Origin of the sequence: Novosphingobium pentaromativorans US6-1 (assembly GCF_000767465.1) — a bacterium.
GTDB lineage: Bacteria > Pseudomonadota > Alphaproteobacteria > Sphingomonadales > Sphingomonadaceae > Novosphingobium > Novosphingobium pentaromativorans.
On the sequence record NZ_CP009291.1, the window covers coordinates 2381060 to 2488586 of the forward strand.

The following is a 107527-nucleotide window of genomic DNA, read 5'->3' on the forward strand; positions in this document are numbered from 1 at the left end:
CGGCTCAGACCGCATCGGCAAGGCTGGCAAGGCGCGCTCTCCGGCCGGGCCGTCATTGCCGCAAGTTAATCCATCGGCACGTAACCGGGAAGCGCGGAGACGCGGTCAAGCCAGCGGCAGATCGCCGGATAATCGTGCAGGCGAAAGCCCCCCGCCTCGCAGACGTGGGTATAGGCATAGAGCGAGACATCGGCGAGACTCGCGCTGCTGCCGACGAACCACTGGTGCACGGCAAGGTGCTGTTCCATGACTGAAAGAGCTGCCTCGCCCCCCGCCCGCTTCGCCATGATCTGGTCGCGCTGCATCGGCGTGAGATTGGCCTCGCCGACATAGCAGAGCCAGAATCGCAGGGTCGCGATATTCGGTTCGTGATTGTACTGCTCGAAGAACATCCAGCGCAGCATGTCGGCCCGCTCGAACCGGTCGGCGGGAACGAGGCGCGATCCCTCGGCCAGATACCAGCAGGCGGCATTGCTTTCCGGCAGGAACCTGTCGCCGATCTGGAGAACCGGGATCCGGCCATTGGCATTCACGTTCGCCACGAATTCCGGCGTGCGCGTTTCGCCCTTCATGATGTCGTAACCGCGCCGCTCGAGCGGCAGCCCCAGCAGGGCCGCCGTCAGACGGATCTTGTAGCAATTGCCGCTGCGGGGATCCTCGTGGAGGATCAGGTTCTCTCGCAATCCCTCCTCCTGCAGTCGAAAGCGGCTTTTCCCGCCAATGACGTCATGACGTCAGCCCGCGAGAACGATCTTCCCGACATGATCTCCGGATTCCATGTAGGCATGCGCTCTGGCTGCTTCAGCCAGCGGGAACTGCTTGTCCATGATCGGGCGCAAGGAACCGTCGGCCACCATGGGCCAGACATTCGTGAGCAGTTCCTGCGCCAGCAGTTCCTTGAACGTGTCGGACCTCGGCCGCAGCGTCGAGCCCGTCAGGGTATAGCGCTTGCTCATCACGAAGGCCATGTTGATCTCGGCCCGGGCACCGCCCTGAACCGCGATCGTCACGTGCCGCCCGTCCGGGGCAAGACACTTGAGATTGCGGGCGACGTAATCGCCGGCGACCATGTCGAGCACGAGGTTTACGCCCTTGCCGTCAGTGATCCGCGCGACTTCGGCGACGAAATCGAAAGCCTTGTAATCGATGGCGTGATCGGCGCCGATCTTGAGCGCCTGGGCGCATTTCTCCGCCGACCCGCAGGTAACGATGACAGTCAGGCCGAAGAGCTTGCCGAGCATCGTCGCCATCGTCCCGATGCCGCTGGTGCCGCCGTGAACGAGCAGGGTTTCACCCTCGCAGGCATAGCCGCGTTCGAACACGTTGTGCCAGACGGTGAACAGGGTCTCGGGCAAGGCCGCGGCCTGGTCGAGCGAAAGGCTGGCAGGTACAGGCAGGCAGTGCCCGGCGCGGGCGATGCAGAATTCGGCATAGCCGCCACCGGAAACGAGCGCGCAGACCCGGTCCCCCTCCCCGATTTGCACGACCCCTTCCCCGACCGCAACGACCGTGCCGGAAACCTCCAGGCCCGGAATCGGCGAGGCGCCCGGCGGCGGCGGATAATGGCCCTGCCGCTGCACGACATCGGGTCGGTTCACGCCTGCGAAGGCAACCTGGACGAGGACTTCTCCCGGGCCCGGAACAGGCACGGGAAGCTCCTGCGGCTGCAGCACCTCGGGACCTCCCGGTTCGAGAAATCCCACGGCGGTCATGATCTTGGGCAGTTTAACTGACATGGCTTTCTAGTTGGCACAGTCACTGGCCACAAGGAAACCACTTTGATGCATTGACATGGAGAAATTCCCGTCCGATGCTGCAGTGCAATGGACGATGATGATCGACCGCGGCGGCGGTCGTCCGGGGACAACCTCGGCGCTGCCAGCCTCCTCGCCAGCGAAAGCCTGGATCGCTATTCGCTGGACGAACTCGATGCACGTGTCGCGCTTCTCCACGAAGAGATCGATCGCATAAAGGCGCACCGCCAGAAAGCCTCGGCGCACATGCAGGCGGCCGAGTCCCTGTTCAGGCCGAGGACATCGTGATGGCGGCAGGTTCCCAACGTGAACCTCGCAAGCACCCTGAGTGTTCCTATATGGAACCTGAAACCAGTTTTCGTCCAAAAACTCCCCTGCAAGGAGAGTCCCACTTCGCAATGAAAGTGTCCTAGATGCCCAGTTTCGCGCAAAGCCTAGAAAAGACCCTGCACTCCGCGCTGTCACACGCGTCCGAGCGGAGCCACGAATATGCGACTCTCGAGCACTTGCTGCTCGCGCTGATCGACGATCCGGACGCGGCCCAGGTCATGCAGGCTTGTGGCGTGGATCTCGGCGATCTGGGCGATGTCGTGCGGCAGTACCTCGACCAGGAATACCAGTCGCTGAAAACCGAGGAAAAGGGCGACCCGGCCCCGACCGCCGGATTCCAGCGGGTGATCCAGCGCGCGATCCTGCACGTACAGTCTTCGGGCAAGGATACCGTGACGGGTGCCAACGTCCTCGTCGCCCTGTTTTCCGAACGCGATTCCTACGCGGTCTATTTCCTGCAGCAGCAGGACATGAGCCGTCTCGACGCAGTCAGCTACATCAGCCACGGCATCGGCAAGGGCGGCAAGCGGATCGAGGACCGCAGCCCCAAGGGATCGGAGGAACAGACGCCGACCCCGGAAGAAAAGGCCGAGACCAAGGCCGCCAACAAGAAGGACTCGGCGCTCGACCAATTCTGCGTCAACCTCAACGAGAAGGCGCTGGCGGGCAAGGTCGACCCGCTGATCGGGCGTGGCCCGGAAGTGGATCGCACGATCCAGATCCTGTGCCGTCGTTCCAAGAACAACCCGCTCTACGTGGGCGATCCCGGCGTCGGCAAGACCGCTATCGCGGAAGGCCTGGCGCGCAAGATCGTCGAAGGCGAAGTGCCTGAAGTCCTTTCCGAAGCTGTGATCTACTCGCTCGACATGGGCTCGCTGCTCGCCGGCACGCGCTATCGCGGCGACTTCGAGGAACGCCTCAAGCAGGTGGTCGCCGAGCTCGAAAAGATGCCGCACGCGATCCTGTTCATCGACGAGATCCACACGGTGATCGGCGCCGGCGCTACCAGCGGCGGCGCGATGGACGCCTCCAATCTGCTCAAGCCGGCGCTTTCGGGCGGTACGATCCGCTGCATCGGTTCGACCACCTACAAGGAGTTCCGCAACCACTTCGAAAAGGACCGCGCCCTGCTGCGCCGGTTCCAGAAGATCGATGTGAACGAGCCCACGGTCGAGGACACCGTCAAGATCCTCAAGGGCCTTCGCACGGCGTTCGAGGATCACCACGGCGTGCGCTACACGCCCGACGCGATCAAGACCGCGGTGGAGCTTTCGGCCCGCTACATCAATGACCGCAAGCTGCCCGACAAGGCGATCGACGTGATCGACGAAGTCGGCGCGATGCAGATGCTCGTGCCGCCCAGCCGCCGCAAGAAGACGATCACCGCCCGCGAGATCGAACAGGTCATCGCAACGATGGCCCGCATCCCGCCCAAGTCGGTCTCTTCGGACGACAAGAAGGCGCTCGAGAATCTCGAGCGCGACCTGAAGCGCGTGGTGTTCGGCCAGGACAAGGCGATCGAAGTCCTGTCGACCGCCATGAAGCTGAGCCGCGCCGGCCTGCGCGATCCGGACAAGCCGATCGGCTCGTTCCTGTTCTCCGGCCCGACCGGCGTGGGCAAGACCGAAGTCGCCAAGCAGCTTGCCACGATCATGGGCATTCCGATGCAGCGCTTCGACATGTCCGAGTACATGGAGCGTCATTCGGTCAGTCGCCTGATCGGCGCGCCTCCGGGCTACGTCGGGTTCGACCAGGGCGGTCTGCTCACCGATGCCATCGACCAGCAGCCGCACTGCGTCCTGCTGCTCGACGAAATCGAGAAGGCCCACCCCGACCTGTTCAACATCCTCCTGCAGGTGATGGACAACGGCAAGCTGACCGACCACCACGGCAAGACCGTCGACTTCCGCAACGTCGTCCTGATCATGACGACCAATGCAGGCGCTTCGGACATGGCGAAGCAAGGCATCGGCTTCGGCGACACCTCCAAGGCCGACGCCGGCGAGGAAGCCGTGAAGCAGATGTTCAGCCCCGAGTTCCGCAACCGTCTCGATGCCATCGTGCCCTTTGCCTATCTCGCCAAGGAGACGATCAGCCGGGTCGTGGACAAGTTCATCCTCCAGCTCGAACTGCAGCTGGCCGACCAGAACGTCCACATCCAGTTCGACTCCGATGCGCGCGAATGGCTCGGCCACCGTGGCTACGACCGCCTCTACGGTGCCCGCCCGATGGCACGGGTCATCCAGGAGCGCGTCAAGCAGCCGTTGGCGGAGGAGCTGCTCTTCGGCAAGCTCGCCCATGGCGGCGAGGTCCACGTCTCGGTGAAGGAAGATGCGCTCAACTTCGAGCTGACGCCTGCACCGCCGAAGGAAACGAAGTCCAGGAAGAAAAAGGCACCTGCCAAGAAGCCGGTCCGCAAGACCGGGCCCCAGCCGGAAGAGAACACCGACGACTGAGGCCGCACGGCATGATCGACGCGAAGGGGCGGGCACCGGGAGGTCCCCGCCCCTTTTTCGTTCGGCCCCTCATTTCGCCCGGCTTCCAGGCCGCATTCCGACAATTCGCCGCTGTTTGACCGCGATCAAGTTCCACGTGAAACGCATGGGCTATCCGGCGAGAAAAGCCCCCACGTGCGGAGAAGATATCAGTGCCGAGCCAAGCCCCCGTCATCGAAGAAACCCGGAACCCCGATACCCCCTACTATCGCCTTGGCGGCGCCCCCGTGTTCGAGGCGATCTGCAACCGCTTCTACGACCTGATGGATGAAGACCCGCAATACGCTGAACTGCGCGCGATGCATGCCGAGGACCTTGGCCCGATGCGCGAAGCCCTGCCCCGTTTCCTCGCCGGATGGGCCGGCGGTCCGCGCGACTGGTTCGAGGCCGTTCCGGGTCGATGCATGATGAGTGTGCACAAGCCTTTCGCCATCAACAGGGCCGTCGCCGATCAATGGGCCGACGCCATGACGCGGGCCGTCTCCGATGTCGCGCCCGAACCCGCGGACATGGCCAAGGCAATGGGCGAGGTTCTCGGCAATCTCGCGCGCGGCATGGGCCGCTGATCTGCGCCTGCAGATCGACGCTCACGCAAATCGCTTCTTTTCAGATCTCTCTCGCCAGACGGACAGGCGCGCGATAGGCTGCACCGGTGAATGCACTCGATCCACCGCGACAGGCCCTTGCGACTGCGCTTGCCGCGCTGGCGGGTTATGTGGACGCCGTTGGGTTCCTTTCCGCAGATCGCTATTTCGTATCGTTCATGTCGGGCAACTCGACGCGAATGGCCACCGATCTGATCGCCGAAGGGCCGCGCAAGGCCATGGTCCCGGCGCTGCTGATCCTCGGTTTCGTGCTGGGCGTGGCGATGGGCAATGTCGTCGCACACAAGGCGGGCCGCTGGCGAAAGCCCGCCGTCCTCTCGTTCGTTACCGCGCTCCTCGCATTGGCGGCGCTCCTGGCCTTGTCGCAATACCTTGAAGCGATGATGGCCATGCTCGTCTTCGCCATGGGCGCGCTTAACAACACGATGCAGCGCAACGAGACGCCCGTGGCGCTGACTTATCTCACCGGGGCGCTGGTCCGCATCGGTCAGGGCCTGGGCGGCATGCTAACCGGACGTGGAGCGAACGGCATTGCCGGTTTCTTCGCCCTGTGGCTGGCCCTGGCCGGCGGCGCGGCACTTGGCGCGACGATGTTCCTGAGAGTCGGCGCGGCATGCCTGCCCCTCGCCGTCCTCGCCGCGGCACTGCTTTCACTTGCGGGCTGGCGCATCGCCCGGGTCAATCACGGATCCTGAACTGCTTCTCGCGAGAAGTTGCGCCGCGCAACAACTCCAGCCGCGACGGGGCCAGGCCAAGGGCGCCCGCAAGCAGGTCGCGCACGGCATCGTTGGCCTTGCCGTCCTGCGGCTTCGCCCGGACCTTGGCGAGCAGCCTGCCCGCCGCGATCTCCAGCCCTTCGACCTTTGCGCCCGGAGTCACGCGGACTGCGAGCCGACTTTCCGCATCGACCAGCGCCCTGAGCGCCTGCGCATCGGGAAGTGCTGGCCTGGGCCTTGCCATCAGCCTGCGACGCCAAGTGCCTCGGCATGGTTTCGGCCGTTGATGACATAACGAGCGACACCTTCGCGATTGGCGGCAATCGCCTCATCGGACAGATCGCGCATGAACTTGGCCGGACGCCCTATCCAAAGCTGGCGGGCGCCGATGCGCTTGCCGGTCAACTGCGCCCCGGCGGCAAGCATGCCGTCGGTTTCGATATGGCTGCCGTCCATCACGATCGCGCCAAGCCCGACGAAGGCGCTGTCTTCCAGCGTGCAGCCATGAACCATCGCCATGTGGCCGATCAGAACGTCCTCTCCGATCAGCGTCGGATAGCCTTCGGGTCGCCCCGCCTTGGGGCTGTCGCAATGAACGACGGTACCATCCTGGATATTGGTGCGCGCGCCGATGACGATGCGGTTCACGTCCGCGCGGATCACGCAATTGTACCAGATGCTCACGTCGGGGCCGATTTCGACATCGCCGACGATCCGGCAGCCCGGCGCGATGAAGGCGCTGGAGTGGATCTTCGGAGCCTTGCCGTGGATGGCGGCGACGGTGATGTCGTTGCGGTTCTCGATCATGGGTATCCTATCAGCCTGGACCAGCGGATGAACGGCAGGATAGAGGCATGGTCGTCCGTCCAGGGCCTCTGTGCCGGTGCTTGAAGCCGACTCCATGGGCTATCGGGATGCATCTTCGCAAGCTCGTTGATTGAAGAGCTGTCGCGCGAAAGGGCGATCCAGTGCGACGGCGTATAGAGGTCGAGGTTCTCCGGCCAGTCCTGGCGCACACGCGCGGTCAGCCCTTCGCTGCGGGCCAGGGCCGCGATGACCGGCTCCAGTTCCACGTAGCGGTTCGAGATATGCATGAGCAGGACCCCGCGCTCGCTCAACGCGCGCAAGTACACCTGCAGGGCCTCTTGGGTAAGCAGGTGAAGCGGGATGGCATCGGACGAAAAGGCATCGATCACCAGCATGTCGAACCGGCGCGGCGGCACCGCTTCCAGCTCCAGCCGGGCATCGCCCAGGATCACCCGCGCCCGCGGCGCGCAGTCACGCAGGTAGGTGAACTTGCCCGAGGTCGAATAGTGCAGGATGACGGGATCGATCTCGAAGAAGGTCCAGTCCTGACCCGGTCTGGCGTAACAGGCCAGCGACCCGGTGCCGAGGCCGACGACCCCGATTCGCGCCGAGTCTCCCTCCAGCCGATCCGCCGATGCCAGCGCCAGGCCGACGCCGGACCTTGGCCCGTAATAGGTCAGGGGCATGCGCCGCTTGTCAGGATCGAGCGACTGCTGGCCATGCAGCGTCGTGCCGTGGCTGAGTATGCGAAGGCCAGAGGAACGATAGTCGCGCACGGTATAGATGCCGAAGTAACTGCGGGTGCGCTGGCCCTCGTAGCTCGACATGATCGTGAGCAGGCCGCCCTGCCCGAGCATCGCCAGCAGCAACACTGCCACGAAAGCCCAGCGCCAACCCATGACCATCACGCCGGTCCCGGTGAGGAAGACCGTCAGCAGCATTGCGGTCATCTTCGTGCCGGGTTCGGTGAAGAGATCGAAGAGCTGGACCGAAAGGAACAGCGCCAGCAGCAGGAGAAGCACGAGCGCGATCCGGGCCAGCCTCTGGTCGAGGCCTTCCATGCGGCGCCAGCGCAGGATTTCATCGAGCGGGACAAGCAGGGCCGCACCGAGAATCAGCAGGGGATGTTCCCAGGACCAGTCGAATACGAGCGGCGCGACAAGAGCCGTGAACAGGCCGCCCAAGGCCCCGCCGGCCGACATGATCAGGTAGAAGCCGGTCAGGTGCCCTGCATCGGGTCGCAAGTCATAGAGCCGGGCGTGCAGCGCGACCGAAACCACGAAGAGCAGCACGCAGCTCCCGCCTGCCAGCAGCAGCGCCCCCGACCCATCGGCCAGCATCGCATAGCTTCCAGTGAAAAGCAGGACGACAGGCGCGACGAATGTCAGCACCCCAGCAAGAACGCGGCGATCGGCAAAGGCGACGACGAAACTGAGCAGGTAGAGCCCTAGCGGAATTACCCAAAGCAGCGGTGACGCGAAGATGTCGGTCGTCAGGTGGGTCGTCGTCGAGAGCATCAGTCCCGAGGGGATCGCCGCCAGGGCAAGCCAGTGCAGCTTGCGACGCCATGACGTCACCTCGCTTGCGCGCAGCAGCGGTGCGCTCGGTCTTGCGGCGTCGACAGTCTTGCGGCGGGACCATGCGCAGGCAGCGACCAGGAGGATCAGCAGGCCATATCCCACGGCCCAGACGAGGCTCTGGCCGTGCAGCGCCAGCAAGGGTTCGGCCACGAGCGGATAGGCGACCAGTCCGGCGAAGCTGCCGAGATTCGACGCGGCGTAGAGCGCCCAGGGCTGCCCGGCGCGGGAATCGGCAGCGAACCAGCGCTGCATCAGCGGCGCCTGTGCGGCGATGAGGAAAAATACCGGGCCGACCGTCAGCAGGAGCAGCCAGGGCACCCAGATCGCTTCCCAGCCGGGCGCGGGCGAAGCCACTTGCGCCAGCGCGATCGGCAGGGTCGTGGCGGCGATGCACAGGGCGATCAGGTGGATGACAGCCTGCCGCCACAAGGGCTTTCGCGAAAGCCAGTGCGCATAGCCGTATCCGGCAAGAAGGAGCGCCTGATAGACCAGCATCGCGCTGTTCCAGACATTGGGCGCACCGCCCAGCCGCGGCAGGGCCATCCGCGCGACCATCGGCTCGACCATGAACAGCAGGAAACTGCCGACAAGGATCGTCAGGATGAAGAGCGCGCGGTTCGACCTGCCCATGGCCTGCGTCTCAATCGTGGCGCGCGCGCCACTCCCCGGAAGTGATCGACCAGGCAAGCGTATCGCAAAGGGGCGGGTCGAACCGGCTGTCGACATAATCGAGGTCGGTGCGGCGGCGCATCCCCAGGCGTTCCATCAGCCCCCAGCTCGCCGTGTTTTCGCTGACCGTGATCGCCACGATCTCCTGCGCGCCGAAGCGCTCGAAGCCGGCATCGAGCGAGGCAATGGCCGCTTCCTTGGCATAGCCCTTGCCCCATGCCTCCTCGCGCAGGCGCCAGCCGATCTCGAAGCCGCCGGGGAACGTACTCTCGGGAGCATTGCCACGCTTGAGGCCGCAAAAGCCCAGAAGCTCTCCGGACAGATGGCCCCCATCGGCCTTGCGCTCGACCAGCCAGAAGCAGTGACCATGCTCATCTTCGCAGCCGATCACCGCGTCATAAAGCTGATCGAGCCGCTCATCGGACAGCAGTCCTCCCAGCCAGCGCATCACCGCAGGCGTATTGGTAACCTGCGCAAAGCGCGCGAGATCGGGTCTCGTCCAGGAACGCAGGACGAGACGCCCGGTCTCGAGGCGAAAGTCAGCCATGGAGCAATCGCGCCGCATGGGCGGCGTGATAGGTCAGCACGCCCGAGCAGCCGGCACGCTTGAATGCCATGAGCGTCTCCAGCACCAGCGCGTCGCGGTCGCCCGCCCCGGCTGCCACGCTGGCCTCGATCATCGCGTACTCGCCCGAGACCTGGTAGGCAAAGACGGGGACTTCGAATGCCTCCTTCACCCGGCGCACGATATCGAGATAAGGCAGCCCCGGCTTTACCATCACGCTGTCGGCGCCTTCGGCCAGGTCCAGTTCGACCTCGCGCAGCGCTTCCTCGCCGTTGGCCGGGTCCATCTGGTAGGTCTTCTTGTCGCCCTTGAGCAGGCCGCGCGAACCCACGGCATCGCGGAACGGACCATAGAAGGCCGAAGCATATTTCGCTGCGTAGGACATGATCTGCACGTTGGCGTGCCCTTCGTCCTCCAGCGCATCGCGGATCGCGCCGATGCGTCCGTCCATCATGTCCGACGGCGCGATGATGTCGGCACCGGCCGACGCCTGGTTGAGCGACTGGCCGACCAGGACCTCGACGGTCTCGTCGTTGAGGACATAGCCGTTCGCATCGACGAGCCCGTCCTGGCCGTGGCTGGTATAGGGATCGAGCGCCACATCGGTAAGCAGTCCGACCCGGTCGCCCAGCGCATCGCGCACGGCCCGCAGCGCGCGGCACATGAGGTTGTCGGGATTGAGCGCTTCCTTGCCGTCGTCGCTGCGACGCTCGCGCTGGGTATTGGGGAACAGGGCAAGGCAGGGAATGCCCAGGTCCGCCGCTTCCCTGGCCCGCTCGACAATGCCGTCCACCGACCAGCGCGACACGCCGGGCAGCGAAGCTATCGGCTCTTCCACGCCCTGCCCTTCAGTCACGAAAAGCGGCCAGATCAGGTCGGCGGGAGTGAGCACGTTCTCGCGGTGCATGGCACGGCTCCAGGCCGTGGCGCGGGTGCGGCGAAGTCGGGTGTGGGGATAGGATCCAGTCATCACCGGTGATTGCCGGAAAATCCCCAAAGGTTCAATCTGGGCAAAATGTCCCGCAGCACCGACGCAGTGCGATCAGCCGACCTTCTTCGGCTCGAGACGGTCGATCTCGCGGGTGTCCGCAGCCTGCTCCGCTTCGGGCTTTACGAAGCTGTCGAGCGCCGCGCCGGGTTCGACCGTCAGGAGCGCCCTCATCCGCTGCCTGAACTCATCGCGTTCCTTGCCGTCGATCTGCGGGCGGGTGACGAGACGGATCGACAGGGGATCGACCGTCTTGCCGCCGCGATAGGCTTCGAAATGCAGGTGCGGCCCAGTCGACAGACCGGTGGACCCAACGTAACCGATCACCTGCCCCGCTCTTACGTGGGTACCGTTCTTCACCGCGATGCGGCTCATGTGGCCATAGCCGGTGCCGAGGCCGCCGCCGTGGTTGATCCGCACGTAATTGCCGTGGCCGCCATGGCGCCCTGCATAGGTGACCGTGCCATCGCTCACGGCATAGATCGGCGAGCCGTAGGCTGCGCCGAAATCGACGCCGGCATGCATGCGCGTGTAGCCGAGAATCGGGTGACGGCGCATTCCGTAGCGTGAGGTGATCCGTCCCGCGACCGGCATCCCGATCGGCGCGCTGCGCGTCTCGGCAAGGCCAGAGGCGGAGAACATCTGCCCGTCCTTGCCCCAACGCATGAGCTGGAGGCGCGGCTTCCCATCGCGTTCGACACCCGCATAGAGCAGCTCGCCCACTTGCCGTTCGCCCTTGGCCGAACGCTTGTAGGAGAGGATCAGGTCGAATTCGTCATTCGCCGAAATGTCGTTTTCGAGCGAGAGATACTTGTCGACAGCACGCAGGTAGCTCTGGATCGCGGCGACCGGCGCCCCGGCATTGCGCGCCGATCGATAGAGGCTCGACCCGACGGTGCCGCGAATGCGCAATGGGGTCGTATCGACGGCAATGGGATGGCGCACCAGGGCCAGCGCACCGTCATGGCGTTCGACCGAGAGATCGAGGTCGAAACGCGCGCGAAAGGCCATTTCGTCCAGCGGTCGCGAGGCGCCTTCGGTCGGGCGCTTGCCCAGAGTGATGTCGAACTGTGTACCCGAAGCGATGTCGGACAGCGGCACCGCACCGGAAATGAGATCGGAAACCTGAGAAATGTCGGTGTTGCCGACACCCGCCCGCTCCAGCATGCGGCGGAAGCTGTCGCCCTGCCCCAGTGTGGAGACCAGTTGGATCATTGGCCGTTCGGGCACTTTCGCCAGGGGGCGGACCAGCGGACTTGCCCCCATGTGGCGGCCGCTGTCGGCACCGAAGGCAAGCGGCGCGATGGTCTGGCTGCGGAATTCGTCGCGAACCCGGTCGTTGACCGGCATCGGCGTCGCCGCCTCTACTGACGAAAAGCTCGGTGAAAGGGCAATGGCGGCTGCGCTCAGGCCGAAGAGCGTGGCAAGACCGCGATACCAGCGCGGACTGCCGATGTCGGTGGCAAGATCGGGCGCAAGCTCGACCTTTTCGCACCACGATTCGATATCCTGCTTCCACGCCTGAATGCGCTCTCGAAGGCCCGGACCGTCTGAAGCGGTTTCGCCGGAAGGAGTCGGAGTTGCAGGCTCGGCGCTCTCGGGCAGAACCTGGGCATGCGAGAGCGAGGCAGCCGATGCCGCACCGCCTGCATAGTCCCCTTCGGCCGAATTTCCGCCGTTCTCGTCAAGCGCCTTGAACAAAGGCCCCTTCCTCATCGCAACCCACAGGCTCAGGCCGAACCTGGCACCCACCCCGGGCACTTTCTGCAAAAACCATGCCTGCTCAAGGTTAAGACCCCCCTAACTCTGTGGATTTCCACCCCCATACAGGACGAGTCGACCCTTGTACGCGGCCAGCGGCGATGCCACATTCGCTGGTGAAATGGTTCAGGACCGGAATGCAACGGCGCGCGGTGACGCTCCTTCAGGGGTGAAGGCCGTGCTCGGGCCGACCAACACCGGCAAGACTCACCTCGCCATCGAGCGGATGTGCGCCCATTCCAGCGGCGCGATCGGCTTTCCGCTGCGCCTGCTGGCGCGTGAGGTTTACGACCGGGTCTGCGCCATCAAGGGTGAACAGAACGTCGCCCTGATCACCGGCGAGGAACGGATCGAGCCGAAGCACGCTCGCTACCTGCTGTGCACGGCCGAGGCGATGCCGGTGCTCGATCGCAGCCTTGCCTTCGTCGCCATCGACGAAGCGCAACTGGGGGCGGACCGCGAACGCGGCCACGTCTTCACGGACCGCCTGCTCCATGCCCGCGGCCGCGAGGAGACGATGATCCTCGGTTCCTCGACGCTCGAACCGATGGTCAGGGCGCTCGTACCGCGCGCCGAGATCGTCACCCGGCCCCGCTTCTCCACGCTCAGCCATGCCGGCGCGAAGAAACTCAGCCGCATTCCGCCGCGCAGCGCCATCGTCGCCTTCTCGACCGAGCAGGTCTATGCGATCGCCGAAATGCTACGGCGCTTCCGGGGCGGGGCGGCCGTCGTCATGGGCGCGCTCAGCCCGCAGACGCGCAACGCGCAAGTCGCGCTCTACCAGTCTGGCGAAGTGGATTACCTTGTCGCCACCGACGCCATCGGCATGGGGCTCAACCTCGACGTCGAGCATGTCGCTTTCGCCGGGCTTTCCAAGTTCGACGGCGTCCGCCATCGCCGCCTCACCACGTCGGAAATGGCGCAGATCGCAGGACGCGCCGGGCGTCACCAGAAGGACGGCACGTTCGGCACCCTCACCGGTTCGGGCACGCACGATTCCGAATTCGATCCCGAAGAGATCTTCGCCATCGAAGAACACCGCTTCCCGCCGCTGACGAAACTGTTCTGGCGCGATGCGGAGCCGCGTTTCGACAGTATCGCCACCCTGATCGGCGACCTGGAGACCCCGCCCGACCTGCCCGAGCTGGTTCCGGCGCCCGAGGCCATCGACCTTTCCGTGCTCAAGCGCCTGTCCGAAGACCCACAGGTCGCCGATTCGGTTCGCGGCGCGGCGATGGTGCAGCGATTCTGGGACGTGTGCCGCCTGCCCGATTTTCGCCAGCAAGGGGCAGAGACCCATTCACGCTTCGTCGCCCGCCTGTGGCAGGATCTGCGCCACGGCGAACTGGGCGCCGACTACGTTGCCAATGCCATTGCCCAGCTCGACCGCACCGGCGGCGACATCGACACCCTGCAGGGCCGCATCGCCGCGATCCGGTCCTGGGCCTATATCGCGCAGCGCCCCGACTGGGTTCTCGCGCGCGACGAAATGGCCGCAAGGGCCCGCGCGGTGGAGGCGCGTCTGTCCGATGCCCTCCATGGCAAACTTACCGAACGATTCATCAACCGACGGACTGCCGTACTCATGAAGAAACTGGGGCCCGATGCCGGGCTGCTCTCTGTGCGCATGGAAGACGAGGAAGTACTCGTCGAAGGCGAACACATCGGCTCGCTGCGCGGATTCGCCTTCCATGTCGATCCCGGCGCCCGCCTGTCCGACCGCAAGCTGCTGCTCGCCGCCGCGGAAAAGCACCTCACCGCCTTGCTGCAGAAGCGCGCCGACGAATTGACCGAGGCGATTCACGCGGGAAGCGCGGCCATCACGCTTGATCGCGGCAAACTCAAATGGGACGGGGAATCGCTTGGCACTCTCGCCCCGGGCCGCTCGCTCCTGTCGCCTGTCCTAGTCCCCGACCGCACGCTCGATGCGGTACCCGGACCCGCGCGCAAGGTGCTTGTGGCGGCGCTTGAGGCATGGCTCGACAATGCGCTGCAACCGCTGGCTCCATTGCTCAAGCTCGATGAAGCCAGCCGTTCCGAGGAAGCCGGCCCCGATCTCAGGGCCCTGCTGATTGCACTGGTCGAAGCCGGCGGCATGACGTCACGCGAGGATTCGGGCGTCGACAAGCTCGACAAGCAGCGCCGCACGATGCTCTCGCGGCTCGGCGTGCGCGTGGGTGCGCTCGATGTTTTCGTACCTGCGATGCTTCGCCCGGGCCCGATCGTGCTGTGGCGCGAACTCGCACAGGTCTTCGGCAAGTCCCCGCGCGATGGGGCTCCCGAAGACGCGATGCCGCCCGCGCTTCCCGCCAAGCGCCGGCAGCGCACGCCGGGTTATCGCAGTCTTGGCAAGCAGCTCGTCCGTCTCGACATGGCTGAAAAGCTCCTGCGCGAAGCCCACGAGGCACGCAGCGGCGGCAAACCCGCGGGAAGCGGGCGCAGTTTCGCACTAGATCCGGCCAAGGCAGTCTCCATGGGCCTGACCACCGAGAGCTACGCACGATTGCTGCGGCTTGCCGGTTTCCAGCCGATCATGCCCCGACAGCTGGCCGACGGCGCGCACGGGCCGCCGGCCCCGGTCCGCTGGCGCTGGCGACCGCCGCGGCGCCACGTCGAAGACACGAAACCTCAGCCCGTGCGCAAGGAGAGTGCCTTTTCCATTCTTGCGGATATGGTGCGCAATTAGGGAGGATTCGGGGAGATGGAGGCTACCGCATGAGGATCGACAAGCTGATCTGGTTCCTGCGTCTCGCCAAGACCCGCACCATCGCCCAGACAATGGCCGAAGAGGGCCATATGCGCCTCAACGGCAGGCGCGTGGAGCGCGCGCACCAGAAGGTTTCGCAGGGTGATATCCTGACCCTTGCGACCCCTTCCGGGGTGCGGGTTATCGAAATCGTGACCCTGCCGATCCGCCGCGGCCCCGCTCCGGAAGCGCAAGCCTGTTACAGAGTGCTTGACGGCGGGGCAGATAATCCCATAGCAGCGGCGTTCCGTAACGAGGCCTGATGAAGAGGATACCGCCTCCATGACCTATGTCGTCACCGACGCCTGCATCAAGTGCAAGTACATGGACTGCGTGGAAGTCTGCCCTGTGGACTGCTTCTACGAAGGCGAGAACATGCTCGTCATCAATCCCAGCGAATGCATCGACTGCGGCGTCTGCGAACCGGAATGCCCTGCCGAAGCCATCCTTCCCGACACCGAAAGCGGTCTCGAGCAGTGGATGGAGCTGAACACGAAGTATTCGGCCGAATGGCCGAATCTCACGTCCAAGAAGGATTCGCCGGAAGACGCCGACGAGTACAAGGGCGTGGAAGGCAAGTTCGAGAAGTTCTTCTCGCCCGAGCCCGGCGAAGGCGACTGAGGCCTGATCTTTCCGGGGGTTCGCCCCCGGAAACAGACGTATCCCCCTGAGGGTGCGTCCGGAAACGGCATGCCGGGGGCTTGCTGAACCTAAAGGTTCGCGCCCCTCTGGCATTTTTGTCACATGTATGCTATATAATAGTCCAACTGCCCGGGCCATCTGCCCGTTCGGCAGGCGTTTCAGTGCGAGGCAGGGATTCGAGAGCAAGCGGTTGGGGGAGTAATCTGACCGGGCGGCGGAGGCGTCTATATGCTTCCAAGTCGCACCCCCGGTTATCTCCCGACAAAGGTATGGCGCTCGAACCTGCAGGTGAAAGGACGATACATGGCAACCAAGGCCGATGCCTTCGATGTTGGAGATTACGTCGTTTATCCCAAGCACGGCGTAGGCCGTGTGATCGAGTTGCAAAGGCAGGAAATTGCCGGAATGCAGCTCGAACTTTATGTGTTGCGTTTCGAAAAGGAACGCATGACCCTGCGCGTTCCCGTGAACAAGGTTGAATCGATCGGCATGCGCAAGCTGTCCTCGGACAAGACCCTGCGCGAGGCGCTCGACACCCTCAAGGGCAAGCCCAAGGTCAAGCGCACCATGTGGTCGCGCCGGGCCCAGGAATACGAAGCCAAGATCAATTCGGGCGATCTCGTCTCGATCGCGGAAGTCACTCGTGACCTGTTCCGCGCCGACGACCAGCCGGAACAGAGCTACTCCGAACGCCAGATCTTCGAGGCTGCGTCCTCGCGTCTGGCCCGCGAACTCGCGGCCATGGAAAAGACTGACGAACCGTCGGCTCTCCAGAAGATCCTCGCGATCCTCAACGAGTACGCACCGAAGTACTACGAAAGCGCCGAAACCGCCTGATCGGGCATTTCGATGCTAACGAAGGGGCCGCTCTCCGCAAGGAGGCGGCCCTTTTCGTTGGCGGGGCTGGCGAAGCCCTTCCCCAGCCCCCAAAGTTACGCGGCGCAATTTCCATAGCTTGCATTGTTGCGTTCATTGCGATGACAGCGCGAACGTGACAGGGTTTGCGGCGATGACTTCACGCCTCATGCCTTTCGCCCTCCTTGCCCTTGCCACGGCCCCGATGCTGGCAGGCTGCGTCTCCACCGTCGCCAAAGTGGCAACCGCCCCCGTGCGCGTTGCCGGAAAGGGCGTGGACATGATGACCACCAGCCAGTCCGAAGCCGATGAGAACCGCGGTCGCAATTTGCGCAAGCGCGAGGAACGCCTGGGGAAACTTCAGCGCGAATACGACCGCCACATGCGCGAATGCAATGACGGCGACAGCCGCTCCTGCCTCAAGGCACGCGACGACTACACCGAGATCCAGCAGATCCTTCCGACCGTTCCCGCGCAGCGCCGCTGAACCTCAAACCCGCATTGATCAGGCGGCCGCACGGCGAAGGCGATCGTTGATCGCCTTGCCGATGCCCACCTCAGGGATTGGTGCCACCGCGATGCGTGGCAACTGCGAAGCAGCGCCCTGATGCAACAGCGCGTAGAGCCGCGACGCAGCTTCGGCGAGATCGCCCGAGGCCGAGAGCGTCACCTGCCCGGCAACCTCGGCAAAACCGATATGGAACTCGTCCGAATCGGCGCTTCGCACAGCGAGACGCACCGGCTTGCCCGGCGCATAATGGCTGGCAAGCTGCCCGGGCGCTTCGATAGCCTGTGACGTCACGGCGTCACTGCCCGAACCGAGAACGGCGGCAATCTCGGACTCCGGGATCGGTCCGGGCCGCAGGATCTGCCAGCGCCCGCCTTCACGCAAGGCGATGATCGTCGATTCCAGGCCGGCCTCGCAGGCACCGCCATCTAAGACGGCGGCGATCCTGTCGCCCAGCGAGTCCACCACATGCATGGGCGTAGTCGGACTGACCCCGCCACTGCGATTCGCGGATGGAGCCGCCAGCGGCAGTCCGGCCTCGGCAATCACTCGGCGCATCACCGGATGCGCCGGACAACGTAATGCGACGGTCGGAAGGCCGGCAGTCACGGCGGCGGCGATCGGCGCGTTTTCCTGCACCGGCAGGACCAAGGTCAGGGCGCCGGGCCAGAAGCGCTCGGCCAGCAAGAGCGCACGCTCGTCAAACACGGCCAGCTGCATGGCCGAAGCCGTGTCCGCGATGTGGACGATCAATGGATTGAAGCTGGGCCGCCCCTTCGCGCGATAGATCGATGCCACCGCTTCATCGCGGTCCGCGCGGGCAGCGAGGCCATAGACCGTTTCGGTCGGCACGGCGACCAAGCCCCCTTCGCGCAGCACGCGCGCGGCTTCGGCTATACCTTCCGGATCGGACGGCAGCAGGGCAGGCCGACCTGCCGGACTTTGCTCGCTGGATTGGGCCATGGACCGCCGCTATAGGCGGATGCACAAAATGCCAAGGAAAAGCGCGCGGTGCCGGGCGCATCCCTAGCAAAAGACAACAGAGAAGTGACGTCATGACGCAAACCGACCTGCTATCCCGCATTGCCGACGCGCTCGAACGCATCGCACCTCCTGCCCCAGCCGAGACGCACTGGCTCGCCCATCCCGCCTATGTCTGGACCGGCCAGTCAGCACGCGCCGTCGACACGCTGGAGGCCCCGGCCCTCGATCTCCTGCGCGGAATCGACGATCAGAAGCAGCGCGTCGTCACCAATGTCACACGTCTGGCTGCCGGCTTCGCATCGCACGACATGCTCCTGTGGGGATCGCGAGGCATGGGCAAGTCGGCCGTGCTGCGCGCCGCGATCCGGGCCGCACAACAGGATCATCCGGGCCGCATCGCCCTCGTCCAGGTGGCGCAGGAGGCCCTTTCAGGGGTTACCGGACTGTTTTCGACGCTGGGCAGGATCGATCGCCAGTTCCTCGTCTTCGTCGACGATCTCGGCTTCGAGGAAAGCGAAACCAGCGGACCCCGACTGCTGCGCTCCTGGCTTGAAGGCGGGGTGGAGGCACGCCCGGCCAATGTCCGCCTCGCGGTCACGTCCAATCGCCGCGCCATCGTCGCGCGCACGATGTCCGAGCAGGACGACCCAATCAATCCGCGCGACGCCGTGGACGATCGCCTCGCTCTGGCCGACCGCTTCGGCCTGTCGATCGGCTTCCACAACTGCGATCAGGACGCCTATCTCGCGATCATCGGCGGCTATGCCGATGAATTCGGATTGCAGTGGGATTCGGGCGACGCGCTCGAGTGGTCGCGCCGTCGCGGAGCCCGTTCGGGCCGCGTCGCCTGGCAATACGTCAACGAGCTTGCCGGACGCGCCGGCAAGGCTCTCTGAGCGTTCGCTTTCAGTTGTCCATCATTCCCCCGAGCAGCGCCTCGGGGGTAAGCTGGGTAGGATCCTTGAGATCGGTCTGCGGCTCGAGGTGGTCTGTTTCGACGCGCTTGATCCCTTCGGAAGGCTTTGCGCCCGGCGCCATCACCCGCCAGATTACACCTGCGGTATCGTCACTCACCAGCAGCGCGCCGGTCTTGTCCCAGGTTACCCAGGTCGGACGGCCATGGGTCGAACCTTCCTTGTCGAGGAAGCCGGTCAGGACCCGCACCGGCTTCACGTCCTTGGGATTGCCGTTGGCATCGAAGGGAATGAAAACGACGTCGTAGCCGACCGCGGGGCGGCGATTCCATGAACCGTGGCGGGCGATAAAGGCGCCGTTCGCGAAGTCCGGCCCCATGATGTTGCCGCCATTGGCGAAGACCATGCCCAACACGGCCGTATGGGCGCCCATCGCGTACTCGGGCTTACGGGTATAGTCGCCCATGCCGTACTGCATCGGCCAGCTCACACGGTCGTCGTAGACGTTCTTCCAGTAGATCCAGGGCCAACCGTACTGGACGCCGACGGGGACGTTCGTGAAGTAGTCGGGAACGAGGTCCGGCCCGAGCATGTCACGCTCCTGCACCGTGGCCCACATTTCCTCGGTCGAGGGGTTCCAGGCCATGCCATTGGGATTGCGCATGCCGGCAGCGAACTGGCGGCGATGCCCGGTATCGGTGTCGATCTCCCAGATCGCAGCGCGTCCGGCTTCCTCCTCCATCCCGTTGTCGGCGATGTTCGTGGCCGAACCGACCGCAACATAGAGGTGCAGGCCGTCCTCGCTCAGCAGCAGGTTGCGCATCCAGTGATTGCCGGCCGGCGGCAGGTCCATCAGCTTCTTCGGCGCGCCTTCCAGCCTGGTGGCACCCGCTTCGAAGGAAAATTCCAGCACAGCGTCATGATTTGCGACGTAGAGTTTGCCGTTGCCGTAGGCCATGCCGGAAGGCGAATGCATGTCTGCCGTACGGAAGTCGAAACGCTCATCCGCCTTGCCGTCGCCATCCTCGTCGCGCAGCAGGACGATCTTGTCGGGCGAAGGCACGCCCGCACCGACGCGGTCCATCATCCAGGTCATCACGGCACCGGTGATGCCGCCCGGCTTGTTGCCGGCAGGCGCATTGGTCTCCGCTACTAGAACGTCACCGTTAGGCAGCGTGATCATCGTGCGCGGATGGTCCAGCTTGTCGGCAAACCGGCTGACCGACAAGCCCTTGGCCGCGATCGGCTTTTCACCCTCAGCCCAGCCGATGGTCTTGGGCAGGCTGACGCTGGGGATCCACTGCGGATCGGGATCGACCAACTTCGGGTCCGTGCCTGCCGTCGCATCGCTGGGCAGATCCGAGCTGTTTGAGTACTGCGCCCAGGCTATCGCCCCGACAAGGACGACAAGGAGCACGGCGAGGACCACGAGGGCCTTTATGAGAAAGGAGCGCATGTTCTGCGAGATAGGCTGCTGCCGGCTATGCGGCAACCTCGTGTTGAGCTAACGGAAGGGCCATGTTCGATTTCCAGACCGATAGCGCCCTAGACAAGCCCGAACTGTACGATGCCCTCGCCCAGGCAGCACAGGCGCTCGTCGAAGGCGAGAGCGATTCCATTGCTAACATGGCCAATCTGGCCGCCGCGATCTGGCAATTCCTGCCCGACCTCAACTGGGCCGGATTCTACCGCAGCGTGGGTGACGAACTCGTCCTCGGCCCGTTCATGGGCAAACCCGCCTGCATCCGCATTCCATTCGGTCAAGGGGTCTGCGGCACCGCTGCGGCAAGCGGACAAACGCAAGTCGTGCCCGATGTCCACGCCTTCCCCGGCCATATCGCCTGCGATGCCGAAACCCGGTCAGAACTGGTGGTGCCCGTCATCGTCGAAGGCAATGTCATTGCCGTGCTCGATCTCGACAGCCCGATCCCGGGCCGTTTCGACCAAGTGGATGCCGCCGGACTTGAGCGCCTCGCCCGGATCGCAGCAAAGGCGATCTGAACCGCTATCCGGTGCATCGAAACGGGACATGATCGAAGGAGGTATGCCCAGGCGCTTGGTTTTACAGGCAAGACGATGCTAAATTTCGCGTTAACTAACAGGGCCATCCATCCGGTCCTCGCGAAAGGGCATCCCGATGCGACTGCAACTCCTCGCCGCCGTAGGCACGGCACTGGTACTTTCGATTCAACCGGCCCTCGCCCAGCCTGACGAAGTTTACGATGACGGCATGGCAGCGGCGATCCCCATGCATCAAGCCCGCCATGGCGAGACGCGCTACGCTTTCGATCCCGCGGCGCGCGATGCATGGCTCGCCGATTGCCGCACGCGAGTCGCTCATCGAGACTCCGGCCTGGGCGGCGCGTTGATTGGCGGAGCAGTCGGCGGACTGGCTGGCAATCGCATTGCCGGTCGAGGAAACCGCACCGTCGGGACGATTGCCGGTGCGGTCGTGGGCGCTGCTGTCGGCGCCGCAATCGACAAGGCCGAGGATGCCGGCCGCTACCGTGACGAGTGCGAGGGCTATCTGGACGACTACTACGCCTGGTACACCCGGGGTAGCAGCTATGCACCCGGCTATGCGTCCGCAACTTACGTCGCGCCCATGTCGCTACCCGAACCGGAATGCACCGAGACAGTCGAATATGTCTACGAAGATGTCCCGGAACGCCCCGCGCCCCGCAAGCGCTACATCCCACGGCCTGCGCCGGACAAACGTATCAAGGTTGTTCCCGACAAGCGGGTCCCGATCAAGTAAGCGCAGTCGCAAGAAAAAGGCGGGATCGAAAATCTTCCGAACCCGCCTTTTCAGGATAAATTTCAGTAACTTGACTGACTTCTACGCAGGGCGGCCCCAAGCGGCTGCCCCACCTCAGATCGATCCTCCGGTCAATCGCTGGCAGATCAGATCGAGCTGATCGAGCGTTGCGTACTTGATCGTCACCGTACCCGACTTGGGATCGGCATCTGCATTGATCTTCACCGGCAGACCGAGAAATTCCTCGAGGTGATTCTGGACGGCCGCAATGTCGGCATCTTCCGAAGCGCTGCGGGCCGTGCGAACCCGACGCGGCGCCGCATCCCCGCGCGCCTTCTTGCGCACCAGCTTCTCGATCTCGCGAACCGACATCTGTTTGGCGATCGCCGCTTCGGCGATCTCGGCCGCTCCCTCACAACCGATCAGGGCGCGCGCATGCCCCATCGAAAGATCGCCCTTCTCGACCATCACGATCACATCGTCCGGCAGCGCGAGCAGGCGCTGGAAATTGGCGACATGACTGCGGCTCTTGTCGACCATGCGGGCGATCTCGGCCTGGGTCATGCCTTCCATCTCGGAAAGCCGATTATAGGCCCGCGCCTCTTCGATCGGGTTCAGGTCTTCGCGCTGGAGGTTCTCGATCAGCGCCAAGGCCATGACTTCGCGTTCGCTCAGATCGCGAATCAGCGCGGGGATCTCGTGCAACTGTGCCTTCTGCGCCGCGCGCCAGCGACGTTCACCGGCGACGAGCTGGTAGCGGCCATTGGCCATAGGCCGCACGATGATCGGTTGGATCACCCCGCGCTGGGCAATCGATGCAGCCAGTTCTTCGAGCGCCTCTTCCTCGAAAATGCGGCGCGGCTGATCCGGGTGCGGGGTGATATCGGATATCGAAAGCGTGGCGAGACCACCGACGCGCGGTGCGTCCGCCGCCGATCCGCCCGCTTCATCCGAATGTGCGAGCGGTTCCTCGCGGCGTGTCTCACCCAGCAAGGCACCGAGGCCGCGTCCCAGACCCTTGGGCTTCTGCTTCATCGGCTTGGCCCCCACGGAGCTCAATCCCTGGGGAGCACTGATACGGACAACAGAATCTTCGCTCATGCCGCTTTCCTCTTCTCGGGCAGTCGGGTGATCAGTTCCCGGGCCAGCGCCATGTAGGCGCGACTGCCGGCACAGGCGTGATCGTAAATCAATGCAGGAACGCCATGGCTGGGCGCTTCGGACAGACGGACGTTGCGCGGGATCGTCGTCTCGAACACCAGTTGGCCAAGGCACGAGCGCACATCGTCAGAGACCTGCTCGGTGAGGCGATTGCGCCGATCGAACATGGTGAGCGCGATGCCGATGATGCCGAGGTCTGGATTGAAGCGCTGCTGAACCCGCTCCACCGTCTGGAGCAGCTGGCTCAACCCCTCGAGCGCGAAGAATTCGCATTGCAGCGGTACCAGCAAGGTATCGGCTGCGGTCAGCGCATTGAGCGTCAGCAGCCCCAGCGAGGGCGGACAGTCGATCAGGCAGACATCGTAGCCGATATCCTTGCGAAGCGCGTGCTGGAGACGGTGAGCGCGATCCTCGGCGCCGACCAGTTCTACTTCGGCCCCGGACAGGTCGACTGTGGCGGGCAGAAGATCGAGTCCGGGAATACGCGTCGGGATGACGCAATTCTCGACCGGTGCCTGATCGACCAGCACATCGTAGGTCGATGCATCGCGCTCGGATGCCGAAATGCCGACTCCGGTCGATGCATTGCCCTGGGGATCAAGGTCGATAAGCAGAGTCTTCCAACCCGTGGCCGCGAGCGCAGTCGAGACATTGATCGCTGTGGTCGTCTTGCCGACGCCGCCCTTCTGGTTGGCAATCGCGATACGGATCACTTGGTCTTACCCTTCCTGCCGGTCAAGTTGCCGACAATAATGCCTGCCTGCGGGTCCGTAAGAGACTGTTCCACGTGGAACACATGCCGCCACTTGCGAAGGTCATCCAATTCTTGCTGTGCAGACCGCCCTTTGGGCAACAGCCAGATCGTGTCACTTGTGGAAAATCGCGCGGATAATGTCAGAAGTCGGTCCAACGGTGCAAATGCACGCGCGGAAATGACCCCCACCTGACATGTCTCGACCATTTCGAGACGCTGACCGACGATCCTTGAGCGCTCCAGACCCATGGCGATTCGCGCGCGGTCGAGCCATTCGATTCGGCGCGTGCGCGATTCGACCATCAGCACTTCAAGTTCGGGCCGAAGTGCTGCGATGACGAGACCAGGGAACCCCGCCCCTGTTCCCAGGTCCATCCATGGCAGCGATGTTTCACGTGGAACATGCGGCAACAATTGCGCGCTATCGACAATGTGGCGAAGCCAGACCTGATCGAGGCTTCCCGCTGAAACGAGGTTCTGGCGCTGATTCTCCTCGACCAGCAAATCCACCAGCCTCTCGAGCCGGGTCATGGCCGCATCGTCGCATTCGGGCAGCGCTCGCAACCAGGCGCGCGCTTCATCTTCCGTGGTAATCAAGCAGCCTCCCGACGGGCATGAACAAGCAGGGCAGCCAAGGCTGCAGGGGTAATTCCGGGGATGCGACCGGCCGCCGCCAAGGTCTCCGGTCGGGCCCGCGTCAGGCGCTCGACCATCTCGCGAGAGAGACCCGGGATCTCGGCATAAGGAAAATCTTCGGCGAGTGGCAGGGCATCGCTCGCCCGCAGCTCGCGCAGTTCCCGCTCCTGCCGTTCGAGATAGGGAGCATAGGCAGCGTCTTCCGTGACTTCCTCAAGAAGCGACTGGTCATCCAACAACGCGGGGTCGACCCATTCGGTCAAACCGGTGATTTCCACACCATCGAAGCGCAACCACTCCCGGATCGGCATGCGTCCGGCATCGCTGCGAACGGGAAGTCCCGCCGCTACCAATTCGGAAGCCGAGGGCTTCTGGTCCATCGCACCGTTGAGGGCCGCCCTCGCCTGCTCGCGGCGCGCGAACCAGGCGCGACGTGCTTCACCGACGGCACCCACGGCAAGACCGAGCGGCGTCAGACGCGTCGAAGCATTATTCGCACGCAGACGCAGACGATACTCCGCGCGCGCAGTGAGCATGCGGTAAGGTTCGCTGACACCATGCAAGGTCAGATCGTCGATCATAACCGCCATGTAGCTGTTGGCCCGATCAATGGCCGGGGCCTCTTTTCCAAGAACAGCCGCGGCAGCATGCATGCCCGCCACAAGTCCCTGGGCAGCCGCTTCCTCGTATCCAGTCGTCCCGTTGATCTGGCCAGCGCAATAGAGCCCGGGCATCTCGCGCAGCTCGAGGCTTGAACGCAGGGCGCGTGGATCGATGTGATCGTACTCAACGGCATAGCCGGGCACGACCATCTCTACCGTCTCGAGGCCTTCCATCGTCCGCAACATTTCAAGCTGCACGTCCGCCGGAAGCGAGGTGCTGATCCCATTGGGATAGACGAGGTGCGTCCCCAGCCCTTCCGGCTCGAGGAAGATCTGATGGCCGTCGCGATCGGCAAAGCGATGAATCTTGTCCTCGATGGACGGACAGTAGCGCGGCCCCAGGGCCCCTATCGCACCCGAGAAGAGAGGCGAGCGATGGAGATTCGCGCGAATGACATCATGGCTGCGAAGGTTGGTACGGGTGATCGCACAGAACACCTGCGGGTTAAGGCGGCGCGCACCCATCGCCGACATCGTCCAGAACTCGCCGTCCGAGGGCTGCTCATCGAGACGAGCCCAATCGATCGTGCGGCCATCGAGCCGTGGCGGCGTCCCGGTCTTAAGCCGTGCCATGGGCAGCTGAGCACCGCGCATCTGCGCTGCCAGCTTCTGGGCCGAGGCCTCGCCGATCCGGCCACCGACAATACGCTCCTCACCCCGGAACAGAGTCCCGCCCAGAAAAGTCCCGGTGCACAGGATGACGGCTCGCGCCATGAGCCGCTCGCCTCCGGCAAGATCGATGCCGACCACGCGCTCACCGTCGAACACAAGAGCCGCCGCCTCTCCCGCGACCAGAGTCAGATCGCCCTGCTCCTTGAGCAGACGATGGATCGCCGCTTTGAACAGGCGCCGGTCAGCCTGGATGCGGGGTCCCTGGACTGCACTGCCCTTGGAGCGATTGAGCATGCGATAATGGATAGCCGCCGCATCGGCTGCGCGAGCAATCAGACCATCGAAGGCATCGACTTCGCGAACGAGGTGCCCCTTGCCCAGCCCGCCGATCGCCGGGTTGCAGCTCATCGCGCCAACAGCGTCGAGATCGAAGCTAACCAGGGCGACCCGCGCGCCCATGCGGCCGGCAACAGCAGCTGCCTCGCAGCCGGCATGGCCGCCGCCAATCACGATCACATCGAATGCAAGCATGGCGATGCGCTTACTCGAATGCGGGATTCGCGTCAAAGCACCTTGTGGTGTTTCACGTGAAACATGCGCTATTTGCCAATGCAGAAGCGGCCGAACAAGGCATCGAGCATATCCTCGGTCGTCGTCCGGCCAATCAAGGCGTCGAATGCAACCCGGGCCAACCGCAAGGCTTCTGCCACAAGAAGAGGATCGGTCTCGCGAACCGCAGCGGCAACGGCGGACGCCGCTTCCCCGACGAGCAGATGCTGCCGGCGATTGAGCGCTGCATCACCGGGCCGGGGCATCATCCCTTGCGCGGTCAGGATCAGGTCCCGACGAAGATCATCCAGGCCAGAACCCGTCACTGCCGAAACCCGATGACGCGGTTCAGTCTTTCCGCCGAGATCCACACGGTCGCTCTGCGCGGCGATCTCCCAGGCACCGCGAGGCCCTTCTCCTTCCGGCCCCAACCAGAGTATGAGATCAGCGCCATCCAGAGCCGCACGGGCACGGGCTATACCGATCGCTTCGATCTCGTCCCCCGTCTCGTCGCGCAGGCCGGCTGTATCTGCAAACACGAAGGGCATCCCGCCAATGGCGACCGCTCGCGTGAGCACATCGCGGGTCGTACCGGCGAGCGGTGCAGTGATCGCCGCCTCGTCTTCGACGAGCGCATTGAACAATGTGCTCTTGCCCGCGTTGGGCGGCCCGGCGAGTACGACGCGGAAACCGTCCTTCAGCCGTTCGGCACGTGGGCGCTCCAGCCACTGCGAAAGTTCCACGTGGAACTTCGCAAGGCCTTTGAGGAAGTCCTCCGGCAAGTCGGCGACATCGTCTTCATCACCGAAATCGAGAACTGCCTCGACGGCAGCCGAAGCTGCGAGGACCCGGTCACGCCAGATCTCAACCTGTCGGGAGAAGGCACCATCGGCCATGGCCAGGGCGCTGCGGCGTTGCAGCTCGGTCTCGGCCGAGAGAAGATCGGCAAGCCCTTCCGCCTCGGCGAGGTCGATCCGGCCATTTGCGAAGGCACGCCGGGTGAACTCACCAGGAGTTGCGCGGCGCAACTTCAGCATCTGCGCAAGCGCGGATTCGACGGCGCTCACCACTGCCCTGCCCCCGTGTAAATGGAACTCGGCAAGGTCCTCGCCCGTCGCCGTGTCGGGACCGGGGAACCAGAGCACCAGTGCATGATCGAGGATGGCGCCATCCCCATCGCGCAACTTGCGATAGCTGGCGCGGCGCGGCGATGGAATGGAACCGGCGAGCGCCGTCATCGCAGCGCCAGCTTCCGGCCCGCTCACGCGCAGGACCGCGATGGCCGCGGGCGGCGAACCACTCGAAAGCGCAAATATCGTATCGGTCATGAAAGGCCCATGCCCCGTCAAACGGAGCGAGGGAAGAGGCTAGATCAGCCGTCCCTCTTCGGCTTGTTCTGCCCCGCTCCGCTCATCGCCATTTGCGCCCCGCTTTCCAGCAACTGCTGGAACAGCTTGAGTCCGAACTGACCCATGGGAGCGATCTGCTTGGCCATCTCATTGAGTTGATCGAAATTGCCGACACCCTGCATCGCATTGGTGATCGCATCGACGTAGACCTCGTTGGCCTTCGTGACATCTGGCAAACCCAGGAAACGCCGCGCCTCTTCGGGGGAGCATTCCACCTCGACATTGACCTTCATGCGCGTCTCCCGCTTGAAATTTACTTGCTCTAGCTGGCACATACGCTTGGCAAAGTCCATTGCCAGTGCCTAACTCCCCCCAAAGAACCGCTCAAACGAACCGCCAACGAGGAGAGTCCCATGACCACGACCAACACCGAAATTCCTGCGCTCGATGGCAACGGCATGATTCCCGCCTACGTGGCCAGGCCCGAGGGAACGCCGCGCGGCGCCATCATCGTCCAGCAGGAAATCTTCGGTGTCGATGCCGGCATTCGCAAGAAGGCCGACGGCTGGGCCAGCAAAGGCTATCTCGCCGTCGCGCCTGACACGTTCTGGCGCCAGACGCCCGGCGTTGAGCTCGATGCCGACAAGCCGGAAGAATTCCAGAAGGCCATCGAATACATGTCGAACCACGATTTCGACCTCGGCATTCGCGACATCGAGGCCGTGATCCACTGGATCCGCCGCGAAGCGGGCGTCCCCAAAGTCGGGCTGGTGGGTTACTGCATGGGTGGCCGCGTGGCCTACATGACGGCCGCGCGAACCGACATCGACGCCTCGGTCGGCTACTACGGTGTGATGATCGACCAAATGCTCAACGAGAAGCACGCCATCGCGCGTCCGCTCATGCTCCACGTACCGACTGCCGACGGATTCGTTCCGCCCGAAGCGCAGAAGGCGATTCATGAAGGGCTGGACGATCACCCCAAGGTCATCCTTCACGACTACGAAGGCCTCGACCACGGCTTCGCTGCCGAGATCGGCTCGCGCCGCGACGAGGCAGGTGCCACGCTTGCGGACGAACGAACCACGGCATTCTTCGCGGAGCATATCGGCTGATCGCGCGTTAGGTCGGCATGCACATGGCCCCTCGCTATTTCGTGCCACTGGCGGTCGTGGTTCTCACGGCCGCCTGCTGGCTGATTCATCCCCTGCATTGGGCCCTGGTGATCATGGTGCCGGTTCTGCTGCTGACCTTATTGGACTTCGGTCAGAACCGGCACGCCTTGCGACGAAACTATCCGCTCATAGCGCGCATCCGCTGGCTGTTCGAAGACCTGCGACCTTACTTGCGCACCTATATCGTCGAGAGCGACCGGGAAGGACGGCCCTTCACCATCGACGAGCGCAGCCTCGTCTATGCGCGCGCCAAGGGCGATATTTCCACGCACCCGATGGGGACCGAGCTGGACGTCTATTCCGACGAGTACGAATGGCTCGGCCACTCGATCGCGCCGAACGAGGATGCGCCCAAGAGCTGGCACGTGCGCATCGGCGCCGACACTTGCGCCAAGCCCTATGACAGCGCCCTGCTCAATATCTCGGCGATGAGCTTCGGCTCGCTATCCGCCAATGCGATCGAGGCCCTCAACAAGGGAGCAGCGATTGGCGGATTCGCCCACGACACCGGCGAAGGTTCCATCAGCCGCTATCACCGCAAGCACGGCGGCGATCTGATCTGGGAACTGGGGAGCGGCTACTTCGGTTGCCGCACCAGGGACGGCAAGTTCAACCCTGACCTGTTCGCCGAACAGGCCCAGGACGACCAGGTCAAGATGGTCGAGATCAAGCTCAGCCAGGGAGCCAAGCCCGGCCACGGCGGAATGCTTCCCGGCGCCAAGGTGACTCCCGAAATCGCCGAGGCGCGCAAGGTCGAGATCGGCGAGGACTGCATCTCGCCAGCGGGCCACTCGACATTCTCGACGCCCATCGAGCTGCTTGAATGGGTGGCGCAACTGCGCGAGCTCTCGGGTGGAAAGCCGGCCGGGTTCAAACTCTGCGTCGGTCAGCCGCACGAAGTCATGGCCATCGTCAAGGCCATGATCGAGACCGACATTACCCCGGACTTCATCGTCGTCGACGGAGCCGAAGGCGGAACCGGCGCAGCGCCGCAGGAACTGACCGACAACGTGGGCATGCCGCTGCGCGAGGGACTCATCCTGATGCGCAATGCTCTCGTCGGCGCCAACCTGAAGGATCGCATTCGCGTCGGCGCCTCGGGCAAAGTGCATAGCGGTGCCGGCATGGCCCGGTCCTTCGCGCTCGGCGCCGACTGGTGCAACGCCGCGCGCGCCTTCATGTTCTCGCTGGGCTGTGTGCAATCGATGAAGTGTCATACCGGCGAATGTCCGACCGGTGTTGCCACCCAGGTTCCCTGGCGCCAGCGCGGGCTCGTGGTCGACGACAAGGCGGAGCGCGTCGCACGGTTCCAGAGCGAGACGCTCAAGTCCCTGCGCGAAATCGTCGTCGCCATGGGCTATGAGAGCCCTTGGGAACTGACCCAGCACGACATGTACCAGCGCATCGACAGCGCCAAGGCCGGTCCGCTCGATGAAGTTTACGGTTTCGTGAAGCCCGGCCAGCTGGTCGACGATCCGGACTCGACCCAGTATGCTCATGCCTGGCGCGTCGCGCGTGCGGACACGTTCCGCCGCGTTCTATGAATTCTATCCAAGGACCAAGACATGACGACCGGATACCGGATGATCGTTCCCGTTCACGGCGGGCCCGAAGTCATTGAACGAGAGGACTTCGAAGCCCCCACTCCCGGCCCGGACGAAGTGTTGATCGAGACCGAGGCCGTCGGCCTGAACTTCATCGATACCTATTACCGCAAGGGACTTTATGCAGATCCCTTGCCGGTCCGGCTCGGTTCGGAGAGTGTCGGGCGGATCACGGCGATCGGGGAAGGCGTCACCGGTCTTGCCATCGGGGATCGCATCGGCTGCACCCAGAATGGCGGCGCCTATGCAACACACCGCATCGTTCCGGCCGCGAAGGCCATTCCCGTACCATCGGACATCGACCCGCAGATTGCCGCAGCCGTCATGCTGAAAGGCCTGACCGCGTGCTATCTTGCAGAGGACACCTTTCCGGCAAAGGCTGGCGATATTGCCTTGGTCCATTCGGCTGCGGGCGGCGTGGGGTCTCTGCTTGTCCCTTGGCTGATCGACAAGGGTGTCACCGTGATTGCCCATACCGGGTCACCGGAAAAAGCCGCAAGTGTTCCTGGAGAACACAAGCTTTCATGCACATTCAGCGACTTGCCGGAAGCCGTGCGTGAACTGACTGCGGGACGGATGTGCGACGTTGTCTATGACGGTGTCGGCGCTGCCAGCTGGTCTGCTTCCCTGTCCTGTCTGCGTCGGCGCGGCATGATGGTAAGTTTCGGTAATGCATCGGGCGCAGTACCGCCGATAGCGGTGCTTGACCTGATGAAAGGCGGCTCACTCTTCCTGACCCGCCCCAATCTGGCCGATTACATCGCGACGCCCGAGATGTTGGCGACCAATGCGGCCAAGCTGTTCGGTCGGATCAGCCGCGGCGTTCTCAATCCGCGGATCGGAGCGCGGTTTGCACTGACCGATGCGGCCGAAGCCCACAGGGCGCTGGAGAGCCGCGCGACGACGGGGTCGACGGTTCTCCTTCCCTGAAGGCTAATATAAAGCGGATATCAGACGAGAGAGACGATGCCGAGATGCGGGTCGATCCAACCCTCGTAGATCATCTTGAGAGCGACGTAGAGGATCACCGCAAGGCCGACATAGCCGATCCAACGGTAGCGCTCGATATAGCGGGCGATGATATTGGCCGCGACGCCCATCAGGACGACGGAGAGCAGCAGGCCGACGATCAGTATCCCGGGATGCTCACGCGCTGCACCGGCGACGGCAAGCACGTTGTCGAGGCTCATCGAAACGTCGGCAATGGCTACGGCCCAGGCAGCGCCCGCAAAGCTCTTGGCAGAGCGCAGGCCACTGTGCTCGTCACCCTCGATCTCGGGAGAACCTGCGCTTTCACCGGCACCGTCCCGCAGATCGCGCCAGAACTTCCAGGCAACCCAGAGAAGCAGGAGGCCACCTGCGAAAATCAGCCCGACAATGCCGAGCAGCCAGGTTACGGCCAGCGCAAAGACGATGCGCAGGACGAGCGCGGCGCCGATGCCGATGAGGATCACCTTCTTGCGATCGGCCGCGGGAAGGCCCGCTGCCAGCGCGCCGACAACGATCGCGTTGTCGCCCGCCAGCAGCAGGTCGATCATCAGCACCTGACCGAAAGCGGCAAGCGCTGCCGCTTCGGTGATGTTGGAAAAGTCGCTGACGATATGCTGCCAGATCTCGGCCGGTCCACCGATCGAAGCGCTGGCGGCAAGCGTCATCAGGATACTCACGGATAACTCCCTTCGACGGCCTTACTGGTTCATCGTCGCGAAGAAGTCCTCGTTTGTCTTGGAATCCTTCATCTTGTCGAGAAGGAATTCCATCGCGTCGACTGTGCCCATCTGCATCAGGATGCGGCGCAGGACCCACATCTTGGATAGCTGGTCCTTGGGAACCAGCAGCTCTTCCTTGCGGGTGCCGGACTTGCCGACGTCCAGTGCAGGGAAGATGCGCTTGTCGGCGACCTTGCGGTCAAGGACGATTTCCGAGTTACCGGTGCCCTTGAATTCTTCGAAGATGACTTCGTCCATGCGGCTGCCGGTATCGATCAAGGCGGTGGCGATGATCGAGAGCGAACCACCCTCCTCGATGTTGCGCGCCGCGCCGAAGAAGCGCTTGGGGCGCTGCAGGGCGTTTGCGTCGACACCGCCGGTCAGCACCTTGCCCGAGCTGGGCACGACGGTGTTGTAGGCGCGGCCGAGGCGAGTGATCGAATCGAGCAGGATGACGACGTCGCGCTTGTGCTCGACGAGACGCTTGGCCTTCTCGATCACCATTTCCGCCACCTGCACGTGGCGCTGGGCCGGTTCGTCGAAGGTCGAGGAGATGACCTCGCCCTTCACCGAGCGCTGCATGTCGGTCACTTCTTCTGGGCGCTCGTCGACGAGCAGGACCAGCAGGAAGACTTCCGGATGGTTGTCGGTGATCGCCTTGGCGATGTTCTGCAGCAGGACGGTCTTACCGGTGCGCGGCGGAGCGACGATCAGGGCGCGCTGGCCCTTGCCTTGCGGGCTGATCAGATCGATCACGCGGGCCGACTTGTCCTTGACCGTCGGGTCGAGGCTGTCGAGCTTGAGACGTTCGTCGGGATAGAGCGGCGTCAGGTTGTCGAAGTTGACGCGGTGGCGGACCACGTCGGGATCGTCATAGTTGACGCTCATCAGCTTGGTGATGGCGAAGTAGCGCTCACCGTCCTTGGGAGCGCGGATCTCGCCTTCCACGGTATCGCCGGTACGCAGGCCCCATTTGCGGACCTGGTTGGGCGAGACGTAGATGTCGTCCGGGCCGGCGAGATAGTTCGCCTCGGGGCTGCGCAGGAAGCCGAAACCGTCGGGCAGCACTTCGATCGTGCCCTGGCCGATGATTTCCTCACCGTCTTCGGCGACTTCCTTGAGAATGCCGAACATCAGGTCCTGGCGGCGCATCGTCGAAGCGCCTTCTACTCCCATTTCCTCGGCCATCTCCACGAGCTCGGCCGGGGTTTTTCTTTTCAGTTCTTTCAGATGCATCTTGCTTGGTTTCCGGATGGAAAGGTTTGGATAAGGCCGGCTGATCGAGGGGCTTGGGGAAAGCAGATCCGGGCTTGCGGACGGGCGTCGCAGCCCAATGCCGGTGATCTGCCCAGATAAGGCCTGCGCGGCCCCCGGTCAACGGAACACTTCTCCATTCCCGCGCAAACGGGACAATCTGTCCCGCCCGCGCTCCGGACTATCCGTCAGGAAGAAGGCCTCAGAAAGGCTTGACGACCACCAGGACGACAATGATCGCGGCGGCAAGCCCGGGAATTTCGTTCAGCAGACGCAGCGTCTTGCCCGAAAGGCTCCGTTCGCCGCGTGCCAGCTTCTTGCCGTAGCCGACAAGCCAGCCGTGATAGCCGCTCAGCGCCACGACGAAAAGCAGCTTGGCATGCAGCCAGCCCTGGCTCCATGCGCCGATCGAGCTGGCCAGCGCCAGTCCGAAGAGCCAGACCATGATCAGCGAGGGAGTCAGGATGATCTTGCGCAGCTTGGCTTCGCGATCGACCCACTTCGCCTCCTCCTCCGAGCCGGGTGCCGACTCCTGGTGATAGACGTAGTAGCGCGGGAGCATGAAAAGCCCGGCCATCCAGAAGATCACGAAAATGATGTGGCCGGCTTTCAGCCAAAGGTAGGTGGTCTGCAAAATCTGCTCCATGAGTCACCTCTGGCGCGTGAAAGCCGCGCCCTCCTTCCTTCTACACTTACGCTTGGTGCTGCCAGGCTCGAACGACCCGCAGCAGGTCCTCGACATGGGCGATCGGCGTGTGCTGGCCGATGCCGTGGCCGAGATTGAACACGTGGGGACGCCCGGCGAAGGCATCAAGAACCGCATGAGCCTGCTTTTCGAGCTCCGCGCCGCCCGAAAGCAGCAGCAGCGGATCCAGGTTGCCCTGCACGGGCATGCCTTCGGGCAATTCGCGCGCGGCCCAGATCGGGTCTATCGTCTCGTCGATCCCGACGGCGTCGACTCCTGTCTCGCGGGCATAAGCGGCCAGTTTCTCTCCGGCGCCCTTCGGAAAGCCGATGATCGGTGTCTGCGGGTGCAGGGCCCTGATCCGCGCGACGATGCGCGCATTGGGCGCCAAGACCCATTTCTCGAACTGCGCGGGGGCAAGGCTGCCCGACCATGAATCGAACAGCTGGATGGCTTCGGCGCCGGCCGTGATCTGGCCGCTGAGGTACCCGACCGTCACGTCGACGATACCGTCGATGATCGCCTGGAAGGCTGCAGGATCGCGATAGGCCATGGCCCGGGTCTCATGCTGGTCCCGACTCCCCTCGCCAGCGACCATGTACGTCGCGACGGTCCAGGGGCTCCCTGCAAAGCCCAACATCGTCTTGTCGGCATCGAGCGAGGCCCGAACCTTGGCGACGGTATCGTAGATCGGGGAAAGCCGTTTCGGCACCGCGGTAAGTCCGTCCAGCGCATGGTCGACAAGGCGTGGACTCAGTTTCGGCCCCTCGCCTGCCAGGAACTCGAGGTTCTGGCCCATCGCGTAAGGCACGATGAGAATGTCGGAAAACAGGATCGCGCCATCGAATCCGAAGCGTTCGATCGGCTGGAGCGTAATCTCGGCTGCGGCATCGGTATCGTAGACCAGCGCGAGGAATCCGCCCTTCTCTGCACGCAAGGCCCGATACTCCGGAAGATAGCGTCCGGCCTGGCGCATGAGCCAGATCGGGCGCTTGCCGGAATTTTCGCCACGGAGCGTGTTCAGAAGGAGGCCTGGCATCGCGTTTCGGGTCCGATCAAAAAAAATAAGAGATTTTATAAAAGGATGATGGAGTCTGTTGGCCCTGTGGATATCGGGGACGGGCGACCCTTGCCCGATTTGTCCCGGATTGAACAGGGTGAAGTGGCCGATGCGACTCTCCCTCGCTGCAGAGTCAATCAATCGTTTTGCGCCTTATCCCCAGCCTGTGGAATGACTCCGCGGACTGTCCACAAGTACCCCCTGTGGAATCCGGACGATGGGGACGGAATCGGCCTTGCGAGTTGTCACCGGAACGCTCCCGTGGTTTATGCCGCTACATATCCACAGGCCGCCACAAGGACCTCGCGAGACCGCATTCATGGCGCGAATTCACTTACATCTGCTTTCGGATTCCACCGGCGAAACCCTGGAAATGATCGCCAAGGCAGCGCTCGCCCAGTTCGACGACAGCGAAGTCCTGCGCCATTTCTGGCCGATGGTCCGTTCGCAGCAGCACCTCGACCGCATCATGGGGGAAATCGCCGCCAATCCCGGTCTCGTCTTCTTCACGCTGGTGAATGAAGAAACGCGCGGAAGGCTGGAAGAGCGGTGCCACACGCTGGGGCTTCCCGCCCTTGCCGTGCTCGACAACGTGACCGACGCGCTCGAGGCGCATTTGGGACAGGAAGCGAAGGGGCGTCCCGGTCGCCAGCACCGCCTCGACGATGCCTACTTCGCGCGCGTCGATGCGATCCAGTTCACGATTGCCCACGATGACGGGATCGCATGGGAAGACTGGGAAGATTCCGATATCATTCTCGCGGGCGTATCGCGCACGTCCAAGACGCCGACGAGCATCTATCTCGCCAATCGCGGCTACAAGGTCGCGAATATCCCCATCGTGGTGGAAAGTCCGCCGCCGCAGGCCCTCTTCGGTCTGCGCCGGCCGATGGTAGTCGGTCTGACGACGGCGCCGGAGCGCCTCATCCAGGTGCGCCGCAACCGCCTGCTTTCGCTGAGCCAGTCGCCCGATACCGACTATGTGCAGGCGGAAAAGGTGGAAAGCGAGGTCAAATACGCGCGCCGCATGTTCGCCGATAATTCGTGGCCGGTCATCGACGTCACCCGCCGCTCGATCGAGGAAACGGCTGCGGCGATCATCAACCTGTACAACGAGCGCAAGGCCTCGGGCATCAAGGGCCCGGTCGGACCCAAGCCGATCTGACTTTTCGGGAAGCACAGCAAAGACAATGATCGTTCTCGCATCCAAGAGTGCATCGCGTCGCGCGATGCTGGAAGCTGCCCAGATTCCCTTCTGCACGCAGCCGGCACATGTCGACGAACGTGCGATCGAAGCAGATCTTGGCGCGGTTCCGGCTGGTGAAGTCGCGCTCGCCCTCGCCAGGGCCAAGGCCCTTGCGGTTTCGCATAATGCACCCGGTACGCTGGTGCTGGGCAGCGACTCCCTCGTCACCTGCGACGGTTTCCGGTTCGACAAGCCCGGAACGCGCGAGGCCGCGACCGAGCATCTCCGCTTCTTTTCCGGCAAGGTCATGAAGCTGCACAGCGCGGCAGCCCTGGCGCGCGATGGTGAAGTGGTCTGGGCTGACGGCGGCCTTGCCGAACTGCACGTGATCGCCATGTCCGATGGCTTCATCGCCGATTACCTCGAGGCCGAATGGCCCGAGGTCTCCGGCTGCGTCGGTGTCTTCCGCTTCGAAGGCCGGGGCGTGCAACTGTTCGAGAAAGTCGATGGCGACTATTTTACCATTCTGGGCATGCCGCTGCTCAAGGTGCAGGCGGCACTGCGCCAACTGGGAGTGATGAAGAAATGACTTCGTCCTCCCGGCCCCAGCCCTATGCCGAAGTGATCGGCGATCCCATCGCCCAGTCCAAGTCCCCGGCGATCCATAATTTCTGGCTCGGCAAGCAAGGGATCGATGCACGCTACGAGGCTTGCCGCGTCGCTCCCGGCGGCTTGCCAGATTACCTCGCGGCCCGCCGCGCCGATACCGGTTGGCGCGGCTGCAACGTGACGATGCCGCACAAGCAGGATATCATTCCGCTGCTCGACCGGCTCGATCCGCTCGCGCAGAGCATCGGCGCGGTCAACACCGTCGTGCGCGAGGAAGACGGGACCCTGGTGGGTTACAATACCGATGTCCCCGGCTTCCTAGAACCGCTTCGCGACCGGCTCGATCGGCAGCACCTTTTCCGCATGGCGCGTATCCTCGGCACTGGCGGAGCTGCCCGCGCCATCATTGCCGCGCTTTCCCGCAAGGGCTTTGTACTTGTCCTGGCCGGTCGCAATCCCGAAAAGGCGCGCGCCCTGCTCGACGAACTGGCGACCGGAGACGACCACCACGCGATCGACCTCGCCCATTTCAGCCAGGCGACCGATTTTGCCTTTGACGACCGCAAGGGCATCATGGACCTTGTCGTGAATGCCAGCCCCCTGGGGATGACCGGTCAGGCGCCGCTGGAATTTGATTTCAGTCATGTCCCTCCCGGCAGCGTCATTTATGACATTGTTACCAGTCCGCTGGAGACTCTTTTTCTGAAGGAGGCGCGCGAGGCCGGGTTCGAGACAGTGGACGGCCTGTCCATGCTGATCGGCCAGGCTGCATTTGCCTTCGAGAAGTTCTTCGGCACATTTCCACCACGCGACTCGGACGCCGAGCTTCGGGAGATCCTGCTCAAGTGACTGCGACTCGACCCCGGATTCTGGGACTGACCGGCTCGATCGGCATGGGCAAATCGACAGTGGCGCAGATGCTGCGCGAACTGGGCGTTCCCGTGTTCGATGCGGACGCGGCGGTGCATGCGCTGCAGGGACCGGGCGGCCGCCTGCTTCCGGAGATAGAGCAAGCCTTCCCCGGAACCACCGGTGCACAGGGGGTGGACCGGCCGAAACTGGGCGCCGCGGTCTTCGGAGACAAGGAAAAGCTCGCCCGGCTGGAAGCCATCGTGCATCCCGCCGTGGCCGATATGCGGCAAGAATTCCTGCGGGAAAATTCCGACAAATCATTGATCGTATTTGATATTCCGCTCCTTTACGAAAAAGGCGGCGCGCAGGGGATCGATGCCGTGGCCGTTGTTTCCGCCCCCGCCAAGGCCCAGCGCGAAAGAGTCCTGGCGCGGCCGGGCATGACCGAGGAAAAGTTCGAGCAGATCCTTTCCCTGCAGGTGCCGGACTCCGAAAAGCGTGCGCGGGCCGACCATGTCATAGACACCGGTACGAGCCTTGCCGAAACGCGCGAACAGGTCGCCCGATTGGTTGCTGCGATGGGTAGCGCATAATTTCCTTCGTCAGCCCCTTGCACACGGGCCTCAGCAGGCAGATATGAGAAGTGATGAGAGAGATCATCTTCGATACCGAAACGACGGGGTTCGACCCCAAAAACGGTGACCGGATGGTCGAAATCGGTTGCATTGAAATGGTCAACCGAGTGCTCACTGGACGCACCTTCCACGCCTACTTCAATCCCGAGCGGACGATGCCGGCCGAAGCGGAGGCCGTGCACGGTCTTTCCGATGCTTTCCTGGCCGACAAGCCGCTGTTTGCGGAAAGGGCGCACGAGTTCCTCGACTTCATCGAAGACAGCCCGATGGTCGCGCATAACGCCGGGTTCGACTTCAACTTCATCAATTTCGAATTGCAGACCTGCGGTCATGCGGAAGTCAGCCGCGAGCGGATGGTCGATACCGTGGCCCTGGCCAAGGTTCGCCATCCTGGCGCGAAGCTCTCGCTCGATGCGCTGTGCACGCGCTATGGCATCGACCGCAGCCACCGCACCAAGCACGGCGCGCTGCTTGACGCCGAACTGCTGGCACAGGTCTATGTCGAGCTTCGCGGAGGCCGCCAGATCGGCCTCGAGCTGGGAGCCGAAATCACCGAGATCGTGACGGAAACGAAGATCCTCACACGAAGGGATCGACCTTTCCGTCAGCCGCGTTCCCACGCGGCCACCGAAGAGGAACTTGCCGCTCATGCGGAATTCCTCAAGTCGGTCGATACCCCGCTCTGGGGTGCCTGAACTCTAGCAAGAGGAGAATACGCCCATGGATATCCGCGTCTCCGGTCACCAGGTCGATACTGGCGAGGCCCTTCAGGTCCACGCTGGTGAACGTCTTACGGCGATCATCGAGAAGTATTTCAGTCGGGCCTTGTCCTCGCACGTGACCTTTGGCCGAGCGCCCGCCGGCGCGTTCCGCTGCGATATCATCATGCACGTCATGCAGAACCTGGTTCTCAAGGCTACCGGTCTTGCCCATGACGCGCACGTCGCGCTCGACCAGGCCGCGGAAAAGATCGACAAGCAGCTGCGCCGCTACAAGCGCCGTCTGAAGGACCGCCACGAGCAGTCCGCCCACGCGATCGCTGCCGAGGAAGCAGCTTATACCATCTTCGAGGAAACGCCGGTCGAGAACGAGGACGAGATCGAGGCCGATGCGCCGCTGGTCATCGCCGAGACTCGTGTCGACGTTCCAGAGGCAACCGTATCCGATGCGGTCATGATGCTCGACCTGCGCAATACCACGGCCTTGTTCTTCAAAAACGCTGGTACTGGTCGGCATAATATGGTTTACCGCCGCGGCGACGGTTCGATCGGCTGGGTCGAACCTCACTGACGCCGAGCAGTGACGTCACCAGGCGTTTGAATTCCTGATCGGAGGAGAGGACGTAACCCCCGGATTTTCCGGGGGTTATGAGCGTATAATAAATGGCAACCGGTCAAGACTAGAATCAGATTTGAAATGAATGGTCTTTTTACTCTCCTGCCTGAAGCCGTCATTGCGACTGCCGCAGACAGCAAGGATCTTATCCTCAGCGAGCTCGCCGCCCTTTTTGCGCAGGTCTATGACCTTGAGCGCGATACGGTGCTGGAACGCATGCTCGAACGCGAGGAATTGGGAAGTACCGGTTTCGGCCGCCGTATTGCGATTCCGCACGCCCGCATTTCCGGTCTGAAGCGGCCGGTTGCTGCATTTATGCGGCTGGAGGCTCCCGTGGAATTCGATTCCGCCGACGGAATGCCGATCGATCTCGTCTTCGGCCTGCTGTCTCCGGATGGCGCCGGTGCCGCGCACCTCCATGCCCTCGCCGCGATCTCGCGGATGATGCGCGACGAACGCATGCACGATGATTTGCTCGAAGCCCCGGGGCCGGAAGTTCTCTACAGCCTCCTGAGCAACGTCATCGACCGCGACGCCGCCTGACATGACAGAGGCCGACAACGCCGATGCAGCCGGTGCGAACCTGCACTGGCGGGCCTTGGAAAGCCTTTATGCTTCCGCGGCCATCAATGAGAAGTTCCGCTCGGCTCTCCAGATCACCGGCGAAGGACTTTCGTGCATCACGTTCGATGTAGGACCCGATTGCTTTCATGCCGCCGGCGCCGCGCATGGCACGATCTATTTCAAGATGCTGGACGATGCGGCCTTCTACGCCGCGAACACGCTCATCACCGACCGCTTCCTGTTGACCACTTCGTTCAACCTGCTGCTCAGCAAACCGATAAAGGGTGGGACCGTTCGGGCCGAAGGGCGCTGGGTGAGCGGCCGACGCCGAGTGCTCGTGGCGGAATCGCGGCTTATCGACGAGGAAGGTGACGAAGTCGGACGCGGAACCGGCACATTCATGCGTTCGCGTATCCCGCTTTCCGGCCTTCCCGGATATTCGGCCGCCTTTACGGCCCAGGGCTGACCGGTGGAAGCGCGTCTGCCTGCGCACCTCGAAGTCTCGAGTCTGATTCGCCGGGTCCAGGCCGAAGGTGGTTTCGCAACCGTTCTCAATAAAGGTGAACGCGACGCCGGAACGATCATGGTCGTCCTTACCGAAAATGGAGCGAATACACGCGCTTACGAGCGTATGCCGCAATTGGACGGAACCCGCCAATGGACTTGTTCAAAGAAGCAAGACATTGAAAAACCATGGGAAATATCAGAGTTCATCATGCGTCGGGCTGATCAGGACCCTGACCTATGGGTTGTCGAGCTTGATATCGCGCATGGTGAGCGTTTCATCGGAATTGGGTAACGAATCCGGTTGACTTGCAAGGAATGCAAGGTAAGGGGGCCGCAAACGCGAAGGCGGCGAGGGAGGCATTTCGGCCACACCAGCTAGCACGCAGCCGGGGGATCGTCGGCAGGCGCGGTACAGAACTTCAATGCCGGTAACGGCATTCTGTTCCCGCCTGTGTCAGATGGGTCCACCGCTTTAGACCAAGGCTTGATGCGAACCAAATTGCAGTGGGCAAGCGCAGTAGCGCTGGCCGCAACGGTGTTTACCGCATTATTCAGCGCCCAGGGGTCGGGCGCGGCCACGTCGGACATCGTTCCGATCCTGGCAAAACCGGAACCCCAGGTGAGTTTCGTCTCCGAACCGGTGGTTCAGGCGCTCCCGTCCGAAGATGACGGGATCGTTACGGACGATGACGGTGACGACCAGGTCATCGCAGCCGACACCTTGGCTCAGCTTGTCGCAGAGCAGGGCATGCCCGATGCAATCGGCAAGCAGCTGCGCTGCCTAGCCGGTGCGATCTATTTTGAATCGCGCGGCGAATCCCTCGAGGGGCAGCTCGCCGTCGGGCGCGTGATCATCAATCGCGCCAAATCGGATCGCTTCCCCGATAACTTCTGCGATGTCGTGTTCCAGCGCTCGCAGTTCTCCTTCGTGCGCGGAAGCCGCATGCCGAAGATTCGCGAACAATCGAAGGATTGGCGCCGCGCGCTGGCTATTGCCACCATCGCGATCGACGGCAGCTGGAAAAGCCCGGCCAAGGGCGCGCTGTTCTTCCATGCGGCCCGTGTGTCGCCGAACTGGCGCCTCAAGCGCCTCGCCCAGGTCGACAACCACATCTTCTATCGTTGATGGCCGGCCCGCCCCTTCGGGCGGGCTCTTGCCTCACTTCCTCAGTTCGACCCAGACCGGTGCATGGTCGCTGGCCTTTTCCCGTCCGCGATGCGCCTTGTCGACGCCGCAGGCGACCAGTCGATCGGCCAGCTCGGGCGAAAGCAGGGCATGGTCGATGCGAAAGCCATGGTCGCGCTGCCAGGCCCCTGCCTGGTAATCCCAGTAGGTCCAGACACCGCCGCGCGGATTGTGGGTGGCGATCGCATCGGTCCAGCCGTCGCCGAGCAGGCGGAAGTAGGCATCGCGCGATTCCGGCTGCATCAGGGCGTCGGCGGCCATGGCCGATGGCGACCAGACGTCGCGGTCATGCGGGATGACGTTGAAGTCTCCAGTGACGATGGCGGGAACTTCCTCGGCCCTGATCGCGGCCATGCGCTCACGCAGGCGCTTCATCCAGCGCAGCTTGTAATCGAACTTGGGTCCGGGCACCGGATTGCCGTTGGGCAAGTAGATGCACACGGCCCTCACGCCGAAGACATCGGCTTCCAGATAGCGTGAGTGATCGTCCTCGGGCTCCCCGTCGAGGCCTCGCTGGACTTCGACCGGCGCTTCGCCATCGGCAAGGATGGCAACGCCGTTGAAGCTCTTCTGGCCATGCCAGATGCCCTTGTAGCCGAGCTTTTCGAACTCGGCGATGGGGAAGCCCTCGTCCTGAGACTTGATTTCCTGCAGGCAGGCGACGGCCGGGCGCGTCTCCTCGAGCCATTCGAGCAGACGGGGCAGGCGCGCCTTGACGCCGTTGATATTGAAGGTTGCGATTTTCATGGCGCCTTCTCGGCAGTCAGGCGCCGGTTCGTCAAGCTCAGATGCTGAAGCTGGACCCGCATCCGCACCCGGCGGCGGCATTGGGATTTTCCACCCGGAAAGCTGCCCCGCCCAGAGATTCCACGTAATCCACGATGCAGCCGCTGACGAGATCGAGGCTGACCGGATCGACCACCAGTTTCACGCCGTCGGTTTCAGTTACCGAATCCTCGCTTTCGGGGGCGTCGGCAAGGCCGAACTGGTACTGGAACCCGGAGCAGCCTCCTCCCTCTACCGAGAGGCGCAGGATCGCGGCCTTGCCCTGCTTGGCGGCAATGGTGGCTACGCGCGCGGCGGCGGAAGGGCTGAGAGTGAGGTTCTGCTGGTCCATAACCCGGATGTAGGCTTCCCTGCCCCGTGCGGCAAGGCGTCGAGGCAGGAGCGACGCAGTGCCGAAAGACAGGGAACTGCGGATGACCGGCCGATTTCTTCGGCGATCAGGCCATCTGGATATATTCGCGCATCGCTGCGGCTTCCGACTCCACCTTGTCGATGCGGTATTTCACGAGGTCGCCGATCGATACCATGCCGACCATGCGCGCTCCCTCCATGACCGGGAGGTGGCGGATGCGCCGCCGGGTCATCATGGCCAGCGCGGTCATCACCGAGGTCACGGATTCCACGGTCACGGCCGGCGCCGTCATGACTTCGCTCACCGGTTTGTCGAGAACGCCGGGGCCGAATTCGCGCAAGCGGTAGATCACGTCGCGTTCGGAGAACATGCCGGCGAGGTTTTCGCCATCCAGAACCGGCAAGGCGCCGATGCGACGTTCGGCCAATATTTCCACGGCTTCGCGAACCGTGGTGCTGACCTTGCAGGTAAGAACAGTATCGCGGCCTTCGATAATGCGCCCGATCGTCATCGTCGTATTCTCCCTGTCTTGCTTTGCAGGCGCAGAATATCACAGGTTTCGGGGACTAGCCACTTCGACCGACAGATGGCGCTGACTGTCACGAGGGCCTTGCGACAGCCGCCCGCAAGGCGCAAATGAGACGCAATGATACCACGCTCCCCCCTCGAAGATCCGGTCAATGCAACCCATGCCTGGAACCGGTTCAGGCGTATCATGCGCTGGATGATGACGATCACGGTCGGCCTCGTCCTGGCCTCGGTGATCCTACTCTACCGGTCGAACGGCATGGTTTCGGTGCACCTCTACATCGCGACCGCGCTTGGCATCGGCTTCACTATGCTGCTGGCATCGGCGCTGATGGGGCTTGTGTTCCTTTCAAGCGGCACCGGCCACGACGAATCGATTATCGATCCGCTCGATGACGATACCGAGCTCTGACCCGGTCGTTCAGTTAGCCGCAGGGCGCAGGCGATAGTCCTCGACCGGCGCGCCGCCGATCAGGTGCTCCTGGATGATCCGTTCCAGGACGTCCTCGGTGCAGGAATGATACCAGACGCCGTCCGGCCATACGACCGCGACCGGGCCGGATGAGCAGATGCGCAGGCAGTCTGCCTTGGTGCGCGCAACGCCGCCGCCGCTGTCCGTTTTCGGGCCGTCAAGGCCGAGCTGCTTGAGCCGCTTTTTCAGATACTTCCAGCTGGCTTGCCCTTTTTCAGGGCTGCAGCATTCACCCTTTTGCGGCTCGGCACAGATGAAGATGTGGCGTTCGATGGAATCGCCACCCGCCTTGGCGAGGGCTTCTTCGGCCTTTTCGAGTTCGTGGCGCTGCTTGCTCATGGACGACAAGTAGGAACCGAAAGGGCGCAGGTCCAGTGCGCGCGTACCCGCAGCGGACCTTTCGCCTCAGCCTTTCTTGCCGACGATCCGCGAGATTTCTGCCGCAACCATGCGCTCCACGAGCGGGGGCAGGTTCTTCTCGAGCCATTCGGCAAGTGCGGGACGCAGCAGCTCGCGGGTAAGCGATTCCAGCGAGGTTTCGCCCGAGCGCACGATCTGCGGGGGCGCGCTGGGCTCGGACAGCATGGCCAGGGCCGCCAGGGATTCGCGCATCGATGCGCGGACATTGTCCTGGATCAGCGAAGGTTCTTCGTCATCCTCGTCCATATCGGGCTCCAGCTCGGCGGTTTCCTGCAGTTCGAGCACGTCTTCGAGGCCCGCGTCCTCGTCTTCCTCAAGCTCGATGACGCCGGCAGTGGCGCGACGCGTACGTTCGACCTTGGCGCCCGCGCGATTGTCGCGCGCGATCACCTGCTTGATCGACTGCAGGATCTCCTCGACCGAGGGTTCACCGTTCTGACGCATCGTATAGGCCCCTTCGCATGCCTTGTGACAAGGCAGACACATGCGCGGCCGAATCACTTTGGCCCCGATTCGCCGCACATGCTTAATTCTGTGGAATTTCACCGTCCTGCAGCGGCGTGTCAACGGTCCGTGTCGATTGGGCGACCGGTGCGGGATCGTCGTCCCAGTCGAAGACCTTGCCCCTCACCCGCTCATAGTTGAGTTCGGGATCGTAGAGAATGCCGCCATCGAGGTTGAGATCGCGCGCTTCGGCGCGGCCCATGGCGGCAAGCAGGGAGAAGCCCGCGACATAGGCATTGCGCTTGGCGGTGACGAACTGGACTTCCGCATTGAGCAGTTCCTGCTCGGCATTGAGGATGTCGAGAATCGTGCGATTGCCCACTGTGTTCTCGGCTCGCACGCCTTCAAGGCTGAGCTTGGCGGCATCGACCGCGACCTGGGTCGAACGGATCAGGTCGTTGGACGCGACCCATGACGTATAGGCCGAGCGAACTTGTGCGATAACCTGGCGCTCGATGCCGATCTCGTTCTCCAGCGCGGAGGAAGCCGATGCCTGTGCCTGCCGCCGGCGCGCCGCGGGGAGGCCGCCCTGGAACAGGGGAATCGAGATCGAGGCACCGGCCTGTGCCGATGTATCGGTCTGCGGCACGGATTCGGTGCCGATACCGCCGAGGGTGCCAAGATAATTGTTGTAGCTGCCCGAGGAAAACAGGCTGAGCTTGGGCAGCCGGCCCGCCCCGGCTACGTCGATGTCCTTTTCGGCGGCCTTGGTCCGCTCACGCGCGGCGATCAGGTCGGGATTGTTTTCGAGGGCCTGGTCGACGGCTTCCTGCGGCGTGTTCGGCAGGTTCGGAAGCGGCGGCGGGGTCTCGAGCGCCTCCGGAGCCTTGCCGATGAGCTGGATGTAGGTCTCGCGCGCGGCGGCCAGGTTCGCCTCGGCCGCGCGGGCATCGCTTTGCGCCAACGCCAGGCGCGACTGCGACTGGGCAACGTCGGTGCGTGTGACATCGCCGATTTCGAAACGGTCGCTCGTCGCCTGGAGGTTGACCTTGAGCACGTCGACCTGGTTGCGGTTGAGCCCGACGATGGCCTCGTTGCGGATCACGTCCATGTAGGCCGCCACGACTGAGGAAAAGACCGAGCTTTCCGCACCGCGCAAGTCGGCCTGTCCGGCTTCGACGCGGATCTTCGCGGCCTTGACCTGATTCTTGACTGCGCCGCCCGAATAGATCGGGACACTGAGGTCCGCTCCTGCGCTGACCAACCGCTCGGGGGCGGTGAAGGAAGTCGCGCTTTGCTTGACGAATTCGGTGTAGCGGCCGTTCGTGCTTACGCTTGGCAGGCCGGAGGCCTTCGCGATGGGCACGTTTTCATCCACGCCGCGCTGCTGGGCTCGCGCGGCCTGCAGCGTCGGGTTGGTCTGATAGGCAAGGACGAGGGCCTCGCGCAGCGTGTCGGCGCGCGCGCATGGAGCCTGCATCGCGGCGATGCAGGCCATTCCCGACAGTAGCCCGGCACGCCCCCAAACGAACCGGGTCATGGTCAGAAGCTCCAGCGTTTCGGAGCCGCCAGTTCGGGGAGCGCAGGAATGCCGATTTCGGCGAGCGGGAGCAGCGACACGACGCCAGCTGCCTTGCGGCCCGACGCGAGGCGCGAGACGCCGCGTACCATGAGGCCGGTGACGATGCGGCCGTTTTCGGCAAGCTGGGCGGCGATGCCGGCAGGCAGTTCCTCGATCGCACCGTCGATCACGACGAGCGTATAACCGCCCTCACCCGCCATCGCGCCGGCTTCGGCCGGGTCGACGGCGTCGAGCGAACCCACCAGCGGACGCAGCAGCGCAGCAAGGTAGCCGGCACCGTCGCCGATGAGCAGCGCCTTGTCCTGGGCGGTGGGTTCGGCCTCGGCCAGCATCTTCGCTTGCACCAGCGGCGCGGCGAGCGAGCGGCCATTGCCGAGCGGGATCGCACGGTCGATATAGGCGGCATCGCGCATGGTTTCGGGAACGAAGTCCTCGCGGGCGATGCCGGCCATTGCCGCAAGCACCCAGGGCTCGTTGACCCCGCTGGTGCGCAGCTGGCTGGTGATCATGGCGCGACGGGCCGCGCTCACGGAATTCTGGGCGGACGGGGCGGACCGATCCTCGGTCAAGGTCATTTCGTGCTGTTCCCTCGATACTTGCAGGGCCGATGCGTGCCATTTGCATGGGTTGCAAATTCGGCATTTGTGGGGCGCCTTCTAGGACAACGCGCCTGCGAGGCCAAGCGCTTTGACAATACGTCCGTCGAGTTGTCGTAGCGCTTTGACGATCACCCCGTCCCGCCGTATGGGGACCGGCAAATCCACGATTTCCGCGAACCGGGAGCGCAATTCCATGGCCGATATGGTGACAATCCGCGAAGACGACCTGATCGACAGTGTCGCCGATGCCCTTCAGTACATCAGCTACTACCACCCGATGGACTACATCCGCGCGCTGGGCGACGCCTACGAGGCCGAGCAGGGCGCAGCGGCGAAAGACGCCATCGCGCAGATCCTGACCAACAGCCGCATGTGCGCCGAAGGCCATCGTCCGATCTGCCAGGACACCGGCATCGTCAACGTCTTCATCGAGTGGGGCCAGAATTGCCGTCTCGAATCCGACCGCAGCCTGCAGGAAGTGGTCGATGAAGGCGTGCGCCGCGCTTACGGCAACACGGAAAACAAGCTGCGTGCCTCGGTGCTGGCCGACCCGGCCTTCACCCGCCGCAATACCAAGGACAACACCCCGTCGGTCCTGTCCGTCTCGATGGTTCCGGGAAGCAAGGTTTCGGTCGACGTCGCGGCCAAGGGCGGCGGTTCGGAAGCCAAGTCGAAGTTCAAGATGATGAATCCCAGCGATTCGATCGTCGACTGGGTGCTGGAAATGCTGCCGCAGATGGGTGCCGGCTGGTGCCCGCCGGGCATGCTCGGCATCGGCATCGGCGGCACCGCCGAACACTGCGTGAAGCTGGCCAAGCAGAGCCTGATGGAACCGATCGACATGGCCCAGCTCAAGGCTCGCGGCCCGCAGAACGACATCGAGAAGCTGCGCATCGAGATCTTCGATGCAGTCAATGCCATGGGCATCGGCGCGCAGGGCCTTGGCGGCCTAGCCACCGTGCTCGACGTCAAGATCCTCGACTGGCCGTGCCATGCCGCGAACAAGCCGATCGCGATGATCCCCAACTGCGCGGCGACCCGCCATGCGCACTTCACGCTCGACGGTTCGGGCCCGAGCTTCCTCGAGACTCCCAAGCTCGACGAGTGGCCCCAGGTCGAATGGGCGCCGAGCAGCGAGGCCAAGCGCGTCAATCTCGACACCCTTACCGCCGAGGACGTGCAGAGCTGGAAGCAGGGTGACCGCCTCCTGCTCAACGGCAAGATGCTCACCGGACGCGATGCCGCGCACAAGCGCATCCAGGACATGCTCGCCAAGGGCGAGGAACTGCCCGTCGATTTCAAGGGCCGCGTGATCTACTACGTCGGCCCGGTCGATCCGGTGCGTGACGAAGTCGTCGGCCCCGCCGGCCCGACCACCGCGACGCGCATGGACAAGTTCATGGACATGATGCTCGACCAGGGCCTGCTGGCTTGCGTCGGCAAGGCGGAGCGGGGTCCGGCGGCGACCGATTCCATCGCGCAGCACAAGTCGGCCTACCTCATGGCCGTGGGCGGCGCGGCCTACCTCGTTGCCCGCGCGATCAAGGAAGCCAGGGTCGTCGGTTTCGAAGACCTGGGCATGGAAGCGATCTACGAGTTCACCGTCGAGGACATGCCGGTCACCGTGGCCGTCGATTCCGAAGGCAAGAACGTCCACCAGCTCGCCCCGCTGGTCTGGAAGGAAAAGATCGCCAAGGAGCATCTGCTCGCCGACTGATCCCGGCGGGCAAGGCCGTGGGCATCCGGTGCATCGACGAACGACGCACCGGATTCGATCGGGGAACTGGCGCGGAAGGGAACTTTCGCGCTATTCCAACCGTGCATGACGGATCTTTCCTACGAACCCAGGGTTCCGGCGCGGCTGGTGCTGCTCTCGCTCGCGGCCCTGTGGGCTTGTTATTTCACGGTCGCAACGCTGCGCGGCGTGGTGATCGGCTTCGACTTCGTCTGGCCGATCATCTCGCGCCGGCTGACGATCTGCATCCTGTCCATGCTGGTCATGGTGGCGGTCTGGCCGCTGCTGCAGATGCTCGACCGCAAGTCGGCCGGGGTGCGTCTGGCCGTGGTGCTGGTGGGCGCCCTGCCCCTGTCGCTGGTCCTCAGCCTGATCAACAACTCGATCTTCTCCGACATCGAATATGACGAGGAACAGGGCGGCAAGCACCAGACCTCGGTAACGACCAATGAGGGCAACGTCCGTATATCGCGCGACGAGGCCGGAAACATCCTGGTCGACCTGCCCAACCTGCGCGAAACGGGAGGGCCCCTGGACGATGGTACCGGGGCTGCGGGGGAACAGGCGGTCCCGGATGTTCAGGTACGCCCCACCCGGCGCAAGGACGGCGAATCCGCCATCACCATTCATACCGAAATGCCCAAGGATCCTGCATTCAAGCGCTGGGCATCCATCGCCGACACCGCATTCGGCCGCTACTTCCTAGTCCTTGCCTGGGCGGCGCTCTACTTCGCGCTGGCCAAGGCGGAGGAAGCGCGTGCGGCTGAGCGGCGCGAAGGCGAATATCGCCGTGCGGCCGAAGCGGCGGAGTTGCGCTCGCTGCGCTACCAGGTCAACCCGCACTTCCTGTTCAACACGCTCAACTCGCTCTCCGCGCTGGTGATGACCGGCAGGCAGGACGATGCCGAAACGATGATCCAGACGCTTTCCACCTTCTACCGGCGGACCCTGTCGGGCGATCCGACCGGCGACCTGCCGCTCACGGAAGAGATCGATCTGCAGCAGCTCTATTTCGCGATCGAGGCGGTGCGTTTTCCCAATCGCTTGCTGACGACAATCGATATTGACGATGCCGTCGTCGATGCGAAGGTGCCGGGCATGATCCTCCAGCCGCTGGTCGAAAACTCGGTCAAGTACGCGGTCGCCGCCACGCAGAGACCGGTGACGATCGCCATTGCGGCCTATCGCGAAGGGGACGAACTGGTGATTTCGGTAAGCGACGATGGTCCCGGGGTCGATGCGGACAAGGCGCAAGGCTGCGGAATCGGTCTCGGAAATGTCCGCGACCGGCTGCGCGCGCGCTACGGCGCGGCAGCCAGCATCGATTTCGGAAAGACCCCGCATGGCGGCTTCGCCACGATCCTGAGAATGCCGCTGGAGCATGGCCGTGGCTGAACTGGACGCTGGCAACGGCGCTGCGCAAGGTCCCCTGAAGACGCTGATCGTCGATGACGAGCCGCTCGCGGTCGAGCGCATGCAGGTGATCTGCGCGCGCATGGAAGGGATCACCGTGACCGGTACCGCAAGCGACGGAGAAGCCGCGCTGCGCCTGATCGATGCGCTGAGGCCCGATCTTGTGCTGCTCGACCTGACGATGCCGGAAACCGATGGCCTTACCGTTGCCCGCAGGCTTTCCGGCAAGGCCGAGGCGCCTGCGGTGATTTTCGTGACGGCGCACGACGAATTCGCGGTCGAGGCCTTCGATCTCGATGCGGTCGACTACGTGCTCAAGCCCGTCGCCCCCGATCGGCTGCAGCGCGCTATCGGCCGGGTCATGGCAAGACGCGGTGAACGCAGTGTCCCGCCGAGCGAGTGGCTGGAGGAATTCTGGGTGCCGCACCGCTCCGAACTGGTCCGGATCCCGGCGAGCGACGTGCAGCGCATCGATGCCGAGCGCGACTATGTGCGCCTGCACGTGCCGGGGCAGAGCTACCTGCTGCTTCAGACCATCACCAGCCTTGAGCAGAAGCTCGATCCCGAGCGTTTTATCCGCATCCACCGCAGCTGTATCCTGCGCCGCGATTTCGTGGCCGGACTCAGGCACGAGGGGCTGGGCGTGTGGTCGGCCGAGACCGGCGACGGCGAAGCCTTGCGAATCGGCCGGACCTATCTGCCCGCTGTGAAGAAGATGGCCGGCCGCTGAGGCTCGCACTTCCATCTCCCCGCATTTGCCGGACGCACAAAGAAAACGGCGGGCCGTGAAGCCCGCCGCAGGTATTTTTCCGGGTCTTATTTTTTTGGGACCTCGTTGGTTCGCAAGGCATCCGCCTCAGCCGCCGAGCTGCGCTTCCTGAGCGGCTGCGATCTTGCTCGCCATCAGCGTCTTCGCGCTTTCCAGCGCCTTGCGGTAGCACTGGGTCTTCTCGCGTGAGTGGATGCGCGAACCGGTATCGTAGCGATCGTAGTCGCAGGCGCTGCGGGCGGCACGATCGATGCGGCGTTCCAGGGTCTTCTGGCCTTCGCTGGAAGCCAGGTCGAGATCGGAATAGCGGACCGCGACGTCCTTGGCGAAAGTCGGGGCTGCGGTCAGGGCCAGGCCAAGAAGTGCGGCGGCGGCGAGCGGGGCAGTCGTGAACATCGTGTTTCCTCCTCGGGTCTGAGCCGGGGCGGAAGGTGTTCCGGGCGGCTCGATGTGATCGTTCTGCCGCCGATTCCCTGCGCCTTCACGCGCACGTCGACCGCGGGTCGTTCGACCTCGACGAAGGGGGTGCTGGGGGGACGAACGACATATGCACTCGACGAACGGCGAGCATCGGCCCGGACGAAACCGTCCAATCTGCCGGTAAACGGCCGGAAGGCGCGCGATTCGGCCCCGCGATTCGCGCATGTGCTGGCAAGTTGGCTACGCGCGATGTAGGGTGCGAAGGCAATGGTGGGCCTGATCATCGTCTTCTGCCTGGGCGTTCTCAATTTCGCTGCGCACAAGGCCGTTCTGGAAAGCGGGCATCCCATGCTTGCGCAGGTGCCCTGGTTCTTCCAGCCGCTGGGGGGGCGTCTCAGCCTGATCGTCGAGTTCGCGATGCTGCTGGGCGCGATGGTCATGGCAGCGGCGGGATCTTCCGGCTGGGCCTGGGTCTATGCGCTCTACACCGTGCTCAACGGCTTTTCCGCATGGCTCATCTACAGCGGCAGGGTGTGACGGGAACCGCAGGGGCGCCCACCGGTTTTTCGCTACATGGGAAACGCGAAGAAAACGTGGCTCGTCTGCAATGCGGCGAGCGGCAGCAACGACGATGAAGCTGTAGCCGAACTGGTCAGCGCGCTCGACAATGCGGGCATGCCACCGGCCCGGCGGATCCGCTTTCCCGATGAAAGCGCGCCCAGCCCAGAGCAGCTCGACGCGCAAGGCGTAGATCTGCTGGTCGTGTTCGGCGGCGACGGAACCACCCATACCGTCGTTACCACCGCCTATGGTTGGGACGGCGCGTTGCTGGTTCTGCCGGGCGGGACGATGAACCTGCTGTCCAAGCGCCTGCACGGCGACGTTCCCGCGGCGCAGATCGTCGACAGGCTTGCGAAGGGCAACGCCCGCCGCGTCCGCCCGCGCGTAATCCGCTCGCGCCATGGCGAAGGGCTGACAGGCGTGCTGGCTGGGCCGGGCGCGATCTGGAACGAGGTGCGCGAGGCGATGCGTTCGTCCAACATCCTCGAAGTGGTGACGACGACCCGTGAGGCCATTGCCCATTCCACACGCGCGCCCAAGGTGGTCTGCGAAGGTGTCGACTGCGGACGCAAGGAGGGCTATGCGGCAATCACCGTGAACCCGCATGACACCGGCCTCGAAGTAAAAGGCTATTATGCCGAGACGCTTGGCGACTTTGCCGGGCAGGGTATCGCGCTGCTCAACCGAAACTATCGCGATGGCCCGCATGACCAGTTGGGCATGCACGAAACCATCCGGCTCGTCTGCCCCGAGGGAGAACCCATGGGCCTGTTGATAGATGGCGAACCCTTCGACGGGGGAGCCGAGGACCAGTTTACGCTGGCAAATTGCGAAGTAGACCTGTTGGCGACTGCCGATGCACGGTAAGGTCTCGAATATGTATTCCGGGCCGATCAAGCTCTTCCATCTCAGCGACATCCATTTCGGGTTGGAAGATCGCGAAGCCCTCGCCTGGGTGGAGCAGTGCATTGCGCGCGAGAAGCCGCATGCGGTCGCAATCACCGGCGACCTGACGATGCGCGCGCGGCATCGCGAATTCGCTGCGGCGACCGACTGGATTTCCGCGCTCGACGTGCCGGTGACGGTCGAAGTGGGCAATCACGACATGCCCTATTTCAACCTGCTTGAGCGTTTCACCACGCCCTACAAGCGGTTTCACAAGATCGAACGCGTGGTCGAGGCGCAGCTGGACCTGCCCGATCTCGCCATCGTGCCGCTCAAGACGGCGACCCGGGCGCAGTGGCGCTTTCCCTGGTCGAACGGCTGGGTGACGCCCAAGGCACTGGAAGAGACTCTGGCCGCGATCGACGCGCATCCTCCTGGGACCCGCATTCTGGTTACGGCGCACCACCCGCTTACCGAACGCGGCCCCGGCGGCAAGCTCCTCACGATTGACGGAACGCGGGCGATGGAAGCGCTGGCCGAGCGCAAGGTCGCTGCGATCCTGACCGGGCACATCCACGATCCGTTCGATCTTCTCGAGCAGACCGCGCGCGGGCCGCTGCGCATGATCGGTGCCGGCACGCTTTCGCGCCGCATCCGTTCGACGCCGCCGAGCTTCAACGAGATCCTGATCGACGGGGACGAGATCCGGGTCACCGCCCGCAATCTCGAGCAGGTCCCCACGCCCGACATGCAGATCCGCGAAGTGCCGGAGAACGCAATGCCGCCGCGCGAAAGCGACGAACCGGTGGCGCCGGTCCACGCCGTCCCTCCTGTCGATCCGCCGGTGCACTGAAGGTCGGCAGGGCGATCCTTCCGGGATGGTGCCTGCGATCCGAGATGCAGAAAAGGCCGCACCGTCTCATGACGATGCGGCCTTCTTCATGGATCGACCGCCGCACGGCGGGGGGATTCGGTGCGGCGGAAGACTCCTCCCTTTGCGATATTCTCAGTAGTCGTGGTCGACCGAGCCAATGCCGTTGATCTGGCTGCGCAGGTTTGCCGGCTTGCGGACCAGGCTGACGTTGCCTGCACCATTGATCACGATATCGACGAGATTGCGGGCGCCGACGGTCACGTCGCCAACGCCGTCGATCCGCACCACTGCATCTTCGGCGTCGACCTGGCCGACGTCGATCGAGCCGGCGCCTGCCGAGGTGATGAACAGCTTGCGAACCCGGCCTTCGGCATCGAGATCGACTGCACCCTCTGAGCGCAGCGTGAACTTCTCCTGGTCGAGACCGGCGAGAGTCACGTCGCCCGGAGCGTCGAGGTCGAGACCGTTGATCTCCGGTGCGGTGATCCGGACCTTGATGCTGCGGTCGGAGCGGTATTTGCCCTCGATGCCGAGGCGTCCGTTCACCCAGGTCAGGCGGTCGACGATCTTCTGCGGGCCGGTGACGATCATCTCGGACGTATCGCCGCGGGTGAAGCTGAGCTGGACCGGGATCTCCATGGCCAGCCTGGCACCGGGTTCGACGGTGAACTTGCGGGTCCGGTTGGGCCCCAGGTTCTTGTCGTCCTCGCCGATGGTCCAGCTCCAGCCATGGCCTTCGGCAAAGTCCTGACGCAGCTTTTCGCCGCCGATAACCCATGCCGAGCCGAATGCGACGATCGAAAGGATCACGCCGCTGGCGAATACGATGAGCAGTTTCCTGAGCATCTCAGTTTCTCCTTCCTACGTCTTTTCAGTCTTCTGCGTGGATGGCGGGCTCGATCACCCGGTAGTGCAGGCGGCCGAACCACATCAGCGCGTTGACGATCCAGATGCTGATCAGCGTCAGCAGCGCGCCGGCTGCGACCGAGGCGCTCATCATGCCCAGCCCTGCGAGGATCGCGACCAGCCAGCCACCGGGAAAGCCGTTGAAAGGCCCGACGATCAGCACGAAGCCGCCGGAAACGAAGATCGCCAGGACCGCCACGAACAGGCCGAAGACGACACCGATGATCGGTAGGACGATCGGCAGCAGAATCAGGATGTCGATCGTGGCAAGGCCCATGAAGGCCAGGATCGCGGACCAGGCCGAAGACGGCGAGCGGGCGCTTTCCCAGTTGCGGAAACCGGCCTCGAAGCGCAGTTCGCGGGCGAGGCGGCCGGGATTGCCGAGGGCGGCGGCAACTTCTTCCTCGCTGCGCCCGTCTGCGGCGCCGGCGTCGAAATGCTCTTCGTAGTCGGCGACGATCTCGGCGATGTCGTCCTGAGGCATGCCCTTGAGGCCGGCCTTCAGGCGCTTGATGAACTCGTTACGCTTCATGGCTGGTCTCCCCTTCCTTCATCGGCGCTTCACTGCCGAGGATGAGGCCGTTCACGGCGGCGGTGAAGGTGCGCCAGTCGCCAACCTGTTCGGCCAGGCGTTCGCGACCGGTATCGGTGATGCGGTAGTACTTGCGCGGCGGACCCGAGGGCGATTCCTCGAGGTAGGTGGTCACGAGACCTTCCGACTGCATGCGGCGCATGAGCGGATAGATCGTGCCTTCGCCCATATCGACCGCGTCGGCCATGCGGCTCGCGATCTCGTAGGCGTAGCTGTCACCGCGCGACAGCAGCGCCAGGACGCATAGCCCCAGCACCCCTTTCTTCAACTGGATTTCGATTTCGGACATCGAATCATCTCCTGCGGATGCCCAGTGTATATTGCAAGCTACTATGTGATGCAAGGTACCATGTTAAAGGTAGTACATGTGCATTGATCGGTACCTCTCTATAAGAAGGTATCGGGTAATGTTCTGCGTGGGAAAAATCGCGTGTTCGCTGCAGCTTGGAAGGCCCCGGCATCGCGGGCGGCGCAACTTAAGCGTTAATTTACCATGTTGCGCCAGAAGGGAGATCAATTCGACTTGCTGGGGATTTCCGCATGGACAGTTTGCGCGGTCAGTTTTCTGGAGAGGACCAGCCCGAGGAGGGCTCCTTCCACGAACAGGACAGCGGCCGGGAGCCGCCCGCCATCATCGGCAAGGATGAGCGGCGCATGCAGGTGCGCGCCTACAATTTCTGGGCGAGTCTGCTGGATAACCGCCAGTTTCCCGACATTGCCGACCTCGATCCGGAAAGCCTCGGCGATTTCGGGCCCTATAGCGTGCTGCTGGACTTCACCCATGGCGCTGACGATCCGGCGATCGTTTATCTGGGAGCGGAACTGGCCGACGAATGCGGTACGACCGGTGCGATTCGCGCACTGAGCCAGGTCCCCACACGCTCGCTGCTGTCGCGTATCACCGATCACTACATGCAGATCATCGCCAACCAGGCGCCGATCGGTTTCGAGGCGGAATTCGTCAACCAGCGCGGCGCGACGATTCTCTACCGCGGGATTCTCCTGCCCTTCTCGCGCAACGACGACCAGATCGATCACATCTACGGTGTCATCAACTGGAAGGAGCTGGCCGACCAGACCAGCACCGACGCGCTGATGAAGCAGATCGACGAAGCGGTCGAGACGCGCCCCGCCATGCTGCGCAGCACGATGCCGCTGACCGGCTGGGCCGATGGCCCGCTCGATCTCGGCATGGTCGAACCTGTCGAGGGACCGGCCGGGATGGACCTGTCGCTCGAAGGGTACGAAATCGACGATGACGACTATTTCGAAGATGCGCCGATGCCGGCTGTCCACCGCGAGATGGAACTGGGCGACTGGCTCGCCTCGGCCCGTGAACAGGCGATGCTCGCGCGCAGCAGCGAGGAACGCTCGCGCCATGCGCTCTACGAGGCGATCGGCCTCGCCTACGACTTCGCCCTTGCTGCCGAGAGCGCGCCCGACGATTTCGCCGAACTGGTGGAAGATGCCGGTCTGAAGGTGCAGGACCGCGCGCCGTTGATCCCGCTGGTCAAGCTCGTCTTCGGAACCGATTACGACAAGACCCGCCTCACCGAATTTGCGACCGCCATCGCCCACGGACGCCGTCTCGGCCTCGAATGCGGGGCGCTTGGGGCGTTCCTGTCCGATGCACCGGGCGGCCTCAAGGCTCTCGTCAAGGAAGAGCGCCGCCTGCGCCGTGAGGAAAGCTGCAAGGGCAGCGGGCCGCTTTCGCGTCACGAGACCTTGATCGAGGGACTGCGTGGTCTCGACCCCAAGCCGATCGAGGACGTCGCTCGCAAAAGCGAGTTCACCGTCCTCGTCGCGCGGCGCCTGGATTCGGGCGAAGTGGTGCTGCTGGGCGAAGTCTGCGACGACGAAGCGCTTTTGGACCGCGCGGCCCGGCAGATCCTCGGATAGGAACCGACCTGGGGGCGTTCGACCGGCATTCGTCAGGCGGCGCCCTTGGAAACGGCATCGGCGCCCGCTAGGCTGACGGGCCAGCGCGCGACAACTGGCCATCCCCGGCGCTTCAGCGGGGGTTAAGGCCGCAAGGGTTCCAAGAGAGACGATGCCGTTTCAGCGAATTGCCGCCCCCCTGATGAGGTTCCTGGCCTTCCTCGCCCTGCTCGGCTGGGCGGCCGCGCCGGCTGCGGCGCAATCGATCCTGCGCGATGCGGAGACCGAGGCCCTGCTCAAGGACATGTCGGCGCCGCTGGTCAAGGCATCGGGTCTCGATCCGGCCAATGTCGATATCGTCCTCGTCAACGACCCTTCCGTGAATGCCTTCGTTGCAGGCGGCCAGGCCGTCTATGTCAACAGCGGCCTGATCAACGAGGCGGATACCGCAGGCGAAGTGCAGGGCGTGATCGCCCACGAACTGGGTCACGTCACTGGCGGGCATGCGGTGCTCAATCTGGGTGCCAGCAGCGCGACCAATATTTCGCTGCTTTCGCTCCTGCTCGGTGCGGCTGCGGCGGCAGCCGGTGGCGGCGAAGCGGCGATGGGCGTGATCATGGCCGGCCAGCAGGCCGCCATGGGCAAGTACCTTGCCTATAACCGTTCGCAGGAGGCTTCGGCCGATGCCGCCGGGGCGCAGTACCTTTCCGCAGCCGGGATCAGCGGCCGTGGCTCGGTCGAATTCTTCAAGAAGCTGCAGAACCTCGAGTTCCGCTATGGCTATCGCCCCAAGGACGGCGACGAGTTCTACAGCACCCACCCGCTCACCGGCGACCGCATCCAGACGCTGCAGGATACCTATGAGAAGGACCCGGCCTGGAACAAGCCGGACGATCCCAAGCTGCAGCAGCGCTTCATGCGGATGAAGGCGAAGCTGTTCGGCTACCTTGCCGAACCCAAGGACGTCCTGCGGCAGTACCCGCTGACCGACAATTCGATTCCCGCCCACTATGCCCGCGCCTACGCCTATCACAAGGACGCGCAGTTCGATCTCGCCACGGCCGAGACCGATGCGCTGATCGAGGCCGATCCCGAGGACCCTTACTTCCTGGAGCTGGAAGGTCAGATCCTGCTGGAATCTGGCCGTCCGCAAGAAGCGCTGGCGCCGCTGCGCAAGGCGACCGAACTGACCGGAAACCAGCCGTTGATAGCGACCCTCTTCGGCCATGCCCTGATTGCGACCGAGGACTCGTCGAACTTCAAGGAGGCCGAACGGGTGCTGCGCAATGCGGTGGCCCGCGACCGCGAGAATCCGTTCACCTGGTACCAGCTCGGCGTGATCTATGCGGCCAAGGGCGACATGCCGCGCGCAAGGCTGGCCAGCGCGGAGCAGCAGGTGCTCTCCGGCAACATGAATGCCGCCCTGATGAGCGCGCAGGCGGCCGAGGCGGGCCTGCCGACGGGCACGCCGGACTGGATCCGCGCGCAGGATATCGAGATGCAGGCACGCGCCGAACTGGAACGCGAGAAGAAGCGTCGCTAGGACAGCGCGCAGAAAGCGGCGGCGCGCTTTGCCGCAACGAGGCAGGATCTACGAATGGCTACAGGCATGAAGTACGCATTTTTCGCCGTGCTGATCGCGGTTCTCGGTGTCGGCGGCTGGTTCGGCGGGCGCATGGCGATCGAAAGCGTGGTGCACGACTATATCCTCGATCATCCCGAAATCCTGCCGCAGGCGATGGAGAATCTCCAGAACCGGCAGAGCAGCAAGCAGCTCGCCGGCGTGCGTCAGGCAGTGGAAACGCCCTTCCCCGGCGCGGTGCTGGGCAACCCCGAGGGCAAGGTCACGCTTGTCGAATTCAGCGACTATGCCTGCGGATACTGCCGCGCGAGCCTGCCTGACGTGATCGAGCTGGTGAAGAAGAACCCCGACCTGCGCATCGTCATCCGCGAACTGCCGATCATCAGCCCGCACAGCCCGGAAGCGGCGAGGATGGCCCTTGCCGCAGCGGAGCAGGGCAAGTTTGCCGAGTTCCACGATGCGATGTTCGCGGCCGGGCAGCTCGACCCGCAGACCATCGAGGCGACCGCCAAGGCCGTCGGCCTTGACATGGAGCGCGCCCGCAAGGTGGCCGAGAGCAAGGATGTGGCGGCGGAGATCCAGCGCAATTACGAAACCGCCGGCAATCTCGGCTTCGGCGGAACGCCAAGCTGGATCGCGGGCGATCGCCTGATTTCGGGCGCGGTGGGCATCGATCAGCTCTCCAGCGCGGTCGCCGACGCTCGGGGGAGTTGATAAAGGGAACATCCTGTCGCAGGGGATTGTTCAGCTTTGCGCGGATCTGGGCTAGGAAACGTTCATGAGCGTCCTGCCTATCCAGCCCATTCCGTTCTTTGCCGACAAGGACAAGGCCTTCTGGCGCCTCCAGGCGCTCGGCTGGGGCGGGGCCATGCTGCTGCGCACGATGTCGGCGATCGCCAACGACCAGCGCCTCTCGTTCCTCGTCTTGGTCCTGATCGCCACGATCACCGGCTTCTCGATCTCGCTGGTGCTCTCGGTCATCTATCGAACACTGATCACCCGCCGGGCTCTGGTGACCTGGGGCATGACCGCGCTGATCCTGCCCTTCGCAGTGGGCCTCAACGCCTTCATCGATGCCTGGGTCATTTCGCTGTACCGTTCGGACAGCGATGCGACCTTCACCCAGCTGTTCCTTGGCGTCTTCTACCTCGATGCCACCCTGCTCGGGGCCTGGTCCGCGCTCTATTACGCCATCAACTTCTATCTGCAGATCGAGGAGCAGAACGACCAGCTGATCCGGCTGGAGAATCAGGCGACCCAGGCGCAGCTGGCGATGCTGCGCTACCAGCTCAACCCGCATTTCCTGTTCAACACGCTCAATTCGATCTCGACCCTGGTGCTGCTCAAGCAGACCGAGCCGGCCAATGCCATGCTCTCGCGGCTCTCGTCGTTCCTGCGCTATACGCTCGTCAACAAGCCCTCTGCGCGGGTGACGGTTGCGCAGGAAGTGGAGACGCTCAAGCTCTACCTCGATATCGAGCGCATGCGCTTCGAAGAGCGCCTGCGGACCACCTTCCACATCGATCCGGCGACCGAATCCTGCCTGCTGCCCTCATTGCTGCTTCAGCCGCTGGTCGAGAACGCCATCAAGTATGCCGTGACCCCGCAGGAAAGCGGCGCGGAAATCACCATTTCGGCGCAACTCGTCGGCTCCATGCTTCGCATTACCGTTTCGGACACCGGCCCCGGCTTGCAAAGCCCCACCACCGACAACAGGTTGTCGGGTATGTCATACGATGGAGGTGAGCCCGTCTCCACGGGCGTTGGTCTGTCCAATATCCGTGATCGCCTGTCCCAGGCCTATGGCGAACATCACCGATTCGAGACTGTCGAGCCGATCGAAGGCGGTTTTGCCGTCCTGATCGAAATTCCTGTCGAGCGCCGCGAAGCAGCAGAGGACGTCCCGGAAGCCCCTCGGCTTGCCGCAATGGCTGCACAATGAAACAATTTTGGGTCTCATGCGTTATGGGGCCCGGAGAACGAACAAGATGACCATCCGCACCATCCTCGTCGATGATGAGAAACTCGCGATTCAGGGCCTTCAGCTGCGCCTTGAAAAGTATCCGGACGTCGAGATCATCGATACCTGCTCGAACGGACGCGAAGCGATCCGCAAGATCAAGACCGAAAAGCCCGACCTCGTGTTCCTCGACATCCAGATGCCCGGTTTCGACGGGTTCTCGGTGGTCAAGGGCGTCATGGAGATCGAGCCGCCGCTCTTCGTCTTCGTCACCGCCTACCAGGAACATGCCGTGCGCGCCTTCGAGGCGAATGCGGTGAACTACCTGATGAAGCCGGTCGAGGAATCGAAGCTGGACGATACCCTTGCGCGCGTGCGCCAGCGCATCGCCGAGAAGCGCTCTGCCGACGAGGCGGAGAAGCTCAAGAACGTGCTGGCCGAAGTTGCCCCCGACGCGGTCGAGGCCATGCCCGAGGAAGCCGATCCCAATGCCGATCGCTATGAAAAGCTGATCAACATCAAGGATCGCGGCCAGATCTTCCGCATCGACGTTGACAGCATCGAGCATATCGAGGCGGCTGGCGACTACATGTGCATCCGCACGGCAGACAACTCGCTGATCCTGCGCGAAACGATGAAGGACCTCGAGCGCCGGCTCGACCCGCGCGTGTTCCAACGCGTCCACCGTTCGACCATCGTCAACCTGAACCAGGTCCGCCAGGTCAAGCCGCATACCAACGGCGAATGTTTCCTCGTGCTCGATTCAGGTGCACAGGTGAAAGTCAGCCGTTCGTACCGCGACGTGATTGCGCGTTTCGTTCACTGATAGGGCCGCCGTCGACGGCGCATGAACAGGAAAGGCCAGGGGCTCTCGCTCCTGGCCTTCGTCGTTTGCGGACCTGAAGTCGGACGCCAGCTTACTTCGTCGCGTACTGTCCGGCCTGGGCCTTGAAGTTCTCGCGCGCGAAAGTCTTGGCTGCGGACTGCGTGTCGAAGACTTCGTCCTGCAGGGTCGACTTGACGATCGGATAGCCGCGCGAATTGTAGTGCGTGTCGCGCACGGTCAGCCGGTATTTGCCATCCTCGCCTTTCTGGATGAGGTAGGGTTTTTCGACGCTGTCGTTCATGGCATTTCTCCGGGTCTGAGGGGAGTGAGGTGTCTTGGTTTCGCTATCGCCCCGCAGAAACCATGCGCGGTCTGCTGGCAGGAAAGCGCCGTCCCCAGCACAGGCAGGGCCTGAATCAGGGCGGACGAGGCTGCGGCCGGGATGCTCCGGTGCGAACTCAAATGATCGATCTTCATCTCGATGCTCCGGCAACGTAAGCGGGAGCGCGGATGGTCTCTCAGCCACGAGCGCCTACGAATTCGGATGCTCGTGATCCTTGCGCTATGGTCCCATGCGGCCGCGATTGCAAATCGCGCATCGATGGTGGTTCTCGACACGGGGCCGCGGCCTTGGCATGGACGGCGCCATGAACGACTTCACGCTGACCGGTTTCGACCTTGCCGCCTTCGTTGATGCAACGCTTGCCGAAGACCTCGGCGTGGGCCTGCCCGGGGGCGGGCATGACGTGACTTCGGAAAGCGTGATCGACGCCGATGCGCGTTTTGCCGGCACCATGGATTCGCGCGACGCCATCACTGTCGCGGGCCTGCCGGTCGCCGCGGCTTTCTTCCGCAAGCTCGACCCTGCGATGGAAATAGAGATCCTCGTCGAGGAGGGCGCCCGCGTCGGGCCCGGGTCGGACCTCATGCGCCTCTCGGGCAATGCCCGCGCCATGCTGACGGCGGAGCGCAGTGCGCTCAACACCGTGCAGCACCTGTCCGGGATCGCAACGATGACGCGCGAATATGTCGATGCCATGGGCGGACACGGCATCCTTCTCGATACGCGCAAGACGATCCCGGGCCTGCGTCACCTCGAAAAGTACGCAACCCGCACCGGTGGCGCGCAGAACCACCGCATGGGCCTGTGGGACGCAGCGATGATCAAGGATAACCACGTCCTCGTCGCCGGCGGCGTCGGTCCGGCCGTGGGGCGTGCCAAGGCGGCGGGCGTGGCCCAGATCATCTGCGAAGTCGATCGGCTCGACCAGATCGAGCCTGCCATCGAAGCGGGCGCGCATCACCTCCTGCTCGACAACATGGGGCCTGACATGCTGCGCGAGGCCGTCGCCCTCGTGGCCGGACGCGTGCCGACGGAGGCTTCGGGCGGCGTCAATCTCAGGACCATCGGCGCGATTGCCGCCTCGGGCGTCACTTATGTCTCGGTGGGCCGTCTCACCCAGAGCGCACCGGCCGCCGACATCGGCCTCGACTTCACGCCGCTGTGAGGCCCCTGCTCGCGGCTCGGGCCGGTCTGGTCCTTGCGGCGCTTATGCCGGCGCCTGCGCTCGCCCAGGCCTATCAGTGCGCCGTGCCGCGCAGCATTGCCCCGGTGGGGCCGCAGGCGCCCGACGGCCCGGTCCGCAAGGTCGCCGTCGCGGGCTATACCCTCGCGGCAAGCTGGTCTCCCGACTACTGCAAGATGAGCGGCGAGACGGATTCGATGCAGTGTTCGCGCCGCAATGGGCGTTTCGGCTTCGTCCTGCACGGCCTCTGGCCCGAAGCGGGCAAGGGCCCCGCGCCGCAGTGGTGCGCGACGCGGCCACTGCCCTCGCCCGACCTGCTGCGACGCCACTTGTGCATGACGCCTTCGGCCCGCCTCCTCGCCCACGAGTGGGCCAAGCACGGCAGTTGCATGACGAAGCGGCCCGAAACCTATTTCAAGGTCAGCGCGATTCTCTGGCGCTCGATCCGCTGGCCCGATGCCGATCGTCTCTCGCGCGAGGACGACCTGACGGTGGGCGATCTGCGCCGGGCCTTTCTCGCCGGTAATCCGGACTGGACGGCGGATCAGGTCGGCGTGGACGTCAGCCGCGGCGGCTGGCTGCGCGCGATCGAGCTTTGCTACGGCAAGGATTTCATGCCCCGGGCCTGCGACCGCAGGCAGTGGGGGCCCGCCGATTCCGCCCCGTTGAAGATCTGGCGGGGCCTGTAGGGCGACAAGGGCTACCTGCGGTCCCTGAAGAAAGCCCTGAGCATTTCCGCGGCTTCGGCTTCCCCCATGCCGGAATAGACTTCCGGACGGTGCAGGCACTGGTCGTGTTCGAATACGCGCGCGCCATGTTCGACCGCGCCGCCCTTGGGATCGGGTGCGGCGTAATAGAGCCGGGCGATGCGGGCGTGGGAAATTGCCCCGGCGCACATCGCGCAGGGCTCCAGCGTCACCCATAGCTCGCACCCTTCGAGTCGCTCATTGCCGAGAATCCGGGCGGCGGCGCGAATCGCTTCGATTTCTGCGTGGCTGGTCGGGTCGTGGCGTTCGCGCGGGCCGTTGCGGCCGGTGGCGATGACCTTTCCGTCCCTGACGATCACCGCGCCGATAGGCACTTCGCCCGAATCCGCGGCTTCCCGGGCTTGCGTCAGCGCCAGTTGCATGTATTCGGGGAGCGGCCAGCGAGTCATGAGGACGCGCTAGCCTGCGAAAAACCGCGGCGCAACTTGACGTTCACCTGGTGACTCGGTAAGGGCGCGCCTTCCCGTACAAACGGCCAAGATTTTTTTCGAGCGAGAGTAGACATGTCCCGCATCTGCGAACTGACCGGCAAGGGTCGTCAGGTCGGCTGCAACGTCAGCCACGCCAACAACAAGACCAAGCGCGTGTTCCTGCCCAACCTTCAGAACGTCACGCTGATGTCGGAAGGTCTGGAGCGTAGCTTCAAGTTCCGCGTTTCGACGCACGGCCTTCGCTCGGTTGAGCACAACGGCGGCCTCGACAACTGGCTGCTGAAGACTTCCGACACGAAGCTCAGCCCGCGCGCCGTCAAGGTGAAGCGCGAGCTGAAGAAGAAGCAGGCCGCCTGATTTCCGGCTCCCTTCGGGGAGCCTGACAAGGCACTGGTTCGAAAAAGGCGTGCGAGGGTTCCTCGCGCGCCTTTTCGCGTGTCTGACTGCTTTCCGGTACTTTTCCTGCGCGGTTCTCAGGGCAGGTCGCGTGGATCGACGGTGAGTTTCCAGAGCAGCGTGCGCTGGAAATCCGAGAAATTGTCGTCCGATATCAGCCACACGGTCAGGCGATCCTTGCCCTGCGGCACGGCGGCAAGGCCTTCGAAATTGTCGACCGGCAGGCTCGAGGCGATTCGGGCCACTTCCCTTGCGTGCCAGATCGCGCCGGGACGAATCTCGACCGGGTCGGCGATGGCGATGCGCCCGGCGAATCGCTGCGGCATCGGCCAGACCAGCCGTCGCATCAGGATCAGCAGGCGGCCGTCGGGCAATTGCGTCATGTCGGTGGGACTGAAGCCTTTCGGCCCATCGAACGTGAAATGCCACGATTTCGGCCGCGTCGCGGGATCGCCCTCGAACACGACGGCGTCGTGTCTGCGATCCTCCAGCCGGCCCTTGAACGCCTCGCGCAGCAGGACGAATCGCCCATCGGCAAGGCGGGTCATGGCTTCCGGGCCGGAGTTCACGCCCCAGCGGCGAATCGCGCCGGGCCGGACCTTGGCTTCCACGTTCAGTTCGGGGCCGAGCCGAACGATGGAATTGGAGCCCTCCATGCCCAGCCAGATCGTGCCGGTACGCGGATCGCGCGTCGCCGATTCGACATCGCGATCGGCCTTGTCGTTCCAGCGGCTGATATCCAGGCTGCCGCTCGCCAGTGCGCCGGGTTTTTGGCCCGGCAAGGTGAAGCGCAAGTATCCGCCCGAATCGCCGACGGCGAGGAGCTGCCCGTCCGGCATCGCAAGCAGCGTCGAATAGCCGCCGAACCCGCGCGACCTGCTGGCCATGTGCCACGCGCCTTCCAGTCGGAATGCGCCGAGGTGATACTGCGGGTCTGTTCCGGGGCGCGGCGTGAGGGCGACGTAGTCGAACGTCATTTGCGCCAGGCGCGGCGCTCTGGGTGAGCGCAGCCAGGTGACGGCTGCAAGCAGGATCAGGAGCAGAAGGGCGATGCTGCGGTGCACAAGGGCTGGATAGTCAATCGCGCGCCGACGGCAAGGCCACTTCGTCGATCAGTTCATCGGCCCGGTGAAAAGCAGGGGATCGAGCCTGTCGGACTGCCACTTGATGCTCCAGTGCAGGTGCGGGCCGGTAGCGCGGCCGGACATGCCGATCTTGCCGATCACCTGCCCCTGCTTCACGTGATCGCCTTCCTTCACAAGGATTTGCGAGCAGTGCAGGAAGGCGCTGTTGAGGCCCATGCCGTGGTCCAGCATCAGCAGGTTTCCTTCCAGCGTGAAGGGTTTTTCCGCCGCGAGGATGACGACGCCGTCCGCCGGAGCGACGAAGGGGGTGCCGCTTGTGCCGGAAGTTATGTCGATACCCGAATGGTAGCTGCCCGGTTCGCCGCGATAGATGCGCTGCGAGCCGAAGCGGCCCGAAATGCGGCCCTTCACTGGCCAGATGAAGCGCTGGCGCCACCCTTGCGCGCCGGTTTCCATCGCCCGCGCTGCATTGATGCGGTCAAGCTCGGGCTGCCGGATCTTCATGAAGGCTTCGGAGGGCCCGCCTGCGCGGCGCGGAATGTTGATTCGCTCGATGTGCCAGTCGCGCGGGGAGACGGTGAGCGTCTGGCGATAGGTCGTGCCGTCCTTCATCCGTGCGGTGAGGATCTCCTCCGGCGCGGCATCGCGGTCGAACGCGGCGAACCAGGCGCCGTCCGGCGCGATTCGAACCGCTTCGCCGTCAAGCCTGAGGTCGGTGGTTCCCGCCGGGGCGACGCCGCGAATCCATCCGCCCTGGGTCATCTCGCCGGAGAAGGCAATTTCGGCCGGGCGCGGCGCTGCAGCCGGAGAGACCGGGGCAGTGGTCGAAGCATGGGCGGAACCGGCAGGTTCGACCATGGCGTTACCGGCAAGGATCAGGCCGCCAGCAGCGGCAAGGCCGCCAAGCTTCAGCCAGGCGAAACGCGTATGGAGGCCCTTCATGCCTTCCCGAGGAGACGCCGGGTGGCAATTTCCGCGGTGGCATAGGGTTCCTGCCGCTCTACGCTCCAGTAGCGCAGGGCTTCGAGGGAGATCTTCTCACCGGTTACGGCGCAGGTGACGAAGTGGCCGGAGCTGATCATGCGGAACCCGTTGGGTCCGTAGCTGAGGGTTGCGGGACGTTCGGCAGATGACATGAGCATGGGTGATTTCTAGCAGAGCCTCGTGGTCAAAACAAATCGCCTTGTCGCGGCCGGTCCGGTTTCGTTCTTTCCGGTCCGGTCCCCCGCTTGCGCGGGGCGGCCACAGCGGGCGCGGGCTTGGGCGCAGGAGACACCGAATCGCCTGAACCGGTGGTGACCGGGAGATCCCCGTCACGGAATTCGAGAACCAGCGCCGCTTCCCGGGATGCCAGTTCGCGGCTGGTCACGGCCCTGCCCTCGGCCGTCTTCACCAGGGCATAGCCGCGCTGCAGGGGCAGGCGCGGATCGAGCTGGGGCAGGACGCGCGAAACCGGGGCAAGGCTGTCGCGCGCCATCGACCAGCGGCGGGTGAGCAGGCGCGGCGTCAGGCCGGTGCGCGCCAACCTCTCGCTGCTCGCCTGCGCGCGGTGGCGCAGCAGCGCGAGCGGCCTGCCGACCGAGCCCAGGCGCTTTTCGGCGTTCGAAGCGCGGTCCTGCAGGCCGCGGCGCAGGCGATCGGTCAATTCGTCCAGCTTCTGCGTCTTCGCGGCGAGAATCGCATCCGGCTTCGGCAGGCGCTGGACGCGCGCTTCCAGCCTTTCGCGTCCCAGCGTGACCGGCCGGAGGGCGCAGCGGCGCTTGCGCAGGGCCAGCTCGTCGAGCGTCGCCATCAGCTCTGCGCGCACCGGCACCGCGATTTCGGCGGCGGCGGTGGGCGTCGGCGCACGGCGATCGGCGGCATAGTCGCACAGGGTCGTGTCGGTCTCGTGTCCGACTGCGGAGATCACCGGGATCGAGCACTCCGCCACGGCGCGCACGACTGGTTCCTCGTTGAAAGCCCAAAGGTCCTCGATGGAGCCGCCGCCGCGTGCAACGATGACGAGATCGGGCCGCGGCACCGGGCCATCGGCGGGCATTTGCGAGAAGCCGCGCACGGCATTGGCGACCTGCGCAGCCGCGCCCTCCCCCTGCACCAGCACCGGCCAGACGAGCACGTGGCTCGGGAAGCGGTCTGCCAAGCGATGAAGGATGTCGCGGATCACCGCGCCGGTGGGTGACGTCACGACGCCAATGACCTTCGGCAGGAACGGCAGCTGCCGCTTGCGCTCGGGCGCGAAGAGGCCCTCCTCGGCCAGTCTGGCGCGCAGCTTTTCGAGCAGGGCGAGCAGCGCGCCTTCGCCTGCGATCTCCATCGAATCGATGACGATCTGGTACTTGGAGCGGCCGGGATATGTCGTCAGCTTGCCGGTTGCGATGACTTCGACGCCGTCTTCGGGACGAAAGGCGAGGCGCTGCGCATTGCCGCGCCACATCACGCCGTCGATTACCGCCTTGTCGTCCTTGAGTGCGCAATAGAGGTGGCCGGAGGCCGCGCGCTTCACGCCGGAAAGCTCACCGCGCAGGCGCACGAAGCCGAAACGGTCCTCGACCGTGCGCTTGAGCAGTGCAGAAATCTCGCTGATGGACAGCGGCGCGGCGTTGTCCCCGGCCGATTGCTTCGCTACCAGCCCACCCCTACGACCATCTCCATATTCGTCGTCATCGTAAGACTCATCGAAAGGCCGCGGCATGAATATCCTTCTTCTGGGCTCGGGTGGACGCGAACATGCGCTGGCCTGGAAGCTGGCGCAATCCCCGCGCTGCTCCACGCTTTATGCAGCTCCCGGAAATCCGGGGATTGCCGAGGCGGGAACCTGCGTGTCGCTCGATGCCACCGATCATGGGGCGGTTATCGCCTTTTGCAACGAGAAGGAAATCGGTCTTGTCGTGATCGGTCCGGAAGCGCCGCTGGTCGATGGACTTGCCGATTCCCTGCGGGCCGAGGGCATTCCCGTGTTCGGCCCGAGCAAGGCGGCCGCCCAGCTCGAAGGGTCCAAGGGTTTCACCAAGGACCTGTGCGAGCGCGCCGGAATCCCGACCGGTGGCTACGTGCGCGTCTCCAGCGAAGCGGACGGTCTGGCTGCGCTTGAGAAGTTCGGCGCGCCTGTCGTGATCAAGGCCGATGGCCTTGCCGCAGGCAAGGGCGTTACCGTCGCCATGACGATGGAGGAGGCGCAGGAAGCGGTGCGCGACATCTTCGCCGGCCGCTTCGGCGAAGCGGGCGCGGAAGCCGTGATCGAGGAATTCCTGGAAGGCGAGGAAGCCAGCTTCTTCGCCTTGACCGATGGCAGCACCATCGTCCCCTTCGCCTCGGCGCAGGACCACAAGCGCGTCGGTGACGGCGATACCGGCCCGAATACCGGCGGCATGGGCGCCTACAGCCCGGCGCCGGTGCTGACTCCGGCGCTGGAGGCAGAGGCAATGACGCGTATCATCGCGCCGACCGTCCGCACTCTCGCCGACGAGGGCATGCCCTATTCGGGCGTGCTGTTCCTCGGCCTGATGCTGACAGAGGATGGGCCGAAGCTGATCGAGTACAATTGCCGCTTCGGCGATCCCGAGTGCCAGGTGATGATGCTGCGTCTGGAAAGCGATCTCGTCGATATCCTCCAGGCCTGCGCCGAGAACCGCCTGGGCTCGATCCAGCCGCCGCGCTTTGCGAAGGATACCGCGTTGACTGTCGTCATGGCGGCCAAGGGTTATCCCGGCACGCCGGAAAAGGGCGGCAGCATCGCAGGGCTTGCCGCCGCGGAAGCCGATGGTGCCAAGGTATTCCATGCGGGTACGGCACTCGAGGACGGACAGCTCGTCGCCAATGGCGGACGCGTGCTCAACGTCACCGCCCGTGGAGTCTCGGTCGGCGATGCGCAGGCGAAGGCTTATGCCGCCGTCGACGCGATCGACTTCCCGACCGGCTTCTGTCGCCGCGACATCGGTTGGCGCGAAGTGGCGCGTGAACAGAGCCAGGACTGACCGGAAGGCGGCAATGCTGGAACGTGCCGGTGCCATTCTCAAGCTGGCGGTTGCCCTCGCGATCCTGATCGCGGGCTGCGGCGTCGGATTTTACTACGGCATTTTCCTGCCGAACCATGCCGAGGTGCTGGAAGCGCGGCGCCAGGCAGAGGTCGAGGCGGAAGCCGAAGCGCGCCGCGCGGCGCAGCAGAGGCAGGCTGCCGAGGCGGCGCAGCGCCAGCAGGCCGCGCGGGTGGAGTACGAGGATTGCGTCAATTTCGCGCAGCTCAACTACAAGAACCGCTGGGCCAAGAGCTGCCGCGCCATGCACGAGAGTGACGTGGCGGAGTTCCAGGACTGTCTGGACAACTTCTTCAGCACTGAGGAATCGTGCCGTCGGCGCCATCCGATCCGGCCCGAGCGCGGCTGTGCCCTGCCCTCGCAGATGGCCACCGCCCTTTCCGATGACCGCGACCGCGCCAAGGACCAGTGCCTTGGCAAGCTGCAGGCAAGCCAATCGGGCGGGCTTGGCGTTTCGGAGGATCCGGGTTCGTTCTGAGCCCGTCGAGGTCCGCTCATCCTGAGCTTGCTGAAGGAAGAAGGTTCAGCTGGCCTTTTCGCCTTCCAGCAGCAGCTTGACCACCAGGGCAAGGCGCTTGGCGTCCTCTCTTGCGAGATGTTCCTTGGGCAGGCGCAGCTTGGCTTCCTCCAGCGCGGCAACGACCTGGGGCCGCGTGAAATTGTGCCGCACCAGGTACTCGCCGAGGAAGTGCACGGCGAAAGGCACAGGTGCCTTGAGGCCGTGTGCCAGCAGTTCGAGCCAGTAGGCATCGAGATCGGCGTCGGCATAGACTTCGCAATCGCCGACGAACCGGGCCATTTCCTTAAGGACCTGCGCGGCGGGAAGACCTTCCTTGCGCAGCATCTCGCGGCTGATTCCGTGGAGTTTCTCGGCCTCCTCGGACCAGTCCCAGTGGCGCCAGGCTTCCAGCGGGCGGATCAGCCAGGCGCGACTTTCTCCGTCGATCCGCGCGATGGCGACTTCGATAGGATAGGATTGGCCGTACTCGGGCAGGCAACTCGCCTCGAAATCGATCAGTGCCGGACAGCTCAATCCGCGGGTGCTCCTCAGGTGAGTTTTTCTGCCATCAGTGCCTGCAGGCTCCGCTCTGGACGGGCCCCATAGTGCGAGATCACCTCGCAAGCGCAAATCGCGCCAAGTTTCAGGCTTTGTTCGAGATTCATGCCACGAACATGTGCAAAGAGGAAGCCCGCAGCGAAAAGGTCGCCCGCGCCGGTGGTGTCGACGACGCGCTCGATCGGCTCGGCCGATACCTCGGCGCGCTCGCCGCCCGACAGCGCCACTGCGCCCTCGGGACCGCGCGTGACCACCAGGACCGGGATCTTCGGCGCGAGCATGGCCAGGCCCGTCTCGAAATCGTCGTTCTGCACAAGAGCGGCCATTTCATGCTCGTTGCAGAACAGCACGTCGATCTGGCCGTCATCGATGAGGGCGATGAAATCGTCGCGGTGGCGGTCGATCACGAAAGTCTCGGACGGGGTGAAGGCCACCTTGCGGCCCGCCGTGCGGGCAGCGGCGATGGCCTTGCGCATCGCGGCGCGCGGCTCTTCGGGATCCCACAGGTAGCCTTCGAGATAGAGCACGGCGGCCTTGGCGATGGTCGCTTCGTCGAGCGCTTCGGCGGGCAGGTAGTGCGAGGCGCCGAGGAAGGTGTTCATCGTGCGCTGGCCGTCGGGGGAGACGAAGATCAGGCAGCGCGCCGTCGGCGGATCTCCGGCGCGCGCGGGGGTTTCGAACTCGATGCCGCCGGCGCGGATGTCATGGGTGAAGACCTCGCCGAGCTGGTCCTGCGCGACCTGGCCGATGAATCCGCACTTTGCGCCGAGCGAGGCAAGCCCGGCCAGCGTGTTGGCGGCCGAACCGCCCGATATTTCGCGCGCGGGGCCCATGGCGGCGTAAAGATCGCGGGCCTGGTCGGTGTCGATCAGCATCATCCCGCCCCGGGCAAGGCCGAGCTGTTCGATCAGGCTGTCCTCGCAATTGGCGATGACGTCGATGATAGCATTGCCGATGGCGATGACGTCCAGTGTGGGCGCCACGGGGTTGGATGCCATGTAGGGAAGGTCCTTGACTGATCGGATTGGGAAAAGACGATGCGGCCTGCCTACCGCGCGCCCTGTCGCTCCGCAAGCGCGCGGGCGAATTGCCCCCGTTGACAGCGGCGCGGCGGCGCGCGATGCGCAGGCCAGCCATGATCATGACATCGTCCGGGGCTTCCCTGCATCGTCTTCGCGGACCTATCGCCGCCTGCATCCTTGCCATGCTCGTCGCCGCTTGCGGCGTGAGCCCGGGCGGGGTCTCGAGCGCGTCCGGCAGTGGTGGCGCATCGCGGGTGCCTCCCGTGCGCCAGCCTTCGCGCACGTCGCCGCGCGATCCCAAGTTCCTCAACCTTCCCGGCCTTGAAGGCGTGATCGGGGCAAACCAGAAACAGCTGGTGCGCCAGTTCGGTAACCCGCGGCTCGACGTGTGGGAAGGCGATGCGCGCAAGTTGCAGTTTACCGGAACCGCCTGCGTGCTTGACGTTTTTCTCTATCCCACAACCTCCTCGCGCGAACCGGTGGCAACCTATCTCGATGCGCGGCGCGCCTCGGATGGGCAGGACGTCGACCGCGCCGCCTGCGTGGCCGCACTGCGCCAGCCCTGAGATGCTTGCCCCGGGCTCGGGGAAGTTCCGAATTGTCAAAGTTAACCGACGGTGTTTATCATGCCGCCCGATGGCGAAGGGCAGTGTCTTTCTCGTTTCATGCGAACTCGCCGGCGATAGTCCGCCGCTGCGACGTGAAGGCTACGCCGGCGCCCATGTAACCTGCCTGGTTTCAAGCGAAGACATTCGCGAAGCCATTTGGCTCGCCACCGAAGCCCTCGACGAGGATGAATATGAAATCGTCGATATCTACAGCGCCGTTCGCTTCGATGCGCAGGACTGGCGGGACGACGATGAAATGATCTCGCTGGCCGAGCAGACGCGCAGCGATACCGAGACCCGCTATTCCACGTTCAACACCTGGGGGCATTGAGCCCCCTTCCCGGTTCAGACGGTGAAGCTCTCGCCGCAGCCGCAGCTGCCCTTGGCGTTTGGATTGTCGAACACGAAGCCGGCGGTAAAGTCGTCTTCCTGCCACGACATCGTCGAGCCGATCAGATAGAGCACCGAGGCGCCGTCGATATAGAAGGTGCCGCCCGGCGTCTCGATCTTTTCATCGAGCGCGTTTTCCGCGCTGACGTAGTCGACCGAATAGGCAAGGCCCGAGCAGCCGCGCCGCGGGGTCGACAGCTTGACGCCGATCGCATCCTCTGGCGCATCGGCCATGAGCTTGGCGATGCGCGCTTCGGCGGAAGGCGTCAGGATGACCGCGGCGGGACGCTGACGAGTCGTTGCTGTAGTCGTCATGGCAGCTTCTTTTCCCAGAATTGCGCCGTTCCCGCTTCGGGGTCGAGCGCGTAGTTTTCATAGCCGAGCGAGGCGTAAAGCGCCTTGGCCGGCGCATTGCCGCCCAGCACTTCGAGCGTGACCTTGCAGGCTCCGCGGGCGGCGGCTTCGGCTTCCACGGCCTGCATCAATGCGCGGCCGATGCCTTTGCCCCTGTGCGCGGAGGATACCACAAGATCGTGGATGTTGACGAGCGGGCGTGCCGCGAAGGTCGAAAAGCCGGTAAAGCAGTTCGCCAGTCCGACCGGTTCCGTCCCGTCGAATGCGAGCAGGGTGAACGCGCCGGGGAAGGCATCGAGCGCGGGCACCAGCCTTGCGCGCACGGCTTCGTCCAGTCCCTTGCCGCCGCCCATCGGGTCGCGGGCATAGCTGTCGAGCAGCGCAACCAGCGCCGCGCCATCGCCTTCGTAGCCGTAATCGGCAAGGCGGATGGTCAGCCCTTCGGCAGATTCGGAAGCGGCGAGGGTTTCGGTCACAGCATGCCCAGTTCGAGCTTCGCCTCGTCCGACATCTTCGCCATGTCCCACGGCGGATCCCAGACGAGATTCACTTCGCAGTCGCGTACGCCCGGTACCGCGGCCACGCGCATTTCCACTTCGCCCGGCATCGATTCGGCGACCGGGCAATGCGGTGTCGTCAGCGTCATCGTCACCGCCACAGCGGATTCGGGCGAGACGTCGACACCGTAGATGAGGCCGAGGTCATAGATGTTCACCGGGATTTCCGGGTCGAAGATTTCCTTCAGCGCCGCGATCACGCCGTCGTAGATCTCGCCGCCCGGTTCGCCGGGGCTTGTATCCTGCGGCTTTTCGGCGAGGAAACCTTCCAGGTAGTCGCGCTTGCGTTCGAGCTTGTCGATTGCGCTTTCGGCTGCCGGGGGCGCGGCGTCTTCCACCCGTGCGCGCGGCGGCGGCGTTGCCGAATCGACTTCCTCGACTTCAAACTTGCGGGATTCGTCGCTCATCCGAATATTCTCCTCGTGCGCTCGATTCCTTTCAGGAGCGCCTCGATATCGCTTTCGTCGTTGTAGATGCCGAAGCTGGCCCGGGCCGTGGCGGGAACGCCAAGGTGATCCATCAGCGGCTGCGCGCAGTGGTGGCCGGCGCGAATGGCAACGCCCTCTTCGTCGAGGATCGTGCCCAGATCGTGCGGGTGCACGCCGTCGAGCGCAAAGCTGACGATGCCCACCGAATCGGGGGGGCCGAACAGCGTGACGTCATTGCGCTGGCCCAGTTCCTCGCGCAGGCGGGTGGCGAGTTCGCGCTCATGCGCTTCGGCGACATCGAGTCCGACCTGCTCGAGCCAGTCGATCGCGGCGGCAAGGCCGATCGATTCGACGATCGCGGGCGTGCCGGCCTCGAAGCGCTGCGGCGCCGGGGCCCAGGTCGTCTTCTCGAAAGTGACGCGATCGATCATCGATCCGCCGCCGTGCCACGGGGGCATGTTCTCGAGAATCCCGGAGCGGGCCCACAGGACGCCGACACCGGTCGGGCCGTAGAGCTTGTGTGCCGAGAAAACGTAGAAGTCGCAGCCAAGCGCTGCCATGTCGAGCTTGATGCGCGGGGCCGCCTGGCAGCCGTCGATCAGCACCTTGGCGCCGACTTTGTGCGCCAGTTCAACAAGATGTTCCACGTGGAGCACGGAGCCGAGCACATTGGAAACATGCGCCAGTGCCACCAGCTTGTGGGCGGGCGTCAGCATCCTCTCGGCGGCTTCGAGGTCGATCCGGCCGTCCGCAGTCAGCGGGCAGACGTCGATTTCGACGCCGGTACGCTCGCGCAGCAGCTGCCAGGGGACGATGTTCGAGTGATGCTCGAGTGTGGAAAGCAGGATGCGGTCCCCTGCCCCGAGGTGCTCGACGCCCCAGGTGTTGGCGACGAGATTGATCGCCTCGGTCGCGCCGCGCACGAAGACGATTTCCTCTTCGCGTCCGCCGATGAAAGACGCGACCCGGCGGCGCGCGGCCTCGAAGGCCAGCGTCATTTCCGCCGAGCGGGCATAGACGCCGCGATGCACGGTCGCGTAGTCGCGGCCCATGGCATCGACGGTGGCGTCGATCACCGCCTGCGGCTTTTGCGCCGTGGCGGCGGTGTCGAGATAGTGCCAGCCGCCGGCCATGCCGGGGAACTGGTCCCGCACCGAGATCCGGGTAGCCGCCTGGGTGCTCACAGGATCGTCTCCAGCCGGGCCAGCGCGGCCTCGCTCAGCGCTTCCTCGTCCGGTGCGCCGGTGAAAGCTTCGGCGACAAAAGCCTGCAACATCAGTCGCTTGGCTTGTGGCGGAGTAAGCCCGCGCGAAGCGAGGTAGAACAGGCCCTGTGCGTCGAGTTCGCCGACCGCACAGCCGTGTGCCGCCTTGACGTCATCGGCGTAGATTTCCAGCTCGGGCCGCGCATTGGCCGTCGCGGTGCGGTCGATCAGCATGGCGCGCACCGATTGCTCGGCGTCGGTACCGTCCGCGCCGCGCGCCACGGCAATGCGGCCAAGATAGGTGCCGGTCGAATGCCCGGCGAGAGCCGAGCGGATCACTTGCATCGATGTCGCGTTCTGCTCGCAGTGGGTCACCTCGGTGACGATCTCGAGCGTTTCGCTGCCCGTCGCCAGTTGCGCCGCGCCAAGCAGGAAGTCCGCGCCTTCGGCCAGTTCGACATCGACGGCAATGCGGCCGTAGGCGGGGCCGGCGGTCAGGATGCGCAAGTCGAGCTTCGCGCCCTTCTCGACGCGGATCGCCAGGTGGCGCGCAACCGCGCCCTCACCCAGTTCGACGATCTGGCGCGAATCCTCCTGGCCTGCCGCGACGACGATGTCCTCGCGCGCGATCGGCCAGACGCCGGCCAGCGCGTCGAAGTCGGCATAGCGGAAAGACTCGTCCTTCCGGGTGGGAAGAGTCGCGGCGAGAGTCATGCAGCCACCGCTTCGTAGCCCTCGGCCTCGAGCTGGTGGGCCAGTTCGGGGCCGCCCGACTTGACGATGCGGCCATTGGCGAGGACGTGGACGAAGTCCGGCTTCACGTAATCGAGCAGCCGCTGGTAGTGGGTGATCAGCAGCACCGCCTTGTCTGCGCTGCGCATGATCGAGTTGATCCCTTCACCGCAGACCCGCAGCGCGTCGATGTCGAGGCCGGAGTCGGTCTCGTCGAGGATCGCCAGCTTGGGATCGAGAATGCCCATCTGCACCATTTCGGCGCGTTTCTTCTCGCCGCCGGAAAAGCCGACGTTCACCGGGCGCTTGAGCATGTCCATGTCGAGCCGCAGCAATCCGGCCTTTTCCTTGGCCAGCTTGAGGAATTCGCCGCCCGACAGCGGTTCCTCGCCCCTGCCCTTGCGCTGGGCATTGGCCGCCTCGCGCAGGAACTGGACGAAGGAGACGCCAGGAATCTCGACCGGATACTGGAAGCCGAGGAACAGGCCGGCCGCGGCGCGTTCGTGGGGTTCCAGCTCGAACAGGTCCTGGCCGTCGAAAGTCACCGAGCCGCCGGTCACTTCGTAACCGGGGCGTCCGCCCAGCGTGTAGCCGAGAGTCGACTTGCCGGCGCCATTGGGCCCCATGATGGCATGGATCTCGCCGGGATTGATCTCGAGCGAGAGGCCCTTGAGGATCGGCTTTTCTGCTACGGTGGCCTGGAGGTTATCGATCTTGAGCATGGTCATCCTTCGGCGCTCTCCATCCTGGGAGCGAACTGACTGCGCGCGCTGCGCTTGTCGAACGGCTTGTTGATTTCAGAGACGATGGTTTTCATCACGCTTTCGCGGTCGCCAAGCACGGCTTCCTCGCTGAAGCGCAGGACCCGGATGCCGACATCGGACAGTTTCTTGTCCTGCAGCGTCTCGACTTCCGGATTGGCGTCGGCCGTGGAAAGCGAAACGACGATCCAGCGCGAAGGACAGGCGAAATCGACGATTGCCGAGCCGACGACGGCCTGCCGCGTGAACTTGACGCCGCCCAGTTTCGAGCCGGAAAGTTCGGCCCAGAGCGCCTCCTGCGCCTCGGTGGGATTGCGGCGCTGATCGCGCGCGCGTTCCTTGAGGCGCTCGAGACGGGCACCGGTGACGTTGAAGCTGCTGCGGGCATCGGCTTTGGGCGCGTCGGCCTTGCTGACGCCGAGAGTCTTGCGTTCGGTCATTAGCCTACGCTTCCTTCCAGAGAGATGCCGAGAAGCTTCTGCGCCTCGACCGCGAATTCCATCGGCAGTTGCTGCAAGACTTCCTTGGCGAAACCGTTGACGATAAGCGCCACCGCTTCCTCGGTGTCGAGGCCGCGCTGCATGGCGTAGAACAGCTGGTCGTCGCTGATCTTGCTGGTGGTCGCCTCGTGCTCGATCTGCGCCGAGGGGTTCTTCACTTCTATATAGGGCACGGTGTGGGCGCCGCACTCCTTGCCCAGCAGCAGCGAATCGCACTGGGTGAAGTTGCGCACGCCATCGGCACCCGCCGCCACGCGGACGAGACCGCGATAGGTGTTGTTCGACTTGCCCGCCGAAATGCCCTTGGAGATGATCGTCGAGCGGCTGCCCTTGCCGTTGTGGATCATCTTGGTGCCGGTATCGGCCTGCTGATAGTTGTTGGTGACCGCGACCGAATAGAACTCGCCCACCGAATCCTCGCCGTTGAGGACGCAGCTCGGGTACTTCCAGGTGATCGCCGAACCGGTTTCGACTTGGGTCCACGAAATCTTCGAGCGTGCGCCCTGGCACAGGCCGCGCTTGGTCACGAAGTTGTAGATGCCGCCCTTCCCCTGGGCATCGCCCGGGTACCAGTTCTGCACCGTCGAGTACTTGATCTCGGCATCCTCGAGCGCGACCAGCTCGACCACGGCGGCGTGCAGCTGGTTCTCATCGCGCATCGGCGCGGTGCAGCCTTCGAGGTACGAGACGTAGCTGCCCTTCTCGGCAATGATCAGGGTACGCTCGAACTGGCCGGTATTCTCGGCATTGATGCGGAAATAGGTCGACAGCTCCATCGGGCAGCGCACGCCTTCGGGAATGTAGACGAAGGTCCCATCGGAGAAGACCGCGCAGTTCAGGGCAGCGAAGTAGTTGTCATGCTGGGGCACGACCTTGCCCAGCCACTTCCTGACCAGCTCGGGATATTCGCGGATCGCCTCGGAGATCGAGCGGAAGATGACGCCGGCCTGCTCCAGTTCCTTGCGGAAGGTCGTGGCGACCGAGACCGAGTCGAACACGGCATCGACCGCGACCTTGCGCGCGCCCTCGACGCCGGCGAGGACCTTCTGTTCCTCGAGCGGGATGCCCAGCTTCTCGTAGACCTTGAGAATGTCGGGATCGACCTCGTCGAGCGACTTGGGGCCGTCCTTCTTCTTGGGCGCGGCCCAATAGTAGGCTTCCTGGTAGTCGATCGGCGGCACGTCGAGCTTGGCCCAGTCGGGCGGGGTCATCTCGAGCCAGCGGCGATAGGCCTTCAGGCGCCACTCGAGCATCCATTCCGGCTCCTCCTTCTTGGCGGAGATGAATCGGACGGTATCTTCGGAAAGCCCTTTGGGCCCGAATTCCTGCTCGATGTCGGCAACCCAGCCGTGCTCGTAGTCGGCCACGCGTGCGGCCGCGTCTCGCGCGGCCTGATCGCGCAGTTCAGGTTGGATCGTTTCCTCGGTCATTCCACTTCCTCGACGAGCTGGACCAGCGAAACCTGCGCCAGTGCCCCGCGCAACGCCGCGTTCACTTGCGGCCAGTGCGGTTGCATGTTGCAGGTCCCCTCCAGCGTACAGTCGTGTTTTCCTTGTTCGAGGCAGGCGGTGAGCGCGATCGGCCCCTCGACTGCCTCGACGATGTCGGCGATGGAGATTGCCGCCGGCGGTCTTGCCAGCTTCAGTCCCCCGCCGACGCCGCGCGAGCTGCGCATCAGCCCTGCGCCGGTAAGTTTGCTAACGAGCTTCTGCACCGTGGGTCCGGGAAGCCCGGTTTCCTCGGCGAGTTGGCCGGCCGACACGCGCGCACCGCCACAATGCCGCGCTGCAGCGGACATGATGACGACGGCGTAATCTGCCATGCTCGAAAGGCGCATTCGGTGTTGTCTTCCGGACCCGGGTTTCAAATCGGAGTAAATCTTTCCAATTTCACCTAGTGCAGGGTCCGGCGAGTTTCAATGGTCGATTGTGACAGCGTCTGCGACCGTGTTTCCGTGATCCGCGGTAACGCAGGGGGAACGGGTTCCGGGCTGCGGGGCGAAAAAAAGGCGGTTCCCCGTCGAAACAGGGAACCGCCATCAGGTAATAAAGAACTCGTGCGCATCCCGCTACGAGCCCTTCGGGTCGCAGGTCTCATGTATGCTGCGACCGCGATAATTTATTGTAGATTTGCGACACATGAGGCTAACGAACCACAGCCAACAATCGATATTCCATGGCGTTGTCCCGAAAAGAAGCATTTGAGCTGCCTTGCCTCCCGGCTTATGCGACGCGGCGTGATCTACTCCCTTCTTCGCCCCGCTCTGTTCCGAATCGATGCCGAAAAGGCCCATGGCCTCGCGCTCAAGGCCCTGAAGCACGCGCCGACGTCGCGGCCGCCGGCTTTCGCCCCCAGCCTCGCAACGCGAGTCGCGGGAATCGACTTCGCCAATCCGGTCGGCATGGCGGCCGGGTTCGACAAGGATGGCGAAGTGCCCGATGCCCTGCTCGGCCTGGGCTTCGGATTTGCCGAAGTCGGCTCGATCACGCCTTTGCCGCAAAGCGGCAATCCCAAACCGCGCCTTTTCCGCCTCGTAGAGGACCGCGCGGTGATCAATCGCATGGGATTCAACAATGGCGGCGCCCAGGCGGCGGTCGATCGGCTCGAAGCGCGGCTGGGCAGGCCCGGAGTCGTCGGCATCAACATTGGCGCGAACAAGGATTCGCCCGACCGCGTGGCCGACTATGCGACCATGGCCCGTCTCATGGCGCCGCTTGCCGGCTACCTGGCCGTCAACATTTCCAGTCCGAACACCCCGGGGCTACGCGCCCTGCAGGACGAATCGGCCCTGACCGGTCTGCTCGATGCCGTGATCGAGGCGCGCGGCGCGGTCTGCGGAGAAGACGGACCGCCGATCTTCCTCAAGGTTGCGCCCGACCTCGAACCGGCGGACGTCGATGCGATCTCCCGCATTGCCATGGACCGCAAGCTGGGCGCGCTTATCGTTTCGAACACCACGATCTCCCGCCCTCCCCTCTCTTCTCCGCATGCCGGGGAAAGTGGCGGCCTCTCGGGCGCGCCGCTGCGCGACCTGGCCCAGCAGCGCCTGCGCGATTTCCGCAAGGCGACAGGTGGAGCGATGCCGCTGGTCGGTGTTGGCGGCATCGCCACGGCCGAAGACGCCTGGGCGCGCATTCGTGCCGGGGCCAGCCTCGTGCAGCTTTACAGTGCGATGGTTTACGAAGGACCGGGAATCGCCAAGGCGATCGCCAAGGGGCTGGAGCGGCTGATGAAGCGCGACGGGTTCGCGACCGTCGCCGAGGCCGTGGGGACCGAATGACCCGGACGGGCGGACCGCGTCCCCGTTCGGCGCGCGTCAGTGCGAGACTTGCCCCGGCAAGTGAACCTGCGGCGATCTCGTGGGTTTTGACGGCGTGAAGGCTAGCCTTGCCGGTCCTCATCTGCCCGCCTAGACCGGCACCTGACGAGTTATACCGGAGCGGATGCCACACATGGATCTTGCCGATTTCGACAAGAGTACGAACATCGTTTCGCTGTTCCTGGCGCGCGCGGACGCCCTGCGCGATGCCCCGATGCTGTGGAGCAAGCGCGGCGGCGATTGGATTTCGCTCAGCTGGGCGCAAGTGGCGCGCGAGGTCTGCCTGATCGCGCAATCGCTGCGGCAGATGGGCCTCAAGGCGGGCGACCGGGTTGTCATCGTCTCGGAAAACCGGCCCGAATGGTGCATCGCCGATCTCGGCATCATGGCGGCCGGCTGCGTTACCGTGCCGACCTACACGACCAATACCGTGCGCGATCACATCCATATCCTCGAAAATTCGGGTGCTAGGGCTGCGATCGTCTCGACCGAGAAGCTGGCGCGCCAGCTTCTGCCGGCCATCGTCCAGACCGACCTGTGCCGCCATGTCGTGGGGATGGAGCGGGTCCCGGGGATGCAGGGCGGCGTTTACGAGACCTACGATTGGGACGCGCTCCTCACCGGCGATCCGGTGGCGGCGCGCGCCGAGGCTGAGGCGCGGCTGGTGGACGTCAACCGGCAGGACCTGGCCTGCATCATCTACACCAGCGGCACCGGCGGAGCGCCGCGCGGGGTGCGCCAGCATCACGGCATGTTGCTGACCAACATCGCCGGCGCGGCGGAGATCATCCGCGACGATTTCGGCTGGGATGCCGGAGAGACCTTCCTGTCCTTCCTCCCGCTCAGCCATGCCTATGAGCACACCGGCGGGCAGTTCTTCCCGATCGGCCTGGGCGGACAGATCTACTACGCCGAGGGCCTCGACAAGCTGGCGTCCAATATCGAGGAAGTGCGCCCGACGATCATGGTCGTCGTGCCGCGCCTCTTCGAAGTCTTGCGCACGCGCATCATGAAGCAGATCGAAAAGCAGGGTGCCCTGCCCGCGCGGCTGATGCATCTGGCGCTGGCCGTGGCGGCGCGCAAGGCGGCCGGGCAACGGCGCCTGACCGACTATCCGCTGGACCTGCTGCTCGAACATACCCTGCGGCCCAAGATCCGCGCGCGCTTCGGCGGGCGCAACAAGGCGCTGGTTTCCGGAGGCGCGCCGCTCAATCCCGAAATCGGCGTATTTTTCGATGCGATGGGCCTGACCCTGCTGCAGGGCTATGGCCAGACCGAGGCCGGTCCGGTGATCAGCTGCAACCGGCCCGCGGCGGGGCTGGCGATGGATACCGTGGGCCCGCCCTTGCGCGGGGTCGAGGTCCGGATTGCCGAGGATGGCGAGATCCTGACCCGCGGCGAACTGGTCATGCATGGCTACTGGCAGAACGAGGCGGCCTCGGCCAATGTCCTGATCGAAGGCTGGCTGCATACCGGCGACATCGGCCATTTCGACGATGCCGGGCGGATCAGGATCACCGACCGCAAGAAGGACATGATCGTCAACGACAAGGGCGACAACATCTCGCCCCAGAAAGTCGAATCGATGCTGACCCTGCAGCCGGAAATCGCGCAGGCCATGGTCAGCGGCGACCGGCGGCCCTACGCCGTCGCGCTCATCGTACCCGATGCGGACTGGGCGCTGGAGTGGAGCCGTCTCAACGACATTCCCTTCGACATCAGGGCCCTTCAGGACCTGCCCGTGTTCCGCAACGCGATCCGCGGCGCCATCGACCGGGTCAATGCCGATCTCTCTGTCATCGAAAAGGTTCGCCAGTTCGTCTTCGCCGACGAACCATTCTCGATCGAGAACGAGATGATGACGCCCAGCTTGAAGATCCGTCGCCACAAGGTGCGCGAGGCCTACGGCGAGCGGATCGACCTTCTCTACCGCAACTGAGGCAGCGCCGGCATGCGAAACCGGCGGCGGCCAGTGCCGGCGATCAGGGCACGAGCGTGGTGAACAGGTAAGTCGCGAAGATCACGAGGTGGACCATGCCCTGCACCAGCGTGGTGCGGCCCGTGCTCAGCGTCAGCGTCGCCACGACCAGCGTAAGTCCGAGCAGGACGATCGATTTCATCGAAAGCCCCAGCTCGAGATCGAGTCCCATGCCGAGCGAGGTCAGGGCCACGGCCGGGATGGTCAGGCCGATGGTCGCCAGGGCCGACCCGATAGCGAGGTTGAGGCTCGTCTGGACACGGTTCGCCTTGGCCGCGCTGATCGCTGCGAAGCTTTCCGGAGCAAGGACAAGGGCGGCGATGATGATGCCGACCATTGCGTGCGGTGCGCCCATGGCCGAGACGCCAGCCTCTATCGATGGCGAGAGCGCTTTGGCGAGCATGACGACGCCGATCAGGGCCAGGGGCAGGAGTGCACCTGCGGCCAGCGCCTTGTTGCGCGGGACCTCGACATGGTGGTCGATGCCATCCGGATCTTCGAAGAGGAAGTGGTCGCGATGCCGGATGGTCTGCGCGACGACGAACGTGGCGTAAAGGATCAGCGAGATCGCCGCGACGAAGGCAAGCTGCTTGGCATTGTAGAACGGGCCGGGCTCGCTCGTGGTGAAATTGGGCAGGACCAGCGTCAGGATCGAGAGGGTCGCCACCATCGCCAGCCCGTGGTTGACGCCCGACTGGGTATAGCCCTGCTCGTGATGGCGGCGGCCGCCCATCAGCAGGCAAACGCCGACGATGCCGTTGATCGTGATCATCATCGCGGCGAACACGGTGTCGCGCGCCAGCGACTGCGCCCCTGCGCCTTCGCTCAGCATGATCGATACGATCAGCGAGGTTTCGATCACGGTCACCGCAAAGGCCAGGATCAGCGTCCCGAACGGCTCTCCCACACGGTGGGCGATGGCTTCGGCGTGATAGACCGCGGACATGATCGCGCCGCCCAGCACAACGGCCAGACCTGCGGTCAGCGCGATCCCCGAGGGCTTGCCCAGGGCGATGGCGGCAAGTGCAAGCAGTGGCACCGCGATCGACCACGGCGCGAGGCCGAAGGTGGGAAATCCCGGTGAAGTCTTTGGCGAGGCATCGGTTTCGGCGTCGGTCATGGCGCCGTTATAGGTCAACCGCTCCGGATAGCCATTGCAGCGATGTGAAAGACGGGAGACCGGCCAGGTCATCGGCCGGACGTGCGGTAACGGCAAAAATCGTGCTAGGCTGCGCCCATGGCAGTTTGAAACATAAGGCAACCGGGGAGATCGAACGCTGGCCTGCAGACCGCAACGCTTAACCACCCTCTTTTATCTGATTATCGCAGCTCTGGCCGCGGCCCTGGCGCCAGTTGCCGCTTCGGCGCAAGAAGAACAGGACCGGCTCGTCGTCGCCACGCGCGAAGCGCCGCCTTTCGCCATGAAGGACCCCGACGGCGACTGGAGCGGCCTGGCGATTGACTTGTGGCGGCGCATCGCTGCCGAGCGCGGCTACGACTACCGTTTCGTCGAATCCGACCTTTCCGGCATGATCGATGGCGTCGCCGATGGCCGCTACGATGCCAGCGTCGGGGCCCTGACGATCACGTCCGGGCGCGAAACCAAGGTCGATTTCACCCATCCCTTCTATCCGACCGGTTTCGGGATCGCGGTCCACAAGTCGCCGCGCACGTGGCTTTCGCTGATGCGCAATTTCTTCACGATCGATTTCCTCAAGGCCGTGCTGGCACTTTGCGCCTTGCTGCTGATCGTGGGCTTCCTGTTCTGGCTGGTCGAGCGGCGTCACAATCCCGAGGAATTCGGCGAGGGCGCCGAGGGGATCGGTTCGGGCTTCTGGTTCTCGGCAGTGACGATGACGACGGTTGGCTATGGCGACAAGGCGCCGCGCACGCCGGCGGGCAAGGCTATTGCCCTGGTCTGGATGTTCGCTGCGATCCTGATCATTTCGACCTTCACCGGCATGATCGCCTCGTCGCTGACGGCGGGGCGGCTCTCCGGCGCGGTAACCGGGCCGGACGACCTGCCCGGCGTCAACGTGGGTTCGATCCGCCATTCTGCGACCGACGAATGGCTGACGGGGGAAGGAATCGGCTTCACCGGCTATCCCGATGTCGCAGCGGGTCTCGCCGCACTGAGCGCGGGCAAGATCGACGCCTTCGTCTATGACGAGCCGCTGCTGCGCTACATGGTGCGCAAGGGTGACGATGAGGAACTGGGGATGCTGCCCGGAACATTCGGGCGGCAGGATTACGGCATTGCGCTGCGACAGGGCAGTGCCTTGCGCGAGCCGGTCGACATATCCCTGCTGGCGCAAGTGGAAGGACCGGAGTGGCGCGACGAGATCCGCAAGACGCTTGGCAAGCGCAACTGACCGTCAGCCGGGGGTGACGGCGTCACCCCCCATGGCTTTCAGGCGGCTTCTTTCTCGATGAACTCGGGATAGAAGCTGGGTTCGCGGTCCGACCAGCCCGGCGCAGTGGCGGCGGCTTCGCTGATCGAATGAAGCAGCATCTTGCGGCGGTCGGGGCGGATCTGCGGCAGGGCCGCTGCACCGCAGAACGCGCCGGGCAGCCAAGGCCGGGCCCAGGCGCCGAGCAGGCGCTCGTAGAGAAAGCGATAGGCCGAAAACGTGGTGATGCGTTCCTGGGCCAGGTCGAAAGCCGACATGCGCACGAGCTTGCCCATGAAGGTTTCCAGATCCTCGAACCGGCTGTCGTCCGGGCGCATCGCGCGCAGGGCCTTGAGGTCCTGGTAAGCGACGTACTGGCGGCGGATCGAGCTGAACTCGTCGGCGTCGCGCGCCCAGAGCTTGAAAGCGTCCTGGCGGCCAAGCCCGACATCGAGGCTGCGCCGGATGTAGCGCTGTTCGCTTGCAGAAAAGCTGGCGAACTCCCGCAGTTCGCTGATCGTCAGAGTGGCCGTGCCTGCGTAAGACATGATCGTCGTCCCGATGACGCGAAGTAATCCCCCTCGCGTCAACGAGTTAACCATCAAGTGTTTACCAATGCGTTAACTATGCAATCGTTGGCTAACGGAGGCCGGCGCAAGACGTTTGTGCAAGGTTTCCGCAGGGACTCGCGGGATTCAGATGAGTCCCGCCAGCGGGCTCGACGGATCGGCGTAGCGGCGGGTGGCCATGCGTCCGGCAAGATAGGCGTCGCGGCCGGCCTCGACGGCGAGCCGCATCGCGCGAGCCATGCGAATCGGGTCGCGCGCTTCGGCGATGGCGGTGTTCATTAGCACGCCTTCGCAGCCCAGTTCCATCGCCACCGAAGCGTCCGATGCCGTGCCCACGCCGGCATCGACGAGGACCGGGACGCTGGCGCCTTCGACGATCAGGCGGATCGTGACCTTGTTCTGGATACCCAGCCCCGAACCGATCGGCGCGCCCAGCGGCATGATCGCCACGGCGCCCGCTTCCTCCAGCTGCTTGGCCGCGATCGGGTCGTCGGCGCAGTAGACCATCGGCTTGAAGCCCTCTGCGGCAAGCACTTCGGTTGCCTTGAGCGTTTCGCGCATGTCCGGATAGAGCGTGCGCGCTTCGCCCAGCACTTCCAGCTTCACCAGGTCCCAGCCGCCCGCTTCGCGCGCCAGGCGCAGGGTGCGGATCGCCTCTTCGGCGTTGAAGCAGCCAGCGGTGTTGGGCAGGTAGGTGATCTTCTTCGGGTCGATGAAGTCGGTCAGCATCGGCGCCTTGGGGTCGGAGATGTTGACCCGGCGCACCGCCACCGTGACGATTTCCGCGCCCGAGGCTTCGACCGCCGCGGCGTTCTGCTCGAAGTCCTTGTACTTGCCGGTGCCCACGATCAGGCGCGAGCGGAATGTGCGGCCGGCAACGGTCCAGGTGTCTGCGGAGGTATCGGTCAAGGTTCGCTTCCTTTCGGGGAGGCGCGGTAAGCGGGAAGGGCGGGGGTTACAAGGCTTGCAGGTATCAGGCGAGCCGACATCGCATCGGCGTCAGCCGCCGCCGACGAAGTGGACGATCTCCAGCACGTCGCCATCGCCCAGCGGCACGTCGGCGAGAGTCGAACGCGGCGCGATTTCGCCGTTGTGCTCTACCGCGACTTTCTTCGGGTCCAGGCCAAGGCTGGTGACGAGGTCGGCGATGCTCGAGCCGGAAGCGGCCCGGCGCGGTTCGCCGTTGACGGTGAGCGAGAGTTCTGCGGCCATGACCCCGCAGATAGCGTGCCTTCCTGTCAGCGCAAGGCCAAGGCGGATCAGGAGTGGACGTGGCTGCGCAAGTTGGTGATGTGGGCAAGCGCCACGAGGCTGACGCCCAGCACGGTCAGCACCGCTTCGGGCAGGCCGTGGCCCACCGCAATCGCCATGGCCATCAGCGCCAGTCCGAGCCCGCCGACGATCATCGGCCCGACGCGGCCGTGACGCATCACGCCGAAACCGAGCGAGACGAGACCGACCACGAGCGCCAAGGCGAGGCCAACCCGGTGGATCGCGGGAGAAAGCAGGACTTCGCCGCCCAGGCCGAGAATGCCGACGAGAACCACGCCAAGGATGCAATGCACGGCGCACAGCCCGCTCAGGACGATGCCTGCACGGTCAAGCCGGTTGCGAATCGATAACAGGGCGCTGCGCATGGCCATGCAGATATGTAATGTTGTAACATCAATCAAGGGGCAATGCGCCGATTCACGCAGCCTCTTGCGCAAGTCGCCGCAAAACCGCAGGGAGTTGCGCCATGAGAGTTGCAGACGGTCGCCCGATAATAGGCACATCAGACGATATCACGCCGATGGTTCGGTGGCTGCTTTGCGTGGCAGCGCTCGTCATCCTTATCGTCGCGGTTGGCGGGATCACGCGATTGACCGAATCCGGTCTTTCGATCACCCAGTGGAAGCCGATCACCGGGGCCATCCCGCCCCTGACCGAGGCGCAGTGGCAGGCTGAATTCGCCGGCTACAAGCAGATTCCCCAGTATGTCGACGTGAACGGGCCGGCCGGCATGACGCTGGCGCAGTACAAGTTCATCTATTTCTGGGAATGGGTGCACCGCCTGCTGGCGCGTCTGATCGGTCTGGCCTTCGCACTGCCGCTCGCATGGTTCTGGCTCAAGCGCACGATCCCGCTGGGGTACAAGCCGCGGCTTCTCGCGCTGCTTGCCCTGGGCGGACTGCAGGGTGCGGTCGGCTGGTGGATGGTGTCGTCGGGCCTCTCTCCCGAAGCGCTCGACCGGGTGAGCCACTTCCGCCTTGCCGCGCACCTTCTTACCGCGCTGGTCACGCTGGGCGGCCTGATCTGGACCGCGCTCGACCTTGCGCAGCTGCGTCTCGGCCAGCCACCGGCCCGCGTGACCCGCTTCGGCGGTATCGTGCTGGCCATGCTGGCCTTCCAATTGTTCATGGGCGCGATGGTCGCCGGTCTTCGCGCGGGCTACGTGGCCGGGGCCGGCTGGTTCAATCCCGGGGCCTGGCCGCTGATGCAGGGCAGCCTCTTCCCCGACGGCGTCGAATGGGGGCTGGGGCCGCTCCACGTCCTGTTCAGCGATCCGTACATGACCCATTTCATCCATCGCTGGTGGGCCTGGGCCGTTGTCGCCGCGCTCGTCGTCCTGTCCCGCCATATGCGCGCCTTGCGCGCACGCGGGACTTCAGTGGCCATCCACTGCGCCTTTGGAACACAGATCCTGCTCGGTATCTTCACCGTGTGGTCGGGCGTCACCCTGTGGATCGCCGTGGCGCACCAGCTCTGCGCCGCCTTGCTCGTGGCCGTGACGGTCTGGGGCGTCCACATTCTGGGGCGGCGCGACATGGTTGGCCTCGGCGTCTGACGGCCATGGCGGGCGACCCGGTCCCGGCGCTGGTCTGGTGCCCGTTCCCCGATGAGGAAGCGGCGCTTGCCGCCATTCACCAGCTGCTGGACGAGCGGCTGATCGCCTGCGGCAATGTGCTGGGGCCGATGACTTGCGTCTTCGTGTGGAACGGCCAGAAGGACACCGGTCGCGAGACCGGGGCGCTGCTCAAGACCAATTCCGACCTGCTCGATGCGGCGGTAAACCGCCTTGCCGAGATCCATCCCTATGAGGAGCCGGCCGTGGTCGGCTGGCGCTGCGATGCGGCAGCTGCAGGCACCGCCGGATGGCTTGCGGCGATTGCCGGAAATGCCTGACGGTATCATGTTACCTCTCTGCAATCCCGCAGTCAGCTTGACTTAGAGCCGGTTTTCGACGAATTGGCCGCCTTCCCGCGCACCGGGGGATTCGCGCTCATGCGATTCTTGCGATGCTCGCTCGAAACTATAGGGATAGACCAGCCATGAAGGCGCTCACGAAGGTCACCCGGTCGATCAAGCCGGCCGAGGTGGAAAAGAAGTGGCATCTGATCGATGCCGAAGGTCTGGTGGTTGGCCGTCTCGCGGTCATCATCGCCGACCTCCTGCGCGGCAAGCACAAGCCGAGCTTCACCCCGCACGTCGATTGCGGCGATCATGTCGTCGTCATCAACGCCGACAAGGTCCGCTTCACCGGCAACAAGCTGAAGCAGCAGACCTACTACAAGCACACCGGTTATGCCGGCGGCATCAAGGAAGTCACCGCGGACAAGGTTCTCGCCGGTCGCTTCCCCGAGCGCGTGCTCGAGAAGGCCGTTGAGCGCATGATCCCCCGTGGTCCGCTCGGCCGTGACCAGATGCGCGCCCTGCACGTCTATGCCGGCAGCGAGCACCCGCACGGTGGCACCCAGCCCGAAGCGCTCGACGTCGCTTCCATGAACCGCAAGAACAAGGTGGGCGCGTAATGTCCGATACCGATACCGTCCAGAGCCTGTCCGACCTCAAGGACCTTGGCGAAGTCGCCGCTGCTGACGAAACCGTCGCGGCTGCCCCTGTCTCGAACGCGCCGCTGCGCGAGCAGGAGCTCGACGCACAGGGCCGCGCCTATGCCACCGGCCGCCGCAAGGATGCCGTTGCCCGCGTCTGGCTGAAGCCTGGCACCGGCAAGGTCACTGTCAACGGCCGTGACCAGGAAGTTTACTTCGCTCGTCCGACCCTGCGTCTGGTCATCAACCAGCCGTTCCAGATCTCGGGCCGCGAAGGCCAGTACGACATCGTCGCCACCGTCAAGGGCGGCGGTCTTTCGGGCCAGGCCGGTGCTGTGAAGCACGGCATCTCGCAGGCGCTCTCGAAGTACGAGCCGGCCCTGCGCGCCACCGTCAAGGCTGCCGGCTTCCTGACCCGCGACAGCCGCGTCGTCGAGCGTAAGAAGTACGGCCGCGCCAAGGCACGCCGCAGCTTCCAGTTCTCGAAGCGCTAAGCGTCAGACTGGCTTCACAGCCATTCGAATTCAGGAAAAGGGGAGCGGAAACGCTCCCCTTTTTCGTGTCCGGCCCAAGCGCGCGTTCAAACCTGTCAGTCGAACCGGCTTGCGAAGGCGTGGCAGACTGCAGGGCCCGGCAAATCGATCGGGCGTCTATCGCGTCACTGGCTGCGCAGCACGCCTTCACCGGCCTTGGGCATCGGCGCGAGGAAGCGCAGGATCACGAAGGAAGTGGCCAGCACCGCCGCGGCGGTATGCAGCGCGAACGGCAGGCCGCGCCAGTCCGCCATGGCGCCCCATAGCCATGAACCGATCGCCATGCCGCCGAACGTCACGGCCTGGTAGATCGAGAGGCATCGGCCCAGAATCTCGTCAGGTGCGCGCATCTGCACTGCGGTGTTGATGGTGGTCAGGATCAAGACCCAGGCCATGCCGGACACGAAGGCTGCGGGCAGGGCATAGCGAATGTCGTGCGCGGCGGCGAGAATAGACATCGACACCACGAAGATCGCCGATCCTGCCAGGACGATGCCTTCCAGCCCGATATGGCGGATGATCTTGCGAACGAAGGGCGCTGCGCAGATCGAGCCGATGCCGAACAGGCCCAGCATGAGGCCGAAATCGAATTCGTCACCCTTGAGCTGGTCGCTCACTACCGTCGGCAGCAGCGCCTGGTACGCAGCAAGGCAGAAGCCCACCGAAAAGCCGCGGATCAGGATGCGCCGCAGCGTATGCGAGGTCGCGCAATAGCGCAGGCCGACACCGACTGCAGGCAGGATGGGATTTCGCTCGATCTGGCGGGCAGGGGGGCGCCACCAGAGCAGCACGGCGATCAGGCCGACGTAACTCACGGCATTGATCAGGAATGCGAAGGATGCGTCCCACAGCGATATGAGGATGCCGCCAAGAGCCGGCCCGACCGAGCGGGCGATATTGAACGAGATCGAATTGAGCGCGATCGCCTGCGGTAGCTCCGCGGGGTCGACCTGCTGGCGGACCGAGGCCTGCCAGGCCGGCGAATTGAGCGCAGTGCCGATCCCGACGCAAAGCGTGAAGCTCAGCAGCAGGCCAGGGTTGATCAGTCCGGCATAAGTGAGCGCGGCAAGCGCGCTCGATACCAGCAGCATGCCGACTTGTGCGACCAGCATCACCTGACGCCTGTCGTAGTTATCGGCAATGGCGCCGGCAAACACGCCGATCAGCAGGATCGGGACCGTCGTCGAAGCCTGGACCAGCGCGACAAGCTGGTGCGACGGCGTCAGTTCGGTCATAAGCCACGCGGCGCCCACCGACTGCAGGGTCGAACCGATGTTTGAAAACAGGTTGGCGATCCAGATCGCCCGGAAGATCGGATAGCGAAACGGCGAAAACGTGCCGTTGTTCTGCGCCGTGCCGGACTGTTTGGATTCGGCGCTGCTTGCGCCCTGCTTATGGCTGCTGATCTGTCCCACGATCCCGGGGTATTCCGGAGCCGTGTCCGGGGCAAGGCCCAAGCGCGCCGCTCCTCTCCCAGCGAAGATTTCGTGCGGCTACAGGATGTAGCGCATCCGGATCGCAATGTGGGCGCCTTCTCCCTCCACGGGGAAAGCGGCCTTGGCAAAGCTGGGCGGCCCCATGCGCACGGGCGCGTCACCAGAGCAGCACGGCGATCAGGCCGACGTAACTCACGGCATTGATCAGGAATGCGAAGGATGCGTCCCACAGCGATATGAGGATGCCGCCAAGAGCCGGCCCGACCGAGCGGGCGATATTGAACGAGATCGAATTGAGCGCGATCGCCTGCGGTAGCTCCGCGGGGTCGACCTGCTGGCGGACCGAGGCCTGCCAGGCCGGCGAATTGAGCGCAGTGCCGATCCCGACGCAAAGCGTGAAGCTCAGCAGCAGGCCAGGGTTGATCAGTCCGGCATAAGTGAGCGCGGCAAGCGCGCTCGATACCAGCAGCATGCCGACTTGTGCGACCAGCATCACCTGACGCCTGTCGTAGTTATCGGCAATGGCGCCGGCAAACACGCCGATCAGCAGGATCGGGACCGTCGTCGAAGCCTGGACCAGCGCGACAAGCTGGTGCGACGGCGTCAGTTCGGTCATAAGCCACGCGGCGCCCACCGACTGCAGGGTCGAACCGATGTTTGAAAACAGGTTGGCGATCCAGATCGCCCGGAAGATCGGATAGCGAAACGGCGAAAACGTGCCGTTGTTCTGCGCCGTGCCGGACTGTTTGGATTCGGCGCTGCTTGCGCCCTGCTTATGGCTGCTGATCTGTCCCACGATCCCGGGGTATTCCGGAGCCGTGTCCGGGGCAAGGCCCAAGCGCGCCGCTCCTCTCCCAGCGAAGATTTCGTGCGGCTACAGGATGTAGCGCATCCGGATCGCAATGTGGGCGCCTTCTCCCTCCACGGGGAAAGCGGCCTTGGCAAAGCTGGGCGGCCCCATGCGCACGGGCGCGTCACGGGAAAAGCCGAAGCCCTCGCGCGGGATCATCAGGCTCTTGTCCAGCTTGCCGTTGCCGTTCTCGTCATGGACGAGGGCGATGGCATAGCGGCCGTCAGGTACCGCGCCGAAATCGATGCGCACATTGGTGCCTGCGGGAACGATGCGGGTGAAGGCGTTGGGGTCCTTGGCGCAGTCCGGAAAGGCATCGGGGCGTGTAGTCAGGCAGGCCAGCACCTGCCCCTTGGTCGAGCGCAAGTCGGTGACCGTGGCCGATACGTCCGCCTTTTCCAGCCCGCTCACGGGCGCGGCCGCAGTTGCCAGCGGGAGGCACAGAGCCAGGATCAGGGCACCGAGAGGCCCTTGTCGGTTCCGCACAGATGATCCCAGAATCGGAAGTAAAGCCCGTAGTTGCATCGATAGAACTCGTGATGGCGGTTGTGATGACTGGCCGTTATCAGCCAGTGCCCTGCGCGCGAATGAACGAGCCACCGCGGGAAAATCTCCCAACCCATGTGATTGGTGATTCCCATGACGGTCATGATCAGCAGGACGAGTCCCAGCACGCCGACGTGAATCGGCACGAAGAAGACGAGGGCGGGGATGACGATGGCACCGGTCAGCGCTTCGGCGGGATGAAAACTCATCGCCGCCCAGGCCGTCGGCGGCCGGCTGGCGTGGTGCACGGCATGGGCGATCCGGAACGGAACGGGCCGATGCATCCAGCGGTGGGTCCAGTAGAACCAGGTGTCATGCAGGAAGAGGTAGGCCAGCAGCGATAGCGGCATCCACCATAGCGGATAGGCCTGCGGATCGTTGTAGATCCGCGTCCAGCCCCGTTCCTGCCAGCCCCAGGCGACGATCCCGGCGGGTATCCCGTAGATGGCCGCCGAAAGCAGCGACCAGCCGATCTCCCGGCCGATCTGTCCGCTCAGGCCCTGGTATAGGCCCGGGCGGACGCGGCGGGTGATCAGGGCGAACAGGCCCGAGGTCATCAGGTAGCGCACGCCGACGATTGCCGTCATGACGGCAGCGGAGGCGATCACCGCCCAAGGACCCGGACCCAAGCTCGCTGGCATTGCCGCGCCTTATGCCTGTTGGGCGATGGCGTTACTAGCCCGCGCGGCGAACCTTGCCCTTGTGCGCGCCGACGCTGTTCGGCCCGCGGGGACGGAAACGGCGCTTGCGCTCGCCGCCTTCCTCGCTGACGTGTTCGGTGCGACGATCGGAACGCTGGCCGTCGTGACGGGGCCGTTCACCCTGCGGCCGTTCACCGTGCACACGATCGCCCCGAGGGCGTTCGCGCCGGCGTTCTTCGCCGCTGCGACCATTGCCGCCACGGCTCTGCTGTCCGCGCCGATTGCCGGAACCTTGCGGTTCGGCCGGTGCCTTGCGCGCGGGGGCAGGCAGGCGGGCGGCCTGCTTCTGGAAGTCCTCGGGAAGCGGCAGAGGCGCCAGCTTGATGCGGGTGAGGCGCTCGATATCGCGGATATAGGGCTTTTCGTCCGGCGCTACGAAGCTGATCGCAACGCCGTCCGCGCCGGCACGTGCAGTGCGGCCGATGCGGTGGACGTACTGTTCCGGCACGTTGGGGATCTCGAAGTTGTAGACGTGGCTCACGCCCGAAACGTCGATCCCGCGCGCGGCGATGTCGGTGGCAACGAGGACGCGCACGGTTCCCTGGCGGAAGCCGCCAAGCGCGGCAGTGCGCTGCGCCTGGCTCTTGTTGCCGTGAATCGCAGCGGCCGGGATGCCCGCGGCGGTCAGGTGGCGCACGACGCGGTCGGCGCCGTGCTTGGTGCGGGTGAAGACAAGGGCGCGGTCGATGGCGCCGTGTTCGGCCTTCTCGGCCGCGTCAGGCGCCAGCCCTTCGCGCAGGCGCAGGGTCAGCAGAGCCTGCTTCTCCGCCTGGTTGATGAACGTCGCGTACTGTTCGACGCGCTCGGCCGTGGTCGACTGCGGCGCGACTTCGACCTTCACCGGGTTGTTGATGAACTGCTTGCCCAGTTCGGCGATCGCCTGCGGCATGGTGGCCGAGAAGAACAGGCTCTGGCGCTGCTTGGGCAGCAGTGCGGCGACGCGCTTCAGGGGCACGATGAAGCCCAGATCCATCATCTGGTCGGCTTCGTCGAGCACGAAGATCTCGACATGGCGCAGCGTCAGCGCGCGGTTGTCGATCAGGTCGAGCAGGCGGCCCGGCGTGGCGACGAGAATGTCGCAGCCACGTTCCAGCGCACGGGCCTGCTTGCCCACCGGCACGCCGCCGAAGATGCACTGCACCGAAAGACTCAGGAACTTCGCATAGCCGCGCATGTTGTCGGCGATCTGTGCCGCCAGTTCACGCGTGGGCGAAAGGACCAGCATGCGGCAGCCGGCATTGTTGCGCGGCTTGGGATCGGCGGCCAGGCGGTGCAGCGAGGGCAGTGAGAACGCGGCAGTCTTGCCGGTGCCGGTCTGGGCGATGCCCAGCAGGTCGCGGCCTTCCAGCAGCGAAGGAATCGCCTTGCGCTGGATCGGCGAGGGATCGGTGTAACCTTTGGCCTCGAGCGCGCGGAGAATGGGCTCGGCAAGGCCAAGTTCGGAGAAATAGGACATACGTCACTTTCAATAAGTGCGGAGCGCGCGAGCACCGTTGCCCGCGAACACAGCAAGGGTTCGTTTCGGGCGACCCTGCGTGAAGAAGGAAGCTTGGTTCAAAGGCAACCGCTCGGCCGGGGCTGGTCTTCGCGCGGTAGACGCGCAACGACCTCACGCTGCTCTCGGACTGCGGCGGGATTGGTCCCGCGCGCCGGTTACGGCGGGTCCTTTAGGGTGCATTGCAACAAATCGCAAGAAAATTGCGCTTGCCGCTTATCGCGCCACCTGCTCAAGCGCGCCCATGACTTGCGTGCCATCCCCTTGCACCGGTGTGTGCCGGCTCGATCCGGGCTCCGGCCTGTGCCTTGGGTGCAAGCGCACGATGGAGGAAATCGCCGACTGGCCGATGCTGCCGGTCAAAGGTAAGCGGGCGATTATCGCGCGGCTCGCGGGCAGGGCGATTTCTCCAATAAGGCATTGATTTAATTACATTTCACCCCTTTGGCAGGGCTGGCGGCGATCAACCGCCCCACTGCGAGGTATGCGTGTCGCCGATGTTGACCAGCCGGCGCAGCGATGCGCGAGCCAGGCGCTCGACTTCCACCTTGCGGCGCGCGGCGGCAAGCTGGCGCAAGGGGGCTGGGCGAAGGATTTCTGCATCGTAGCCGTCTGCGACGATGACCCCGCACTTGTCGGGCAGGAAGGCTTCCCCTTCCAGCGGCGAGCGATCGAGCGATGGGGGCAGGCCCCAGTAGAATCGGTCGCAGTAGTCGAGATAGTCGGTCCACTTGCCGTCGCCCAGCAGGTCAGCCCGGCTGACCTTGATCTCGACGATCACGACATGCCCCTTGGCGTCTATGCCCATGAGGTCGGCCCGCCGCCCGCAGCGCAGCGGCATTTCGGTCAGGCACCAGATATCGTTGCGGGCAAAGAGACGCCCGATGCCGCGAACGACATCGGGGGCGGCGAAGGAACCGGGGTCTGACTGCGGGATCACCCCGGGGGAATCGGTATCGGCCATCCGGCAATAATAGGAACATAAAGAGAACTGGCAAGTCGGATCGTGCCGGATCCGGACCTAACTCAGGTTGCGTGGCGAGCCGAATGCTGGTTGGGCGGCAGTAGTTCGAGCAGGGCATTGCGCGCCTCGACGAACTCGTTCCACAGGGCAAGGGCAGCTGCCTGCGGGTTCGCTCCGCGCGCCATCGCGGCAAGCAGGGCGCAAAGCCCCGGTTCCATGATCGAGGTGAGGTCCTCGATCCCGTGCTCGGCATGCAGGAGCCGCCAGCCTCCCGCCTCGCGGATAGCCTGCGGGAAACGCCGCAGTTCCTCCATGGAAACCTCGGGCGCCGCGCCAGCAATGGCCGCCACTGCCTCACCCGCATCGTGCAGCGCAGACCATTTCATGCCGAGCGCACTGCCGGACCCTTTGCCGAAACTCGGCCGAGCGGGCCGGGACCGCGGCCCACCGCGTGCGCCGGCATTGGTCCCATTGCTGCCATGCGCGTTGGAAGTCCTGTCCATGTTCGGCTTGTTACCGCTTCGCCGCTTGCCAATTTCCTAACTTGCAAGGCCCGATCCACCCGCCGAATTCTCCCGCCAGTTCGGACATGCTCTGAGGCATGCCGGTAAAAGAGGAGCAAGGATCAGCAAATTCGTGATTTGGCGCTGGAAACCGCCCGCGGCCTCTGCTACTCGCCCGTCCACTGCACCCGTAGCTCAGCTGGATAGAGCGCTGCCCTCCGAAGGCAGAGGCCACAGGTTCGAATCCTGTCGGGTGCGCCATTAAATCAAGCACTTACGCTAGATGAAATGGCGTTGTACGGAATAAGTACGGAAAACAGGGGGGGAGAATGCTGGCTTTTGCATCCATGCTTTTGGCCGCTGCAACTGCCGATCCTGCAATCGGGAGAGTGGTCAACCCGCGCGGCCCCGGTAGTTTGACCTGCGCCACGGCCTTTCTGCCAGAAAATCGTGCAGCCACGGAAAATTGGATTGCCGGATTTTGGGCAGCTTGGGACATGTCTCAGATCACTAAGGCAGAACCGCTGGCCGGAAGTTCAGACTTGAACGGGATCGTTGGCGAAGTCGAAAAAATCTGCCGGGAGAAGCCCTCTAGCAGTTTGATTTTCGCCACCTTGGATGCTCGGCAAGCGGTAAAGGCGCGAGAGGAAAGCCCTGCCAACGTCGGCTCATAGACTAGTACAGGCTCACAGGTCTGTTTCGGGCCTTTCTTCCGGGTCATATAGGGACACTTTCGATACACACCGTACGCGACAAATCGCGGCTTGAAATGGCGGAATTGTGCGGGTTTCGGGAGGTGGCAGCTTCTCAATCAAAAATGATTGGCCATTCGGATTTAATTAAAAGCGCGGCTTTCTGCGGGTTTTTGGCCAATCAGATTCGCATCACACCATTATAGGCGCGGCGCAGTCACCAGCGCGCTGGTTTCTGAAACTGGCCCGTTGAATCGGTCATCGTATTGGGGAATTGGGCGTTACCTAGCGCGCCGCCGCGAATGGGTTTGATGAAATGCGCGAGTGGGCGCAGTGCTTGGCTGACATTCCTCTGAGGGTTCAGAATGCCGATAGCCTTTCGGAAGCGATTGCGGACCAAGCTGATTGGTTCTTTCAAGTCGCTGTCGTTGCTGATGATGACGGCGCAATCGAATTGATTGTCCATCGCGTCCATCAACAGCCAAGTTGCCAGATTTACGTCCGATCCCTTTTCCTCAGTTTTTACGACATGGCGGGGCACATGCCGTCCCTGCCTCCAAGCGGCGGCATCGGGCATTGTAACTTCATGGGTGAGGAAATGGCCAAGGTGTACGGTAATCTGCGGGATGGTGCCTAGCGCCCGAAAATAAGTTTGCTGCCTAACGGGCTGATCGGGATCATTCGGGCGTGCGCTTACCTTCGCGGTAAAATACCTGAGGTGCTCGACGCTATTGCGCGGCAAAAGGTTCTGGCAGAGCAAAAATGGATTCAACCATTTGTGCGGCTGGCCCTTGAGGCAGCCATAATAGAGATTGAAACCATCGACATAAATCCGCGTGCGCATGGCCATTGCATATGCCAGCATTCGCTAACAAGGGAATGCGCGTTTGGGGCGAAATGTGGAAAAATAGCCTTGTGGGAGGCAGATAAAGCAGCGGCGGCCGAAGCCGCCGCGCACCTTGGCCCCGAAGCGCCAAGGGAGATATGCGCCCTATATATGCGCGCCGGATTACCAGTCAATGAATTTGCGCCAGCCGCGCAATATCTCTCAGGTACCGCGCCGCTGCCATCGCTTCAGCAGATCGCCCGCCATGCTTCCATGCGTTACGGTTTCCCTCAGGTGCGCCCGGATTTGTGCCGCCGTGCATCCTGCATCGCCGCTTGCCCTTCACCGCTGGCGATTGGCATTCCGTTCCCGCCCGCGTCCGGGCAAGGCAGCGCGGCGCTTGCGCCAGCCGTGCCGGTTGCATCGGATTGTTTGACTGATTTGCCATTTTCGGCAGCCCCCGTGTGATTATGGAAATGATCGGCCACAACGGCCTGCCCGCCCTCGTTCACATGCACATGCCGCACTGTTTGTTCGCGCGGCTGGTGCAGCTTTGCCAGCGCCTCCAATGTCGTGCGGCAATTGCTTTGAGCCTTTAGGGCCAGCCGCCCGTACCGCTCGGCAGCGTTGATATACTCGCCCATGTTGTTTGCTGCGCGCCGGGCCAGTTCAGCGAACATGCTATCGAGGGTGACGGCCTGCGCGGCAAGAATTTTGCTGGCCATCGCAATGTCGCCGCCCGCTGCATCATGCGTCACAGCATGGATATGATCCGCGTAGTCTCCAATGCCCGGCATCTCCAGATCGGTGCCCATCATCTTGTCGGTGAAGGCCGATGCTGCCGCCGCATTTTTTAAGGTCGGCTGGAGTAACTTGCGGGCCATTGCCTGCGCGCCGGTTTCCTCAGTCGTTTGCTCGACCGTGAGCGCGTTGTTCGGCTCCATGCCGCCTGCCGGTTTCCGTTTTCTTGCCATTGTCAGTCCTTCGATTTGCGCGCCTTCGCGCCGATGTTTTGAGAGGTTCCGCAACGCTTGCCGATAATGCGCCCGCCCGGCTCCAGCCGCTCCAGGCCGAATTGTGACGCGGCCTCAGGGCTTGCCCCTTTCAGAACATAGGCAAGCGCCGCCTCCAGATTGACGGCGTGGAGATCGGGATTGCCCGCATCCAGCCCCAGCCGCCCGCCTATCGGTTTGCTGTGGATCACGCGCGCCCGGTAAGGCTGCCCGGTGATCCGGCGAAGCCAGCCCCGTTGCAGCGCCATAACAACGGGTACCAGATCGGCAGGCACATGGGCGAGCAAGTGGCAGTGCCCGCCTTTCCCGTCGCCGTTCTCATGCGTCCAGAGCCATGCCGTGCGGCTGCCATGCCGTGCCAGCGCCTTTGTCAGCAGGTCGGTAAAGCGATAGGTGGCTTTCGCCATGCCCGCCAAGGGCACTCCAGCGCCTTCCCAGTGGATCGAGATCATGCGCGTGAACGGCAGCCCGATTTTTTCGGCATGGCGCTCAGCGGCCTTGAGATTGCCAATTTGGGCGATTGTCAGGTCATGGCTTACCCGGTCGGCACGGTTACGCGCGCCGCCCCTGCCAGTGCTTCTAGCGGAAAGGGCTGCCACACCAGAAGTAGGGTAACTAACTGCAGGTGCTGTGCCAGTTTCGGGAATCGGCTGTTTTATGGGGTTTTGCGGCCGGTGGGGTGCAATTGAAACTCCACCGAAACCGCAATCCCGGTGGAGTTTCAAAGCGCCCCCTCGCGCGCGCGTTATCTGCGCAGGAAAGGGCGCAGCCATCATGCGGCAATCCAGACAATGGCCAGCTTGCCGGTGCTATTCGGCCTGCGCTGTCCGCTGTCACGGATAAGCCCCTTGCGCCTCAATTCGCTGGTGCGCGGTTGAATTGACCAGCGGTCCATATCAAGCCATGCCGCCAGTTCATCGGCGGTAAGGCCATGCTTGCCAGCATCGCGGATTGCGCCCTCTGCCATGCGCTGAAGCCGCCCCAGCTTCGGCGCAAGGGCATCGGCAGCGGCAATCGAGGTTTCCACGTTCCGGTGCCCCGGTGCATCGGGATAGGTGCTCATTTCGCGCCTCCCTCTGCCATCGGCGGCAAGCCCGCGCGGTCCAGTAGCTTCGCCAGCCAATCGGCCTGCGCTTCGCTCATGGGCGTGGAATCGACGGCAAGCTGGCCAAGGAATTGCCCGGCCTTGCGGCTCAGTCGGCTGGTGCCGTTGAGCAGGGCAAGAGCCGCAGCCCGATGATTGGAAAAGGACCGCTCAGTCATTGCAACGGCCCTCCCCAAAGCAGAGCCGCGCCATATCCCGCGCCATCCACGGCGAGAGGCAGAAACGGGAGGAAAGCGTTTGAGCCTGCCAGTCCGATGCGGTAAAGGGGGAATGCAACCAGCCGCCAAGTTGATTGCAGAGAACGCCGGGTTGCCGCCCGGCGTTTTCCATTTGTGAAGTCATCGCTCATGCTCCCGCCTGATAGGTCGGGAGGCTCGCCAGATAGGCTTCGAGATCGGAGAAGCTGATTAGCGTTCGCCGCCCGGCCTTACGAGCCGTGAGATCGCCGCGCTTCAGCGCCTCATAAAGCGCGGAGCGAGAGCATCCCGAGAGCCTCACGGCATCGGGAATCGTTACTGCAATCGGTGTGTCCATGATCGTTCTCCGCAGCGTCCGGGGTTTGGGGTGGACGCTTGCGGATTGACCATTTGCAGGCGGATCGAACGCGCAGCAAAGGAGAATAAAGGATTTTAAATGCGGTCAGGACGAATAGTATTTTCGAAATGCGCGCTCTAACCGCTTTGCACGGCTCTCGGGCGTCCCCGCACCTGCAACCTTGCCTTCGCTCACCAGCATTCGCGCCGCCTCTGCCGCTGACTTTGCCTGCCGGTTATCGGGATGGCCTGCGAGCATCTTGTGCATTTCGAATGCTAGTTTTCGATCCTCGGGCCAGCCAGAATGCTCCTTGACGGGTCTGCCACGCTTGCGGTTGTCAATTGCGGGCCGATCAAACACCGCGCAGAGATCGTCATAATTCAGTGCCAGGTCGGGCGGCAGGGTATTCGGCTCTTGCTCGCTTGTGGCGCGGGCATAGAGGCTCAAATACGCGGCAATATGCGCCTTGGGCACAATTTCGTCGTTGAGCATTCCCCTTACGTCGCCACGCGAAACGGCATCGAACAATAGCTTTTGCATGGCCTCGTAAGTCTGCCCCTTGATCGCAGGAAAGAAGTCCATCGTCTCAAGGCATTTCGAAGGCCGGAGCCAGCGATAGCGGCTCACAGCGCCAATTCGCCAAGGGCCTTCACCGCTGCATCGCTGGCAAGGTGCCCATAATGGCGCTCGATCATTTCAGCGCTGGTGCCAGAGATTTGCGCGATGGTGAGCAAAGGCAGCCCGGCGCTAACGAGGTCGGTAATCGTGCTGTGGCGCAACGTGTATGCGGTTGCTTCGCCCGGCAGCTTCGCAGCGGCGACGGCAGCGGCAATGGGGTGCTTCCACGTTTCCTTGTCCCATGCCTTACCGTTGGCGCGCATGAAAAGCGGCGCTCCCGGCAGCTTGTTCTTTGCCTGAGCCGCAAGCAGGTTTGCCGCCTCCGCTGGCAACTGGATGCGCCGAGGCTTGCCCGTCTTGTCCTTGCCAATGGTCAATTCCGCAGTGCGCTTGTCGAAGTCGCCAGCGGTAAGCCCCGCCAATGCGCCGGGCCGCAACGGTAACAGGCAAAGCGCGCGGACAAAGGGTGCAGCTTCCCCATCGGTCTTTGCCAGCAGCTTCCGGCGCTGGTTGCGATCAAGGTACAAGGTGCGCCGCCCGTTGGCATTGGGAACGGCTTTCAGCGCCTCTTGCCATGCTGCCTCACTATTCGGTGCGCCGGGTGACAGAACCTTGGCCAGCGCCGCGCGCAGTACGGCCATATCGCGGTTGACTGTCGAAGCCGCGCGCTTGCGGTGGATGGCCTCACCTTCCTTGCGACGGCTAACTAGCGCCGGTTGTGCCTCCAGCCGTTCGCGCCATTCCTTCACATGGCGACGGCGCAGCTTGTCCAGCTTTACCTTGGCGATTGCATCGGCATAGACATAGCGCCGGAAGCGGTGCCCGGCCTCAGGGCGCGTCTTGGCGTATTCCCGGCAGGCATCGGCAACGGTTTCCATCTTGGCGCGCACCTCGCCGCCCGTCTCGACAAGATCGGCCAGCCGCTCCGCTTCCTTTTTGGCAGCGGCGAACATTTCATTGCCCGGTAGTGTCCCGAAGTCGCCTAGCGCCTTCAGCCGATACTTGCCTGCATCCTCGTCATAGGCGCGGGCAATCCACGTTCCCTTGCCGCCGCGCTTGGACGGGCGAAAGCCAAGGAAGCATCCGGCGCGCAGCCGCTGCCAGTGCGGTTCGCGCTGCGCCTTGAGCCGTTCCCGCTCGCCAACCTTGCTCAAGTCCAGTGCCATTGCCAGCCGCCCTTTTCGTTTCGTACGGAATACGTACGGAATACATTAGGGGATGCATCGGGACAAGTGCGGATAGAAAACGGCTGATTTAAAGGGTTTTCAATGTCCGGTTGTGTCCGCATATGCCCGCTATCCCTGCACTCCGAAGGCAGAGGCCACAGGTTCGAATCCTGTCGGGTGCGCCAGTTTCGTTCATTTCTGGGCATGAGGCGCGGTGGTTTCCCGTGAGCCTTTGCGGTGAGCCTATGTCCGGCGCATAGAACGTGATCCGACTTGTGTGCGATCGGCTGGCGGGCGACAGTACGCCCGCCGGAACTGCGGAGTTTGTGAACGGAATATGCCTCGGGTGAGGCTCAGCCTGTTACGACGTAATAGTCGAACACCGTATGATCCGGGGCAGGCACTCGCCGTCCACGGCCGATTATGACGTGGCGGGTAAGCCAATCGTGCTTGCCCGTTGGTGTGTCGAACGCCGGAATGCAGATGAAATAAGGGTCTTCGGGCACCTTCCACTGTGTTTCGTTGTCGGGGCCCGGAGCCATCTGGCGTTCCGGAACGTCCTCGCTCATGCGGAACGGCCTGTCGTTGCGGCGACCGTAGAGAAAACCGCGATTATTGACGTAGATGGGCGTGCCGTCGTCTGCCTCGAGCATGTAATGAGCGTTGAGTTCGCTGGCCCCGTCACTGTGGCCGCGGGCGAAATCGGCACCGCTGTAAGGGACGACTCGGCCATTGAGACGGGGGCCGACGATGTCGCCGCCAGCGGGCGGCACATAGACGCGGCCGCCAAGCGGCGTGCGGGGTTCGAAGCGGATACGTTCCTTGAAGAAGATACGGATGCGAAAGGCGAATTCCATCGCCGGCGGGGTGGCGTTCGCAAAGTCCATGTCGGGGGGCGGGAGGTCGGTAATCGGGACAAGGCTCTGCATGTGAATCTCCAGGTCAGGTGTTGTTTCAGGCGGCCAGCTGATCGGCAGGACCCGCAACGCGATCCTCGCCAAGCAGAATTGCGGCTGCTTTCTCTCCGATCATGATCGACGGTGCATTGGTGTGCCCGCCCACAATGACCGGCATGATCGACGCATCGGCTACGCGCAAACCCTCGACGCCGCGAACGCGCAGCTGGGGGTCGACCACGGCGCGATCATCGGTCCCCATGCTGCAACTGCTGGTGGGATGGTGTGCGGTGCCCACGTTGGCGCGGATGAAGGTGTCGAGTTCGGCATCGCTGGTCGCATCGGCGCCGGGCCGCAGCTCTTCGCCGATCAAGGCGTCCAGCGGAGCCTGGCGCATCAACGCACGCTGCCAGCGAATTCCGCCGCGCAGCAAGGCAAGATCGCTGGGCTCTGCGAGCAGGTTACAGCATATGCGGGGCGCGTCGCGCGGGTCGTTGGAGCGCAGTTTCACCCAGCCGCGGCTCTCCGGGCGCAGGATGATGCTCGACGCCGTGAACACCGGCCCGCGGCCGGCGACGATACCCGGGAACCACACCCGGGCGTCCATTGCGGTCGGCACGAAGAGCGCTTCCATGTCTGGCCGCTCAAGCCCTTCGCGTGACTTGTAGAATGCCATTGCCGTAAGCGGCAGCGTCGCCGGAATGCCATTACCCGTGAGCTTCCAGCGCAGCACCGAACGTGCGATCCGATCGAAGCGGATCTCGCGTTCGAAGTCCATTTGCCCGCGCGGCTTGAACAATGAATGGATCGAGGGGTGCTCCTGGAGGTTCTGTCCTACACCGCTCAGGTCGACGCGCACGTCTATGCCCATTTCGCGCAGATGCTCGGCGGGACCTATGCCGGACAACATGAGCAACTGCGGCGAGTTGTAGGCGCCGCCCGACAAGACGACCTCCCGCTGGGCGCGCGCCTGAACAATCGCACCGTCCTGGAGGAATTCGACGCCGACTGCGCGATTGCCTTCGAAGAGGATTCGCGTCGCGTGGGCATTTGTTGCGATGTGAAGATTGGGGCGATCCCCCACCGGATCGAGATAGCGTTTCGCGGTGCTGGCGCGGCGCCCCTTGTGAATCGAGAAATCGGGCAGGCCGAAACCTTCGGGCAGATCGGCTTCGAAATCGTCGTTGATGCGATGGCCCAACCGGCGCGCCGCCTCGGTCAGCGCGTGGAACAGCGCATTGTCGGTCGGATGCTTGCGGGTGCTGATCGGGCCGTTCGCGCCGTGCCGGGCACTTGCGCCGCGCCAGCTGTTTTCGAGGCGTTTGAAGTATGGGAGCACATCATCGAAGCTCCAGCCGCGATTACCCATCTGCGCCCATTGGTCGTAGTCGCGCGGATCGCCGCGCGTGAACATCATGCCGTTGATCGATGACGAACCGCCGAGCACCTTGCCGCGAAAGACCGGAATCCGGCGGTTGTCTGCATAAGGTTCGGGATCCGTGGCATAGCCCCAGTTGATCTCGGGCCGACGCAGCAGCTGAAAGAAGGCGATCGGCATCGACATCAGCGCGTGGCGATCCGCGCCACCGGCTTCGAGCAGCAGCACGCGCATTTCGGGGCGCTCACTCAAACGGCTAGCGATTACGGCGCCTGCCGATCCCGCCCCGACGACGATAAAGTCGAATTCATCCGCCATCCGCCATCCTTTTCCCTTGAATGTCTGTGTGTAACGTGTGGCAGGGCCGGTATCGATGCAAACGGCAAAAGCCCCGGTTGCGCGCTCGGCAAACACCGCGGTACGCTCCCGGTAAAGTCATGACCAAGGTCTGCGTTATCGTCTTTGCTCGGATGTGAAGCCGTGCGCACGCAACCGGCCGCTTCGGAAACGGCGGTAGATGTGGGGCAGACCTGTCTTTACACGGGACAGTCCTGTTTCGATAAGACGATGGCCGGCGATGCCGCGGAGTCAGGGCGTCGCGACACGAGGGAGAGGACCATGACGAAGCATCCATCGCCCCGCAGGCGCCCCCGCGATTTGCCGGGCGAAGATTGTGCCGGGCTGCCAGGTTCGCGCGCGCGGGTGCATCGCTTCCTTGCCCGCTTCAGCCCATCGGAAATGCAGGTCATGCGCAGTGAGCCGACGGCATATAGTCCCACGCTCAGCGTCGATGTGATCCGCTTCATCGCAGGCGAGGCGGCGTCGCTCACTTTCACTTGCCCACGCTACGACCACCCTGCCGATTGCGTGAAGGTCATCGTTCAGACATTGGGTTCCTGCACGCTGAAATCGCGCATGAGCGAAGTGACGATCGGTCCGTCCGAATGGACACTGCACGATTTTTCGCGGGAGCTGGAAGTCAATCATACGCCGGATTCCGAGCAGGTTCTGCTGTTGTTTCCCGCGGACTTCTTCTTTCGCAAACAGACATTGGCGGCCGGTGCCGATCTCGTCCGGATGGGCGGTGAGCCGGGTGTGGCGCGATTGGCCGGCGGCTTCGTCCGGTTGCTGCAGCGTGACTGGGGGGCGCTCAACTTCGCCGATCAGACCGATCTGATCGAGAACGCCGCGCAACTGATCCAATTGGCGCTGAGCGAGCAGGCAGCTGCACGGCAAGTGGAGACGATGCAGGAAACCCTGCGCGAGCGCATCAAGGCATATATCGCACGTAATCTTCGAGACAATCAGCTCTCGATCGAAAAGATCGCGGATGCTCTGGGGTGCACCAAGCGCTATCTCCACAAGGTCTTCCAGGACGACGAGCAGACCATCAACGCCTACATCTGGGACTTGCGCCTTCGGCACTGCGTCGACGAACTTTGCGATCCGAACAAGGGGGACGTCTCCATCACCCAGATCGCTTTTTCGTGGGGCTTCAACAACTCGGCGCACTTCTCGCGCATGTTCCGTGAGCGTCACGGCATGTCCGCGCGGCTTTTTCGGCAGATGTCGCTATCGCCGAAGTCGCCGCCGGCAGGGCACAGCGTCCTGCTCGGCGATACCGGCAGCTCCGGCGCACCCTGATCAATGCCCACGGGAATACCGGGCGGGATCCTTGCATGGCCGTCCAGTTACTTGGGCAAGCAATACGTACGCAGCGAGCGCGCGCCGGTTCCATGCAGAGTGGCGACAGGAGCTGGCTTGCGATGAGCAACTCCTTCACCGGTCGCAAGATGCGCCAGTAGACCCGGTCCACCGTCGATTTGGGAAGGTGCCGGGGTGAGGCGGCACGATTATTCGGTCGGGGGCATTTGTGCTTCGTGCGAGATGTCCATGAAACATAGCCTGCGATCCACTTTGCCGAGGGCGAACCGGGCTGTTTGCCCATAGGGAAGCTGCAGGCGCGTACCCTCCATTATGCGCAGGTTGGTGTCCCTTCTGGCTTCGCTCCGGCTTCTGCTCTCGTGATTGACTCGCTCAAAGCTGGATAATAGTTCTGACATAAGAACAATATCTATCAAACTTGGGGCTGCGGGCATTTGCCGTTTGCCGCGCGTTGAAGGGAGAGGGGGCGTGCGGCGCTTCAGCTGCGCTCGAACGATCCCGGCTGCCGCTCGTACGCCTATATCTTGGAGCACTTCTTCGCATGGCTCAGACTAGCGACTTCTTCGCCCCCCAGGCATTCGAGGCGGACGTTATCGACTGTCAGGTGGAAGGCACCATCCCCGATGGGCTGAACGGCGCATTCGTTCGCGTGGGCGGCGACTGGGCCTATCCACCCAAGCACGCCGACGATTCGCCGTTCAACCAGGACGGCTACATCAGCCGCTTCCGATTTCGTAACGGCCGCGTCGACTACACGGGGCGGTGGATCGAGACCGAACGCTACCGCAACAATCGCGCCGCAGGGCGTCAGCTCTATGGCTATTACCGCAATCCCTATGACTGCGAGCCCGAGGTGGCGAACATCGACGAGCCGTGGCGCAACACGCTCGCAAACACGAATGTCGAAGTGAATGCTGGTCGGCTTTTCGCGCTCAAGGAAGATGCCCCCCCGACCGAGATCGATCCGGTGACGCTGAAGTCGAAGGGGCTTTTCACTTTTGGCGGCGATTATGGCAGTCAGACCTTCACCGCGCATCCCAAGGTCGATCCCGCGACCGGTGAACTGATTACCTTCGGCTATGAGGCGACCGGCCTCGCCAGCGATGACCTCGTGCTTACCATCATCGACAGGGACGGGGCGATCACGCGCGAGACGCGGTTGAAAGTCCCGTACGTGAGCATGATCCACGATTTTGCGATCACCGAGGGGCACGTGATCTTTCCCGTGTTCGGCTATGTTACTGATCTCGAGCGGCTGAAGGCGGGCAAGATCCACTGGACCTGGGACCGGGAGGCGCCGACCTGGTTCGGCATTCTTCCGCGCGACGGTGAGGCGAATGA

The 107527-nt window shown here is 63.9% G+C and carries 125 protein-coding genes, 1 tRNA gene and 1 pseudogene (1 of these 127 only partly in view); 56 read left to right on the plus strand and 71 right to left on the minus strand.

Annotation, left to right across the window (positions count from 1 at the left end; all coding sequences use genetic code 11):
* Positions 1-65: 65 nt before the first annotated feature.
* Together JI59_RS11070 and JI59_RS11075 are read right to left on the minus strand one after the other, a co-directional pair.
* Positions 66-683 (minus strand): glutathione S-transferase family protein, encoded by a 618-nt coding sequence (locus JI59_RS11070; protein ID WP_007012642.1) that lies wholly within the window; start codon positions 681-683, stop codon positions 66-68.
* Between the two features lie 51 nt (positions 684-734).
* A complete protein-coding gene (locus JI59_RS11075) occupies positions 735-1736 on the minus strand; it encodes an NAD(P)H-quinone oxidoreductase (RefSeq protein WP_007012641.1) in 1002 nt (333 codons plus the stop codon).
* 87 nt (positions 1737-1823) lie between these two features.
* Here JI59_RS11075 and JI59_RS11080 point away from each other — a divergent pair, with 87 nt between their 5' ends.
* From JI59_RS11080 to JI59_RS11095, 4 genes are all read left to right on the plus strand, one after another.
* Positions 1824-2042 carry a DUF1192 domain-containing protein gene (locus tag JI59_RS11080; RefSeq protein ID WP_007012640.1) on the plus strand — a complete coding sequence of 73 codons (219 nt, stop codon included), beginning with the start codon at positions 1824-1826 and terminating at the stop codon, positions 2040-2042.
* Positions 2043-2167: 125 nt separating this feature from the next.
* A complete protein-coding gene (clpA, locus tag JI59_RS11085) occupies positions 2168-4540 on the plus strand; it encodes an ATP-dependent Clp protease ATP-binding subunit ClpA (protein WP_007012639.1) in 2373 nt (790 codons plus the stop codon).
* 191 nt (positions 4541-4731) lie between these two features.
* Positions 4732-5145, plus strand: coding sequence for a group II truncated hemoglobin (locus JI59_RS11090; RefSeq protein ID WP_007012638.1), 414 nt, complete (start codon positions 4732-4734; stop codon positions 5143-5145).
* 86 nt (positions 5146-5231) lie between these two features.
* The gene (locus JI59_RS11095; protein ID WP_007012637.1) at positions 5232-5879 is read left to right on the plus strand and encodes a YoaK family protein; all 648 of its coding nucleotides are present in this window, start codon (positions 5232-5234) and stop codon (positions 5877-5879) included.
* Here JI59_RS11095 and JI59_RS11100 read toward each other — a convergent pair.
* The 6 genes from JI59_RS11100 to JI59_RS11125 form a co-directional block, all read right to left on the minus strand.
* On the minus strand, positions 5863-6144 hold the full coding sequence (locus JI59_RS11100) for a DUF167 domain-containing protein (protein WP_007012636.1): 282 nt from the start codon (positions 6142-6144) through the stop codon (positions 5863-5865). The genes JI59_RS11095 and JI59_RS11100 overlap by 17 nt on opposite strands.
* The gene (locus JI59_RS11105) at positions 6144-6707 is read right to left on the minus strand and encodes a gamma carbonic anhydrase family protein (RefSeq protein ID WP_007012635.1); all 564 of its coding nucleotides are present in this window, start codon (positions 6705-6707) and stop codon (positions 6144-6146) included. The genes JI59_RS11100 and JI59_RS11105 overlap by 1 nt, the downstream gene beginning before the upstream one ends.
* Positions 6704-8917, minus strand: coding sequence for a fused MFS/spermidine synthase (locus tag JI59_RS11110; RefSeq protein ID WP_007012634.1), 2214 nt, complete (start codon positions 8915-8917; stop codon positions 6704-6706). Before JI59_RS11110 ends, JI59_RS11105 begins: the two co-directional genes overlap by 4 nt.
* A gap of 10 nt (positions 8918-8927) precedes the next feature.
* Positions 8928-9503, minus strand: a complete 576-nt coding sequence (locus tag JI59_RS11115; protein WP_007012633.1) for a GNAT family N-acetyltransferase — start codon at positions 9501-9503, stop codon at positions 8928-8930.
* Positions 9496-10491 carry a porphobilinogen synthase gene (hemB, locus tag JI59_RS11120; RefSeq protein WP_013831488.1) on the minus strand — a complete coding sequence of 332 codons (996 nt, stop codon included), beginning with the start codon at positions 10489-10491 and terminating at the stop codon, positions 9496-9498. Before hemB ends, JI59_RS11115 begins: the two co-directional genes overlap by 8 nt.
* A gap of 72 nt (positions 10492-10563) precedes the next feature.
* Positions 10564-12225 carry a peptidoglycan DD-metalloendopeptidase family protein gene (locus JI59_RS11125; protein ID WP_052117968.1) on the minus strand — a complete coding sequence of 554 codons (1662 nt, stop codon included), beginning with the start codon at positions 12223-12225 and terminating at the stop codon, positions 10564-10566.
* Between the two features lie 166 nt (positions 12226-12391).
* Between JI59_RS11125 and JI59_RS11130 the strand changes: the two genes are divergently transcribed.
* The 5 genes from JI59_RS11130 (at position 12392) to JI59_RS11150 (ending at position 17000) form a co-directional block, all read left to right on the plus strand.
* Positions 12392-14956: a helicase-related protein gene (locus JI59_RS11130; RefSeq protein ID WP_038577488.1), complete on the plus strand. Its 2565-nt coding sequence runs from the start codon at positions 12392-12394 to the stop codon at positions 14954-14956.
* A 29-nt stretch (positions 14957-14985) separates the two neighbouring features.
* Positions 14986-15279, plus strand: a complete 294-nt coding sequence (locus JI59_RS11135) for an RNA-binding S4 domain-containing protein (protein ID WP_007012629.1) — start codon at positions 14986-14988, stop codon at positions 15277-15279.
* A gap of 19 nt (positions 15280-15298) precedes the next feature.
* Positions 15299-15637 (plus strand): ferredoxin FdxA, encoded by a 339-nt coding sequence (fdxA, locus tag JI59_RS11140; protein ID WP_007012628.1) that lies wholly within the window; start codon positions 15299-15301, stop codon positions 15635-15637.
* Between the two features lie 324 nt (positions 15638-15961).
* Complete coding sequence (locus JI59_RS11145; protein ID WP_007012627.1) at positions 15962-16495, plus strand: CarD family transcriptional regulator; 534 nt, start codon at positions 15962-15964, stop codon at positions 16493-16495.
* Positions 16496-16667: 172 nt separating this feature from the next.
* A complete protein-coding gene (locus JI59_RS11150) occupies positions 16668-17000 on the plus strand; it encodes a hypothetical protein (RefSeq protein ID WP_007012626.1) in 333 nt (110 codons plus the stop codon).
* An 18-nt stretch (positions 17001-17018) separates the two neighbouring features.
* Here the strand turns inward: JI59_RS11150 and JI59_RS11155 are convergent, their stop codons facing one another.
* Positions 17019-17984 carry an L-threonylcarbamoyladenylate synthase gene (locus tag JI59_RS11155; RefSeq protein ID WP_007012625.1) on the minus strand — a complete coding sequence of 322 codons (966 nt, stop codon included), beginning with the start codon at positions 17982-17984 and terminating at the stop codon, positions 17019-17021.
* A gap of 92 nt (positions 17985-18076) precedes the next feature.
* On the opposite strand from JI59_RS11155, the gene JI59_RS11160 reads away from it, so the two are divergent.
* A complete protein-coding gene (locus JI59_RS11160; RefSeq protein WP_007012624.1) occupies positions 18077-18901 on the plus strand; it encodes a DUF815 domain-containing protein in 825 nt (274 codons plus the stop codon).
* Positions 18902-18911: 10 nt separating this feature from the next.
* Here the strand turns inward: JI59_RS11160 and JI59_RS11165 are convergent, their stop codons facing one another.
* Positions 18912-20375, minus strand: coding sequence for a PQQ-dependent sugar dehydrogenase (locus JI59_RS11165; RefSeq protein WP_007012623.1), 1464 nt, complete (start codon positions 20373-20375; stop codon positions 18912-18914).
* Between the two features lie 62 nt (positions 20376-20437).
* Between JI59_RS11165 and JI59_RS11170 the strand changes: the two genes are divergently transcribed.
* The gene (locus tag JI59_RS11170) at positions 20438-20920 is read left to right on the plus strand and encodes a GAF domain-containing protein (RefSeq protein ID WP_007012622.1); all 483 of its coding nucleotides are present in this window, start codon (positions 20438-20440) and stop codon (positions 20918-20920) included.
* A gap of 136 nt (positions 20921-21056) precedes the next feature.
* Complete coding sequence (locus JI59_RS11175) at positions 21057-21677, plus strand: glycine zipper 2TM domain-containing protein (protein ID WP_007012621.1); 621 nt, start codon at positions 21057-21059, stop codon at positions 21675-21677.
* 114 nt (positions 21678-21791) lie between these two features.
* Here the strand turns inward: JI59_RS11175 and JI59_RS11180 are convergent, their stop codons facing one another.
* The 6 genes from JI59_RS11180 to JI59_RS11205 form a co-directional block, all read right to left on the minus strand.
* Positions 21792-22778, minus strand: a complete 987-nt coding sequence (locus JI59_RS11180; protein WP_174888121.1) for a ParB/RepB/Spo0J family partition protein — start codon at positions 22776-22778, stop codon at positions 21792-21794.
* A complete protein-coding gene (locus JI59_RS11185) occupies positions 22775-23551 on the minus strand; it encodes a ParA family protein (protein WP_007012619.1) in 777 nt (258 codons plus the stop codon). Before JI59_RS11185 ends, JI59_RS11180 begins: the two co-directional genes overlap by 4 nt.
* Positions 23548-24189: a 16S rRNA (guanine(527)-N(7))-methyltransferase RsmG gene (gene rsmG, locus JI59_RS11190; RefSeq protein WP_007012618.1), complete on the minus strand. Its 642-nt coding sequence runs from the start codon at positions 24187-24189 to the stop codon at positions 23548-23550. Before rsmG ends, JI59_RS11185 begins: the two co-directional genes overlap by 4 nt.
* The gene (mnmG, locus tag JI59_RS11195) at positions 24186-26033 is read right to left on the minus strand and encodes a tRNA uridine-5-carboxymethylaminomethyl(34) synthesis enzyme MnmG (protein ID WP_038576039.1); all 1848 of its coding nucleotides are present in this window, start codon (positions 26031-26033) and stop codon (positions 24186-24188) included. The genes rsmG and mnmG overlap by 4 nt, the downstream gene beginning before the upstream one ends.
* Before the next feature lie 68 nt (positions 26034-26101).
* Positions 26102-27379 carry a tRNA uridine-5-carboxymethylaminomethyl(34) synthesis GTPase MnmE gene (gene mnmE, locus JI59_RS11200; protein WP_007012616.1) on the minus strand — a complete coding sequence of 426 codons (1278 nt, stop codon included), beginning with the start codon at positions 27377-27379 and terminating at the stop codon, positions 26102-26104.
* A gap of 44 nt (positions 27380-27423) precedes the next feature.
* Positions 27424-27693, minus strand: coding sequence for a DUF6489 family protein (locus tag JI59_RS11205; RefSeq protein ID WP_007012615.1), 270 nt, complete (start codon positions 27691-27693; stop codon positions 27424-27426).
* A 120-nt stretch (positions 27694-27813) separates the two neighbouring features.
* On the opposite strand from JI59_RS11205, the gene JI59_RS11210 reads away from it, so the two are divergent.
* Genes JI59_RS11210 through JI59_RS11220 form a run of 3 tightly spaced genes read left to right on the plus strand, consistent with a single transcriptional unit; the run spans position 27814 to position 31109 of the window.
* Positions 27814-28515, plus strand: coding sequence for a dienelactone hydrolase family protein (locus JI59_RS11210; RefSeq protein WP_007012614.1), 702 nt, complete (start codon positions 27814-27816; stop codon positions 28513-28515).
* A 17-nt stretch (positions 28516-28532) separates the two neighbouring features.
* Positions 28533-30119, plus strand: a complete 1587-nt coding sequence (locus tag JI59_RS11215) for an FMN-binding glutamate synthase family protein (RefSeq protein ID WP_007012613.1) — start codon at positions 28533-28535, stop codon at positions 30117-30119.
* A gap of 21 nt (positions 30120-30140) precedes the next feature.
* Positions 30141-31109: a quinone oxidoreductase family protein gene (locus tag JI59_RS11220; protein WP_007012612.1), complete on the plus strand. Its 969-nt coding sequence runs from the start codon at positions 30141-30143 to the stop codon at positions 31107-31109.
* A 20-nt stretch (positions 31110-31129) separates the two neighbouring features.
* Here JI59_RS11220 and JI59_RS11225 read toward each other — a convergent pair whose 3' ends face one another.
* The 4 genes from JI59_RS11225 to hemE form a co-directional block, all read right to left on the minus strand.
* A complete protein-coding gene (locus JI59_RS11225; RefSeq protein WP_038576041.1) occupies positions 31130-31834 on the minus strand; it encodes a YjbE family putative metal transport protein in 705 nt (234 codons plus the stop codon).
* Between the two features lie 33 nt (positions 31835-31867).
* A complete protein-coding gene (rho, locus tag JI59_RS11230) occupies positions 31868-33124 on the minus strand; it encodes a transcription termination factor Rho (protein ID WP_007012610.1) in 1257 nt (418 codons plus the stop codon).
* A gap of 220 nt (positions 33125-33344) precedes the next feature.
* A complete protein-coding gene (locus tag JI59_RS11235; RefSeq protein ID WP_007012608.1) occupies positions 33345-33788 on the minus strand; it encodes a CopD family protein in 444 nt (147 codons plus the stop codon).
* Positions 33789-33834: 46 nt separating this feature from the next.
* Complete coding sequence (gene hemE / locus JI59_RS11240; protein WP_007012607.1) at positions 33835-34866, minus strand: uroporphyrinogen decarboxylase; 1032 nt, start codon at positions 34864-34866, stop codon at positions 33835-33837.
* Positions 34867-35206: 340 nt separating this feature from the next.
* Here hemE and JI59_RS11245 point away from each other — a divergent pair, with 340 nt between their 5' ends.
* The 10 genes from JI59_RS11245 (at position 35207) to JI59_RS11290 (ending at position 41701) form a co-directional block, all read left to right on the plus strand.
* Positions 35207-36052 (plus strand): pyruvate, water dikinase regulatory protein, encoded by an 846-nt coding sequence (locus JI59_RS11245; protein ID WP_007012606.1) that lies wholly within the window; start codon positions 35207-35209, stop codon positions 36050-36052.
* 25 nt (positions 36053-36077) lie between these two features.
* Positions 36078-36662 carry a Maf family protein gene (locus tag JI59_RS11250; protein ID WP_007012605.1) on the plus strand — a complete coding sequence of 195 codons (585 nt, stop codon included), beginning with the start codon at positions 36078-36080 and terminating at the stop codon, positions 36660-36662.
* Positions 36659-37531, plus strand: a complete 873-nt coding sequence (gene aroE / locus JI59_RS11255; protein ID WP_007012604.1) for a shikimate dehydrogenase — start codon at positions 36659-36661, stop codon at positions 37529-37531. The genes JI59_RS11250 and aroE overlap by 4 nt, the downstream gene beginning before the upstream one ends.
* Positions 37528-38127, plus strand: a complete 600-nt coding sequence (coaE, locus tag JI59_RS11260) for a dephospho-CoA kinase (RefSeq protein ID WP_038576044.1) — start codon at positions 37528-37530, stop codon at positions 38125-38127. The genes aroE and coaE overlap by 4 nt, the downstream gene beginning before the upstream one ends.
* A gap of 53 nt (positions 38128-38180) precedes the next feature.
* Positions 38181-38864, plus strand: a complete 684-nt coding sequence (gene dnaQ, locus JI59_RS11265) for a DNA polymerase III subunit epsilon (protein WP_038576047.1) — start codon at positions 38181-38183, stop codon at positions 38862-38864.
* 25 nt (positions 38865-38889) lie between these two features.
* Positions 38890-39459 (plus strand): ribosome hibernation-promoting factor, HPF/YfiA family, encoded by a 570-nt coding sequence (gene hpf / locus JI59_RS11270; protein ID WP_007012601.1) that lies wholly within the window; start codon positions 38890-38892, stop codon positions 39457-39459.
* 126 nt (positions 39460-39585) lie between these two features.
* Positions 39586-40047 carry a PTS sugar transporter subunit IIA gene (locus tag JI59_RS11275; RefSeq protein WP_007012600.1) on the plus strand — a complete coding sequence of 154 codons (462 nt, stop codon included), beginning with the start codon at positions 39586-39588 and terminating at the stop codon, positions 40045-40047.
* Between the two features lies 1 nt (position 40048).
* Complete coding sequence (locus tag JI59_RS11280) at positions 40049-40534, plus strand: PaaI family thioesterase (RefSeq protein WP_007012599.1); 486 nt, start codon at positions 40049-40051, stop codon at positions 40532-40534.
* A 3-nt stretch (positions 40535-40537) separates the two neighbouring features.
* Entirely contained in the window at positions 40538-40867 is a 330-nt protein-coding gene (locus JI59_RS11285; RefSeq protein ID WP_007012598.1) for a DUF1491 family protein, read from the plus strand.
* Positions 40868-41062: 195 nt separating this feature from the next.
* Positions 41063-41701: a cell wall hydrolase gene (locus tag JI59_RS11290; RefSeq protein ID WP_007012597.1), complete on the plus strand. Its 639-nt coding sequence runs from the start codon at positions 41063-41065 to the stop codon at positions 41699-41701.
* Positions 41702-41734: 33 nt separating this feature from the next.
* Here JI59_RS11290 and xth read toward each other — a convergent pair whose 3' ends face one another.
* The 3 genes from xth to JI59_RS11305 all read right to left on the minus strand — a co-directional run bounded on the left by xth (position 41735) and on the right by JI59_RS11305 (position 43410).
* On the minus strand, positions 41735-42508 hold the full coding sequence (xth, locus tag JI59_RS11295; protein ID WP_038576051.1) for an exodeoxyribonuclease III: 774 nt from the start codon (positions 42506-42508) through the stop codon (positions 41735-41737).
* Positions 42509-42545: 37 nt separating this feature from the next.
* Positions 42546-42878 carry an iron-sulfur cluster insertion protein ErpA gene (gene erpA, locus JI59_RS11300; protein ID WP_007012595.1) on the minus strand — a complete coding sequence of 111 codons (333 nt, stop codon included), beginning with the start codon at positions 42876-42878 and terminating at the stop codon, positions 42546-42548.
* A 106-nt stretch (positions 42879-42984) separates the two neighbouring features.
* Entirely contained in the window at positions 42985-43410 is a 426-nt protein-coding gene (locus tag JI59_RS11305; RefSeq protein WP_007012594.1) for a CBS domain-containing protein, read from the minus strand.
* Between the two features lie 135 nt (positions 43411-43545).
* On the opposite strand from JI59_RS11305, the gene JI59_RS11310 reads away from it, so the two are divergent.
* On the plus strand, positions 43546-43839 hold the full coding sequence (locus tag JI59_RS11310; protein WP_013834553.1) for a hypothetical protein: 294 nt from the start codon (positions 43546-43548) through the stop codon (positions 43837-43839).
* Between the two features lie 9 nt (positions 43840-43848).
* Here the strand turns inward: JI59_RS11310 and JI59_RS11315 are convergent, their stop codons facing one another.
* The 4 genes from JI59_RS11315 to JI59_RS11330 all read right to left on the minus strand — a co-directional run bounded on the left by JI59_RS11315 (position 43849) and on the right by JI59_RS11330 (position 46920).
* Entirely contained in the window at positions 43849-44238 is a 390-nt protein-coding gene (locus JI59_RS11315; protein WP_007012592.1) for a (2Fe-2S) ferredoxin domain-containing protein, read from the minus strand.
* Between the two features lie 66 nt (positions 44239-44304).
* A complete protein-coding gene (locus tag JI59_RS11320; RefSeq protein WP_007012591.1) occupies positions 44305-44763 on the minus strand; it encodes a DUF2497 domain-containing protein in 459 nt (152 codons plus the stop codon).
* A gap of 82 nt (positions 44764-44845) precedes the next feature.
* Positions 44846-46303, minus strand: a complete 1458-nt coding sequence (locus JI59_RS11325) for a TolC family outer membrane protein (RefSeq protein WP_038576054.1) — start codon at positions 46301-46303, stop codon at positions 44846-44848.
* Positions 46304-46305: 2 nt separating this feature from the next.
* Complete coding sequence (locus JI59_RS11330; protein ID WP_038576056.1) at positions 46306-46920, minus strand: protein-L-isoaspartate O-methyltransferase family protein; 615 nt, start codon at positions 46918-46920, stop codon at positions 46306-46308.
* Positions 46921-47137: 217 nt separating this feature from the next.
* On the opposite strand from JI59_RS11330, the gene JI59_RS11335 reads away from it, so the two are divergent.
* From JI59_RS11335 to JI59_RS11345, 3 genes are all read left to right on the plus strand, one after another.
* Entirely contained in the window at positions 47138-48661 is a 1524-nt protein-coding gene (locus JI59_RS11335; RefSeq protein WP_174888120.1) for a fumarate hydratase, read from the plus strand.
* 105 nt (positions 48662-48766) lie between these two features.
* Positions 48767-50074, plus strand: a complete 1308-nt coding sequence (locus JI59_RS11340) for a sensor histidine kinase (protein WP_007012587.1) — start codon at positions 48767-48769, stop codon at positions 50072-50074.
* Complete coding sequence (locus JI59_RS11345; protein ID WP_007012586.1) at positions 50061-50822, plus strand: LytR/AlgR family response regulator transcription factor; 762 nt, start codon at positions 50061-50063, stop codon at positions 50820-50822. Before JI59_RS11340 ends, JI59_RS11345 begins: the two co-directional genes overlap by 14 nt.
* A 126-nt stretch (positions 50823-50948) precedes the next feature.
* On the opposite strand, the gene JI59_RS26750 is transcribed toward JI59_RS11345, so the two are convergent.
* Entirely contained in the window at positions 50949-51257 is a 309-nt protein-coding gene (locus tag JI59_RS26750; protein ID WP_007012585.1) for a UrcA family protein, read from the minus strand.
* A gap of 291 nt (positions 51258-51548) precedes the next feature.
* Here JI59_RS26750 and JI59_RS11355 point away from each other — a divergent pair, with 291 nt between their 5' ends.
* From JI59_RS11355 to JI59_RS11365, 3 genes are read left to right on the plus strand one after another with little or no spacing between them, the layout of a single operon-like run.
* Positions 51549-51818, plus strand: a complete 270-nt coding sequence (locus tag JI59_RS11355) for a hypothetical protein (RefSeq protein WP_007012584.1) — start codon at positions 51549-51551, stop codon at positions 51816-51818.
* Between the two features lie 36 nt (positions 51819-51854).
* Complete coding sequence (locus JI59_RS11360) at positions 51855-52709, plus strand: diacylglycerol/lipid kinase family protein (protein ID WP_007012583.1); 855 nt, start codon at positions 51855-51857, stop codon at positions 52707-52709.
* 10 nt (positions 52710-52719) lie between these two features.
* On the plus strand, positions 52720-53580 hold the full coding sequence (locus JI59_RS11365) for a metallophosphoesterase family protein (protein ID WP_007012582.1): 861 nt from the start codon (positions 52720-52722) through the stop codon (positions 53578-53580).
* Positions 53581-53733: 153 nt separating this feature from the next.
* Here JI59_RS11365 and JI59_RS11370 read toward each other — a convergent pair whose 3' ends face one another.
* From JI59_RS11370 to JI59_RS11380, 3 genes are read right to left on the minus strand one after another with little or no spacing between them, the layout of a single operon-like run.
* A complete protein-coding gene (locus JI59_RS11370) occupies positions 53734-54447 on the minus strand; it encodes a GIN domain-containing protein (RefSeq protein WP_007012581.1) in 714 nt (237 codons plus the stop codon).
* Positions 54448-54472: 25 nt separating this feature from the next.
* A complete protein-coding gene (locus tag JI59_RS11375) occupies positions 54473-55039 on the minus strand; it encodes a DUF1700 domain-containing protein (RefSeq protein ID WP_007012580.1) in 567 nt (188 codons plus the stop codon).
* The gene (locus JI59_RS11380) at positions 55029-55388 is read right to left on the minus strand and encodes a PadR family transcriptional regulator (protein WP_007012579.1); all 360 of its coding nucleotides are present in this window, start codon (positions 55386-55388) and stop codon (positions 55029-55031) included. The genes JI59_RS11375 and JI59_RS11380 overlap by 11 nt, the downstream gene beginning before the upstream one ends.
* Before the next feature lie 251 nt (positions 55389-55639).
* Here JI59_RS11380 and JI59_RS11385 point away from each other — a divergent pair, with 251 nt between their 5' ends.
* The 5 genes from JI59_RS11385 (at position 55640) to JI59_RS11405 (ending at position 61345) form a co-directional block, all read left to right on the plus strand.
* Positions 55640-56998 (plus strand): PAS domain-containing protein, encoded by a 1359-nt coding sequence (locus JI59_RS11385; protein ID WP_007012578.1) that lies wholly within the window; start codon positions 55640-55642, stop codon positions 56996-56998.
* Between the two features lie 181 nt (positions 56999-57179).
* Positions 57180-58520: a M48 family metalloprotease gene (locus tag JI59_RS11390; RefSeq protein ID WP_007012577.1), complete on the plus strand. Its 1341-nt coding sequence runs from the start codon at positions 57180-57182 to the stop codon at positions 58518-58520.
* A gap of 66 nt (positions 58521-58586) precedes the next feature.
* Positions 58587-59273 (plus strand): DsbA family protein, encoded by a 687-nt coding sequence (locus tag JI59_RS11395; protein ID WP_007012576.1) that lies wholly within the window; start codon positions 58587-58589, stop codon positions 59271-59273.
* Positions 59274-59337: 64 nt separating this feature from the next.
* A complete protein-coding gene (locus JI59_RS11400) occupies positions 59338-60501 on the plus strand; it encodes a sensor histidine kinase (protein WP_007012575.1) in 1164 nt (387 codons plus the stop codon).
* A gap of 46 nt (positions 60502-60547) precedes the next feature.
* Positions 60548-61345, plus strand: coding sequence for a LytR/AlgR family response regulator transcription factor (locus JI59_RS11405; RefSeq protein WP_007012574.1), 798 nt, complete (start codon positions 60548-60550; stop codon positions 61343-61345).
* A 91-nt stretch (positions 61346-61436) separates the two neighbouring features.
* Here JI59_RS11405 and JI59_RS11410 read toward each other — a convergent pair whose 3' ends face one another.
* Positions 61437-61646 (minus strand): hypothetical protein, encoded by a 210-nt coding sequence (locus JI59_RS11410; RefSeq protein ID WP_007012573.1) that lies wholly within the window; start codon positions 61644-61646, stop codon positions 61437-61439.
* Between the two features lie 346 nt (positions 61647-61992).
* Between JI59_RS11410 and nadC the strand changes: the two genes are divergently transcribed.
* Together nadC and JI59_RS11420 are read left to right on the plus strand one after the other, a co-directional pair.
* A complete protein-coding gene (gene nadC, locus JI59_RS11415; RefSeq protein ID WP_013834535.1) occupies positions 61993-62853 on the plus strand; it encodes a carboxylating nicotinate-nucleotide diphosphorylase in 861 nt (286 codons plus the stop codon).
* Between the two features lie 44 nt (positions 62854-62897).
* The gene (locus JI59_RS11420) at positions 62898-63560 is read left to right on the plus strand and encodes a ribonuclease T2 family protein (RefSeq protein WP_007012571.1); all 663 of its coding nucleotides are present in this window, start codon (positions 62898-62900) and stop codon (positions 63558-63560) included.
* A gap of 11 nt (positions 63561-63571) precedes the next feature.
* Here the strand turns inward: JI59_RS11420 and JI59_RS11425 are convergent, their stop codons facing one another.
* Positions 63572-64027 (minus strand): nucleoside deaminase, encoded by a 456-nt coding sequence (locus JI59_RS11425; protein WP_013834534.1) that lies wholly within the window; start codon positions 64025-64027, stop codon positions 63572-63574.
* A gap of 114 nt (positions 64028-64141) precedes the next feature.
* On the opposite strand from JI59_RS11425, the gene rpmB reads away from it, so the two are divergent.
* Positions 64142-64426, plus strand: a complete 285-nt coding sequence (gene rpmB / locus JI59_RS11430) for a 50S ribosomal protein L28 (RefSeq protein WP_007012569.1) — start codon at positions 64142-64144, stop codon at positions 64424-64426.
* Between the two features lie 116 nt (positions 64427-64542).
* Here the strand turns inward: rpmB and JI59_RS11435 are convergent, their stop codons facing one another.
* From JI59_RS11435 to xseA, 4 genes are read right to left on the minus strand one after another with little or no spacing between them, the layout of a single operon-like run.
* Positions 64543-65529: an esterase-like activity of phytase family protein gene (locus JI59_RS11435; protein ID WP_007012568.1), complete on the minus strand. Its 987-nt coding sequence runs from the start codon at positions 65527-65529 to the stop codon at positions 64543-64545.
* A 48-nt stretch (positions 65530-65577) separates the two neighbouring features.
* On the minus strand, positions 65578-66492 hold the full coding sequence (locus JI59_RS11440) for a M23 family metallopeptidase (RefSeq protein ID WP_007012567.1): 915 nt from the start codon (positions 66490-66492) through the stop codon (positions 65578-65580).
* Positions 66489-66692, minus strand: coding sequence for a DUF2093 domain-containing protein (locus tag JI59_RS11445; RefSeq protein WP_038576060.1), 204 nt, complete (start codon positions 66690-66692; stop codon positions 66489-66491). Before JI59_RS11445 ends, JI59_RS11440 begins: the two co-directional genes overlap by 4 nt.
* Before the next feature lie 26 nt (positions 66693-66718).
* Positions 66719-68242, minus strand: coding sequence for an exodeoxyribonuclease VII large subunit (gene xseA, locus JI59_RS11450; RefSeq protein ID WP_007012565.1), 1524 nt, complete (start codon positions 68240-68242; stop codon positions 66719-66721).
* Here xseA and purD point away from each other — a divergent pair.
* The gene (purD, locus tag JI59_RS11455) at positions 68241-69524 is read left to right on the plus strand and encodes a phosphoribosylamine--glycine ligase (RefSeq protein ID WP_007012564.1); all 1284 of its coding nucleotides are present in this window, start codon (positions 68241-68243) and stop codon (positions 69522-69524) included. The two genes, xseA and purD, sit on opposite strands and share 2 nt — an antisense overlap.
* Positions 69525-69537: 13 nt before the next feature.
* Positions 69538-70062, plus strand: coding sequence for a hypothetical protein (locus JI59_RS11460; protein ID WP_007012563.1), 525 nt, complete (start codon positions 69538-69540; stop codon positions 70060-70062).
* A 45-nt stretch (positions 70063-70107) separates the two neighbouring features.
* Here the strand turns inward: JI59_RS11460 and JI59_RS11465 are convergent, their stop codons facing one another.
* Both JI59_RS11465 and JI59_RS11470 read right to left on the minus strand, forming a co-directional pair.
* Complete coding sequence (locus JI59_RS11465; protein WP_007012562.1) at positions 70108-70617, minus strand: 3'-5' exonuclease; 510 nt, start codon at positions 70615-70617, stop codon at positions 70108-70110.
* Positions 70618-70631: 14 nt separating this feature from the next.
* Entirely contained in the window at positions 70632-71639 is a 1008-nt protein-coding gene (locus tag JI59_RS11470) for an adenosine kinase (RefSeq protein ID WP_007012561.1), read from the minus strand.
* 137 nt (positions 71640-71776) lie between these two features.
* Here JI59_RS11470 and JI59_RS11475 point away from each other — a divergent pair, with 137 nt between their 5' ends.
* A complete protein-coding gene (locus JI59_RS11475; RefSeq protein WP_007012560.1) occupies positions 71777-72229 on the plus strand; it encodes a hypothetical protein in 453 nt (150 codons plus the stop codon).
* Positions 72230-72299: 70 nt separating this feature from the next.
* Positions 72300-72602, plus strand: coding sequence for a hypothetical protein (locus JI59_RS11480; protein WP_007012559.1), 303 nt, complete (start codon positions 72300-72302; stop codon positions 72600-72602).
* Positions 72603-72616: 14 nt separating this feature from the next.
* Here JI59_RS11480 and JI59_RS11485 read toward each other — a convergent pair whose 3' ends face one another.
* From JI59_RS11485 to JI59_RS11525, 9 genes are read right to left on the minus strand one after another with little or no spacing between them, the layout of a single operon-like run.
* Positions 72617-72976 carry a HesB/IscA family protein gene (locus JI59_RS11485; protein WP_007012558.1) on the minus strand — a complete coding sequence of 120 codons (360 nt, stop codon included), beginning with the start codon at positions 72974-72976 and terminating at the stop codon, positions 72617-72619.
* Positions 72973-73491 (minus strand): GNAT family N-acetyltransferase, encoded by a 519-nt coding sequence (locus JI59_RS11490; RefSeq protein ID WP_007012557.1) that lies wholly within the window; start codon positions 73489-73491, stop codon positions 72973-72975. Before JI59_RS11490 ends, JI59_RS11485 begins: the two co-directional genes overlap by 4 nt.
* Entirely contained in the window at positions 73488-73979 is a 492-nt protein-coding gene (locus JI59_RS11495) for an SUF system Fe-S cluster assembly protein (protein WP_007012556.1), read from the minus strand. The genes JI59_RS11490 and JI59_RS11495 overlap by 4 nt, the downstream gene beginning before the upstream one ends.
* Positions 73976-75133, minus strand: a complete 1158-nt coding sequence (locus JI59_RS11500) for a cysteine desulfurase (RefSeq protein ID WP_052117880.1) — start codon at positions 75131-75133, stop codon at positions 73976-73978. Before JI59_RS11500 ends, JI59_RS11495 begins: the two co-directional genes overlap by 4 nt.
* 47 nt (positions 75134-75180) lie before the next feature.
* Entirely contained in the window at positions 75181-75918 is a 738-nt protein-coding gene (locus JI59_RS11505; protein WP_007012554.1) for a SufD family Fe-S cluster assembly protein, read from the minus strand.
* Positions 75915-76658, minus strand: a complete 744-nt coding sequence (gene sufC / locus JI59_RS11510) for a Fe-S cluster assembly ATPase SufC (protein ID WP_038577493.1) — start codon at positions 76656-76658, stop codon at positions 75915-75917. Before sufC ends, JI59_RS11505 begins: the two co-directional genes overlap by 4 nt.
* A gap of 2 nt (positions 76659-76660) precedes the next feature.
* Entirely contained in the window at positions 76661-77137 is a 477-nt protein-coding gene (locus JI59_RS11515; RefSeq protein ID WP_007012552.1) for an endonuclease domain-containing protein, read from the minus strand.
* On the minus strand, positions 77137-78627 hold the full coding sequence (gene sufB / locus JI59_RS11520) for a Fe-S cluster assembly protein SufB (RefSeq protein ID WP_007012551.1): 1491 nt from the start codon (positions 78625-78627) through the stop codon (positions 77137-77139). The genes JI59_RS11515 and sufB overlap by 1 nt, the downstream gene beginning before the upstream one ends.
* Positions 78624-79034, minus strand: a complete 411-nt coding sequence (locus JI59_RS11525; protein WP_007012550.1) for an SUF system Fe-S cluster assembly regulator — start codon at positions 79032-79034, stop codon at positions 78624-78626. The genes sufB and JI59_RS11525 overlap by 4 nt, the downstream gene beginning before the upstream one ends.
* A 387-nt stretch (positions 79035-79421) precedes the next feature.
* Between JI59_RS11525 and JI59_RS11530 the strand changes: the two genes are divergently transcribed.
* Entirely contained in the window at positions 79422-80477 is a 1056-nt protein-coding gene (locus JI59_RS11530; RefSeq protein WP_007012549.1) for a quinone-dependent dihydroorotate dehydrogenase, read from the plus strand.
* A 172-nt stretch (positions 80478-80649) separates the two neighbouring features.
* Positions 80650-82455: an AMP-dependent synthetase/ligase gene (locus JI59_RS11535; protein WP_007012548.1), complete on the plus strand. Its 1806-nt coding sequence runs from the start codon at positions 80650-80652 to the stop codon at positions 82453-82455.
* Positions 82456-82498: 43 nt separating this feature from the next.
* Here the strand turns inward: JI59_RS11535 and JI59_RS11540 are convergent, their stop codons facing one another.
* Positions 82499-83686, minus strand: coding sequence for a calcium:cation antiporter (locus tag JI59_RS11540; protein WP_007012547.1), 1188 nt, complete (start codon positions 83684-83686; stop codon positions 82499-82501).
* A 151-nt stretch (positions 83687-83837) separates the two neighbouring features.
* On the opposite strand from JI59_RS11540, the gene JI59_RS11545 reads away from it, so the two are divergent.
* Complete coding sequence (locus JI59_RS11545; RefSeq protein WP_274378214.1) at positions 83838-84866, plus strand: transporter substrate-binding domain-containing protein; 1029 nt, start codon at positions 83838-83840, stop codon at positions 84864-84866.
* 38 nt (positions 84867-84904) lie between these two features.
* On the opposite strand, the gene JI59_RS11550 is transcribed toward JI59_RS11545, so the two are convergent.
* The 4 genes from JI59_RS11550 to JI59_RS11565 all read right to left on the minus strand — a co-directional run bounded on the left by JI59_RS11550 (position 84905) and on the right by JI59_RS11565 (position 87090).
* Positions 84905-85432, minus strand: a complete 528-nt coding sequence (locus tag JI59_RS11550) for a hypothetical protein (protein WP_007012545.1) — start codon at positions 85430-85432, stop codon at positions 84905-84907.
* A gap of 147 nt (positions 85433-85579) precedes the next feature.
* Positions 85580-86362 (minus strand): bifunctional sulfur carrier protein/thiazole synthase protein, encoded by a 783-nt coding sequence (locus tag JI59_RS11555; RefSeq protein WP_007012544.1) that lies wholly within the window; start codon positions 86360-86362, stop codon positions 85580-85582.
* A 90-nt stretch (positions 86363-86452) separates the two neighbouring features.
* On the minus strand, positions 86453-86665 hold the full coding sequence (thiS, locus tag JI59_RS27655) for a sulfur carrier protein ThiS (protein ID WP_007012543.1): 213 nt from the start codon (positions 86663-86665) through the stop codon (positions 86453-86455).
* Between the two features lie 47 nt (positions 86666-86712).
* A complete protein-coding gene (locus JI59_RS11565; protein WP_038577498.1) occupies positions 86713-87090 on the minus strand; it encodes a MerC domain-containing protein in 378 nt (125 codons plus the stop codon).
* A 101-nt stretch (positions 87091-87191) separates the two neighbouring features.
* Here JI59_RS11565 and JI59_RS11570 point away from each other — a divergent pair, with 101 nt between their 5' ends.
* From JI59_RS11570 to rpsI, 4 genes are all read left to right on the plus strand, one after another.
* A complete protein-coding gene (locus tag JI59_RS11570) occupies positions 87192-88280 on the plus strand; it encodes a COX15/CtaA family protein (RefSeq protein WP_013834511.1) in 1089 nt (362 codons plus the stop codon).
* Positions 88281-88285: 5 nt separating this feature from the next.
* Entirely contained in the window at positions 88286-88618 is a 333-nt protein-coding gene (cutA, locus tag JI59_RS11575) for a divalent-cation tolerance protein CutA (RefSeq protein ID WP_007012540.1), read from the plus strand.
* Positions 88619-88764: 146 nt separating this feature from the next.
* Entirely contained in the window at positions 88765-89244 is a 480-nt protein-coding gene (gene rplM, locus JI59_RS11580; protein ID WP_007012539.1) for a 50S ribosomal protein L13, read from the plus strand.
* Complete coding sequence (rpsI, locus tag JI59_RS11585) at positions 89244-89759, plus strand: 30S ribosomal protein S9 (protein WP_007012538.1); 516 nt, start codon at positions 89244-89246, stop codon at positions 89757-89759. The genes rplM and rpsI overlap by 1 nt, the downstream gene beginning before the upstream one ends.
* A gap of 164 nt (positions 89760-89923) precedes the next feature.
* Here rpsI and JI59_RS11590 read toward each other — a convergent pair whose 3' ends face one another.
* From JI59_RS11590 to JI59_RS11610, 5 genes and pseudogenes are all read right to left on the minus strand, one after another.
* The gene (locus JI59_RS11590; RefSeq protein WP_275042256.1) at positions 89924-91255 is read right to left on the minus strand and encodes an MFS transporter; all 1332 of its coding nucleotides are present in this window, start codon (positions 91253-91255) and stop codon (positions 89924-89926) included.
* A gap of 139 nt (positions 91256-91394) precedes the next feature.
* Positions 91395-91928, minus strand: a pseudogene (locus JI59_RS11595) (MFS transporter); the annotation flags it as partial.
* Positions 91929-92108: 180 nt separating this feature from the next.
* Positions 92109-92495 carry a DUF2141 domain-containing protein gene (locus JI59_RS11600; RefSeq protein ID WP_038577502.1) on the minus strand — a complete coding sequence of 129 codons (387 nt, stop codon included), beginning with the start codon at positions 92493-92495 and terminating at the stop codon, positions 92109-92111.
* 41 nt (positions 92496-92536) lie between these two features.
* Positions 92537-93271 carry a sterol desaturase family protein gene (locus tag JI59_RS11605; RefSeq protein ID WP_038576069.1) on the minus strand — a complete coding sequence of 245 codons (735 nt, stop codon included), beginning with the start codon at positions 93269-93271 and terminating at the stop codon, positions 92537-92539.
* Between the two features lie 34 nt (positions 93272-93305).
* Positions 93306-94787: a DEAD/DEAH box helicase gene (locus tag JI59_RS11610; RefSeq protein WP_007012535.1), complete on the minus strand. Its 1482-nt coding sequence runs from the start codon at positions 94785-94787 to the stop codon at positions 93306-93308.
* A gap of 283 nt (positions 94788-95070) precedes the next feature.
* Between JI59_RS11610 and JI59_RS26195 the strand changes: the two genes are divergently transcribed.
* The gene (locus JI59_RS26195; protein WP_081473954.1) at positions 95071-95250 is read left to right on the plus strand and encodes a DUF1289 domain-containing protein; all 180 of its coding nucleotides are present in this window, start codon (positions 95071-95073) and stop codon (positions 95248-95250) included.
* Between the two features lie 39 nt (positions 95251-95289).
* Here JI59_RS26195 and JI59_RS11620 read toward each other — a convergent pair whose 3' ends face one another.
* Both JI59_RS11620 and JI59_RS11625 read right to left on the minus strand, forming a co-directional pair.
* A complete protein-coding gene (locus JI59_RS11620) occupies positions 95290-95790 on the minus strand; it encodes an MmcB family DNA repair protein (protein ID WP_007012533.1) in 501 nt (166 codons plus the stop codon).
* 62 nt (positions 95791-95852) lie between these two features.
* Positions 95853-96293, minus strand: coding sequence for a hypothetical protein (locus JI59_RS11625; protein WP_038576071.1), 441 nt, complete (start codon positions 96291-96293; stop codon positions 95853-95855).
* 184 nt (positions 96294-96477) lie between these two features.
* Here JI59_RS11625 and JI59_RS11630 point away from each other — a divergent pair.
* Positions 96478-96554: transfer RNA gene (locus JI59_RS11630), tRNA-Arg, on the plus strand.
* 68 nt (positions 96555-96622) lie between these two features.
* On the plus strand, positions 96623-96967 hold the full coding sequence (locus JI59_RS26760) for a hypothetical protein (protein WP_138921337.1): 345 nt from the start codon (positions 96623-96625) through the stop codon (positions 96965-96967).
* A 235-nt stretch (positions 96968-97202) separates the two neighbouring features.
* Here JI59_RS26760 and JI59_RS11635 read toward each other — a convergent pair whose 3' ends face one another.
* From JI59_RS11635 to JI59_RS11680, 11 genes are all read right to left on the minus strand, one after another.
* Complete coding sequence (locus JI59_RS11635; protein ID WP_202946087.1) at positions 97203-97835, minus strand: NYN domain-containing protein; 633 nt, start codon at positions 97833-97835, stop codon at positions 97203-97205.
* A gap of 166 nt (positions 97836-98001) precedes the next feature.
* Entirely contained in the window at positions 98002-98157 is a 156-nt protein-coding gene (locus JI59_RS28190; RefSeq protein ID WP_420798894.1) for a hypothetical protein, read from the minus strand.
* Positions 98102-98755: a hypothetical protein gene (locus tag JI59_RS27090; RefSeq protein ID WP_007012529.1), complete on the minus strand. Its 654-nt coding sequence runs from the start codon at positions 98753-98755 to the stop codon at positions 98102-98104. Before JI59_RS27090 ends, JI59_RS28190 begins: the two co-directional genes overlap by 56 nt.
* Before the next feature lie 32 nt (positions 98756-98787).
* Complete coding sequence (locus JI59_RS11645; protein ID WP_138921336.1) at positions 98788-99600, minus strand: hypothetical protein; 813 nt, start codon at positions 99598-99600, stop codon at positions 98788-98790.
* On the minus strand, positions 99597-99887 hold the full coding sequence (locus JI59_RS11650; RefSeq protein ID WP_007012527.1) for a hypothetical protein: 291 nt from the start codon (positions 99885-99887) through the stop codon (positions 99597-99599). The genes JI59_RS11645 and JI59_RS11650 overlap by 4 nt, the downstream gene beginning before the upstream one ends.
* Positions 99884-100087 (minus strand): hypothetical protein, encoded by a 204-nt coding sequence (locus tag JI59_RS11655; RefSeq protein WP_007012526.1) that lies wholly within the window; start codon positions 100085-100087, stop codon positions 99884-99886. Before JI59_RS11655 ends, JI59_RS11650 begins: the two co-directional genes overlap by 4 nt.
* A gap of 187 nt (positions 100088-100274) precedes the next feature.
* A complete protein-coding gene (locus JI59_RS11660; RefSeq protein ID WP_007012525.1) occupies positions 100275-100463 on the minus strand; it encodes a helix-turn-helix domain-containing protein in 189 nt (62 codons plus the stop codon).
* A gap of 105 nt (positions 100464-100568) precedes the next feature.
* The gene (locus JI59_RS11665; protein WP_038576074.1) at positions 100569-101045 is read right to left on the minus strand and encodes a hypothetical protein; all 477 of its coding nucleotides are present in this window, start codon (positions 101043-101045) and stop codon (positions 100569-100571) included.
* Between the two features lie 41 nt (positions 101046-101086).
* On the minus strand, positions 101087-102235 hold the full coding sequence (locus JI59_RS11670; protein ID WP_239000557.1) for a tyrosine-type recombinase/integrase: 1149 nt from the start codon (positions 102233-102235) through the stop codon (positions 101087-101089).
* Positions 102236-102600: 365 nt separating this feature from the next.
* The gene (locus tag JI59_RS11675; RefSeq protein WP_007012522.1) at positions 102601-103176 is read right to left on the minus strand and encodes a DUF3237 domain-containing protein; all 576 of its coding nucleotides are present in this window, start codon (positions 103174-103176) and stop codon (positions 102601-102603) included.
* Between the two features lie 25 nt (positions 103177-103201).
* Complete coding sequence (locus tag JI59_RS11680) at positions 103202-104839, minus strand: GMC family oxidoreductase (protein WP_038577508.1); 1638 nt, start codon at positions 104837-104839, stop codon at positions 103202-103204.
* A gap of 300 nt (positions 104840-105139) precedes the next feature.
* Here JI59_RS11680 and JI59_RS25640 point away from each other — a divergent pair, with 300 nt between their 5' ends.
* Positions 105140-106165, plus strand: a complete 1026-nt coding sequence (locus tag JI59_RS25640) for an AraC family transcriptional regulator (protein ID WP_160289732.1) — start codon at positions 105140-105142, stop codon at positions 106163-106165.
* A gap of 562 nt (positions 106166-106727) precedes the next feature.
* On the plus strand, positions 106728-107527 hold the 5' portion of the coding sequence (locus tag JI59_RS11695) for a carotenoid oxygenase family protein (protein ID WP_007012518.1). 688 nt of this gene lie beyond the right edge of the window; only the first 800 of its 1488 coding nucleotides appear in the window; the start codon lies at positions 106728-106730; the stop codon falls past the right edge of the window.

What these genes read in the sequence shown, in the direction of transcription:
- JI59_RS11075 (WP_007012641.1), bottom strand. Translation starts at nt 1,736, where the DNA reads ATGTCAGTTAAACTGCCCAAGATCATGACCGCCGTGGGATTTCTCGAA.
- JI59_RS11080 (WP_007012640.1), top strand. Translation starts at nt 1,824, where the DNA reads ATGGACGATGATGATCGACCGCGGCGGCGGTCGTCCGGGGACAACCTC.
- clpA (WP_007012639.1), top strand. Translation starts at nt 2,168, where the DNA reads ATGCCCAGTTTCGCGCAAAGCCTAGAAAAGACCCTGCACTCCGCGCTG.
- JI59_RS11100 (WP_007012636.1), bottom strand. Translation starts at nt 6,144, where the DNA reads ATGGCAAGGCCCAGGCCAGCACTTCCCGATGCGCAGGCGCTCAGGGCG.
- JI59_RS11105 (WP_007012635.1), bottom strand. Translation starts at nt 6,707, where the DNA reads ATGATCGAGAACCGCAACGACATCACCGTCGCCGCCATCCACGGCAAG.
- JI59_RS11110 (WP_007012634.1), bottom strand. Translation starts at nt 8,917, where the DNA reads ATGGGCAGGTCGAACCGCGCGCTCTTCATCCTGACGATCCTTGTCGGC.
- JI59_RS11115 (WP_007012633.1), bottom strand. Translation starts at nt 9,503, where the DNA reads ATGGCTGACTTTCGCCTCGAGACCGGGCGTCTCGTCCTGCGTTCCTGG.
- hemB (WP_013831488.1), bottom strand. Translation starts at nt 10,491, where the DNA reads ATGACTGGATCCTATCCCCACACCCGACTTCGCCGCACCCGCGCCACG.
- JI59_RS11125 (WP_052117968.1), bottom strand. Translation starts at nt 12,225, where the DNA reads ATGAGGAAGGGGCCTTTGTTCAAGGCGCTTGACGAGAACGGCGGAAAT.
- JI59_RS11130 (WP_038577488.1), top strand. Translation starts at nt 12,392, where the DNA reads ATGGTTCAGGACCGGAATGCAACGGCGCGCGGTGACGCTCCTTCAGGG.
- JI59_RS11135 (WP_007012629.1), top strand. Translation starts at nt 14,986, where the DNA reads ATGAGGATCGACAAGCTGATCTGGTTCCTGCGTCTCGCCAAGACCCGC.
- fdxA (WP_007012628.1), top strand. Translation starts at nt 15,299, where the DNA reads ATGACCTATGTCGTCACCGACGCCTGCATCAAGTGCAAGTACATGGAC.
- JI59_RS11145 (WP_007012627.1), top strand. Translation starts at nt 15,962, where the DNA reads ATGGCAACCAAGGCCGATGCCTTCGATGTTGGAGATTACGTCGTTTAT.
- JI59_RS11150 (WP_007012626.1), top strand. Translation starts at nt 16,668, where the DNA reads ATGACTTCACGCCTCATGCCTTTCGCCCTCCTTGCCCTTGCCACGGCC.
- JI59_RS11155 (WP_007012625.1), bottom strand. Translation starts at nt 17,984, where the DNA reads ATGGCCCAATCCAGCGAGCAAAGTCCGGCAGGTCGGCCTGCCCTGCTG.
- JI59_RS11160 (WP_007012624.1), top strand. Translation starts at nt 18,077, where the DNA reads ATGACGCAAACCGACCTGCTATCCCGCATTGCCGACGCGCTCGAACGC.
- JI59_RS11165 (WP_007012623.1), bottom strand. Translation starts at nt 20,375, where the DNA reads ATGCGCTCCTTTCTCATAAAGGCCCTCGTGGTCCTCGCCGTGCTCCTT.
- JI59_RS11170 (WP_007012622.1), top strand. Translation starts at nt 20,438, where the DNA reads ATGTTCGATTTCCAGACCGATAGCGCCCTAGACAAGCCCGAACTGTAC.
- JI59_RS11175 (WP_007012621.1), top strand. Translation starts at nt 21,057, where the DNA reads ATGCGACTGCAACTCCTCGCCGCCGTAGGCACGGCACTGGTACTTTCG.
- JI59_RS11180 (WP_174888121.1), bottom strand. Translation starts at nt 22,778, where the DNA reads ATGAGCGAAGATTCTGTTGTCCGTATCAGTGCTCCCCAGGGATTGAGC.
- mnmG (WP_038576039.1), bottom strand. Translation starts at nt 26,033, where the DNA reads ATGCTTGCATTCGATGTGATCGTGATTGGCGGCGGCCATGCCGGCTGC.
- mnmE (WP_007012616.1), bottom strand. Translation starts at nt 27,379, where the DNA reads ATGACCGATACGATATTTGCGCTTTCGAGTGGTTCGCCGCCCGCGGCC.
- JI59_RS11205 (WP_007012615.1), bottom strand. Translation starts at nt 27,693, where the DNA reads ATGAAGGTCAATGTCGAGGTGGAATGCTCCCCCGAAGAGGCGCGGCGT.
- JI59_RS11210 (WP_007012614.1), top strand. Translation starts at nt 27,814, where the DNA reads ATGACCACGACCAACACCGAAATTCCTGCGCTCGATGGCAACGGCATG.
- JI59_RS11215 (WP_007012613.1), top strand. Translation starts at nt 28,533, where the DNA reads ATGCACATGGCCCCTCGCTATTTCGTGCCACTGGCGGTCGTGGTTCTC.
- JI59_RS11220 (WP_007012612.1), top strand. Translation starts at nt 30,141, where the DNA reads ATGACGACCGGATACCGGATGATCGTTCCCGTTCACGGCGGGCCCGAA.
- JI59_RS11225 (WP_038576041.1), bottom strand. Translation starts at nt 31,834, where the DNA reads ATGACGCTTGCCGCCAGCGCTTCGATCGGTGGACCGGCCGAGATCTGG.
- rho (WP_007012610.1), bottom strand. Translation starts at nt 33,124, where the DNA reads ATGCATCTGAAAGAACTGAAAAGAAAAACCCCGGCCGAGCTCGTGGAG.
- JI59_RS11235 (WP_007012608.1), bottom strand. Translation starts at nt 33,788, where the DNA reads ATGGAGCAGATTTTGCAGACCACCTACCTTTGGCTGAAAGCCGGCCAC.
- hemE (WP_007012607.1), bottom strand. Translation starts at nt 34,866, where the DNA reads ATGCCAGGCCTCCTTCTGAACACGCTCCGTGGCGAAAATTCCGGCAAG.
- JI59_RS11245 (WP_007012606.1), top strand. Translation starts at nt 35,207, where the DNA reads ATGGCGCGAATTCACTTACATCTGCTTTCGGATTCCACCGGCGAAACC.
- JI59_RS11250 (WP_007012605.1), top strand. Translation starts at nt 36,078, where the DNA reads ATGATCGTTCTCGCATCCAAGAGTGCATCGCGTCGCGCGATGCTGGAA.
- aroE (WP_007012604.1), top strand. Translation starts at nt 36,659, where the DNA reads ATGACTTCGTCCTCCCGGCCCCAGCCCTATGCCGAAGTGATCGGCGAT.
- dnaQ (WP_038576047.1), top strand. Translation starts at nt 38,181, where the DNA reads ATGAGAGAGATCATCTTCGATACCGAAACGACGGGGTTCGACCCCAAA.
- hpf (WP_007012601.1), top strand. Translation starts at nt 38,890, where the DNA reads ATGGATATCCGCGTCTCCGGTCACCAGGTCGATACTGGCGAGGCCCTT.
- JI59_RS11275 (WP_007012600.1), top strand. Translation starts at nt 39,586, where the DNA reads ATGAATGGTCTTTTTACTCTCCTGCCTGAAGCCGTCATTGCGACTGCC.
- JI59_RS11280 (WP_007012599.1), top strand. Translation starts at nt 40,049, where the DNA reads ATGACAGAGGCCGACAACGCCGATGCAGCCGGTGCGAACCTGCACTGG.
- JI59_RS11290 (WP_007012597.1), top strand. Translation starts at nt 41,063, where the DNA reads ATGCGAACCAAATTGCAGTGGGCAAGCGCAGTAGCGCTGGCCGCAACG.
- xth (WP_038576051.1), bottom strand. Translation starts at nt 42,508, where the DNA reads ATGAAAATCGCAACCTTCAATATCAACGGCGTCAAGGCGCGCCTGCCC.
- erpA (WP_007012595.1), bottom strand. Translation starts at nt 42,878, where the DNA reads ATGGACCAGCAGAACCTCACTCTCAGCCCTTCCGCCGCCGCGCGCGTA.
- JI59_RS11305 (WP_007012594.1), bottom strand. Translation starts at nt 43,410, where the DNA reads ATGACGATCGGGCGCATTATCGAAGGCCGCGATACTGTTCTTACCTGC.
- JI59_RS11310 (WP_013834553.1), top strand. Translation starts at nt 43,546, where the DNA reads ATGATACCACGCTCCCCCCTCGAAGATCCGGTCAATGCAACCCATGCC.
- JI59_RS11315 (WP_007012592.1), bottom strand. Translation starts at nt 44,238, where the DNA reads ATGAGCAAGCAGCGCCACGAACTCGAAAAGGCCGAAGAAGCCCTCGCC.
- JI59_RS11320 (WP_007012591.1), bottom strand. Translation starts at nt 44,763, where the DNA reads ATGCGTCAGAACGGTGAACCCTCGGTCGAGGAGATCCTGCAGTCGATC.
- JI59_RS11325 (WP_038576054.1), bottom strand. Translation starts at nt 46,303, where the DNA reads ATGACCCGGTTCGTTTGGGGGCGTGCCGGGCTACTGTCGGGAATGGCC.
- JI59_RS11330 (WP_038576056.1), bottom strand. Translation starts at nt 46,920, where the DNA reads ATGACCTTGACCGAGGATCGGTCCGCCCCGTCCGCCCAGAATTCCGTG.
- JI59_RS11335 (WP_174888120.1), top strand. Translation starts at nt 47,138, where the DNA reads ATGGCCGATATGGTGACAATCCGCGAAGACGACCTGATCGACAGTGTC.
- JI59_RS11340 (WP_007012587.1), top strand. Translation starts at nt 48,767, where the DNA reads ATGACGGATCTTTCCTACGAACCCAGGGTTCCGGCGCGGCTGGTGCTG.
- JI59_RS11345 (WP_007012586.1), top strand. Translation starts at nt 50,061, where the DNA reads ATGGCCGTGGCTGAACTGGACGCTGGCAACGGCGCTGCGCAAGGTCCC.
- JI59_RS26750 (WP_007012585.1), bottom strand. Translation starts at nt 51,257, where the DNA reads ATGTTCACGACTGCCCCGCTCGCCGCCGCCGCACTTCTTGGCCTGGCC.
- JI59_RS11355 (WP_007012584.1), top strand. Translation starts at nt 51,549, where the DNA reads ATGGTGGGCCTGATCATCGTCTTCTGCCTGGGCGTTCTCAATTTCGCT.
- JI59_RS11360 (WP_007012583.1), top strand. Translation starts at nt 51,855, where the DNA reads ATGGGAAACGCGAAGAAAACGTGGCTCGTCTGCAATGCGGCGAGCGGC.
- JI59_RS11365 (WP_007012582.1), top strand. Translation starts at nt 52,720, where the DNA reads ATGTATTCCGGGCCGATCAAGCTCTTCCATCTCAGCGACATCCATTTC.
- JI59_RS11370 (WP_007012581.1), bottom strand. Translation starts at nt 54,447, where the DNA reads ATGCTCAGGAAACTGCTCATCGTATTCGCCAGCGGCGTGATCCTTTCG.
- JI59_RS11375 (WP_007012580.1), bottom strand. Translation starts at nt 55,039, where the DNA reads ATGAAGCGTAACGAGTTCATCAAGCGCCTGAAGGCCGGCCTCAAGGGC.
- JI59_RS11380 (WP_007012579.1), bottom strand. Translation starts at nt 55,388, where the DNA reads ATGTCCGAAATCGAAATCCAGTTGAAGAAAGGGGTGCTGGGGCTATGC.
- JI59_RS11385 (WP_007012578.1), top strand. Translation starts at nt 55,640, where the DNA reads ATGGACAGTTTGCGCGGTCAGTTTTCTGGAGAGGACCAGCCCGAGGAG.
- JI59_RS11390 (WP_007012577.1), top strand. Translation starts at nt 57,180, where the DNA reads ATGAGGTTCCTGGCCTTCCTCGCCCTGCTCGGCTGGGCGGCCGCGCCG.
- JI59_RS11395 (WP_007012576.1), top strand. Translation starts at nt 58,587, where the DNA reads ATGAAGTACGCATTTTTCGCCGTGCTGATCGCGGTTCTCGGTGTCGGC.
- JI59_RS11400 (WP_007012575.1), top strand. Translation starts at nt 59,338, where the DNA reads ATGAGCGTCCTGCCTATCCAGCCCATTCCGTTCTTTGCCGACAAGGAC.
- JI59_RS11405 (WP_007012574.1), top strand. Translation starts at nt 60,548, where the DNA reads ATGACCATCCGCACCATCCTCGTCGATGATGAGAAACTCGCGATTCAG.
- JI59_RS11410 (WP_007012573.1), bottom strand. Translation starts at nt 61,646, where the DNA reads ATGAACGACAGCGTCGAAAAACCCTACCTCATCCAGAAAGGCGAGGAT.
- nadC (WP_013834535.1), top strand. Translation starts at nt 61,993, where the DNA reads ATGAACGACTTCACGCTGACCGGTTTCGACCTTGCCGCCTTCGTTGAT.
- JI59_RS11420 (WP_007012571.1), top strand. Translation starts at nt 62,898, where the DNA reads ATGCCGGCGCCTGCGCTCGCCCAGGCCTATCAGTGCGCCGTGCCGCGC.
- JI59_RS11425 (WP_013834534.1), bottom strand. Translation starts at nt 64,027, where the DNA reads ATGACTCGCTGGCCGCTCCCCGAATACATGCAACTGGCGCTGACGCAA.
- rpmB (WP_007012569.1), top strand. Translation starts at nt 64,142, where the DNA reads ATGTCCCGCATCTGCGAACTGACCGGCAAGGGTCGTCAGGTCGGCTGC.
- JI59_RS11440 (WP_007012567.1), bottom strand. Translation starts at nt 66,492, where the DNA reads ATGAAGGGCCTCCATACGCGTTTCGCCTGGCTGAAGCTTGGCGGCCTT.
- JI59_RS11445 (WP_038576060.1), bottom strand. Translation starts at nt 66,692, where the DNA reads ATGCTCATGTCATCTGCCGAACGTCCCGCAACCCTCAGCTACGGACCC.
- purD (WP_007012564.1), top strand. Translation starts at nt 68,241, where the DNA reads ATGAATATCCTTCTTCTGGGCTCGGGTGGACGCGAACATGCGCTGGCC.
- xseA (WP_007012565.1), bottom strand. Translation starts at nt 68,242, where the DNA reads ATGCCGCGGCCTTTCGATGAGTCTTACGATGACGACGAATATGGAGAT.
- JI59_RS11460 (WP_007012563.1), top strand. Translation starts at nt 69,538, where the DNA reads ATGCTGGAACGTGCCGGTGCCATTCTCAAGCTGGCGGTTGCCCTCGCG.
- JI59_RS11470 (WP_007012561.1), bottom strand. Translation starts at nt 71,639, where the DNA reads ATGGCATCCAACCCCGTGGCGCCCACACTGGACGTCATCGCCATCGGC.
- JI59_RS11475 (WP_007012560.1), top strand. Translation starts at nt 71,777, where the DNA reads ATGATCATGACATCGTCCGGGGCTTCCCTGCATCGTCTTCGCGGACCT.
- JI59_RS11480 (WP_007012559.1), top strand. Translation starts at nt 72,300, where the DNA reads ATGGCGAAGGGCAGTGTCTTTCTCGTTTCATGCGAACTCGCCGGCGAT.
- JI59_RS11485 (WP_007012558.1), bottom strand. Translation starts at nt 72,976, where the DNA reads ATGACGACTACAGCAACGACTCGTCAGCGTCCCGCCGCGGTCATCCTG.
- JI59_RS11495 (WP_007012556.1), bottom strand. Translation starts at nt 73,979, where the DNA reads ATGAGCGACGAATCCCGCAAGTTTGAAGTCGAGGAAGTCGATTCGGCA.
- JI59_RS11500 (WP_052117880.1), bottom strand. Translation starts at nt 75,133, where the DNA reads ATGGCCGGCGGCTGGCACTATCTCGACACCGCCGCCACGGCGCAAAAG.
- JI59_RS11505 (WP_007012554.1), bottom strand. Translation starts at nt 75,918, where the DNA reads ATGACTCTCGCCGCGACTCTTCCCACCCGGAAGGACGAGTCTTTCCGC.
- sufC (WP_038577493.1), bottom strand. Translation starts at nt 76,658, where the DNA reads ATGCTCAAGATCGATAACCTCCAGGCCACCGTAGCAGAAAAGCCGATC.
- JI59_RS11515 (WP_007012552.1), bottom strand. Translation starts at nt 77,137, where the DNA reads ATGACCGAACGCAAGACTCTCGGCGTCAGCAAGGCCGACGCGCCCAAA.
- sufB (WP_007012551.1), bottom strand. Translation starts at nt 78,627, where the DNA reads ATGACCGAGGAAACGATCCAACCTGAACTGCGCGATCAGGCCGCGCGA.
- JI59_RS11525 (WP_007012550.1), bottom strand. Translation starts at nt 79,034, where the DNA reads ATGCGCCTTTCGAGCATGGCAGATTACGCCGTCGTCATCATGTCCGCT.
- JI59_RS11530 (WP_007012549.1), top strand. Translation starts at nt 79,422, where the DNA reads ATGCGACGCGGCGTGATCTACTCCCTTCTTCGCCCCGCTCTGTTCCGA.
- JI59_RS11535 (WP_007012548.1), top strand. Translation starts at nt 80,650, where the DNA reads ATGGATCTTGCCGATTTCGACAAGAGTACGAACATCGTTTCGCTGTTC.
- JI59_RS11540 (WP_007012547.1), bottom strand. Translation starts at nt 83,686, where the DNA reads ATGACCTGGCCGGTCTCCCGTCTTTCACATCGCTGCAATGGCTATCCG.
- JI59_RS11550 (WP_007012545.1), bottom strand. Translation starts at nt 85,432, where the DNA reads ATGTCTTACGCAGGCACGGCCACTCTGACGATCAGCGAACTGCGGGAG.
- thiS (WP_007012543.1), bottom strand. Translation starts at nt 86,665, where the DNA reads ATGGCCGCAGAACTCTCGCTCACCGTCAACGGCGAACCGCGCCGGGCC.
- JI59_RS11565 (WP_038577498.1), bottom strand. Translation starts at nt 87,090, where the DNA reads ATGCGCAGCGCCCTGTTATCGATTCGCAACCGGCTTGACCGTGCAGGC.
- JI59_RS11570 (WP_013834511.1), top strand. Translation starts at nt 87,192, where the DNA reads ATGAGAGTTGCAGACGGTCGCCCGATAATAGGCACATCAGACGATATC.
- cutA (WP_007012540.1), top strand. Translation starts at nt 88,286, where the DNA reads ATGGCGGGCGACCCGGTCCCGGCGCTGGTCTGGTGCCCGTTCCCCGAT.
- rplM (WP_007012539.1), top strand. Translation starts at nt 88,765, where the DNA reads ATGAAGGCGCTCACGAAGGTCACCCGGTCGATCAAGCCGGCCGAGGTG.
- rpsI (WP_007012538.1), top strand. Translation starts at nt 89,244, where the DNA reads ATGTCCGATACCGATACCGTCCAGAGCCTGTCCGACCTCAAGGACCTT.
- JI59_RS11605 (WP_038576069.1), bottom strand. Translation starts at nt 93,271, where the DNA reads ATGCCAGCGAGCTTGGGTCCGGGTCCTTGGGCGGTGATCGCCTCCGCT.
- JI59_RS11610 (WP_007012535.1), bottom strand. Translation starts at nt 94,787, where the DNA reads ATGTCCTATTTCTCCGAACTTGGCCTTGCCGAGCCCATTCTCCGCGCG.
- JI59_RS26195 (WP_081473954.1), top strand. Translation starts at nt 95,071, where the DNA reads ATGACTTGCGTGCCATCCCCTTGCACCGGTGTGTGCCGGCTCGATCCG.
- JI59_RS11620 (WP_007012533.1), bottom strand. Translation starts at nt 95,790, where the DNA reads ATGGCCGATACCGATTCCCCCGGGGTGATCCCGCAGTCAGACCCCGGT.
- JI59_RS11625 (WP_038576071.1), bottom strand. Translation starts at nt 96,293, where the DNA reads ATGGACAGGACTTCCAACGCGCATGGCAGCAATGGGACCAATGCCGGC.
- JI59_RS26760 (WP_138921337.1), top strand. Translation starts at nt 96,623, where the DNA reads ATGCTGGCTTTTGCATCCATGCTTTTGGCCGCTGCAACTGCCGATCCT.
- JI59_RS11635 (WP_202946087.1), bottom strand. Translation starts at nt 97,835, where the DNA reads ATGGCCATGCGCACGCGGATTTATGTCGATGGTTTCAATCTCTATTAT.
- JI59_RS27090 (WP_007012529.1), bottom strand. Translation starts at nt 98,755, where the DNA reads ATGGAGCCGAACAACGCGCTCACGGTCGAGCAAACGACTGAGGAAACC.
- JI59_RS11645 (WP_138921336.1), bottom strand. Translation starts at nt 99,600, where the DNA reads ATGATGGCTGCGCCCTTTCCTGCGCAGATAACGCGCGCGCGAGGGGGC.
- JI59_RS11650 (WP_007012527.1), bottom strand. Translation starts at nt 99,887, where the DNA reads ATGAGCACCTATCCCGATGCACCGGGGCACCGGAACGTGGAAACCTCG.
- JI59_RS11655 (WP_007012526.1), bottom strand. Translation starts at nt 100,087, where the DNA reads ATGACTGAGCGGTCCTTTTCCAATCATCGGGCTGCGGCTCTTGCCCTG.
- JI59_RS11660 (WP_007012525.1), bottom strand. Translation starts at nt 100,463, where the DNA reads ATGGACACACCGATTGCAGTAACGATTCCCGATGCCGTGAGGCTCTCG.
- JI59_RS11665 (WP_038576074.1), bottom strand. Translation starts at nt 101,045, where the DNA reads ATGGACTTCTTTCCTGCGATCAAGGGGCAGACTTACGAGGCCATGCAA.
- JI59_RS11675 (WP_007012522.1), bottom strand. Translation starts at nt 103,176, where the DNA reads ATGCAGAGCCTTGTCCCGATTACCGACCTCCCGCCCCCCGACATGGAC.
- JI59_RS11680 (WP_038577508.1), bottom strand. Translation starts at nt 104,839, where the DNA reads ATGGCGGATGAATTCGACTTTATCGTCGTCGGGGCGGGATCGGCAGGC.
- JI59_RS25640 (WP_160289732.1), top strand. Translation starts at nt 105,140, where the DNA reads ATGACGAAGCATCCATCGCCCCGCAGGCGCCCCCGCGATTTGCCGGGC.